Below are 91,341 nucleotides of genomic sequence, written 5' to 3' on the forward strand. Positions count from 1 at the left end.
CCGGGACGCTCACCCTCAAGTCGAAGGACGCGTCGAGCTGGACCAGTCAGGCCACGCTCAAGCTGGAGAGCACCCAGGACATGACGTTCACCTCCAAGGCGAAGCTCACCCAGAGCGCCACCTCGGACGCGAAGCTGTCGTCCAACGCCAACGTGGCCGTGGAGGCCGCCTCCCAGTTGGATCTCAAGGGCATGCAGACGAGCCTCACGGCCTCGGGCGGAGAGAACAAGGTGGAGGGGATGACGCTGAAGATGTCCGGCAAGACGCAGGCGGAGCTGTCCTCCGCGATGACCAAGGTGGCCGCGCAGGGCAAGCTGGGCCTGGAGTCCGCGGGGCTCGCGGAACTCAAGGGCGCGATGACGACCGTCAGCGGCTCGCTCGTGAAGTTGGGGTAAGGGGCGGTGAGCGATTCCTCGGACCGGATCTACCAGGACTACCTGAGCGAATTGGATGCGCTGGAGCGCTTCCGGCAGCGCTTCCTGGAGTCACACCCTTCGGTGCCGCTGGACCGGGAGGACCCGCACGTGCGGCGCCTCATCGAGTCCATGGCCTTCTTCGCGGTGCAGACCCGGCTGGCCACGCAGCACAACCTGCGCTCGACGTGGCTGCGCCTGTTCTCCTCCTTCTTCGACTTCCTGCTCAAGCCGCTGCCCGCGGTGGCCATGGTGCAGGCGCTGCCCACGGAGAAGATGACGGAGACGCTGGTGCTCCAGCGGGGCACCGAGCTGAGGCTCGCGCCCGCGCACGGGGCGGCAGGCAGCTTCCGCCTCCGGCGCAACCTGCGCGTGCTGCCCATCGCCATGAGGGGCATGCAGGTGCTGCGCCTGGACGATGGCCGCTACCGGCTGCTCGTCCACTTCGAGTCGGCCTTCCCCCGGAGAGACCCCGTGGGGCTCTTCAGCCTGTACGTGCGCCACCTGGACGAGTACCGGCCCTCGCTGGCCGTCTTCCACGCGCTGCGCAAGCACCTGCAGCAGCTCAGCGTGGTGTACGACGCGCCGGCCGACGCGTCCTCCCAGGGCATGCCGTGCGAGTACACGTTCGGGGACGCGCCGCCCGAGATGGAGGACGCGGGCGACTTCGAGCACCCCCTGCAGCGCGTGCGCGGCTTCTTCCAGATGCCCGAGCAGGGGCTCTTCCTCCACGTGGCGGTGCCCTCGTCGCGCAAGGAGTGGACCCGCTTCAGCCTGTGCCTGGACCTGGACAAGGCCTGGTCGGTGGGGCGCTCCACCCACCCGGACTTCTTCCAGCCCTTCGTCGTGCCGGTGGAGAACCTCAAGGCGGAGCCCGCCCAGCCCATCTCCGCCGATGGCACCCGCTCGGAGTACACCATCCGCGGCATGACGGCGGGCCGGGAGCTGGAGCTGCATGCCGTCACCGGCGTGTACGCGCTGGGCCGCTCGGGGCGCACGCCCATGCGCCCGGCCTTCCTGCCCGGAGAGGGCCCCAGCTACGAGCTGGAGGAGTCGCTCGACGAGGAGATGCGCCCGCGCCACGGCCTGCTGGTGCGCTTGCCGGAGGCCTTCGTCGAGCCGCAGAAGCTCCTGGTGGAGGCGCTCTGGTACCAGCCGCGCTTCGTCTCCGAGGCCTCGGGCCGGGTGACGGTGTCCACGCCGGGCCGGCACGTGGAGGGGCTCAAGTGGCATCTGGTGGGCCGGCTCGAGCCGCACCGCGACAGCGCGCTGCGCAACGACGTGACGGGGCTCACCCGGCTGCTGTCCTGGAAGGTGAAGTCCACGCTGGAGCGCAACGAGCTCGCCGCGCTGTTGAGCTACCTGGGCACCCCCGCCGAGGAGCCGTTCCGCCGCGTCATTCCCTGGATTCGCGAGCTCAAGGCCACGGTGGCCCCGGACGGTGCGCTGCGCGGCTCGGGGCTGCTCCACGTGTATGAGTTGTTGCTGGAGCCATTCGATGCCAGCGCCGAGCCGTTGGTGGCCTGCTTCCTGGAGCAGGTGCAGCACCTGCTGGAGGCCTGGAATGGGGAGGCGTCGGTCCTCTTGCGGCCCACGGTGGCAGGCGGCGGCGCCTTCCCGCTGAAAGCGAGCTCATGAAACTCGAGCACTGGCAGACCGTCCTGCGCACCCACCGCCAATCCCTGGCGTTGATGGACCAGTCCCTGCCGCGCGAGCCCGCCGTGGGGGAGTCCCGCACGCAGGTCCGGGTCGGCATGCTGGGGCTGGCCATGCTCCAGAAGCAGCTGGAGGCGGAAGTCACGGGCCTGTGCAACGTGCTGGGCACCGCCTACCGCGAGGAAGAAGTCCAGGAGGCCAAGCGCCCCTTCGTCTATCTGCTCGACGAGTTGGTGCTGCGCCGGCTGGCGGAGGGTGAGCAGCTCGACTGGCCCTTCCTGCAATACAAGCTGTTCCACTCGGATGCGGGCGGAGATGCCTTCTTCGAGATGGCCGACGAGAAGCTGGCCATGCGCAATGCTTCGATCCTGGTCTTCGAGATGCTGCACTTCGCGCTCACCGCGGGCTTCCAGGGAAGGTACGCGGAGAACACGGCCCGGCTGCGCGAGTACAAGGAGCGCCTGGCGGCCCGCATCCCGAAGCCCGAGGCCGTGCCCGCCCCCCCGCCCCCGGAGGCTCAGCCCCCGCTCGTCCACTCCTTCCCCATGCGGTACTACGCGGCGTCGGGGTTCGTGGTGGTGGCCCTCCCGGTGCTACTCTGGTGGCTGTCGAGATGAAGGACGAGGCGCCGAAGATGCACGAGTCCCAGGACCCCCGGATGTTTCTGGGTCGGCTGGAGCAACTCATTCAGTCCGAGCTGGGTTCGCTGGGTGCGGGCGTGGAGCCCTTGCTGGGTGAGGTGCGCGCGGGGCTGGCGGCGCTCTACCCGGAGCCGGGTGGGACGCGGCTGGCTCCCAAGGAGCAGGAAGCCCAGCACGCCAAGCTCCTTCAAACCTTGGACGGTCTGGAGGATGTGCTGGAAGCACTCCAGTTGGCCGTGCGGACGGGCCGCTCCAGGACGGGCGCGGCCCGAGGGAAAGGCTGAGCGTGGCAGACCCAACCCAGGCGGTGGACGCGGGCGCGAAGGTGCTCGGGGCGGACGCTCCGGCGGCCAGCCCCGAGGCGGGGACGTTCGAGAAGTTCTGGCTGGCGGCGGCCCCCTACCTCAAGTGGGTGCTGCTCGCGCTCCTGCTCGCCCTCGTCGTCTTCGCCGCGGTGAAGCTCTACCAGTGGTGGCGCCGTCGGCGCGCGTCCGTGGCCTCCAGCGGTCCTCCGCCCATGGCGACCCACCGGCTGCTCAAGGTGTACCGGGCCTTCCTGGCGGGGCTGCCCCTGGCGAACCGGGCCGCGGTGTTGGATTTGCCCACGGTGGTGGTGCTCGGGCCCGCGGGCAGTGGCAAGACGCTGCTCATTGGCCTGGATGTCGACTGGCAGCGCCAGGCCCGGCAGTTCCTCCCCAGCTACACGTCGGATTCCCTGCTGCAGGTGTACCTGGGCCCGGACTGCGTGGTGCAGGAAGTCTCGGCCCCGCTGCTGGAGGATGAGACGTTGCAGGCCCGCGGGGCCCTGCGCCGGCTGTGGGGCAAGTGTTTCAACCGCCGCCAGGGCGGCCTGGCGGTCCTCGCGCTGGACATTCGCTGGCTGGCGGAGACGCCCCCCAACGAGCAGCGGCGCATGGCGCAGCTGCTGCGCGGCAAGCTCAACCTCATCTCCGAGGCGTGTGGCCGGCCCGTGGAGACTCGCCTGTGCCTGACGCACATGGACGGGGTGGAGGGCTTCGAGGACTTCGCCCGGCTGCTGAAGCAGCACGGGGTGGCGAGATCCTTCGACATGCCCAAGCAGGGCGAGGAGTCCCGGCTGGCGACGCTGCTGGAGGGCCAGGAGCAGTACCTGGCCCTGGGGCTCACCTCGCTGCCGGTGGATGCGTTCGAGCGGCTGGAGCGCTTCTATTCGCAGGGCGGGCGCTCGTTCGCGGCGCTGGGCCGCTTCGTCGCCTCGCTGCTGGAGGGGGACACCCTCTCGTACAAGCCGCGCCTCACGCGCGTGTTCCTGTCCTCGCCCATGCCCGAGGCGCGCGCCGGGGGCACGCTCTCGGTGTTGCCGGAGGAGGGCAGCACGCAGGCGCCGCACAGCCTCTACCTGCGCACCCACCGGCGCCGCGCGGCGTGGATCGCCGCGGTGGGCTGTCTGCCGGTGCTGGCCGCGTACGCGAACTTCTACGTGCTGCTGGGCGATGCGCAGGAGCAGGTGGTGCGCTTCGAGAGCACGGTCTCGCAGATGCGCGAGCAGGGCCTGGAGGGGCGCGGCGAGGTCGTCGAGCAGCAGGTGAAAGAGGCGGCCAATGCGATCAGCCACCTGTGGGGCGCCGCGAGCTGGTGGCCCCCGCTGAACTCGAGCTTTCCCGAGGAGATGCTGGACCTGCGCAAGCGCCTGGCCCAGGGCATCCGCGACAGCCACCTGCGGCCGTCCCTGGAGCGCTGCCGCAAGAGCCCTCACGATTGCCGCCCCGAGCAGGTGGTCTACCTGCTGGCCGCCCTGCATGCCTCGAACAAGAACGGGCTGGGGGACTTCGTGAACTCCAGCATCCAGCCCCAGCACTCGCGGCGCTGGAGCGGCGGCCAGAGCAGCGCCACGAGGCCGGGGGCGGCGCCCGCCTCCGACGCGAACCGCACCTGGCTCACCGCGCTGGAGCTGCGCGAGCCGCTCGTGGCCACCTACGTGCTCGCGAGCGACGAGCCCTGGGAGCGCACCCCGCCGTGCCGCCGGGGGGCCGCGCAGGTGGCCGAGTCCGCGGAGACGGACTGGTCCTGCTGGCCCTACCCGGAGCGGCTGACCGTCGAGAGTCAGCTCAAGCCCTGGTTGGACCACCTGATGTTCCTGCGGCAGACGCTGGACGAAGGCCCCAAGGGCCTGGCCCAGCTGGAGCTGCGGCGGGAGGAGCGGGAGCGGCTGGAGGCGCAGCTGGCGGACCTCGATGTCTATGCCGCGTTGCCCTCCGTGCTCAGCCTCATCGACACCGCGGGCATCCAATCCAATACCCGCCACTTCCAGGGCATCGAGACCACGGTCCAGGCGCTCGACTGGCTGCGGACGAACCGGGACACCCTGGCCACGGTGCTGGACATGGAGAAGGAGGCTTACTCGGGCTTCCTGGCGGTGGAGAAGATGGGCCCCTCGGAGTTGCTCACCCGGGATGGGCTCTGGCTGACGGGCAACAAGAAGGGCCCCTACCGCATCGAGTTGCTCCAGCAGTCCTTCGAGTTCCGGCCCCCGCAGCTGTCGCGCGAGCTGCTGCAGGCCCTGCTCGACTTCTACGAGAAGGCGGGCCGGCTGAACATGGGCCCCCAGGCGGCCCCCCGGCCCGGGCAGTTGATTCTCAGCCGGACGCCCTTCGATACGGATCTCAAGCCGCTCGTGGATGACTTCACCCAGCGGCTGAAGAACGTGCAGTTGCCGACCGACGAGGCCGTGAAGCGCGAGGAGTACATCCAGAAGCGGGTGGGGGTGTTCGCCCAGGGCTACCGCGAGGGCCTGTTCCACAGCCTCCGGACCTACCGCTTCGTCGTGCCGCGCAAGGCGCTGTTCGACGAGCTGGCGCGGCTCACCCAGCCCTCGTCGGACCAGGTGGACATGCTGCGGGATGTGGCCACCCGGGCCAGCCTGGAGCCGCTGGAGGGGCCCTACTATGAGCCGCTGCGCAACGCCGTGGCGCCCTTCCGGCCCATCGTCCAGCTCATGTCCACCGACAAGAGCGGCTTCTACGCGGCGCTGGCCCCCTACCATGCGCTGATCGCCCAGATGCACGACGAGCTGGACGCGAGCACCCGGCGCGGCCCAGCCGCGGCGGCGGGGGACAAGAAGCCCGCGGAGGCCCCGGCGCCGGTCAAGGAGGCCGCCCCGGAGGCCGGGGTCGAGGTGAGTACCGCGGACCTCTCGGACATGCTCACGCCGCTGGAGCGGGTGGCCCTGTCCATGCTGCTGGAGGAGGAGGGCTCCTACCTGCGCAAGGCCCAGGAGTGGTTGGATCAACAGGGCCTCTCGGGCGAGCTGCGGCAGCCGTTCCTGGAGCCCTTCCTGCAGGTGCAGCGCCTGGGCAAGGCGGAGCTGGAGAGCACCCTGGCGCGGCAGTGGGAAGAGGCCTCCGGGCGCATGCTGCGGTCCATGCTCGAGCGCTACCCCTTCAACCCCCAGTCCCCGCAGGACGTGGACCCCGGCGAGCTGGAGGTGCTGCGCCGCAAGGATGGCGCCTTCTGGAGCTTCGTGAGCCAGATGTTCTCCCGCGTCTGCGTGGAGCGCGGCACGCAGTGGTCCCTGCGCGGCCCCCTGCGCGAGAAGCTGGTGTTGCCCGAGCAGATGCTGCTCACCCTGAGTCGGCTGGCCCGGCTGGCGGCGCTGTTGTGGGATGACGAGGGGCGCTCGCGGCCGCTGATGCTCAAGGTGCAGCCCCAGCCCCTGCCCGCGCCGCCCCTGCCGGGCGTCTTCGTCACGATGTCGTCGCTCAAGTGTGGCAAGACGACCGCCTATGGCTTCAACCAGATTCCCACCTGGCAGGACTTCCCCGTGAACTGGTGGGACCAGCAGGTGTCCTCCATCGTGCTGGAGCTGCGCTCGCCCGCGCGGGATGCGCCCCAGTACGTCTCGCTGCCCTGGAACCGCTCGACCTGGAGCTGTTTCCGGCTTTTCGAGGAGGCGGCCCTCACCACCGACCAGCGCCGACAATGGAGCCTTGCATTGCAGGGCATCGCCGGGGACAAGAGGGGGCTGGAAATCAGCTTCGGGCTCAAGGGTGATCCCTGGGTGCCTTTCCGGGAGGTTCCTCGGTGAGTGGGAGTGTGTACGGGCCCCTGGGCCTGGTGGCGGCGGCGGTGGTGCTCGGCGCGTGTGGGCCCAGCCGCCTCCACCTCAACATCAAGTCGCCGCCGGGGACGAACCTGGGCCGGCCCATGTACATGTTGATTCGCCAGGTGGACCCCAAGCAGTACGCCAACGAGGAGTACTCCGAGGTCGCCTCCAAGGTCGGCTCTCCGGACAAGAGCGTGCTGCAGACCGCGGTCCTCTACCCGGGCACCATCCAGCGCTTCCAGGTGCAGCCCCCGCAGGAGGGCGCCCTGGCCGTGTCCTTCCTGTTCACCGCCCCGGATGGGAACTGGCAGCTGTTGCTCAGCCCCCCGCTGCCCAAGGCGGTGGATGTGGAGCTGACCGTCAGCCGCATCATGAGCGACTCGGTGCCGCCGGCCATTCCCATGCAGGAGGCGCCCAAGGCGCCCGAGGCACCGAAGCTGCCCGGGGCCTGAGGCGGGCGCCTCCGGTCAAACGCTCCGCCGGGCCTGCTGGAGCTCGGCGAGCGCCGCGTCCACCGAGGCGTGCACCGGGGCGAAGCGGCCCTTCACCTGGCCGCGGGCCGAGGCGAGCTGCTGGCCGGTGCCCTCGCCCAGGGCCGCGATTTGGTCCGAGGTGGTCTGCTCGCCCGTCTCCAGGCTGCCCTGGAGCACGCCGAGCTGCTGCCTCACCTGGGCATCGAGGGCGTCCACCTGGGAGCCCACCCCGGCCGTCAGCGCTTCCACCTGGGAGGTGACTTGCTGGCGCAGGGTGTCCACCTGCTGGGACACTTGGGCCACGAGCTGCTCCTGCTGGGCCGCGGCCTGGTCCACGATGCTCTGGACCGATTGGGCCACGGTTTGGATCTGCTGCACGAGCTGTTGCTGCAGCGTCTGGACCTGCTGAACGGACTGCGACTGGAACTGCTCCACCTGGGAGACGAGCTGGCCCTGCACCGTCGTCATCTGGGTGGCCACCTGGCTGGAGAGGGTGCCGAGCTGGGTGGAGATTTGGGTGACGACCTGGCCGATGGACTGCACGGCCGGGGTGACCAGCGGCTTGGGCAGGTCCGCGGCGGGCACGGCATCCAGCATCTGCCCCGCGCGGCCCAGCAGGCTCTCCAGCGTGCCTGTCACCGTCTTGAACAGGGACTGGAGCTGCTCGAGCTTCTCGGGCAGGGCGGCGAACAGCGTCTGCAGCTGCTTCTCCAGCTGGGTGAGGGTGGCCATCAGCGTGTCGAGCGTGGCCGAGGCGGCCTCCGTGGCCTGCTTGACGGGGGCCTGGAGGGCGGCCAGGGAGGTGCCCGCCGTCTGGACGAGCGCATCCAGGGTGGCGGTGCCCTGGGTGATGAGCGCATCCACCTGGGCTTGCACCTGCTCCAGGGCCTGCTCCACCGCCTGGATGCCGCGGGTCTGTTGCTGGACCTGGCCGCTCAGCGTCTGTTCCAGGGTGTCCAGGCCCTGGCCCAGCCGCGCGTTCTGGGCTTCGAGGGAGCTGCCCAGGTTCGCCTCCATCGGCTCGAGGATCGCGTGGGTGGAGGCGGTGGTGGACTTCACCTGGGAGCGGAGCGGCACCAGGCGTTCCCAGAGCGGGCCCACGTGCTGCTGGGAGTTCGCCGGGGCGTCCGCCGCCAGCTCGGCCTCCGCGGCGTCGAGCTTCGCCGTGAGGGCGCTGGCCTCCGCGTCGGCCCCGGGACGCAGCGAGGAGAGCTCCGTCTGGAGCTGGCCCACCTGGCCTGCCGCCGCCTCCCGGAGGGAGTGCAGGCGGGCCGTGGCCCCCGTGCTGAAGGACTCCAGCTCGCCCCGGAGCGCCGCTACCTTGCCTCGCAGTTGCTGCATGGGTGTGCTCCGTCCCCCGGCGGGTGTGTCATCGCAGTTTCTCGAGTGAAGCCTTGGCCTCGGCGGCCTTCCCCGTCAACTGCCCATTGCCCTGGGAGAGCTGGGAGGAGGCCTGCTGGAAGCCGCCCTTGGCCTCGGCCACCTTGGCGCCCACTTCCTTCTTGGCGCCGCTGAGCGCGGTCTTCGTCTCGGCCTGGGCTTCCTTCATCTTCGTGCGCACGGCGCCCATCGCGGCCTGGTAGGCGGTGGTGCTCTCCGTCATGGCCTGGCCCGTGGAGGCGGAGAGGTCCGCCTTGGCGGCGTCCACCTGTGGGCTGACGTCATACGTGGGGGTGGGCGCCGCGCTGCCCGGCGTCTCCTTCACCTGGATGAAGAGGTGGCCCTCGCCCATGCGCACCACCTGGGTGTCCCCGCCGGAGGTGCGGTGGATGCGCCACACCGGCTTGTCGTCCTGGAAGTCGTGGGTGAAGGCCGTCTGGCTCTCCTTGTTCCAGCCCAGCAGCGCCTGGTCCCCCTGGCCATCCTGGGGCGTGCGCACGCCTTCCTTCCAGTCGATGAAGCGCACCAGCTCGGCGTGCTCGAAGTGGAGCGCCACCAGGACGCGCGTGTTCTTGTACGGCGGGAAGAAGAAGTGGCCCGGGAGCTGGTTGGGCTCGGCCGGCACGCTCACCGTCTTGTTCCACAGCGGCACCGTCATCCGGAAGGAGTGGAGCGAGGTCTTCTCGTCCTCGACGATGAGGTAGCGCCGGTCCTGGGCATCTCCCCCCGGGCTGTGCACCAGGCCCTCGACATGAATGGGGTAGCGCGGGGCGCGGTAGGGGGGCAGGGTGGTCAGCGTCTCCGAGGCGGGTTCCATCCGGACCGAGAGGAGGCACTTGTAGGTGGCGATGGGGGTTTGCTGATCCTCATGGGCGCCCTCGTTCTGAGCGAGCGCCTCCAGGTCGAGGCTGACCACCCGCTGGTCCTCATCGAGGCCTTTCAACCCGGAGGGCCACATGGGGCCCTCCAGGCGGAGCAGGGCCCCGGGAAAGATGTCCACCGTGGGAAAGTGCTTGAATGCGATGTCGAGCTGCGACTGCCGGGGCTTGAGGCGGGCCTTCTCCAGCTTCTGCCGTTGCTCGGCCTCGGTGGCCAGCGGGGTCCGCAGCATCACATCGTGGGACACGCCCGTGACGGCCTGGGGCTGCTCGAGCACCGCGGTGGAGGGGGCCTGGGCCACTGCGTTGAGCACCCGGGTGCTGTGCCGGATGGGCAGCGGCAGGTGGACCTTCATGTCCTGGACCTGGAGGCCGCTCAAGGGGGCCGCTTGGAGCGGCGAAGGCTTGTCGGCCGTCAGCCAGTACTGGTTCAGGTGGCTGTCGTAGCTCCAGACGCCATTGTTCGTGGCCACGTACCAGAGGACGAAGTCGTAGAAGCTCACCCCCGGGGCATCCGCGCCCAGGGCGAGGCACAGCATCGGGTGCTTCTGCTTGAGGACCGTCCAGTCGTAGGAGAACTGGAGGCTGGCCTTATGCGCTTCGAGCACCTCCATCATGGAGGTGCCGGTGTACAGGTCGATGGGGCGGTGCTGCCGCCAGAGCACCTGCGCGGGATCGGCGAACTCGAGCGTGTACCGGCGGAAGAGGTGCTCGGAGCCCTGGTAGATGCCATGGCTCTCCGAGGTGATGCGGCGGCTGCGGACAAGCCCTTGCAGCACCAGGGGCGTGGGCGGCGAGGCATCCCCAGCCGCCACGGACACGCGCACCTGAATCAGATCCGGCTTCTGGAGGGCGGTGAAGAGCGCCGAGTCCTTTTTCTGCAGGGAGGACCAGAAGGTGACCGACGCGTTGAAGCCGTGCGCGGCCAGGTGCACCGAGAGGTGCTTCACCTGACCGCCCGGAATGGAGAAGGATTGGCCTCCCAGGGTGAGCGTCAGCTCGATCTGGAGTCCCTCTTGGACGGCCGTTCTCATGGCGGAGACCTCCCTCTCTGCCGGTCATCTTCAAGGATGCATGGAGGCCCGTCAACGCAGCGGCACGGTGAACTCGAGCTGCAGCGGCGTGCCCGCGAGCTCGGGCCGGAGGGTGGCCCTCACGTGCAACCCTTTTTCCGCGTTCCCGAGGGGCACCACGCGCGCCTGGAGCGGACAGGGCTTCCCGGAGCCCAGCGAGAGGAACGCCTCGGCGGCTGGGGCGAACGCGGCGGCCACCGCGTCAGGGTGGGTCCCTTCGGGCAGGCTCTCGGCGAACGCCTGGCTCAGGCGCAGCAGCCGGCCGGTGAGCAACTGGGCCGGGAGGTGCGCCGCGTCGCGGCCCCCGTACAGCGAGGGCGCCGTGGGCCCCAGCATCACCGCGTTCGAGTCCCAGCAGCCGCTCACGCCCAGCAGGCCCCGTGACGCCAGCCGCTCCTGCTCCCGGAGGGAGAGGACGGCCTGGGTGGCCACCGGGGAGTCAGTGTCTGGATGCCACACCGCGGGCGCCTGGCTTCCGCTGCCGGGCCCCACGAGCCGGGCGAAGGTGCGGGTGTTCCGGAAGCTGGCGGTCAGCAAGGCCGCCACGGCGAGCGCGGGGCTGGCGAAGCACTCGCGGTGCACGGCCCCCTGGCGCTCGGCCCTCATCACCACGGGATTGAGCGCCGCGTAGAGCCAGCGCGAGGATTCCTCGGCGCGCAGCGCCTCCGTCCAGGCGCCGCCCGTGGCCACGGCCGTGGGCACGGAGGCCACGATGGGGACCCAGGCCTGTTCGCCCAGCGCGGCCAGCGGCCGCAGGGCCTCCGGCCCGTCGAGCGCATCGGCGATGAAGCAGGCATCGGGGCGCTGGAGGGGCTCGGCGTCCAGCCGCCGCGCCAGGGCCTCCTCCAGCTGATGCGGCGCCACGTCCAGCACCTCGATGTCCAGCTCCGGGCAGGTGGCCCCGTGCCCCCCCAACCAGTGCAAGCCGCGCCAGGAGGACTCCAGCCGGGCCACGGCCGGGGACTGGAGGATGTCGCGCGCGGTGGCGAAGAGCGCCTCCTCGAGGACGGCCAGCGCGGCCCGGTGCGCGCTCTGGGAGGAGCGTGCCCCGTGAAGGGCCTGGACCATGTCCGAGGCCAGGTGGCCGGGCCCGAGCGCCGCCGCGAGCTGCGCCCGCTCCTCCGCGGACAGCACGCGCTCGCCGCGGAGGGCCTCTCGCAGCGTGCGCAAGGCGCTCAGGCCAGGAACGGCGCCGATGACCTCCGCGAGCTGGAAGTCCTCCAAGGATGCGAAGGAGACCTCGTGGAAGAGCGCATCGCTGGAGCCGATGCGGTCCCGGACCGTGACGCTCACGGCGCGGGCGGCCCGGTGGAAAGGCCCGGCCCAATCCCTCTCATTGAGTGAGAAGGCGTGCCCCGACGGCGTGGGCAGAAAGGCCCCCGCGACCAGCCAGCGCACTCGGGGGGAAGGGGGGAAACGAAGCATGGGGCTCCTGAAGGGCCGAACTTCTCAAAACTTGAAAACAAGTAAACGTTGACAGGCCCTGGGGGGCACATTTACTGTTCTACAAGATTTTGCCGCTACGGCTGCAATGCAACGCGGGCCCTTCTATGGGGATGGGCCTTCTCGGGGTGCGAACATGACGAAGCATGGTGTGGTTGGTACGATTGCTGGCGCCTTTGTCGTCCTGTGTGGGATGCCTGCCCTCGCGCAGACGCGGACGCCCTGGCAGATGCACAACGGCCTGGAGGTCTCGGCCACGAACCCCCACGGGCTCAAGAAGTTCACCTGTAACCCCACGGTCCACGGCCAGGAGTGCGAGTACGACGTGGCCACCATTCCGCCCCAGTCGGACTCGGCCTGGTCCATCGCGCCCAACGGCGAGACCATCGGCTTCTCCATCCCGTCGCGCGTGTGCCATGCGCCCATCACCTGCTTCGGCTACGGCGACTTCACCTACTTCCAGACCCTGGTGGATGTGCCGGCCAACGTGGCGGTGACCCAGTTCACCATCGCCTTCAACGGCATGGACGATGGCTCGCGCGTCACCATCTTCAACTCGCAGTACCCCGCGGGCTTCGTCATCCCCGGCAGCTACGTCTACTTCGGCGGCTCCGGCACCACGAACCTCGGCCCCTACGTGAAGTCGGGTGAGACCAACCGCGTGGTCATCACCCAGGTGGACGACTGCTGCTCGGAGAACAACCTCCAGAGCGCCAAGGTGGTGCTCAATGGCCAGCCGGTCGAGTCCAGCTGTGAGTCGGACGCCGCGTGCGATGACGGCAACTCCTGTACCTCGGACATCTGCGGGGCGGACGGCAAGTGTGTGAGCCACGCGCTGGCGTGCGTGGGCGGCAACCTCTGCAACCCCCAGGCGCCGACGGCCAACGCCCTGGCCTCCTTCAGCCCCAACAGCGCCTCCCAGCAGTCCACCAGCGCCTGCACGGTGTTCCCCACCAACATCCAGATTGCCCTGAACGGCCCGCAGCACCAGCTGCTCGAGTGCGGCGTGGACTCCTGGGTGGACCAGGGTGCCGTGGCGTCGGATGCCTGCGGCGCGGTGGAAGTCGTCACGCACAACTCCGGCCATGACGCGTACGGCCCCGGCCCGAACACCTGCTCCGAGGGCACCTACTCGGTGCAGTACCGTGCCCTAGACGCGCAGAACCACGAAGTGCAGGTGGTCCGCTCGGTGCAGGTGGAGGACACCCTGGCCCCGGTCCTGACGCTCAAGGGCTCCTCGCACGAGTACCACAAGTGCGGCAGCCAGTGGGTGGACCCGGGCGCCGACTCCTTCGACGAGTGCTACGGCAACATCTCCGCCGAGGTGAAGACGGCCGGCTACGTGAACGGTTGGGTGCCGGGCATCTACACGGTGACCTACTCCGTGACGGACAGCGGCGGGAACTCCGCGGTGCCGCAGACCCGCACCGTCGAGGTCGCCAACTGCCCCTGGTAGTTCCCAGGACAGCGCAACGCTTCTAAAGGAGGGGTTGGGGGCGGCCGAGGCCGTCTCCAGCCCCTTCGGCGTTTTCGGGCCGGTGCTGGTAGCCTTGGGGGTGGATGGCCCGCCTTCTTGCCCCTTCGCAGCGCTGGTTGTTCGGCCGGGAGACCGACCTGGCCGTCTTCGCCGGAACCGCGCTCCTGTCCGTGGCGCTGGTGGCCGCGGCGCCCTGGCTCGGCGCGGGGGGGGACACGCCCCTGTGGGCCTGGGCGCTGCTCGTCGTCGGGGTGGACGTGGCGCACGTCTGGTCCACGGTGTTCCGCACCTATCTGGACCGGGAGGAGCTGCTCCGGCGCCCGGCGCTGTATGCCCTCGCCCCGCTCGCCGCCTACGTGCTCGGTGTCCTGGCCTATCTCGCCTCCCCGGGGCTGTTCTGGCGGCTCTTCGCCTACACCGCCCTGTTTCACTTTGTGCGCCAACAATATGGCTGGGGGGCGCTCTACGCGCGCAAGGCCCGCGTCTCGGACGCGGAGCGGCGGTGGGACGCGGCGGCCCTCTACGCGGCCACGCTGGGGCCCGTGGTGTGGTGGCACGCAAACCTGCCGCGCGAGTTCTGGTGGTTCGTGGAGAACGACTTCGTCTCGGGTTTGCCGCAGTGGGTGGGCACGCTCGCGCTCGGGCTGCATGCATGCGTGCTGGCCGGGTGGGCGGGCTTCCAGGCCCTGCGGGTGGTGCGGGGCGAGGGGCTCCAGGCGGGCAAGGTGCTGCTGGTGCTCGCCACGTGGGCGACGTGGTTCGGGGGCATCGTGGTGGCGCGGGATGACTTCGCGTTCACGGTGATGAACGTGCTGCTGCACGGGGTGCCGTACTTCGCGCTCCTGTTCCGGTACGCGCGCGGGCGCCACGCCGAAGGGGGCTACGGGCCGTGGGCGCCGCTCTTGCGCGCGGGGCTGCCGGGCTTCCTGCTGTTCCTGGGGGCGCTGGCGTTCGCCGAGGAGTTCCTGTGGGACCAGCTCGTCTGGCATGAGCGGTCCTTGCTCTTCGGGGACGGCGGCCTCGTGCTGCCGCCGGACGTGCTGGCGCTGGTGGTGCCGCTCCTGGCGCTGCCCCAGGCCACGCACTACCTGCTGGATGCCTTCATCTGGAAGGCGGGAAAGGACCCGGCGCTGCTCGGCCGGCTCGGCTGGCGCGCCCCCGTGCGGGAAGGTTCGCCATTGGGCACGGCCGCGCCATCTCCAGTAGCCATGGCGCACTCCCCGGACTAATTCGTGGGGCCTATGCCCCGACTCCTGCTTGTCTCCAACCGGCTTCCCGTCACCGTCAAGACAGAGAAGGACCAGGTCTCCGTGGTGCGCAGCGCGGGGGGGCTGGCCACCGGCCTGAGCGGGCCGCACGAGCGCTCCGGCGGGCTGTGGGTGGGCTGGCCCGGAGATGTCTCCCGGCTGTCCCAGGCGCAGCGGGCCAAGGTGGACGAGCAGCTCGCGGGGCTGCGCTGCGTGCCGCTGTACCTCAGCGCCAGCGAGGTCAGCCGCTTCTACGAGGGCTACTCCAACCGCGTCCTCTGGCCGCTGTGCCACTACCTGGTGGAGCGCGTGCCGCGGCAGGACCGGGACTGGGACTCCTACGCCAAGGTCAACGAGCGCTTCGCGGAGCTGGCGGCGAGCCACTACCAGCCGGGCGACACCATCTGGGTGCATGACTACCAGCTGATGCTGGTGCCAGCGCTGCTGCGCAAGCGCCTGCCCGAGGCGCGCATCGGCTTCTTCCACCACATTCCGTTCCCCTCGAGTGAGATTTTCCGCACGCTGCCCCGCCGGGAAGCGCTGGTGCGGGGCCTGCTGGGCGCGGACCTCGTGGGCTTCCACACGCCCAGCTACGTGCACCACTTCTCCAACACGATGCTGCAGGTGCTGGGGCTGGAGACGGAGGTGGACCACGTCACCTACGAGGGCCGCACCGTGCGCCTGGGGGCCTTCCCCATGGGCATCGACGCGGAGGCCTTCGACCGCCTGGCCCGGGAGCAGAGCACGCTGGAGGAGGTGAAGGTGCTCCGGGAGCGGGCGGTGGGGCAGCGGCTGCTGGTGGGCGTGGACCGGCTCGACTACACGAAGGGGATTCCCCGGCGGCTCCTGGCCGTGCAGCGCGTGCTGGAGCGCGAGCCCTCCCTGCGCGGGCGGCTGCGGTTCATCCAGGTGGCGGTGCCCAGCCGCACCCAGGTGGAGGACTACGCCGCCTACCGCGAGCAGGTGGACGAGCTGGTGGGCCGCATCAACGGCCTCTACGGCAACATGCACAACGTCCCGGTGCACTACCTCTACCGCTCCCTCAACGAGAAGCAGCTGGCGGCGCTGTACCGGGGGGCGGATGTGATGCTGGTGACGCCCATCCGGGACGGCATGAACCTGGTGGCCAAGGAGTTCTGCGCGGCGCGGCCGGACGAGGACGGGGTGCTGCTGCTGAGCGAGTTCGCGGGTGCCGCCAACGAGCTGTGCGAGGCCACGTTCGTCAATCCCTATGATGTCGAGGGCATGGCGGACGCCATCCTGAAGGCGCTGGAGATGCCCGCCTCGGAGCGCCAGCCGCGCATGCGCGCCCTGCGCGAGCGGGTGAAGGCCCACGACGTGCACTGGTGGGTGGGCCGTTTCCTGGACACGCTCCAGTCCATCCCCGCCCCGGCCCAGCGGGAAGTCAAAGGCGGGACCCAGGACGTCATGGCGCGGCTCAAGGCGGCCGGGCGGCGGGTGCTGCTGCTCGACTACGACGGGACGCTCGTGGGGTACGTGGCGCGGCCGGAGCTGGCCACGCCGGATGCGGCGCTGAAGTCGCTGCTGGCGCAGGTGGCGGCCCTGCCCGGCACGTCCGTGCACATCGTCAGCGGCCGGGCCAAGGAGACGCTGGAGGCGTGGCTGGGAGACCTGCCGGTGGGGCTGCACGGCGAGCATGGGCTCTGGTCCCGGCCGAAGCCCGGCGGCGAGTGGAAGATGCTGGAGGGCGTGTCCACCGATTGGAAAGCGCAGGCGCGTCCGTTGCTGGACTCCTTCAGCGCACGCGTGCCGGGCTCCTTCGTGGAGGAGAAGACCGCGTCGCTGGCGTGGCACTACCGGCAGGTGGATGCCGGCTATGGCGCCTCCCAGGCCCGCGAGCTGCGGCTGAAGCTGATGGAGGTGTTCGCGCAGGGGCCGATGGAGGTGCTGCCCGGGGACAAGGTGGTGGAGGTGCGTCCCCGGGGCGTGCACAAGGGCCGCGTGGTGACCCAGGTGATGGAGGCGCTGGGGCCTGGAGTGATGGTGGCGGCCTTCGGCGATGACCGCACGGACGAGGATCTGTTCGGCGCGGTGCCCGAGGATGGGATTTCCGTCCACGCCGGCGGCAGGCCCACCCGCGCGGCCTACCGGGTGTCCGGCCCGGACGAGGTGCGGCGCATCCTGGCCTCGTTGCTGGAGCGGTGAGCGCAGTTGCCCGGGAACGAAGGAACGATTACTCCTGCGCCGCAAGGAGAGCGTTTCATCGATGGAAACCCCTCGTCCGCCGCGCGGAGCCCCTGTGATTGGGACCGCGGTGCTGCTCCTCCTGGTTCCTTTGTGCTCCTACTGGGAGACGGTTTTTCATCGTTTCGGGTTTCGCGATGACTACTCCATCCTCCGCGAGGCCCGGGAGGAGCCCGGCAAGATTCTGAGGGTGTGCTCGTCGCAGGGGCGCATCCTCTATGGCTGGCTGCTGGAGATGTCCGCGCGCGCGGCGGGGGACATCGAGGGGCTGTGCTGGATGCGGCTCGCCAGCGTGGTGTGCCTGGGGCTCTTGGCCTCGGCGGTGTTCCTGCTGCTGCTCCGGGCGGGGTGGTCGCTGGCGCCGGCGGCGCTGCTCGCGGCCTTCATGCCGCTGACGCCCTCGGCGCAGGTGCTGGCGAGCTGGGCCATCTGCTGGCCGCACGCGCTGGCGTTGTTGCTGGCCACGGGCGCCTTCGCGCTGGCGGATCAGGGCCTGCGCGCCGGGACGCGCCGCCTCGTCCAGGCCGGCGGGGGGCTGGGCGCGGTGCTGCTCATGGCCGCGGCCACGCTCACCTACCAGTCCAACAGCCTCTTCTATGTGGTGCTGGTGGCCGCCACGCTCGTGGTGCGGCGGCAGGACACGTTCTGGGGCAGCGTCCGGTGGCTGGTGCGCCACCTGTGCGTCGTGGGCGCGGGGCTCGGCGTGGCGTTCGCCGTCTCCCAGGCCACCTTCGCGGCCCACGTCTTCACGCGCTCGCCGCGCATCCGCTTCGAGACGCACTGGGTGAGCAAGGCCATCTGGATGGTGACCCAGGTCCTGCCGGATGCGCTGGCGCAGCCGGTGCTCGATGGGGCCCGGGGCACCGCCGCGGGGGTGTACTGGCTCATGGTGCTGGGGGCGGTGGGCGTCATTTCCGTGGGCACCGTGATGGAGCGCCGGCGCATCGGCCCCGCGGGCGGCTGGCGGTGGCTCCTGGGGATGGTGGCGCTGTCGGGCGCGGCCTACTCCGTCAGCTTCCTCGCGGCGGAGCGCTTTCCCACCTACCGCACCATCTACGCGCTCACCGGCGTGTGGAGCGTCTTCATCGCCGCATCGCTGGTGAACATCGGCCGCCTGCTGCCCGGAAGGGGCCGGCAGGTGGCCATCGCGGGGCTCGCGGGCTTCGTGCTCGCGGGCGCGCTGCTCGCGCGGTGGCAGTCCTTCGAGCTGTTCGCGGTGCCCCAGGGCCGGGAGCTTCAGCTCATGGAGGAGGGGGTGCGCAAGGCGGTGCTGGCCAAGCGGCCCCGCATCTTCGTCATCACCGCGACCCAGGATGACTCGTCCGCGCCGCTCCGGTACCGGGACGAGTTCGGCTCCGTCTCCATCGACGCCGAGTGGGTGGCCAAGGAGGTGCTGAAGTCGCTCATGAAGGAGCGCTTCGCGGGGGCCACGGACGTGTACACGCAGTACTCGTTCGCCGCGGGGCCGAAGGTGCCGGAGCCCAAGAGCTACGACATCCTCATCGACATGCGGCGGATGCGCGAAGCCCGGCCGTGAGGAGGCACCTCCCCCACGGCCGGGACCGCGCCGGGCTCAGCGCGAGGCGGTCTTCCCCGCGGGCGTGAGCAGCACCTTGCGGCCGAAGGCCCGGTCCACCCGGCCGAGGAACTCGCGGAACGCCAGGTAGTCGTCCGACTTCACGCGCGCCCGGGTGAGGGCCACCTCGCCGTCGGCGATGAGCTTGCCACCCTCCTGGCGGAAGGTGAGCCGCAGCCGGCCGAAGGGCAGCTGCTCCTCCAGGGCGTCCGGCAGCTCCGCCACGGTGTAGCCCTGCGGCAGCGTGTAGCGCAGCGTGAACTGGTTCATCCACGGGCTCTGGAGCTGCAGGTCGAACCTGCGCTGGGCCAGCGAGGCGTAGGCCTGCTGGTAGGTGCGCCCCGCGCCGAAGGGCAGGAGCCGCAGGGCGCCGCCGGGGAGCACCTCCGAGTAGCGCGGAATCGTCATCCGGAAGTCCATGGCCACGTCCTCGTCCAGGAGCGTGGTGTCATTGAGCTTCACGTCGTGCACGGTGAGCCCCGGGAAGCTCTGCGCCCAGGCGCGCTCGAAGGTGGACTTGCGCGTGGCCACCGCCCGGTAGGCCCGGCGGTAATCCGGCGCGCTCAGGCCGCTCACCTTCGTGGCCCCCATCACCTCCGCGGAGCCGTCCGGCTTGAGCGTCACGTCCATGGTGAGCCGCGTGGTGTTGTCCTCCGCCTTCGCCTCGGGGGTGGTGAGGAAGGTGCTCTTGCCGCCGGGCTCCACGATGAGGACGTTGGCCACCCGGTCCGCGCTGGGCAGCTCGCGCGCCCCGTGGAACTCCGCCGTCCCGTCCAGGAAGAGCTGGTACTTGGGCACGTAGACGATGGCGTGGTTGAAGGCCGCGAGGCTCGCCGGCTCCTCGCCCAGCGCGCCCAGCGTGCGCATGCGCAGGAGCACCAGCCGCGTGTCCACCCCGGCCACCTTCAGCATGGCGTGGATGAGGCTGGCCTTGTCCTTACAGTCGCCGAAGCGGCGCGCGAGGATGCGGTCCACCCGGTACGGCTTGTAGCCGTGGATGCCGAACTCCAGCGCCACGTAGCGCGTGTTCGTCACCACGAAGTTGTACACGGCGCGGATGACGGCCGAGTCGTCCTTGCGGTCCACGCCCTTGAGCACCCGCTCCACCGTCTGGCGCAGCTCGTCGTTGGGCGTGAGCTGGTCCTTCACCAGGCCCCAGTAGTAGCGGCCCACCTGCTCCCAGGTCTGGTAGGTGGACACGTGCAGCGGCACGGCGATCTCCGCCCAGCCCGGCATGCCCGGCTCGGGCACCACCTTGGGCACGTTCTTCGCCGTCCACCGGTAGAGCACCCGCCCGCCCTCCAGCTCCTCGCGCGTGTTCGCCACGCCCGCGAGCTTCGCGCTGTTCGAGTACAGGGGCCGCTCGCGCGGCATCTCCACGAGGTACTGGTAGCGCAGCTTGGGGTACACGTTCTGCACGTGCTCCACCTCGCCCCAGTAGTCCGAGAGCAGGTTCTCCTGGGCCGTGTCCTCCAGCTGGTACTGCAAGTCGAGCACGTCCCCGGGCGCCAGCGTGGGGAAGGAGAGCATCTTGGCGCGGGCGTCGTAGTACATGCCCGTCCACGGCTCGTTGATGTTGCGCTCCGTCTCGCCGTAGCTGTCCACCACCGAGCCGTCCGGCTTGGTGACGCGGGCGCGGAGGATGCGCACCTCCTGCCGGTCCGGCGAGTAGGTGACTGGGTAGCTGCGGAACGCGTCCACGCCGCGCTGGTTGAGCACCTGCACCACCATCTGGTGCGTGCGGCTGGACAGGCCGCTCGTCTGCACGCGCACGAAGGTGTTGTCCACCACGTACACGGCGTCCTCGTTGGGGTAGGCCTCCGCCTCCTTCACCAGCGGGGCGGCATCCATCACATAGCGCGTGCCCGCGTTGGCCTCGCCCTTGAGCGTGCGCACCGTCTCCTTCAGCGCGGGGTTCTGCGGGCGCAGCACGAGCGAGCGGGCGAAGGCGGCGAGCGCCTCGTCCCGGTGCCCGGCGCTCATCAGCGCGCGGCCCTCGCGCTCGTACACCTCGGGCTCGTCCGGCGAGAGCGCGCGGGCCTCGGCGAAGTTCGCCCGGGCCGCGTCGAGCTTGCCGTTGGCGGCCCGCAGCTCCGCGAGCCGCACGCGCGCCGCGTTGTCGAAGGGGTTGAGCGTGAGCAGCTGGGCGTACTCGCGCGCGGCCTCGTCCACCCGGCCCATGTCCGCGAGCTGCCCGGCCAGCAGGGTGCGGCTGGACGTGTCATCGAAGCGCAGGGCCAGCGCCACGCGCAGGCGGTCCAGGACTTCCTGCTGGCGCTCCAGCTTGCGCGAGGCCGTCACCGCGGCGCGCACCACGCGGGGCACGTTGGGCATGCGGCGGAACGTCTCCTCGATGAGCGTGTTGGCGCGGGCGGTGGCCCCCAGCGCCTCGTGGGCCCGGGCCAGCACCAGCCGCGCGGAGGCCGACTCCTGGGCCTTCTCCATCACCGGCTGCAGCAGCTCCAGCACGCGCTCGGGGTGGTCCCGCTCCAGCTCGTGCTCGGCCAGCTTCACCCGGGGGGGCACGGCCTCGGGGGCCACCCGCACGGCGGCCTCCAGGAAATGGCGGCGCAGGTTCAGGTCATCCCGGTGGTTCGCGGCGGCCAGCAGCTGCAGCTCCATGTCCTGGGGCGCGGCGCGGGCGGCGCGCTCGGCCTCCACGGTGGCGGTGTGCTCGCGCTCGTCATAGGCCCGGAAGAAGGAGAGCACCGTGGCGTACTCGCCGCGCAGCGTGGCGTCCTCGGGCTTGCGGGCCACCAGCTCCTTCAGCGTGGAGGAGAGCGTGGGCAGCACCTGGGGCGCGGGGGCCAGGCCCCGCTCCAGGGCGGGCGGGGTGGCGGGCAGCGTGGCGCGCACCGTGCCCCGGGCCAGCGACTCCTGGCGGAGGTAGAAGCCCAGCGGCCCCGTCTCCTGGCACACCTTGACGAGCACGCGGTTGAGGCCCTTGCGCAGGCGCACGGCCACCCGGCTCTGGTCCGGCCGCGGCATGTTGTAGCGGTCCTCGCGCGCCACGGGCTGGCCGTTCACCCACAGGCGGTAGGCGCCGGAGGTGCCCACGCCGAGCGCCACGCGCGTCTCCTGCGCGGCCTCCAGCCAGGTGAGCGCGTACGCCACGGCCTCCCTGTTGGGGCGCACCGCCGACGCCAGGTCCACGTACCCGTCGGTGGGGCTGACGGCGAGCCTTCGCCAGGACACCTGGCGGCCCTTGGCCCCGGCGAACGTGGCGTTCAGGTCCACCGTGGCCGCCTCGGGGCCGAAGTCCGTGTCACAGCCGGACTTGCCCTCGTTGTCGAAGCCCCCGGTGACATAGAAGTCCCCGACGAAGCCCATCGCGCGCTGAATCTCCGTGGCGCGCACCATGCGGCCGCGGGCGCGCTCCAGGTCCATGAGCAGCAGCGTCGCCGTGGCGCGCGTGTTGGGGTCGGTGTTGCGACGGCCGATGACCTGCGCGTAGGTGCTCACCAGTGGGGTGATGTCCTCCAGGTCCTCGGCCAGGCTGTGCAGGCGGATGAGGTAGGCGGCCCCCCGGGGAGAGGACGCGAGCTCAAGCGCCTGGGTGGTGTAGGTCTGAGCCGCCTCAGCGGCGGGGCCCGTGGGTTTGGCCAGCACCAGCAGCGGGCAGGTGAGGACGAAGAGGGCGGCGAGCCATGGGAAACGCAACATCCGTTGGATTCCTTGTCCAGTCATACGGGGGGAGTCTCCAGCCCGGGAGAGGGCTGACGCCGATGAACAGGCATCGCGGTGGATGCCTTCCCCTGCATGTTGCTCCGGACGGCGGACAGGCAGCCGGCAAAAGTCACGAAGTGTGGAAAAAGATCGCCCCGGCGTCCTCCCGAGAAGGGGGACAGGCCGGGGCGAGGGGACGGCGGCGGGAGCAGCGCTAGAGGGGCCGGAGCGCCCGGGGGCGGACCATGAAGCCGGTGGGCACTTCGGCGCAGGCGGCGAACTCCTCGGCCGCGAGCAGCTCGGAGGCCGAGAGGATGCGGTCCACGTCCAGCAGCAGCACCAGGCCCTCCTTGTGGCGGCCCATGCCCGCGATGAAGGAGTCCATGTAGACGGTGGTGCCGAAGGAGGGGGCGGGGACCACCTCACGCGCCCCGAGCACCACCCGCTCGCCCACGGAGTCCGCCGTCAGCCCCATGCGCATCCGCAGGCCCTCGCGCTGCACCTCCACGATGAGCACGCTGGTGCGCGCGGCGGTGGAGCAGAAGGCCTGGCCCAGCCGGGGGCCCAGGTCCACCACCGGAATCTTCCGGCCGCCCAGACCGATGGCGCCGCGCATGAAGCGAGGGGCCGAGGGTACGTGCGTCACCGCCACGTCGTGGAGCACCTCGCGGACGCAGAAGTCCGGGACGGCGTAGTGCTCACCTCCGAGCTCGAAGGTGCAGTACTGCTCGGCCTGTCCCGGCACCAATGCCAGCGTCATGCGTACCTCGGTCTTGGGGAAAGCCACCTTATGGCGCTCGCTCGTCCGCAGTGAAACTGTGAAACTCTATATGTTGTGTAATTCTCAAGATCAACCAACGCGATAAAACACTCCCTGTACGCGTTTAAGAGGGAAAACAGGTCTGTCAGGGATTGGGGGCGAAACATCTGTCGCACTTCAACGCACCGCGCAAGCCCGGGCCAGGGTGAGCACCTCCACCGGGCCCGCGCCCCTGGCGCTCAGGGCATCGGCCGCGGCCCGGGCGGTGGCCCCCGTGGTGAACACGTCATCGAGCAGCAGGACGGCCTGGCCCTCGGCTGAACGGGAGGCCTCGAAGGCCCCGGCGACGTTGTCCGCGCGGGCCGCTTCATCGAGGCCCACCTGGCGCGGGGTGTCGCGGATGCGGGTGAGCAGGCCCACGGGGGCCTGGCGGCCGGTGGCCCGGGCGAGCGCCCCGGCGAGGAGCTGCGCCTGGTCATAGCGGCGCTCGCGGAAACGGTGGGCATGCAGCGGCAGCGCGACAATCCAGGAGGGGGCCCGGGCGAGGAAGGCGCGGGCCTCGTCCGCGAGCAGCGCGGCCAGGGGCGCGGCCAGCTCGGGGTGGTCCTCGTACTTGTAGCGGTGAATGGCCCGGGAGAGCGGCCCCTCGTGGATGAAGGGCGCCCAGACCCGGGTGAAGGGGGGCGGATGCCGCAGGCAGCGGGGACAGGTGAGGGCGGGGAACGCGCCCGGCTCGGCGCACGTGCGGCAGCAGGCCGGCGGCAGGCGCTCCAGGGCGGTGTCACACGTCTCGCAGAAGAAGGCCCGGCTGGGCAGCACCTTCGCGCAGGCCAGACACGCCGGCGGGTACAGCAGCTCCGCCCACCCCGCCAGGGTCTGGGTGAGGGCCTGGCCCCACGCCGCCGGAAACCGCCTTCGCCCTTCTGCCCTCATGGACGCCTCCCGGGCCACCCGCGAGGCGGCCCCGGTGGCCCCCAGCACGGGGCGGGCCAACCGGGGCACCTTCCCTCGGGGAGGGCTCCGTCCGGGAGGAGGCGTCCCGCGGGGCGGACCTGGGTCTCGCCCCGGGACTTCGCTTCAGGACGGCGCGAGGGCTACGGCAGGAGCCCCATCCGGTTCATCTCCTTGGGCTGCGGCAGGCCCATCACCTTGCAGAGCGAGGGGGCGATGTCGGCCAGCACGCCCGGGCGCAGCTTCTGCCCGCGGAAGTCCGGGTGGATGAGGTGGAAGGGCACCGGGTTGAGCGTGTGCGAGGTGTGCGGCTCGCCCGTGGTGGGGTCCCTCATCATCTCGCAGTTGCCGTGGTCGGCGGAGATGGCCAGCACCCAGCCGTTGCGGCGGCACACGTCGCCCAAGTGGCCCAGGCACTCGTCCACCACCTTCACCGCCTGGATGGTGGCATCCAGCCGGCCGCTGTGGCCCACCATGTCCGGGTTGGCGAAGTTGACGAGCGCGAAGTCGTACTTGCCCGAGTCGATGCGCTTGACGAGCTCGCTCGTCAGCTCCCGGGCGGACATCTCCGGCTTCAGGTCATACGTCTTCACGTCGCGGGGCGAGGGCACCAGGTGCCGCTCCTCGCCGGGGAACACCACCTCGCGGCCGCCGTTGAAGAAGAAGGTGACGTGCGCGTACTTCTCGGTCTCCGCGGTGCGGAACTGGCGCAGCCCCGCGCGTGAGAGCACCTCGGGGAAGATGTCCTGCGGCTGATCCGGCCCGTAGGCGACGGGCAGCTCGAACGTCTCATCGTACTGCGTCATGCACACGTAGCGGCCGAGCTGCAGCCCGCCCCGGTCGAAGTCCTTGAAGGTGGGGAACGCCAGGGCGCTGGTGATTTCCCGGGCGCGGTCGGCGCGGAAGTTGAAGAACATCACCACGTCGCCGTTGTGGATGCGCCCCACGGGGCTGCCGTCGCCCTGGCTGATGACGGTGGGCACGACGAACTCGTCGGTCACCTTCTCCGCGTAGGAGGCGCGGATGGCGGAGAGCGCGTCGGGGGCCTTGGGGCCCTGGGCGTGCACCATGGCGTCATAGGCCAGCTTCACGCGGTCCCACCGCTTGTCGCGGTCCATGCCGTAGTAGCGCCCGGCCACGGTGGCGATGCGGCCCGCGTTCGTGTCCTTGAGGAAGCGCTCCAGCTGCTCCACGTAGCCCAGGGCGCTCTGGGGCGGGGTGTCGCGCCCATCCAGGAAGGCATGCACGTAGACCTGGGCCAGGCCGCGCTCGCGCGCCGCCTTGAGCAGGGCGAACAGGTGGTCCATGGAGGAGTGCACGCCGCCCGGCGAGACGAGCCCCGCCAGGTGGAACGCCTTGCCGTCCGCCTTGGCCTGGTCCATGGCGGCGCGGATGACGGGGTTGTTGCCCAGCTCACCGGACTCGGCGGCGCGGTTGATGCGCACCAGGTCCTGATAGACGATCCGGCCAGCGCCGATGTTGGTGTGGCCCACCTCCGAGTTTCCCATCTGCCCTTCCGGCAGGCCCACGGCCATTCCGGAGGTGTGCAGCTCGGTGAAGGGAAAGCCGTTGGAGATGCGGTCGAGGTTCGGGGTACCGGCCTGGAGGATGGCGTTGTCCTCGCGCTCCTGACGGATTCCCCAACCATCCAGGATGCAAAGCAGGACCTTGTGCGCTGGTTTCATGGCCAGAACCCTAACCACCCCCGGGGCGGGAAGTGGGGAGAAAAGTGAGGGCTCCCCCGCCCGGCCGGCCCCCGCAATCGTTTGTGGGTCCACCGTCCGCGGCGCGCTCGCGGCGGGCGCGCCCGGAACCTGCTATCCCGGCGGATGGGCTGGACCGTCGCGTCCCTGCGCTGGAGTTTTCATGTCTCGTGCCGTTCGTACCCTCCCTGTCCTGGCGCTCGCCGGGATGCTCACCCACTGCGCGGCGTCCCCGGCGTCCCGCGCCCCGGGGGACTCCGCGGACGTGCGCTTCGCGTGGCCGGAGGGCTTCACCACCCAGGTGGTCTCCACCACGGTGGAGACGCGGGGGGATGCGCCCGTGCGCACGAAGACGATGCGCTACCGCCTCCGGCTGGAGGGCACGGGCGAGGAGCGGAAGCTCATCACCGATGAGGTGACGATCGATGCGTCTCCGGCCGAGGGGGAGGACGCGCAGGACGAGGGGCAGGCGCCGTCCACGCCCGCGCTCGTGCTGGGGCCCCGGGGGGAGCTGCGGCGCATCGAGGGCACCGAGCAGGTGGTGGAGGAGATGGCCCGGGAGGCGGAGGCCCAGGCTCTGCCGGAGGAGCAGCGGGCCCACATCCTGGCGCTGGTGCGCGACGCGATGGAGCAGTCCTCGCGGTACCGGTGGGAGATGCTGGTGGGCAAGTGGGTGGGGCTCTCGCTGAAGCCGGGCGCGGTGCTCCAGCGGCCCAGCCTGGTGACGCTGCCCATGTTCGGCAGCCGGGTGGACACCGTGGAGCGCGTGAGCGTGAAGGAGCCCACGGCGTGTGTGGAGGGCGCGGCGGAGCAGCGGTGCGTGAAGCTCGTGCTGGAGTCGTCGTTGGACCCCGCCCAGCGGGAGAAGGCCGCGAGTGAGCTGGTGCAGCAGGTGAAGTCCTTCATGAAGGCGAATGCCGGGGTGCCCGAGGCGTCGCTGCCGGAGCTGACGGTGAGCACGCTGAAGCTCGACACGCTCGTGGAGTACACCGTCGAGCCGGGGACGCTCGTGCCCTACCGCCAGCAGGTGTCGGGCAAGTCGCAGGTCGTCCTCCAGTCTCCCGAGGGCGAGGCGCAGAACTTCGACATCCAGAGCGAGCGGACCGAGGTCTTCATCCCCGTGAACCGCTGAACGGCGCCGCGCCTGCCCAGGTTGGACCGAGCACCTCCCAGAGGGAGGTGCCCGGTTCACGCTGGAGCTTGCCGCCGCAGGAGCCTCTGAGGCTCAGGGGCTGTAATCGAGGCCGTGCCCGGTGGGGTAGAGCAGGGTGGAGGTCTGCCCGGCGTGGGGGATGGCCACGGGCAACCGGCCCGCGGGGGGCGCTGTCCCCACCAGCACCTTGGCCAGCGCCTGCATGGAGACGGGGCGGTAGCCGTAGGTGGCCACCTGGGTGGAGACCTCCGGGAGGTAGGCGGCGTCGTAGGGCTCGCGCACCGAAATGGCCACGAGGGGCTTTTGCGTACCCTGGAGGGCGCGGACGAGGTCCTGCTGGGCCTGGGACGTCCACACCCGGTGCGTCAGCACCAAGATGAGGTCCGCCTGCGCGGCCAGGGCGGTGGCCTCCTCACGCTTCGCTGGGGCCGGGGCCGCGCCCGTCTCCAGCCGTTGCACGGACAGGCCGTGCTGGGTGAGCGCCTCCGCCAGCGTGGAGGTGGGGCTGTCCCCCCAACCCGTGACCAGGACCTTGCGCACCTCGGGCTTCAAGGGCAGCACGCGCGCGTCATTCTTCACCAGGGTGATGGAGCGCCCGGCGATGGCGCTGGCGGCGGCCAGATGCTCCGTCGAGCCCACGCGCCCCAGCTCCGCCAGGTTCACGAAGGGCTGGGAGAGCACGCCCCGCTTCTGCTTGAGCGTCAGGATGCGGCCTACGGAGACATCGATCCGCTCCTGGGAAATCTCGCCGGTGCCCACCGCGTCCAGCACGGCCTGGTAGGCCACGCCCAGCTTCGAGGGCATGAGCAGCATGTCCACCCCTGCTTTGAGCGCCTCCACGGGAACACGCGCGGGACTGTCGTCGCCGTACGGTTTCGCGCCCTGCATGGCCAGGGAGTCGCTGAACAACACACCCTGAAAGCCCAGCTCGCCCCGGAGCAGGTCCGTCATGATGGCGGGGCTCAGCGTCGCGGGCAGCCCCGAGTTGTCCAGGGCCGGGAGCACGATGTGCGCGGACATGATGGCATCCACGCCGGAGCTGATGGCGGCCGCGAACGGTGGCAGGTCCGCCGCGGCGAGCTGCTCCCGGCTCCGGGTGATGATGGGCAGCCCGTAGTGGCTGTCGACCTCGGTGTCGCCGTGCCCTGGGAAGTGCTTCACGGCGGCGGCCGTGCCGCCCTCTTGGAGGCCGCGCACCTGGGCCTGGGCGAAGGCGGAGACCTGGCCCGGGTCCACCCCGAAGGAGCGCACGCCGATGACCGGATTGAGGGGGTTGCTGTTGACGTCCACCACCGGGCCGAAGTTCTGGTTGATGCCCATGGCCCGCAGCTCGCGCGCGGTGATGACCGCGGCCTGGTGGGCATCGTCCGTGCTGCGCGTGGCGCCCAGCGCCATGTTGCCCGGAAACTGGGTGGCGGGCTCGGTGATCCGGACGACCACGCCATGCTCCTGGTCCGTGGCGATCAGCAAGGGAATGGGCCGCGCCTGGCGCAGCGCGATTTCTTGGAGCCCATTCGACAGCCCGGCGATCTGCGCGGGCTCCTTCAGGTTGCCAGCCCAGCTGAAGTAGATGATGCCGCCCAGGTGATAGCGCTCGACGAGCTGCTCGGCCGTGTCGAGCCCGTGGTCGGTGCGGTTGCCCGCCACCATCGCGGGATCCGTGTCCGAGACGCTCTGCCCGTAGGCATACGTCATGAACAGCTGACCCACCTTCTCCTCCAGGGTCATCTCCTTCAACTGGCACGTCACCCAGTCCGGGGACGACACCGCCTGCGCCAGCCGGCAGTCCAGGGCAGGCGGCAGCTCCGCCTCCTCACCGCACCCCATGCTTGCCAAGCCCCAACCACCCATCACCACCGCGAGCCAGACACTTCGGATTCCGCGCATGAAAGACTTCCTCGATTCACTGCTTAGGGGGGGCGGAATCTACTCCATCCGGCGGGCCGCACATGGCGCGGCGGAGGGGTTGTTGGCCGCCCGAGGGAGGCTGGTCTAACGTGATGGCCCCGTGTCCCAGGTCCCTTCTCAGTTTGGCATCGACGAGTTTCTCCTCGAGCGGTTGATGACGCAGCGCGCCCGGGTGAGCGAGTGGATCAACCGCTTCCGGATGGGCGGGGCGCTGGGGTGGCTTCTGTTCGCACTGGCGTTCGACTGGGGAATGCCCGCGTGGATGCTGGGCGTGTACCTGGCCTTCGCGGCGGGCCTGTGGTGGGCGGCCCGCCGTCTGCCCGTCCTGAGCGGACACCTCGTCCTGGGGGTGGTGGGCATCGACATGCCGGCCATCCTCGCCATCCAGCTCTCGGCCCTGGAGCACACCCCCAACGCCGTGGCCATGGCGCTGCTGCCCCTGGGCATCTACGTCACGCTGGTGATGGTGGTGGCGATGCTGGAGCTGTCCACGTGGCGGGTGGTGCTGGCCACGGCGGTGGCCATCGCCTGTGAGATGGTGCTGTGCGACCAGGCCGGGATTCCCCGGGATGCTTATCCCCATGCCCTGGTGCTGGTGCTGGTGGTGGCGGCGGTGGCGGCGTCCTTCGTCAGCAGGCAGGTGCTGGAATTGCTCCAGGCGGTGTCCCGCGAGCAGACGCAGCGCACGCGGCTGGGGCGCTACTTCTCCCCGCAGGTGGCCCGCCGCATCGCGGAGCTGGGGCCGGGGGCGGACGAGGGCCAGCACCGGGAGGTGACGCTGCTCTTCTCGGACATCCGGGGCTTCACCACGCTGGCGGACCAGATGGAGAGCCCCCAGGTGGTGGCGCTGCTCAACGGCTACCTCACGCGCATGGTGGAGGTGGTGTTCCGCCATGGGGGCACGCTCGACAAGTTCATGGGGGATGGGCTCCTGGCATACTTCGGGGCGCCGCTGGAGCTGGCCTCCCATCCGCAAGCGGCGGTCGAGTGTGGCCTGCGGATGCTGGAGGCGCTGGAGGCGTTCAACGCCGAGCGCCAGGCGAAGGGGGAGGCCCCACTGAAGATTGGCATTGGCATTCACACGGGCCGCGTGGTGGTGGGGACGATGGGGCCGGAGCAGCGGCGCGAGTACACGGTGATAGGGGATGCCGTGAACCTGGCGAGCCGCATCGAGGGGCTGACCAAGAAGGTGGGAGTCCCCATCCTGGTCTCCGAGGCCACCCGGGCGCGCTGCACGGGAGACTTCGAGTTCACCGCGGCGGAGCCCCTGCCGGTGGCGGGAAAGCCCGCGCCTGTGGTGACCTTCATCCCCCGGCGCCCCCCAGCTCCGTAGGACTTGGGGCCCAAGGACATCGAAGGAGAACCTTGCCCCGGGGACACGCAATGACCCGTGCTCGAAGTGGCTGGTGGCATACCGTCGCCCAAGAAAAGGATTACCTTCTCCTGTCACTGGGATGCGCCCAGGCCCCCTTTAAAGTGGCCTTGCTCGCGCTCAAGGATTTTGAGCGCCGCTTTCTGCGGGATGCACGAACGCCGGCCGAACGTGTGCATCTCCAGCGGCTCACCACCAAGGACATTCTTGTGCAAGCCTATGGGGATGCACGGCCCTGGCCGGATTTCGGTCCTCATTTGAGGCGCATGATGCGGTTGGGATATCCGAACCTTCGAATCCGCGTCTTGATCGCGTGTCTCTACGTCCAGTCGCTCGCGCTGTTTCCTCAACGGGCGCGAGAGGCCTTCAGGTTATTGGATGACGCTGAGCGCCGGGTCAAGCGCATGCCCAAGGCGAACTCTTCCCGGCAGCAACTCCTCGATGGCATTGCCGGCGCGCGACGAGTAGCGGAGGAGCAAGGTCTCTGGCCGCCTCAATCACCGGTACCAGACTAGAGCCGGGCCTGCGGAAAGTGGGGCCCCATCCTGGTCTCCGAGGCCACCCGGGCGCGCTGCCCAGGAGACTCTTGGCATTCAGGTTGGCGGGTGCGTGCTAACCTCGGATGAATGTTCGCACTGATTCTTCTTCTGGTGGCATCGCAGGCCCCCGCTGTGCCTGGGGAGACCTCGCTGGTGTCCTCTTGCAAGCAAGGCATGGCCAGTGCATGTGCGGCCCTTCGCCAAATAGAGCCGAAAAAAGCAGCTGAGGCCGAGCGTGCATTCCAGGTGTGGAAGATCGCAGAAGAGGCCCGGGAGCAAGAGGAGGCCCGTGTTGAGGCCGAAGCCTCGCCCAGTGCTCCTGAACCGCCTGATTGCAAGGGCCAGGACCATCATGTCATTTCCCGTCCTATCGCCAGGCAACTGGAGCGTCATGCAAGTCTTCGCGGGCTATACAAGGCTCGTGACTCGCGTTTCGTAACGCGCGCCAAAGACGAGAAGTCCCATTGTGGCTATCAGACATGGCATCGAGAGGTAGACGAGGAAGTTATTGCGTGGCTTATCCGGTTTCCCAAGGCTACGCGGAAGGAATTCGAGCAGCTCTTGAGAGATATCTACAGCCGTTCAGAGATGCGAGCGAGGTTTCCCAATGGCTTCTGAGACTCTCGCAGAGCCAAGATTTTTTGTGCTCGACGATGTCTTGGCTGGAGAATACGACACTAAATTCGATCCAGTTGAGCCCTCCAACCTTGGAGATGCCCCTCGTTGCCCACAGTGCGGCACCCTGCTCGGGATGCTGACGTGGCTGCCACCCTATCGTGTGGATTTGGAGGTGTACGGCAAGCAACCGGGTGACTTTGTGACGGGACCTGGAGGGGATAGCTTCTTGATCTCCGAGCGCATGGCCATGGCGTTCCAAGCGGAGGGATTGACGGGATTACAGGGCTTCCATCCGGTGGAGATCAGCCGGGTTCGGAAGAAGCGCAAGAGTTCTCGTCCAGTCTCTGTGCCGCGTTACCTAGAGGTCATTGCCTGCTTCGGACGTGCCTACCTAGATGAGAAGCGTAGCCTCCTGAGATACGCAGAGGCCAGAACGTGCGACGAATGCCGGTCAGCGGACCTGGACACAATCCATGGGTTCACATTGAAGCCGGAGTCATGGCGAGGTGAGGATGTATTCCGGGCGCGAGGCTTGCCGGGAGTGCTTATTGGTTCCGAGCGCTTCGCTGCATTCGTTGCGCGTCACGAGCTGAAGAACATCAAGCTGATTCCTACCGAGGAGTACGTTTGGGATCCGCGACGTTTGGGCCCTCCCAATTCCAGCGTGACTTGAACGGATGTTGGGAGGGGCCAGCAGTTTTCTGCCGAGCCCTCCTTGCTGTCGAAGCACAGCCCTCGGAAGTGGGTGGCGTCGAGCATGGCGAGTCCCCCAATCAGTCTTCTGGGGATGCGGGCTCATCCTCCTCTTCGTCAAAGGAGGGATAGGCAGACACGACCAGGGCCAGACGCCGCTCCGCGAACCAGTGGAGGACCTCTGGAGAGAACAGGGCGCGCCGGGTGAAGTGCTTCTCCTCGCCTACGGTCATTCCAAAGTCGATGAAGAGATCCACGGTGAGGCTGGCGAGTTCCCGCAGTACGGGCGCCAACTGATCCGCAGCCTGGCGCGTCTGCGCGAGGGCTTTCTCGAAGTTATCATCCTTAGCCAGGGGGATATTGAAGCCCGAGGTGTCGGCCGTGCGCTTCGCCGACTCCCGGTCGCCTTTCCTCCAGACCGTGTCAGGCTCAAGCCCGGGATGCCGATTCAGGAAACCCTCCACGTCGAAATGGGCCGCCATCGCACGGCACACCACCCAGATCATGGGGTGACGTCGCAGCCGATCCGCTGCGGGCCCACGGCGAGGTCGTCAATCCACCAGTCGGTGGGCACCGAGAGGCCCTGGTAGAGGAAGACGCCCGTTTCCAGCACCGTGAAGTTCGAGGCCTTCTCCTTCACTGGGGGCGTGGACGTGGGCGGATCAGAGAAGACGAACTTCTCGGGCCAGTCGAGCTCCTCTCCGTTGAGCCACACGCGTGGGTCCGCGGCCTCGGGAGCGTCGCCGTTGGCCCCGTCGAAGTGCCATTCGAGGCAGGTCCACTCGTTGAGCACCAGCGGCGTGTCCGAGACCTGCACCCACTCGGGGAAGCCGGGCGGCTCGGGCGGGTGCCAGATGGACATGTACTTCTGCTGGTAAGTGGCGACCTCGTACCAGTCGAGCGTGTCGAAGGCGCCCCCCGTCTGCCCGGGCCGGGGGTAGCGGGCGTTGAAGAGCCCCGCGTGCGACATGGGACGCTCGGGCGTCGTGTAGACATAGGCCCGGCCCCAGAGCACGGGACCGAAGTTGGCGGGCAGGTTGAAGCGGAGGGTCTTCTTGGGGCCGCCCTGCGAGCCCTCCTTGCCGCCCACCATCTCCTTGGCATGCAACGCGTACTTGCCAGAGTGCGGGCGCGTGGTGTCCACCAGCAACTGGCCGCTGAACTCGTCGCGGTACGGGGTCCAGCCCGCTGGCACCGTGCCCTCCTCGAAGTCCCAGCACAGCGTCCCGGGGACCTTGCAGCCCGTGGGAGGGGGAAACGGGCTGACGTCGTTGTCGGTGCAGGCAGAAGCGAAGGTCAGGACACACAGCGAGCTCAGCGTTGCGGTTCGGATAAGCAATTTAGTCACCTCAGGGGCAAGCCTACCGTGCTCCCTGGAACAGGTTGGCGGAGAAAGGTGAACAGACGTCCAGAGGAGGGCTGACGCGAGAAAACCCGGCAGGTAGGATGGAGCCATGGACACGTTGCTGCCCGAGGCGCTGCCGCCGGGGACCCCGCTGGGCTCATGGCGGGTACAGGGACGGGCGGGTTACGGCACGTACGGGGCGGTTTACCTCGCCCACAAGAAGGGATGGCGAAAGGGGCCTGCGGTGGCCCTCAAGCTGGCGCGCTTCCCGGAAGATCCCCGTTTCGACCGTGAGGCGGAATTGCTCACCCGGATCCAGCATCCCAGCGTGCCGCGTCTGCTGGGCAGAGGAAGGTGGAGAGGGAGTCAGGAAGGGGAGGCGCACCCCTTTCTCATCATGCAGTGGGTGGAGGGGCTCCGGCTGTACGACTGGGCCAAGGACCATCCACAGCCGCTGGACCATGCGCCGCGCCTGCTGGCCCAGGTGGCCCGGGCCTTGGCGGCCACCCATGCGTGCCAGGGGCTTCACCGGGACGTTAAAGGCGACAACGTCATGGTGAATTCCGAGGGCCAGGCCTTCCTCATGGACTTTGGGTGCGGCACCTGGAAGGGCGCCGCGTCCCTCACCGAGGGGGCGCTGGCGCCGGGCACCCGCATTTACCGCAGCCCCCAGGCGCTGCGGTTTCACTGGGACCACCGCCGCTCGCAGGGCATGCATTACGAGGCCACCCCGGCCGATGATGTGTATGCCCTGGGGGTGACGGCCTACCGCCTGTGCACGGGTGTCTACCCACCCCTGGCGACTGACCCCTCCCTCGTGGGAGATGATGGGCGCGAGACCCTGGAGGCGTTGGTGCCTCCCGGGACGTTGACCCCGATGGCGCCCGGACTGGAGCACCTCATTCTTCGCATGCTCTCCGAGAATCCTCAGGACCGAGGCAGTGCCGCCGAACTGGCCGCTGCCTTGGATGCGGTCGCGGACAGTTCCAAGATTGGTACCCATGCCTCCGTGAAGGTGGCCGCGCCTGTGGTGCTGCCAAGAAGGGCGCGTCCTGCGGCGAAGCTGAGCGACTACGGGATGGCCTTGCCCCTGGTGGCCATCTCCGTGACCGTGGGGCTCCTCATCCTGGTCTCAGGAAACCTGAACCTGGAGGGGGTTTGGGCCCCTTCCTCTGTCATGAGCGATGGAGGAACCCGGGGCGTGGCAGATGCCGCCATGGAGGAGGTGCTTATGTCCAGCATGGCGCCAGCGTCCAAGCCTGGCGGCTTGCACCTCGAAATGCCCAAGGAGCCTCTTCCAGGGCAGCGTCGTCCTCCCTGTCTTCGCTCGCAGATCAATATCCGGGGAGGTTGTTGGGTCGAAGTCGCCAGAGCTACACCTCCTTGCGAAGAGGGCTCTTACGACTGGAAGGGGGCCTGCTATGCCCCGGCGGCTGCACTTCTGCGCCCCAGCACTTCGGACACTCCATAAGGCGAACAGCACTTCTGCTTGGCGCTGGAAGCAAGGTTTTTTTGGAGGACTTGCGATACTTGTGTGTTAGGCGGCTTCGCCGCAAGTGTTTGCTTACGACCTGCATACCCTGAAAGTGAGGCTGAATAAATGTCCACTCGTTTCCCTGCCAACCTTGTGCCGATCTGTGTTCTGGCCGCTTCCTTGGGCTCAAGTTTGGCGCTCGCCCAAGGTGCGCCGCAGTTGGTTGTGCTAGGGGTTGATGTGGATTACCCCGTGGCGACGCTGTATGTTAATGGCGAGAATTTTACCAATGGAGCAAGCCCAGTGCTCAAATTGGCGGGTGTTCAAATCCCGCTGCTGTCATCCAAGGAGAGTGAGCTTGCTGCGTCACTGCCGGTGACCTTCGCAGGTGCAGTGGGTTCTTACCTGCTGACAGTGTCAACAGGAAGTTTGCCTGCTCAGAACGATACGATGGTTGTGACATTGGGTGCATCAGGGCCTCGTGGACCCATAGGGCCACAGGGACCGAGAGGAGAGGCGGGCCCTGTGGGTCCGCAAGGGCCCAAGGGAGAAGCGGGGGTCGCGGGCGCTGTAGGTCCCACGGGACCGCAGGGGCCTAGAGGAGAAGTTGGCCCCTCGGGACAGCAAGGGCCCAAGGGTGAAGCGGGGCTCACGGGGGCTTCAGGTCCCCTGGGGCCGCAGGGGCTCAAAGGGGAAACAGGTGCTCAGGGCCCTGTTGGTCCACAAGGGCTACCTGGAATTATCACTGCTATCTATACGGCTCAACAGACTGGTGATTTAAAGGTGACAGGTTTTCATTGGAGATCTGTTCCTGGCACAGCCATTAATTTTAATTTGCCCCAAAGCGCAACAGTCGATTTGGAGGCTAATGGTTCGATCAATGGGGTGGCAGGTAATAAGGGTAATGCTGCTCATTGTGGGCTCCGGTTTCTTGTTGACAATGTTGCCTACGGAGACTCCTCTTGGGGCGATGTGATTGTGGGATGTGGAACCGGTGCCGAAAGCGGTTCGTCCGGCTGGTATTGTCCGTGGTACATGCGGCGAACCCTTCAGTTGGGGGCAGGCAGTCATGTTGCCACCGTTCAGCAAACGGGCTGGGCTAACACTACAAGTGGCTGTTCAAGTTATGCTGCCGACCATTCCGCTGCGCGCTTTCGTGTCGTGATTCGATGACCCGAACCGGTGCGAGAAGCATTGAAGCCTGTTCACACAGGAGTTCAAGGTAAGTAGATTAACCGGGTGATGGTCCTGCTTGGTTTTTTGGTGCATGCCCCGAGGGTCGCCTTGGAGCATCACTGAAACCCCAGAGAAGTAACCGGGGAGTATTCGTCCTAAGGTGTTGGTCCTTTCCGGGACGTTGACCCCCTCTGGTTCCCGAACTGGAGCACCTCATTCTCCGCATACTCTCCGAGAATCCTCAGGACCGAGGCAGTGCCGCCGAACTGGCCGCTGCCTTGGAGGTGCTCGCGGACGGCCCGGGAAGGACGCGTCCTCCAGCCAAGCTGAGCGATCGCGGGCTGGTCTTTCCTCTGTTGGCCATCTCCGTGGCCGTTGGGCTCCTCGTTCTGATCTCGGGCAACTTGAACCTGGAGGGAGTGTGGGCTCCTCCCTCCGTCATGAGCGATGGAGGAACCCGGGGCGTGGCGGATGCGGCCGTGGAGGAGGTACCCGTGTCCAACATGGCACCCGAGTCCGAGCCGGGCGGGCTGAGTCTCGAAATGCTCAAGGAGCCTCTTCCGGGACAGCGCCGCCCCCCTTGTCCTCGGGCTCAGAGCAACATTCGGGGAGGCTGCTGGGTCGAAGTCGCCAAGGTCTCGCCGCCTTGCGGAGATGTCTTTTACGAGTGGAAGGGGGCTTGTTACGCCCCGGTGGCAGCGCCCCAGCGCCCCAGCACTTCAGACACTCCGTGACGCAAAGCATCACAGAAAAACCAGCGACACCCCGCGTTATCCCAAAGACGTATTTTTGACAGAATGTCTGTTGTTCTTTACTTCTCGTGAGCCCTGGGGCCGAGGTCATCCCTATTCCCAGGCGCTTGGAGAAGCCCCCATGACGAGCCGTACCTTGAAGTTCTCCGCCTTGAGCCTCGCGATCCTGCCCCTGCTGTCCGGTTGTGGAAGCGACTCCATCAAGGACGACATCCAGGGCAAGTGGGTCAGCACCGGGTGTGAGGTGCGGCCGACCGAGGAGGAGGACTCGAAGCTCTACGTCATGCGCGAGTACGACATCAAGGAGTCCACCTGGTCGGGCACGCTGACCTTGTTCGCGGACCCCGCCTGCAAGACGCCCATGATCGTGGCCCTCGCCGAGGGGCCGTACTCCGTGACGGAGGATGAGGCTGCGGTGAAGGACACCCACGAGGCCACGTTTACCCTTCAGACGATGAAGCTGACGCCCAAGGCCGAGTTCATGATCGATGTGCTCAAGGAGGCGAATCCCGGGACGTGTGGCAACGCGTCGGCCTGGAAGCTCGACACCGCTCAGGACGTGACGTCCACGAAGGGCTGTGGGGTAATCGGCGTCGACCTGGAGCGCTGCGGCGTGGAGTACGAGCTGGTGAAGGTGGTGGACGACACGCTGCTGTTCGGTGCCCGCCCCGCCGATGGCAGCGGCGCCTGCTCGGCCTCGAAGCGCCCCACCACGGAGAGCTTCCAGCCCGCGCTCAAGAAGGCCGACTGAGTCTGGACGCCGTCCCTCGGGGCGGGCTCACTTGTGGTAGGGCTCGCCCTTGAGCAGGGTGAAGGCGCGGTAGATCTGCTCGATGAGCACCAGCCGCGCCAGCCGGTGCGGCAGTGTCATCCGGGACAAGGAGAGCGTCAGGTGCGCCGCCTGGCGCACCGAGTCCTCCAGCCCCTCGTCCCCGCCAATCACAAACAGCAAGTCCTTGGCGCCCGTCTGGGCCTTGCCCAGGTAGCGGCTGAACTCCACCGAGTCCAGGGACTTGCCGCGCTCGTCCAGCGCCACCAGCCAGTCCTGGGGCTTGCGCCGGGCGAGGATGGCCTCCGCCTCGGCGGCCTTCGCGTCCCCCGGCTTCAGCTTGCGGCCACTCGCCTCGGCCAGCTCCACCAGCTCGAAGCGGGTGTAGTGCTCCAGGCGCGAGGCGTACTCCTGCACGCCGGGCTCGAACAGGCCCGAGCGGTCCTTGCCGATGGAGAGCAGCCGGACTTTCAGGCCAGCTTCTCCCGCGGCGCGTCGGCCCAGAGGCCTTCGAGATCGTAGAAGGAGCGCACCTCGCCCAGGAACAGGTGCACCACCACCTCGCTGTAGTCGAGGAGCACCCACTGGCCCGTCTCCGTGCCCTCCGTGCCCGTGGCGCGCAGGCCGTCCTCTTCCTTGAGCTTGAGGTGGACGTTCTCGGCCATGGCGCTCACCTGCCGGTCGCTCTCGCCGGAGGCCACGACGATGTAGTCCGTGTAGGACGTCTTGCCGCGCACATCGAGCACGAGCACGTCCGTGGCCTTCTTGTCCACGAGCAGCTTGGCCGCCTTGTGCGCCAGCGCCTTGGCGCGCGGGTTCTCCGCGGGCGCCTCGGCCTTCTCTGCCCGGGGCGGGGCCTTCTTGCGGATCGTCTTCGGCAGTGCGCCCTTCTTGCGTGCCGCGGGCTTCTTCGCCGCCGCCGTCTTCTTGCGCGCCGCGGGCGCCTTGCCGCCAGTCTTCGCCTTCGAGGAAGTCTTCTTCTTTATTGCCATGTGGGGCCCACCCTAGCGCACCTGACCTTGCCCGTGGACGATGTACTTCTGGCTCGTCAACTCTCGCAGCCCCATCGGTCCAAAGGCGTGCAGACGGCTGGTGGAGATGCCGATCTCCGCCCCCAGCCCCAGCTCCCCCCCGTCGTTGAAGCGGGTGGAGGCGTTCCAGAGGACGGCGCTGGCCTGCACCTCCCGGGTGAAGCGGGAGGCCGCCTGGGCGTCCCCGGTGACGATGGCCTCGGTGTGCTCGCTGCCGTAGCGCCCGATGTGGGCCAGCGCCGCGTCCAGGTCCTTCACCACCCGGACGGCCAGGATGAGATCCAGGAATTCCCGGCCGTAGTCGTCCTCCGCCGCGGGCTTCACGGGCACCCCGGCGCGGGAGAGCACCCCCACCGTCGTGGGACAGCCGCGCAGCTCCACCCCCTGGTCCGCCAGCGCCCGCCCCACCTCGGGCAGGAAGTGCTCGGCGATGGCGCGGTCCACCAGCAGGCACTCGGCGGCGTTGCACACCCCCGGCCGGCTCGCCTTGGCGTTGAGGGTGATGCGCGTGGCCATCTCCAGGTCCGCGTCCGCGTGGGCGTAGACGTGGCAGACGCCCTGGTAGTGCTTCACCACGGGGATGCGGGCGTTCTCCACCACGAAGCGGATGAGCCCCTCGCCGCCGCGAGGAATGCACAGGTCGATGAGCCCCTCCAGCTTGAGCAGCTCCAGCAGCGACTCCCGCTCCCCGGTGGGGACGAGCTGGAGGGCGTGCTCGGGCAGCCCGGCGTCCTTCAGGGCCTGGGTGAGGGCGTGGGCGATGGCCGCGTTGGTGCGCGCCGCCTCGCTGCCGCCCCGGAGCAGCGCCGCGTTGCCGCTCTTGAGGCACAGGGCGGCCGCGTCGCTCGTCACGTTGGGGCGCGCCTCGTAGATCATCAGCACCACCCCCAGCGGCAGGCGGACCTTGCGCACCTGGAGCCCGTTGGGGCGCTTCCAGGTCTCCGTCACCTCGCCCACGGGGTCCTTCAGGCCCGCCAGGGCTTCCACGGCGCGGGCCATGGCCGCCACGCGGGGGGCATCCAGGAGGAGCCGGTCCAGGAAGGCGGCGTTCTTGCCGGCCGCGCGCGCGGCGGCCACGTCCTCGGCGCTGGCGGCCAGGATGGCGGGGGCGGCGGCCCGCAGGTGGCGCGCCATGCCGCGCAGGGCCTCGTCCTTCTGCTGGGTGGGGGCGTTGGCGAGCACGCGGGAGGCGGCCCGGGCCCTCTCCGCCAGGGGACGCACGTCTTGCTTGGCAACCGTCATGCCTCTCCTCTATCACCCCTCCATGAGCGATGCCCGGTTGCAGCAGTTTCAGCAGATGGTGGCCGAGTTTCCCGACTCGCCCATGAGCCACTTCTCCCTCGGCAAGCTGTACCTGGAGCGCCGCGAGTACGCCGAGGCGGTGAAGAGCCTGGAGGCGGCCACCCGGTTGGATCCCACCTATGCGGCGGCCCTGGTGTCGCTGGGGGATGCCCACGCCGGGGCGGGGCAGGTGGCCCCGGCGCGCGAGGCGCTCCTGCGCGCCCGCCAGGTGGCGCTGGACCAGAAGCACCCCAGCCTCGCCGAGGAGATCGACGAGCGCCTCGCGGACCTGGGCTAGAAGCGCGGCGTTTTCAGCGCGGCCAGCCCTTGATGGGCAGGGCGCCCTGGGCCTCGCTGCGGATGAAGTCGGCGCGGTGCCGGATGTACACGTCCGGGTGGGAGGCGGCGGCCTTCAGCACCTCGCGCATCTGGCCCTGGAGGCCCGCGTCCAGGGTGGACCAAGCGATGCCGGCCAGGTTGGAGATGGCGCTGCGCCGCACGTCGAGGTCCGTCTCGCGCAGGAACGCGTCGAGCAGCCCGCGCGCCACCTCGCGGCCCGCCGCCGCGTCCGGCGGGGAGCACCAGTAGAGCGCGCGCATGGCGCCCGCCTTCTCGGCCTCGTCGCCCAGGCGCATGTAGCCCAGCAGCCGCTCGAAGACGGAGGCGTTGCCCACCGCGCGCACCGCCGCCTCCACGAAGTGGCGGTTGCGGTTCGCGTCCTGCTCGAAGAGGGCCGCGCACAAGAGTGGCTCGAGCAGCGCGGGGGGCAGGGACTCCGTCATGCGCACGAGCCGCACGACGAACCACTTCTTCTGCCCGTCATAGAGGGCGTGGCTCAGCCAACGCAGGTCCTCCGGCGAGGCCTGCAGGTAGTGCAGCGCCATGGCGGGCAGGCACGCGGCCTCCTCGCGCACCGGGGCGGGAATCTCCTGTCCGTGCCTGCGGCCCTGGGCGTCCGTGCAGGCCAGGTGGAAGCGGCTCAGGCGCAGGTAGGCCTCGCAGCGCGCGTCCCAGCCGCGGGTGTCCGGGTGCGTCTGGGCCACGGCCTCCAGCACGGCGCGCCGCAAGCCGGGGCGCTCGATGCCCAGCATCTCCAGGACGAGCTCCCCATGGCCCGGCGCGGCCGGGGCCACGCCCGGCGCCGTGGGCAGTCCCCTCCGGTCCAGCCGCAGCGCGAGCAGGAGGGCGCCGGAGGTCTGCAGCCCCAGCATGTCGCTCTCGTCCTGGGTGTGGAAGAACACCTCGGAGGCGGGGGCGGACAGGGCCGGGGCCTGGGCGGCGGGGGGCTCCGGGCTCACGGCGAGCTCCTCGAGCGGCCGTTCGATGCGGCCGGGGCCCAGCCCCAGCGCCGTGCACGCCATGCCCGCGGGGCCGGTGTCCCGCACCAGGGATTGCAAGAGGTCTCCCGTCGTCAGATACGGGCCGCGCGAGGCCCTGGCCGCGCGGACCAGGACTTCTCCCAGCTCGCGGCCGAATCCCTGCTCCTGCGCGTAGGCGGACCAGTCCGACGTCATCTTCGTCTCCTCGAAGCGGGAAGTGCGGTGCAACTCTCTACCGTGAGCAGAGGGCCCTGTTCTGCTCTGGAACGTAAGGCTCGGCCGCGCGATGCGGGAGCATGGACCGTGCGTTCTGCCGGGCAGGTGTTGGTTGAAGATAGGGTGCTCACAGCCGCCAGGTGAGGCCCAGTCCCGCCACCTGCCGGAAATAGGACAGCCCGTTCTGCGGCAGGCGCGTGCCATACAGCGCGTAGGACAGCTCCACGTCCAGGTGCCCGCTCACGGGCCGCGCGAGCTTGAACGAGAGGGAATTCTGCGCCTCGTCCTCTTCCACCAGGAGGATCTCGGGAGACAGGAAGATTCCGTCCGGATAGCTGTTCAGGCCGGCCGCTCCCTGGGCCAGGAGCGTGAGGCGCCACGGCAGCCGCACCCCCGCGCTGCCGCTCAACCGGTGCCGCAGCACGGTCTCCCCCCGGCTGTTGGAGCTGAGCTCCTGGTAGGTGTACGTCAAGCCCAGCGCCACGGGGCCCCGGTACGTGTAGCCCATACCCACCGTCAGGGAGGAGTCCTCCCGGCGGCCGGGGGCGGTGTCCTCCCGGCCCGGGTAGGGCGTGGCTTGCACGCGGTAGTCCCGCGCGCCGTACTCGCCGAAGGCCGTGAGCGTGTGGCGGCGGTTGAGGCGGTAGCGCCCCTGCACGCCCAGCTCGGGCCCGCCGAAGTTGGCCTGGGGCGCGGGGCGGTACACGAAGCGGTGGGCCCCGGCGCGCACCCGCAGCGCGAGCCGCACATCCGGGGCGTACTCGGCGAAGGCGTTGGCGCCCAGGTCCGAGTAGGCCCGGCTGCCGCCCCGCCGGTCCTTGACGCGGCCCTCCACGCCCAGCCCCCACCGGGCGCCCAGGGCCACGGAGCCTTCGGCGGCCGCGGCCTGCACCAGCAAGTCCTCCTCGCCCCGGTCCAGGAACTTGCGGCCGCCCAGCTCGTAGCGGCCCACCAGCTGCGCGCGCTCCCCGGTGAGGCTGCCTTCGCCCACCGCCAGCAGGCTCAGGACGGCGTCCGGCTGGGGGGAGGGGCTCTGCGCGTCGGAGAAGTCCCGGAGGGGATTGGAGTCCAGGGAGAGCCGGCCCGTGAGCCGCAGCGAGCCCCTCTTGTCGGCCGCATGGCCGCGGGAGGCGGCCAGGAGCAGGAGCAGGAGGGGAGCGAGCAGAAGGCGGGGCACGTGCGCGCACCATACCGTGTGCCTTGCCCTCGCGCGCGCCTCACCCGTGACGCGGCGGGGAGCGCTCGTTACAGTCGCCCCATGCGCCGCCGTGTGTTGCTGTCCTGGATGGGGGCCTGCCCCCTGCTCGCTGCCTGCGGCCCCTCCTCATTCAAGACGGAGCTGCGCGGGGAGACGGCCGTCCCGGCGGCCATGCCCGGCGCCCTCACGCCGCTCAACGCCTTTCCGGCCATTGGCAGCTTCGCGGCGCTCGACTTCGACGAGAACCAGGACTTCAAGAACCAGGATGTCTCCAAGGACGAGGTGGACTCCGTGCGGCTCCAGTCCCTGGAGGTGCGGCTGCTGAGCCCGGGCGGCGCGGACTTCGGCTTCCTGGACACGCTGGAGTTCTTCGCCAAGGCGGGAGACCTGGAGGTGCGCATCGCGCGCCGGCGGGGCATCGCCCAGCTGGGGCTGCAGGCCCCCTACCCGGTGCTGCGCATGGAGCTGGAGGATGAGGAACTGCAGCCCTTCATCGCCGCGCCCTCCATGAGCATTCTCGTGCGCGGCCGGGGCCGGCTGCCCGAGCAGGAGATCCGCCTCCAGGCGGTGGTGCTGCTGGGGGTGGAGGTGGGCTTCTTCTAAGGCCCGCCCCGCGGCTCACTCCAGCTCGCGCACCTTGCGCTCCAGGGCGCTCGCGCGGGAGTCCAGCTCACGGGCCAGCGACTCCAGCCGCTTCGCCTCGGCCTCCAGCGTGGCCAGGTCCTCGAAGTCTCCGGCGGCCAGCTCCTGCGCTCGCACCCCTTGCACCTGGGGCCGGTGGTCACGCGCATGCGCCGCAACGGGGGACGAGGCGGGGGGCGCCGCCGGCACCGGAATCCCGCCCACCTCGGGCAGGGGCGGGTCCCCGCGCCCCGGGGAGGTGTCCACCGGAGTGTCCGCGGGGGGAGGCGCGGTGGGAGGCGCGGTAGGGCCCGGCGCCCCCGCCACCCCTTCGGGGTTCCCCTCCCGCTCGTCGAGCTGGGGGGAGAGGCCCGTGGCGCCCAGGCGCAGCCGCATGTTCCGGTCCTGCTCGTCGAACATGCGCTCCTCGCCGAGGAAGTCGCTCATCCGGCGCTCCAGCTCGCGCTCCTCGCGGACCTCGGTGATGCGGGACTTCAGGGCCGTGAGCCGCTGGCGCACCTTGTCGCCCGAGTCCCGCAGCGCGTCGGCCTGCTCCAGCAGGTCCGTGGGGTCATCGCTCGCCTCCGCGCGGCCCAGGGCCGGCACCCGCGAGGCGGGCAGCGCCGCGCGGACCGCTTCCCGCTCGGCCCGCAGCGTGCGCATCCGGACCAGGAGGGTGGCGCGCTGGTTCCTGTCCCCGGTGGCATCCCACGCGGCGCGCGCCTGCTCCAGCGCCTCGGACAGCGCCGCATGCAGCGCCAGGTGGGCCCGCTCCGACTCGCCCTCCGCGCCGGCCACCGCCTGCGCCAGCCCCGTCAGCTCGCCGCTCAGCTCCTGCGAGCGCCGCAGCGCCTGCTCCAGCTCGGGCCCCGCGGTGAGCCGCCCCTGCCGCTCCGCCTTGAGCGTCTCGATGCGCCCGCCCAGCCCGTTCAGCTCCTGCCGCAGGGCCTGCTGCCGCTCGCGCAGGGTGCGAACCGCCGTGCGCGCCTGCTGCGCCGTGCCGCGGCTGGCCTCCAGCCCCGTGGCGCCCCACGCGGGCGCCCCCAGCAGCAGGCACAGCAGCAGGCTTGGCAGGCGGAGCGTCATTAATTGGCTCCACCTAGCAAGGAGGGTGCCACGGGAAACCCCGTCCAGCGCCTTCCGTTGAGGGCAGAAGCCCAGCCGTTCCGGGGGCTTCGGGGCCCGGCCGGGGTGCCGGTGAGAGGGGGCACATGGTGGAAAGTCATGGTGCGGGCCGCGGGACGATGGATTTTCGAGGGATCAGCCGTCCTCGGGCCGCTCCCCCTTGGAGATGAAGCCGTATTTCTCCAGCTTGTAATACAGGGCGGAGGTCTTGATGCCCAGGAGCCGGGCCGTCTCCGTCTTCACCCTGCCCGCTTTTTCATAGGCGCGGGCGATGAGTTGGCGCTCCAGGTCCTCAAGGATGTCCGGCAGGGGACGGTCGCCCTGGAGCACGGGCAGCCCGGTGGCGTCCGTGCGCGACTGGGGGCTGCCCAGATAGGCGGGCAGGTCCGCCTCGGTGAGCTGCTCGCCCTCGGCGAAGACGAGCGCCTGTTCCACCGCGTTCTCCAGCTCGCGCACGTTGCCGGGCCAGGCATGGCGGGTGAGCGCCCGCAGGGCGCCGTCGTCCAGGCCCGTCACGCGCCGGTTTACCCGGAGCGCATGCTTGGCCACGAAGTGCCGGGCCAGCGTGCCGATGTCCTCGGGGCGCTCGCGCAGCGGGGGCAGGAGCAGCGGGACGATGTGCAGCCGGTAGTAGAGGTCCTCCCGGAAGCGGCCCGCCTTCACCTCGGCCTGGAGGTCCCGGTGGGTGGCGCTCACCACGCGCACGTCCACCTTGAGCGTCTCCTCGCCGCCCACGCGCTGAATCTCTTTCTCCTGCAGCACGCGCAGGAGCTTCGTCTGCACGGATGCGGGAATCTCCCCGATTTCGTCCAGGAAGAGGGTGCCCCCGTCGGCCAGCTCGAAGCGGCCCAGCTTGCGCTTCACGGCGCCGGTGAAGGCGCCGCGCTCGTGGCCGAACAGCTCGCTCTCCAGCAGCGTCTCGGCCAGGGCCGCGCAGTGCACCACCACGAAGGGGCCGTCCTTGCGCGGGGAGAACTGGTGGAGCATGCGCGCCACCAGCTCCTTGCCCGTGCCGCTCTCGCCGCGCACCAGCACCGTGGCGTCGCTGGCGGCGGCCTTGCGCACCTGCGTGAGCAGCCGCTGCACCGGCTCGCTGTCGCCCACCAGGTTCCCGTGGGTGAGGGCCGCGTCCGCCTCGTGCGCCGCGGTGCGCGCCGTCAGCCGCTCCACCTGCCGGCGCGTGCTGGCCAGCTCCAGCCCCTTGTCCACCTTGGCGCGCAGCACCTCAGGGGCGAACGGCTTGGTGATGAAGTCGTAGGCGCCCTCCTGCATGGCCCGCACCGCTGTCTCGATGGTGCCGAAGGCCGTCACCACCATCACCACCACCGCGGGGTTCAGCGCCTTGAGCGCCTGCGTCACGGCGATGCCGTCCATCCCGTCCATCTTCAGGTCCGTGACGACCAGATCGAAGGGCGTCTTCTTGTAGGCGGCCAGGCCGTCCGTGCCGGAGCGCACGGCGGAGACGGTGTGGCCAGAGCGCGTGAGGGTGAGGGTCATCCCCTCGCGCAGGGTGTCGTGGTCATCGATGATGAGGACGTGGGCCATGGGGCAGGGGGCCTTCTCTTCCACTGAACAGCGGGCGCGCCACTAGAGCACACCCGCATTGGCTACCGGACATGCAGGAGCCGTACCGGGGTGAGACCAGAAGGCACTGGCCAGGAAGGCGCCTGTGCGCTTTATCCCTGCCCCCTATGTCCGACACTGCCGCTTCCCTGGAAGAGCTGCTCGCGCGCCATGTCCCCGCGGACGCCAAGGAGCGCGAGGACCTCGAGCGCATGCGCGCACTGGCCTCCACGCTGGCCCAACCCTTCTCCCGGGCCCAGGCCCCGGCGCACTTCACGGCCAGCGCCGTGGTGGTGGACCCCACCGGGACGCGGGTGGTGCTGGTGCACCACGGAAAGCTGAAGCGCTGGCTCCAGCCCGGCGGGCACGCGGAGGTGGGGGACGGGCAGAAGCTGGAGGCCACCGCGCTGCGCGAGGCCCGTGAGGAGACGGGGTGCCAGGTGCGGCTGCACCCCTCGGCACCCCGGCCCCTGGATGTGGACGTGCACGGCATTCCGGCGCGGCAGGAAGAGCCCGGGCACCTGCACCTGGACGTGCGCTACCTGGTGGTGAGCGAGAACCCGGAGGCGCTCGCGCACGACCCTGCCGAGTCCCTGGGCGCGCGCTGGATGGGGTGGGACGAGGCCCTGGCGCTGGCGGACGAGGCGCCCCTGCGGCGCATGCTGGAGAAGGCTCGCACCGTGGTGGGGGCTGACTGAAGCCCGGGGCGCCCCCAACCTGGAGTTCGATATCTTTTCATGAGACTTCACTAATAGTCAAAATTTCTCGTGTGGTTTAAAACACACATGGCCGCTTGACGCCTTATTCCAGCGTGAATAAAACATTTGCCATCGCTCGGCTGCCTACCGAAAGGTCGGACAGCAGCCGTCGCCTCTCGCGATGTTGACCAGGAGTGAATATGTCGCCCGTCGTTCAGAACACCGATCTCTTGACGAAGACTGCGCCCCCGCCGGTGGTGGCCCGTCCAGCCAACGAGGTGGTGGCCCGGCGCTACAGTCCTCCTGCCCTCAAGCCCACCCCACACCCGCAGTGGATGGAGGGGATGCTGGCGACCCTGCAGCCCGAGTGGGAGGCCGCCTGCTGGCCGAGCATCTTCCGAGACACGGCCGCCGGGAAGCACCCGCCGCTCGTTCACTGGCAGCGTGTGCTGTCGAACTTCTTCTTCATCGTCGAGAGCTTCCCCAAGTACATGGGGCTGTCGCTGGCGAAGACGACCTACGGGCAGCGCCCCGGCGATGCGAGCTCCCGGCGCTGGCTGCTGCAGAACCTGGGCGTCGAGGCGCGTCACGCCGAGTGGTACCTGGACTGGATGGTGGCCATCGGCGTGAACCCCGATGAGGTGTTCGCCCGCAAGCCCCTGCCGGAAATCCTGGCCCTGCACGAGCACCTGCTGGAGATGTGCACCCGGGGCACCCTGGCCGAGGGCGTGGCCGCCTCGAACTGGGCCATCGAGGGCGTGACGGGGGTGTGGACGGAGAAGTGCGAGAAGCCGTTCCGGGAGTATGCCCGGGACGGGGTCCGCATCGACGGCGTGTCGATGATGTGGCTCAAGGCGCACGCCCGGTACGACGACGCGCACCCCGAGGAGGCCCTGGAGATCATCAAGTCCGCGGTGGAGCCGGGCAGCCCGGAGTGCGAGCGCGTGGTGGCGGCGGCGCGCAAGTCGCTGACGCTGTACACGGCGGCCATCGAGGCTTGCTGCGCGATGTGAAGGGGTGTGAGAGGGTCCACCCCGGTGTCCCCCGCAGTGGCTCTTGCCGCCTGACGGTGTAGTGTTGGGGCGGATGCAAGCCGTGCGCATGCACTCGCGTGCGCACCCCAGGGGGACTGGGTGGTCATGGATACCTCTGACGCGAAGTTCGTAGGCTCTCTTTCCCGGCGCGGCCTGGGCATCTTCATGAGCCGGGTGCTGCCTGCGGCACCCATCGCGGCCTACCTCAACGGCATGACCGTGGGGGTGGCCGGCGAGGACGGGCTGCTGGCCGTGGCGGCCGTGCTGCCCTGCATCATCCTGGGCCTGGGCATCGCCTACCCCTACCTGGTGCTGCGCTTCCTGATGCGCTCGGCCCTGCTGCCGCGCCAGGACGACCGGCCCGGGGAGCGGCTGGCGCGGATCCTCCGCCTGCCCTGGCGGGGCGCGTTCTACTCCTCGGTGTTCGCCTGGACGATGGGCGGCTTCTTCTTCGCCCTTCCGGTGTGCCTCTACTTCGACAAGCCCCTGAACCGGGTGGTGATTGGCACCATCGTCGGGGTGTGCTGCGGCGTGGTGCTGATGTTCCCCATCGGCCTGGGGCTGGAGAAGCTCCTGTTCCCCGTGGCCCTGCAGGAGCGCAAGGCCCACCCCAACGCCCTGGTGGTGGGCGGCGGGGTGTTCTGGCCGCGGCAGTCCTGGTTCCTGCCCTTCACGTTCGTGGCCTCGCTGCTGGCCACGGTGATGCTGGGCAGCAGCGTGGTGGCCGTCAAGCTGATGAACTTCCGCGACGCGCTGCGCGCGGAGATTGCCCTGGATGGCGGGGGCCAGTCCGCGGCGAAGCTCCAGGCGCTGGGCAGCACGCTGTTCACGGAGCTGGTCTTCGCGCTGCCGTGGGTGTGCGGCCTGGTGCTCATCCTGCCGGGCATCACCGCGTGGCTGCTGGCGCGGCGGCAGGCCGAAGGGGCCGCGGCGGTGCGCGTGGCCATCGAAGGGCTGGCCGCGGGGCGCATCACCGCGCCGGAGTGGGTGTCCACGGACGAGATTGGCGAGCTGTCCGCCCAGCTCAACAACCTGCTGTCCCGGCTGCGGCAGATCCCCGAGACGCTGCACTCGTCGGCCACGCGGCTCGTGGCGGCCGGCAAGGATTTGACGGACGCCAACTCCGAGCAGGAGCAGAGCCTCAACCAGCAGGCGGCGGCCATCCAGGAGACGCAAGTCACCTCGCAGGAAATCAAGCAGACCTCGCAGATGACGGCCGAGCGGGCCGAGGCGATGCTCCGGGTGGCCAAGCGCGCCGAGGAGCTGGGCCACGAGGGCGAGGCCGCCATCGAGCAGAGCATGGTGGGGCTGTCGGCCTTCCAGCAGTTCGTGGAGGCCATGCAGGAGAAGCTCAACCGCCTGGCCGAGAGTGCCTCGCAGATTGGCGACATCACCGAGGCGGTGAAGGACATGGCGGACCAGTCCAACCTGCTGGCCGTGAATGCCGCCATCGAGGCGGCGCGCGCCGGCGAGGAGGGCAAGGGCTTCGCGGTGCTCGCCCGCGAGGTGCGCGCGCTGGCGGACCAGTCCGTCAAGAGCACCACGCGCATCCGCAACATCCTCAATGAAGTCATCGAGGCCATCGAGGGCGCGGCGTCCATGGCGGCCCAGGGCTCGCGGGACATCGCCGACGGGCTGGACCAGATGCGCGCCTCCAGCAACAGCCTCCGGGAGCTGTCGCGCCTGTCCCAGGAGAACTCGGCGGCGATGCGGCAGATCGTCGCGGCGGTGAGCCAGCAGAACGCGGGCATCTCCCAGATCTTCGGGGCCATCGCGGACCTGTCGCAGATCATGGACTCCACGCTCAAGCGCCTGGAGTCCACGCAGCAGGCCACCGGCACGCTCCACGCGGTCTCGACCGAGGTGAGCGAGATGGCGCGCCGCTTCACCGTGAACTGAGCCGGGCAGGCAGGCGTCCAGGCAGCCGAGGGCCGCATGGCCGGGCAGAGGGCGCACGGCCTGCGCCCGGTGGCCCGGAGGGGCCCCACACGGGCCCTGCCAGACTGTTGAGGCGTGCACATGGTGGGGAGGACGCATGGGTGCCCCCATGCAGGAGTCCCTGCCCATGGCTTCGCCTTCCACGACGGTGGTCCTGTCCCGGCACGCGCTGGACGCGGTGCTGTTTGATCTCGATGGGGTGGTGACGCGCACCGCGCGGGTGCATGCCGCCGCGTGGAAGCGGCTCTTCGACGCGTACCTGAAGGAGCACGCGCGGCGCACGGAGCGCACCTTCCAGCCCTTCACGGACGAGGACTACCAGCGCTTCGTGGATGGCCGGCCCCGGCTGGAGGGCATCCGCTGCTTCCTGGAGAGCCGGGACCTGGTGCTGCCCGAGGGGACGCCCGGAGACGGCCCGGAGGTGGACACGGTCCACGGCTTCGGGGCGCGCAAGAACGCCTATTTCCACGAGGCCCTGGAGCGCCAGGGCGTGGAGGTCTACCCGCCCGCGGTGCGCCTGCTGGAGCAGGTCCGGGCGGCGGGGTTCCGCACGGCGGTGGTGACCTCCAGCCGCAACGGCGAGGCCGTGCTGAAGGCCGCGGGGCTGGAGCACCTGTTCGACGCGCGGGTGGATGGGGTGGAGGCCGGGAGGCTGGAGCTGCCCGGCAAGCCCGCCCCGGACACGTTCCTGGAGGGGGCCCGGCGGCTGGGCGTGGCGCCCGGGCGCGCCGCGGTGCTGGAGGATGCCCGCGCCGGGGTACAGGCGGGGAAGCGGGGCGGCTTCGGCTGCGTCATCGGCGTGCGCCGGTCCGGAAGTGAGGGGGCCCTGGTGAAGGCGGGAGCGGATGTGGAAGTGACGGAACTGTCGTCCGTGGGAGTGGAGGCGGATGTGGAAACGCGGCCCATGCAGGAGGTTCCCCTGGCGCTGGAGCGGCGCGAGGAGTGGATGCGGCGGATGACGGGCCGGGTGGCCGTCTTCCTGGACTACGACGGGACGTTGACGCCCATCATCCCGGTGCCGGAAGAGGCCCACCTCGGAGAGGCGATGCGCGGCACGCTGGAGCGGCTGGCCCAGCGGCTTCCGGTGGCCGTGGTGAGCGGGCGGGATTTGCCCACGCTCAAGGGCTTCGTGCAGCTCCAGGGCCTGTACTTCGCCGGCAGCCACGGCTTCGACATCGAGGGGCCCGGGGGGCGCACCTTCCAGCAGGAGGAGGGCAAGGCCCTGCTGCCCGAGCTGGACGCGGCGGAGCAGGAGCTGAAGGCGCAGCTCGCGGGCATTCCGGGCGCGGGGGTGGAGCGCAAGCGCTTCAGCGTGGCGGTGCACTGGCGGCACGTGGAGGCAGCGCGGGTGTCCGAGGTGGAGCAAGCGGTGGCGGGGGTCCACGCGCGGCACCCGAAGCTGAGCCGGTCCGGCGGGAAGAAGGTGTTCGAGCTGCGGCCCGGCATCGACTGGCACAAGGGGCGGGCCGTGGAGTGGCTGCTGCACGCGCTGGGGCTGGAGGGCCAGGACGTGCTGCCGGTGTTCATCGGCGATGACCTCACGGACGAGGATGCGTTCCAGACGCTGAAGGGGCGGGGCCTGGGGCTGGTGGTGCGGGGGGACGAGGAGCGGCCCACGGCGGCGGACTACGCGCTGAGGGACGTGGAGGAGGTGCGAAGCTTCCTGGAGCTGCTCCTGGCGCACGCGGGAGGCACCGCGCGATGAGGCCCGAGCATTGGCTGTTCGCCTACGAGGGCTTCGAGCCCGGGCAGGAGAAGCTGCGCGAGGCGCTGTGCACGCTGGGCAATGGGTACTTCGCCACGCGCGGGGCCGCGCCGGAGGCCAGGGCGGACGAGCTCCACTACCCCGGGACGTACCTGGCGGGCGGGTACAACCGGCTGAAGACGGAGCTGGCCGGGCGGGTCATCGAGAACGAGGACCTGGTCAATCAACCCAACTGGCTGCCGCTCACGTTCCGGATGGACGGCGGAGACTGGTTCAACGTGAGCACCGTGAAGGTGCGGGCGTACCGGCAGGTGCTGGACATGGCCCGGGGGCTGCTGCTGCGCACGGTGAGCTTCGAGGACGCCCAGGGCCGGCGCACGCGGCTCGAACAGCGGCGCTTCGTGCACATGCGCCACAAGCACCTGGCGGGCCAGGAGCTCGTGCTGGTGCCCGAGAACTGGAGCGGGCGGGTGCAGGTGCGCTCCGCGCTGGATGGGCAGGTCATCAATGGCGGGGTGGCGCGCTATCAGCAGCTCAACCACCGGCACCTCCGGTTGGTGATGGCGAAGGAGGTGGACGCGGAGACGCTGCTGCTCGAGGTGGAGACGGTGCAGTCCCGCCTGGGGGTGGCGGAGGCGGCGCGCACCCGGCTGTACCTCGACGGGCACCGCGCGGAGACAGAGGGCCGGTTCGTTCAGGACGAGGGGTACCTGGCGCATGAGTTCACCGTGGAGGTGAAGGCGCACCAGCGGCTCGCGGTGGAGAAGGTGGTGGCGCTGTACACGTCCAAGGACCCGGCCGTGTCCGAGGCCGCGATGGAGGCGCGCCACGAAGTGCAGCGCGCGCCCGGACGCTTCGAGGAGATGGTGGCCACGCACGTCCAGGCGTGGGGGCACCTGTGGAACCGGAGTGACTTGGATCTGGAGCTGGCGAAGCCGAACGGCACCCACCGGGCGCTGCGGCTGCACATCTTCCACCTGCTGCAGACGGTGTCGCCGCACACGCTGGACCAGGACGCGGGGGTGCCCGCGCGGGGCTGGCACGGGGAGGCCTACCGGGGGCACATCTTCTGGGATGAGCTGTTCATCTTCCCCTTCCTCAACCTGCGGCTGCCGGCGCTGACGCGCGCGCTCTTGCGCTACCGCTACCGGCGGCTGGGACGGGCGCGCGAGGCGGCGCACGAGGCGGGCTTCCGGGGGGCGATGTTTCCCTGGCAGAGCGGCAGCGACGGCAGCGAGGAGAGCCCCCGGTTGCATCTCAATCCGCGCTCGGGGCGCTGGCTGCCGGACGAGACGTGGTTGCAGCGGCACATCAACGCCGCCGTGGCGTACAACGTCTGGCAGTACTACCAGGCCACGGCGGACTCCGAGTTCCTGTACTTCCACGGGGCGGAGCTGTTGCTGGAGCTGGCGCGCTTCTGGGCGAGCGTGGCCGAGTGGAACCCCCGGCTGCGGCGCTACGAAATCAAGAAGGTGATGGGGCCGGACGAGTACCACACGGGGTATCCGGAGCAGCCCGAGCCCGGGCTCAACAACAATTCCTATACCAACCTCATGGCGGTCTGGGTGCTGTGCAAGGGGTTGGAGGTGCTGCGGCTGCTGCCGGACGAGCGGCGCGAGGAGCTGCAGGAAGTCCTGCGGCTGGAGCCCTCGGAGCTGGCCCACTGGGAGGACGTGAGCCGGAAGATGCGGCTGGTGTTCCACGAGGACGGGGTGCTCAGCCAGTTCGAGGGCTACGAGCAGCTCCAGGAGTTCGACTGGGAGGGCTACCGCGCCCGCTACAAGGACATCCAGCGGCTGGACCGCATCCTGGAGGCGGAAGGGGACTCCCCCAACCGCTACAAGCTGTCGAAGCAGGCCGACGTGTTGATGCTGTTCTATCTCTTGTCTGCGGAGGAGCTGCAGGATCTCTTCGAGCGGCTCGGGTACCCGTTCGACCAGGAGATGATTCCGAGGACGGTCGACTACTACCTGCAGCGCACCTCGCATGGCTCGACGCTGAGCGGGGTGGTGCACGCGTGGGTGCTGGCGCGCAGTGACCGGCCGCGCTCGTGGCAGCTCTTCACCGAGGCGCTGCAGAGCGACATCTCGGATGTGCAGGGCGGGACGACCCAGGAGGGGATTCACCTGGGGGCCATGGCCGGCACGGTGGACCTCATGCAGCGGGCCTACACGGGCATCGAGGTGCGCGGGGACATGCTGCACTTCAACCCCCACCTGCCGGAGGGCCTGCGGCGGCTGAAGTTCTCGCTGCGCTACCGCAAGCACCTGATGGACGTGGAAATCACCCCCAGGGCGCTGGTGCTCACCAGCCGGTGGCGGTTCCAGACGCCCCTGAAGGTGGCCGTGAGGGGCGCGTGCCACCTGCTCCAGCCCTCCGAGACCCGCCGGTTCCCCCTCGCACAGGAGCCCTCCACGGAGGCGCGCGAGGGCGAAGGGGCAAGCCCGTAGGGCGGGAGCCGCGCTTCAGGACTTCTTGGCGGCCTCCTCCATCTTCTTGCGGAGGCTCAGGGGGCGCATGTCCGTCCACACCTCCTTGATATACGCGAGGCACTCGTCCTTGGGGCCCGACTTGCCCGCGTCCTTCCAGCCCAGCGCATTCTCGCGGTCCGCCGGCCAGATGGAGTACTGCTCCTCGTGATTGACCACCACTTTGTAGATGGTGGTGTCTTCCCGTTCGTCGCTCATGGGGGCATTGCACCTTAGGACGTGGTCCGGATTCAACCCGTCTGTTGCTTGGGCGCGCCATTCCACTTCAGCAGCAGCAGCCCCACGGGCAGGGGAAGCCAGAGCGTGAAGCCTCGCAGGAGCAGCACCCCCGCGAGCGCGGCCTCCACCGGAACGTGGAAGAGGCTCAGCATGCCCACGGCGGCGGGCTCGAAGGTGCCCACGCCGCCGGGGAGGATGGACACCGTCTCGGCCACGGAGGCGATGAGGTAGCTGACCATGGCGCTGTCGAGCGGAATGGACTGGCCAATCGCCCGGAGGGTGGCGGCGAGCGTGCCGGCATCGAGCAGGAAGACCCCCAGGGTGCACAGGGTGGCCTCCGCGAGCAGGCGGGGGTTGCGCAAGAGCCCCGGGGGCACCTCGGCGAGGGCCCGCAGCAGCGCCTCCAGCCCGGGCACGCGCCGCGTCCAAGGGCCCACGGGCCGCTTCCGGGGGCGCGTCAGCAGCAGGAGCGCCACGGGGACGATGGCGAGCACGGCGGCGAAGGCGATGACGAGCCAGCGCACCAGCTCCGTCACCTGGTTTCGGGACCAGAGAAACAGAATGCTGAGGCCCAGCGCGAGCGCCTGGGCCGCGTAGAGGCTCAACGTGGCGACGAGCACGGAGGCCGCCGCGGCCCCGGCGGAGGCGCCGCGCTTGCGCAGCCCCCGGGCCACCACCAGCGAGCCGCCAATGCCGCCGCTCGGCACGAGCTGGTCAAACGCCAGCTTCATCAGCGCCAGCCGCGCCAGGGCGAACACCGGCGGGTGGAGGCCCGTGCGCATCAGCACGCGCTTCCAGAGGAAGGCCGTGATGACGTACGTGCTCACCTGGAGCCCCAGCGCCACCAGCAGCCACGCGGGCCGCGCCTGGAGAAAGAGCTGTCCGAGCTGGCGCTCCTCCGAGGGGCGCTGGAGCACGAAGAGGAGGAAGGCCGCCAGCAGCAGCACGCCGGGCACCCAGCGCCACCGCTTCCGGCCCGTGAGGGGGGGCGGCGCTGGCAGCTCCTCCTTCGGGGTCACCTCCAGGGCGGCGCCAGTCCTCACCCGTTGCTCCTCCTGCCTCGTGGCGTGTTCCGCGAGGGAATCTGGCCTCGCGGGGCCCGCCGTGCACCGAGGGGCCGGGCGCCGGGGGGGAAGGGCGGTTGGCTGGCTGCATGGCGGCCAATCATGACGGGCATGACGCGGCGGGTCGTATGCCCATGGGCCGCCCGACCGGTCGGTGGGTCCAGGTCAAAGCACTTTCACTGGCGGCTTGCTGCAAACTGTGAGATATGGGGGGAGAACCGCGTCTGTGAAGGGCGTGGTCCGCGGCCCAATTCATGCGGCCGGCAAGAAAGAAGAAGAGTAATGGCAACTGGTACCGTGAAGTGGTTCAACGACGCGAAGGGCTTTGGGTTCATCACGCAGGACGGCGGCGGCGAGGATCTCTTCTGCCACCACACTGCGATTCAGACCCAGGGCTTCCGCAGCCTGCAGGAGGGCCAGAAGGTGGAGTTCGACGTGGCCCGCGGCCCCAAGGGCCTTCAGGCGCAGAACGTCCGCCCGATCTAAGGCGCGCTCGTTCGACTCAATTCAAAGCTCGGTCCCTCTGGGGGCCGGGCTTTTTTCATTTTCGCGCCCCGCGAGCATGCGGGCAGGCGCGCGGGGACACTGGAGCGCGCGCGGGGGAACTCCCACCTTTCAGGGGTCAGGCCGTTTGCCCCATGGAGGTGCCATGTTCCGTCCTCACCAGGCGCTCGTTCCTCTGTTGGTGCTGGTCCTCTCCGCCTGCGCGGGCATTGAAACCCGCTCGGATTACGATCCGGGCTCCGTGGAGCGGCTGAACGGCTACCGCACGTATGCGTGGGAGCCCGTGCCGCCAACGCAAAGCTCGCCCATCTACAATCCCATCGTCGAGGCCCGCGTCCGGGCCGCGGTGGACAAACAACTCCAGGCACAGGGCTACCAGGAGGTGTCTCAGAACCCAGACTTCCGGATTGGATGGCATGGCGCCATTGACCAGAAGTTGGATGTGCAGACGGTGGACCACTACTACGGCTATGCCTGGGACCCCTGGTACTCGCCGTTCTACCTGACGCCCTCGGTGCCGGAGACGCGCATCCGCGAGTACCAGGAGGGGACGCTCATCCTCGACTTCATCGATGCGGCCAGCAAGAAGCTGGTGTGGCGCGGCACGGCACAGGCCGAGCTGAAGCAGTCGGCCTCCGTCCACAAGCGCCAGGAACGGCTCGAAGAGGCCGTCCGCGACATCCTCAAGGACTTCCCACCCAAGCCGAAGCAGTAGCCCCGTCGCCCGCGGGCGTGAGCGCCAGCGGCAGGGCGTGGGGGCCTCGCACCGTGAGCGCCTTGTTCCAGCTCAGGTCCGCGGGGAGCGCGGCAAAGCCCTCGAAGCGGGCGAGCAGCGCCTCCAGCCCCACGCGGGCCTGGAGGTTCGCCAGCGAGGCCACGGGACAGGTGGGGTGGCCCCAGTCGACGGGGGGCGTGGGCTGTTCGCGGTGGAGGATGAAGCGGTCCGGCTCGGCGTAGTGGCGCTCGTCCCGGCCTGCGGAGGCCGTCAGGGCCAGCACCACGGCGCCTTCGGGCACCGTCACCCCGGACAGCGTCACCGGCTCCAGCGCGGTGCGCAGGATGCCGTGGGTGGGCGGGTCATAGCGCAGCAGTTCCTCGATGAAGGCGGGCAGCAGGCTCCGGTCCGCGCGCAGCTGTGCCAACAATTCCGGCTGCCCGGTCAGCAGGAGCAAGGCATTGGCCAGCAGCGGCACGGTGGTCTCCAGCCCGGTGACGAGCAGGAACGTCCACAGCTCCACCCCCTCCCGGAGGCTCATCGTCCCCGCCTGGAGCTCGGCGCGGAGCAGGCCGCGGAGCCCCTCGGCGGGCGGGGCCGTGCGCTCCTGCTCGAGATGCTGCTCGAGGAGCTGCGTCAGGTGCGTCACGGTGTTGCGGATGCGAAGGGCATCGTCCGAAGGCACCTTGGGAAGGACGCAGGCGAAGTCATCCGACCCGTTCTTGAGCTGCCGGCAGTCCGCCGCGTTCAATCCCAACAGCTCTCCGAGCACGAGCGCGGGCAGGGGCAGGGCGAAGGAGGCGATGAAGTCCGTGTGCTTCTGGGGAACCAGCTCGTCCGCGAGGGCATTCGCGAACTGCCGGATGCGAGGCTCCAGGTGTTGGAGGGCGCTGGGGCCCAGGGCCTGCTTCAGCCACGCCTGATGCGGGTGGGCCGCGGCGCCCTCTAGCATGACCGTGGCGTGGGCCAGCGGGTTGTAGCCCAGCCAGGCAGGCTCCCAGACCGTCCGGAGGCCCTCGGGAGAGAAGCGTTGGGGCGTGTTGAGGACGAAGGCCACGTCCTCGTACCGGGAGAGGGCCCAGAGCCCCACCGGTTCGACCTGAGTGACCGGGCGGTTCCGGCGCAGCTCGGCATACCCAGGATAGGGATTGGCCCGGAACTCATCCGAGAGAAGGTTGATCCGTCGCGTCATCACTGCATCCCTGCGGGGAAGAGCCCCTGCCGCCGGGAGGGCGGGCGGAGGGGGCGGATTCAATGCGCAAACACGCTTCGTGTGGGGTCAAACTTCTGAAGGGGGCCGGGACTGTTCAGCACCGGATGAAGCCGTGGGGGGGCGCCCCAGGGGCAGCGTCACGGTGAACACCGTGTGGCCCGGCGAGGAGGTGAGGGACAGCTCCCCGCCGTGGGCCCGGATGATCTTCCGGGCCAGGGGCAAGCCCAGCCCGGTGCCCTTCTCCCGGGTGGTGAAGAAGGGCTCGAAGATGCGCTCCTGTTCGGGCGCGGGCACCCCGGGGCCGCTGTCCTGGACGTGGATGGCATAGCGCTCGCCCTCGGACCTGCCGGTGAGCTGGACCTGGCTCCCCGGGGGCGCGGCCTGCACGGCGTTCTTCACCAGGTTCACCAGCGCGGCCGTGAGCAGGCTGCCGTCCGCCTCCAGGCGGACCGGGGCCGCGTCCACCTTCAGCCGGATGCCCTTGGCCTCGGCCTCCACGGCCAGCAGCTCGCAGGCATCCGACAGGAGGGCGGGGGCCTCCACGGGGGCGCGCGCCAGGGGCTGCTCCCGGGCAAAGGCCAGGAAGTCCTCGACGATGCGCTGGAGGTAGGCCACCTCGCGCTGGATGCGCGTCACATGGCCGCCGGCCTCGGCGAGGCTGCCGGCCCGTACGTCCTCGGCGAGCAGGCCCGAGAACAGCTCGATGCCGCCGATGGGGTTGCGCACCTCGTGCGCCACGCCCGCGAGCATGAGCTTGAGCTGCCGGTCCCGGCTCTCCAGCGCCTGGCGCATCACCTCCAGCTCGCGCGCCAGCACGCCAATCTCCCGCGTGGGCTCGGGGGGCACGGGCGTCGCCAGGTCTCCCCGGCCAATGCGCAGCGCCGAGTCCATGAGCCGGCGCAGCGGGCGCGCCAGCCCCCGCGCGGTGAGCACCGCCACCACCGCCAGCACCGCCAGGGCCGCCCCGCTGGCCACCGTGAAGGCCCGTGACAGCCCGGCCAGCAGGACGAAGAAGGCCGCGCTGCCCTCCACCCCCACCACGCCCACCACCTGCCCGGCCTGCCACACCGGGGCGTAGCCCGTCTTGTAGGGCCGCCCATCCGAGCCGGTGAAGAGCACCTGGCTGGCGGTGCGCTCGCCGGCGAGCACCCGCGCCAGCTCCCGCCGGTCCCGCGCCAGCTCGGGTACCTCGGTGCCCACGGGCAGGCCGCCCCCGGCATCCCCCCGCACACGCCCCTGCGTGTCCACGGCGTACACGCGGCGCACCCCGCTGGCCTGCTGCACCTCACCCAAAAGCCGCGTGAGGTTGCGCCAGGTGCGCGTGCCCTGCACGTCGTCGCCGGGCTCGATGGTGAGCATCCGCTCGCCGCTCACCTGGCTGGCGGTGGCGGCGGCGATGGCCGAGAGGCTCTGCCCCAGCTCTTCCTCGAGGATGGCCCGCGCCAGGGCATACCCGCCCCCGCCCATGAGGGCGAAGAAGCCCAGCGCGGGCACCAGGAAGGCCAGCAGCAGCCTCGCGGTGAGCGAGGCCAGGGGCCCGGAGGGCAGGGGGGCGGTGCCGCTCATGGCGCGGGGCTCATGGGGACTTCCGGGCGTCCTGCTCGAAGAGGCTCTCCAGCTCCTTGCGGGCCTGGACCGCCAGCTCGGTCAGCTTCTTCTCGTCCCGGTGGTACGGGGCGGTGGCCGCGAGCAGTTTCTCGTCGTTCTCGCGGAACCGCTCCAGCGCCGAGCGGCTCTCCGAGTAGGTGAGCCCCAGCGCCTCCAGGATGCCTCCGCCCATCTCCAGGCTGGAGGCCCACGTCTCACGCATGATGTTTTTGATGCCCAGGTTCATCAGTTGGTAGGCGTGCTGCCGGTTGCGCGCGCGCGCGAAGACCGTCAGGTGGGGGAAGTGCTGGAGCACCGTCTCGGCGGTGCGCACGGAGGCCTGGATGTCGTCGATTGCGAGCACGAACACCTTGGCCTTGTCGGCCTTCGCGGCCCTGAGCAAGTCCAACCGGGACGCATCTCCATAGTGGACGACGTTGTTTCCGAAGCGCTTGAGGAACTCGATGTTCTCGGAGCTGATGTCCAGCGCGGTGAAGCCGATGCGCTTGGCCCGCAGGAGGCGGCCCACCACCTGCCCCACCCGCCCGAAGCCCGCGATGAGCACGGGGTGGTCCTCCTGGGGGGAGACGTCGAAGGCGCGAGGGGCCTGGTGCCGCAGGCGGGGCCGCAGCCAGCGCGTGTAGGCCGCGAAGAGCACGGGGGTGACGGCCATGGACAGGCTTACCGTCACCACCATCAGGTCCGCCAGGGACTGCTCCATCACCTGGAGCCCCACCGCCAGGCTGAACAGCACGAAGGCGAACTCGCCGCCCTGGGAGATGATGAGCGCCAGGCTCCAGGCGGACTCGGAGCTGCCCAGGCGCCAGCGGCCCAGGCCCCAGAGCACCAGCGCCTTGAGGGCCACCAGGCCCACCACCCACAGGAGGACCTTCAGGGGGGCGGCGGCGATGAGGCCGAGGTTCACCGACATGCCCACGGCGATGAAGAACAGCCCCAGCAGCAGCCCCTTGAAGGGCTCGATGTCGGCCTCCAGCTCGTGGCGGAACTCCGAGTCCGCCAGCAGCACCCCGGCGAGGAAGGCGCCCAGCGCCATGGACAGCCCCACCGCGTTGACCAGCACCGCGGTGCCGATGACGAGCAGCAGGGCGGAGGCGGTGAACAGCTCCTGGCTGTGGACCGCCGCCACGCGCTGGAAGAGGGGGCGCACCAGGTAGCGCCCCGCGCCGATGACCACCGCCAGCACGCCCAGCCCCTTGAGCGCGGCCATCCACCCCGGCTCCGAGGAGGGCGCCTCCCCGCTGCCCAGCAGGGGCAGCAGGGCGAGCAGCGGGATGACGGCGAGATCCTGGAACAGGAGGATGCCGAAGGAGGCCTGCCCATGGGGGGTGGGCAGCTCGTTCTTCTCGGACAGGAGCTGGAGCGCGAACGCGGTGGAGGACAGGGACAGCCCCAGCCCCACGACGGCGGCGGTGGCGGGCCTCATCCCGGTGGCGATGCCCACCCCGGCGAGCAGCGCCCCCGTGAGGGCCACCTGGGCCCCGCCGAGCCCGAACACCGTGCGTCGCAGCGCCCAGAGCCGGGCGGGCTCCAGCTCCAGGCCAATGAGGAACAGCAGGAGCACCACGCCGAACTCGGAGAAGTGAAGGATGCTCTGCACATCCGGCACGGCCCCGATGCCCCAGGGGCCAATGACGACCCCCGCCGCCAGGTAGCCCAGGACGGAGCCCAGCCCGAGCTTCTTGAAGAGCGTGACCGCGACGACGGCGGCCGCCAGGAAGACCAGGGCCTGCTGCAGGAGGGACATGGCCCCCCTCATGGCACAGGCCCCCGCTCCACGACAATTCCCGCACCGCCGGTGTACCCCCCAGCGAGGGGGCTCGATAGAGTCCGCCGCCGATGCCTTCGGCCGAACCCATTCCTACCGCGTTCCTGCTGGTGCTCTCGGGCGTGCTGATGGCGGTGAGCGTGCTGTTCAGCCGCGCCTCGGGCCGGTTCGGGGTGCCCGTGGCCCTGCTGTTCCTGGGCATTGGCATGGCCGCCGGCTCGGAAGGCCCGGGCAACATCGCCTTCGAGGACTACGGCTTTGCCTTCCGCATGGGCACGGTGGCCCTGGTCCTCATCCTCTTCGATGGGGGCCTCAACACGCCCCTCGTCGCCCTGCGCACCGCGCTGCGCCCGGCGGCGGCGCTCGCCACGCTGGGGGTGGTGGCCACCGCGGCCGTGGTGGGCCTGGCAGCCTACGCGCTGTTCGGCTTCGGCTGGACCGAGGCCCTCCTCCTGGGGGCCATCGTCTCCTCCACGGACGCGGCGGCGGTGTTCGCCGTGCTGCGGGGCAGTGGCCTGCACCTCAAGCGCCGGGTAGGCACCACGCTGGAGCTGGAGTCGGGCCTCAATGACCCGATGGCCATCATCCTCACCATCGCGCTCACCGAGAGCCTGACCCGGGGGACCAAGCCCGGCTGGGAGCTGGTCCTGCAGGCCGCGGTGCAGATGGCCGTGGGCGGCGGCATGGGCCTGGGGATTGGGTGGGCGGGCCGGCAGCTGCTCAAGCGCCTGCGCCTGCATGCCGCGGGGCTTTACCCGGTGCTGACGCTGGCGCTGGCGTTCCTGGCCTTCGGGCTGCCCACGCTGCTGGACGGCAGTGGGTTCCTGGCGGTGTACACGGTGGGCGTCATGCTGGGCAACGAGACGCTGCGCTACCGCACCGGCCTGCTCCGGGTGCACGACGCGCTGGCCTGGCTCTCCCAGGTGGCCATGTTCCTGCTCCTGGGGCTGCTCGTGTTCCCCTCGCAGCTCTTCGGCGTGGCGGGGGTGGGGCTGGGGCTGAGCCTCGTGCTGGCGCTGGTGGCCCGGCCGCTGGCGGTGCTCCTGTGCCTGCTGCCCTTCCGCTTCCCGGCGGGGGAGGTTCTCTTCACCGGCTGGGTGGGGCTGCGCGGCGCGGTGCCCGTCATCCTCGCCACCTACCCGGTGCTGCACGGGGCGCCCGGGGCGCAGCACATCTTCAATGTCGTCTTCTTCATCGTGGTGGTGAACGGCGTGCTCCCCGGGGCCACCGTGCCCTGGGTGACGCGCAAGCTGGGGCTGGCAGCCAACGTGCCCGAGGCCCCGCAGGCGGTGCTGGAGATCGCCTCCACTCAGCTGCTCAACGGTGAGGTGAGTTCCTTCTATATCGATGTGGCCTCGGCCGCGGCGGGGGCCCGCATCTCCGAGCTGCCGTTCCCGGCCGACTCCGCCGCCATGCTCATCGTCCGGGGGCAGGAGCTGCTGGCCCCCAAGGGCGACACCGTGCTCCAGCGGGGGGACCACGTCTATGTCTTCTCCCACTCGGAGGACGTCCCGTTCCTGCGGCTGATGTTCGGCCAGAGTGAGGACGAGTAAGGGGCCAGGCTTCGTCGGCGAACGGGGCTTTACTGGCGGATCTGTGCGTAGTACTGGCTTTGTGTGCGCACCCTCCACCTCACAGCACGGCATGCAGGGTGTGGGCACCGGGTGCCCCGGGCCATCGTGCTGCTCGGGGGCTGGATCGCGGCGCTGCTCCTCGGCCTCTTCGTCAGCGGAACCGTAGGCTGCACGCGCCTGGATGCGGGGCTCGAGGCCCTCGCGGTGGCCGAGGAAGTCACGGACTCGCACCTGCCGGTCACCAAGCTCCCGAAGGCGGCGAGCGACGCGCTGGCGGCGGGGGCGAGCGAGACGCCCAGGGTTCATCTGCACCGCTCCCTGCAGCTGTCCTGGCGGGAGCGCCCGGGCTTTCCCTTGAACGTGCAGGCGGTGCGGCGCGCGCTGCGGGCCCGGCAGGACGCCCTCTGCGCGGCGCTGGCCTGCCGGTTCCAGCACCCGCTGGCCGCCGTGGCCCTGGGCCATCACGCGGACCGTCCCACGCTGCGGACCCAATCCCTGCGCGGCCCGCCCGCCTTCGGGTGAGTCAGGCCCCGGCCTGTTCTTCTGAAGTTCCCCACTCCCGAAGTGTCCGCGCGTCTTGACGGGCGGCCGCTTCCCCCAGTCCTTCCGCGCGGGGGGCGCACCCCCGCTCCTCCAGCCGCAATTCTTTCGCGAGGTCATGGATGCACGGCGCACACGAATTCCTGAAGGCCATCACGCTCGTGCTGTGTGTGGCCGCGGTGACCACGGTCCTGTTCCAGTGGCTTCGCCAGCCGGTGGTGCTGGGCTACATCATCGCGGGGCTCATCATTGGCCCCTACGTGGCCTTTCCGCTCTTCGCGGACCCGGGCACGGTCCAGACGCTCTCGGAGCTGGGCGTCATCCTGCTCATGTTCTCGCTCGGGCTGGAGTTCAGCCTGCGCAAGCTGTTCTCGGTGGGGCCCACCGCGGGGCTCACCGCCGTCATCCAGTGCAGCCTGATGATCTGGCTGGGCTTCGTCGTGGGCCGGGCCTTCGGGTGGACGCCGCGCGAGAGCTTCTTCACGGGCGCGCTCCTGGCCATCTCGAGCACGACCATCATCGCCAAGGCCTTCGACGAGCAGGGCATCCGCGGCCGGCTGCGCGAGTTCGTCGTCGGCGTGCTCATCGTGGAGGACCTCATCGCGGTGCTGCTCATGGCGGCGCTCACGGCCATCTCCTCGGGGGCGGGGCTCTCGGCGGGGCAGCTGGCGCTCACCTCGGGCCGCCTCGTGGCGTTCCTGGTGGGGCTCGTGGTGGTGGGGCTGCTCGTGGTGCCCCGGGCCATGCGCTCGGTGGTGCGGCTCAACCGCCCGGAGACGACGCTCGTGGCGAGCGTGGGCCTGTGCTTCGCCGTGGCGCTGCTGGCCCAGTCGTTCGGCTACTCGGTCGCGCTGGGGGCCTTCCTGGCGGGCTCGCTGGTGGCCGAGTCGGGCGAGGAGAAGGTGGTGGAGCACCTGGTGCTGCCCGTGAAGGACATGTTCGCGGCCATCTTCTTCGTGTCGGTGGGCATGCTCATCGATCCGAAGCTCATCGCCGAGCACTGGGTGGCCATCGTGGTGCTCACGGTGGTGGTCATCGTGGGCAAGATTGTCGGCGTGTCGCTGGGGGCCTTCCTCACCGGCAACGGCACGCGCACCTCCGTCCAGTCGGGCATGAGCCTGGCGCAGATCGGCGAGTTCTCGTTCATCATCGCCGGGCTGGGGCTGTCCCTGAAGGCGACGGGGGAGTTCCTCTACCCGGTCGCCGTGGCCGTCTCCGCCATCACCACGCTCACCACGCCGCTGCTCATCCGCGTCTCGGGGCCCGTGGCGAACTTCGTCGACCGGAAGCTGCCCAAGCCCCTGCAGACGTTCGTGGCCCTCTACGGGAGCTGGGTGGAGGGGCTGCGCACCGCCCCCCGGCAGAAGACGCTGGGCACCACCGTGCGGCGGCTCATCGGGCTGTTGCTGCTCGACATGGCCCTGCTCATCGGCCTCATCATCGGCACGTCCCTCACCCTGGCGCGGCTCACCCCCATCCTCGCGGAGAAGACGGGCCTGAGCAGCTCGCTCGCCGAGGCGTTGGTCATCGCCGGCGCGGTGATGCTGGCGCTGCCGTTCCTCGTGGGGATTGCCCGGCTGGCGAGCCGGCTGGGGGTGACGCTGGCCGAGGTGGCGCTGCCCCGCCGTCCAGACCGGAAGGTGGACCTCGCGGCGGCCCCCCGGCGGGCGCTCACCGTGACGATTCAGGTCGTCGTCGCCCTGCTCCTGGGCGCCCCGCTCATCGCCATCACCCAGCCCTTCCTGAGCGGCTTCACCGGGGCGCTGCTCGTGCTGGTGCTGCTGGTGCTGCTGGGCGTGGCCTTCTGGCGCAGCGCCACGAACCTCCAGGGCCACGTCCGGGCGGGGGCCCAGCTCATCGTGGAGGCGCTCGCGGCCCAGTCCCGCTCGAAGGAGCCGGGGGCCGAGCCCCAGCCCCTGGAGCAGGTCCACGGCATGCTGCCCGGGCTGGGAGAGCCCACCCCCGTGCGGCTGGGGGAGCGCAGCCCCGCCCTCGGCCGCACCCTGGCGGAGCTGAACCTCCGCGGCCAGACGGGGGCCACGGTGCTCGCCATCCAGCGGGGCGAGGAGGGCATCTCCTTCCCCACGGCCAAGGAGGTGCTCCGCCTGGGGGATGTCCTCGCCCTGGCGGGCACCCACGAGGCGGTGGAGGCCGCCCGGCTCCTCCTGATGCCGGAGGCCGGGGCGCCTCCGGAGGGCACCCAGCTCACCGCCTGAGGCGGCCTCAGCCTGGGGCCGGGGCCTTGGGCGGCGGGTAGCGGGGCAGGCGCACGCGGAAGGTGGTGCCCGCCTCCGCCGTGGACTCCATGGCCACGGTGCCGCCATGGGCCCGGGCGATGCTCTCCACGATGTAGAGGCCCAGCCCCACGCTGCGCCCCTGCTTGTCCCACTGGCTGGTGGCGCGCTGCAGGGGCTGGAACAGCAGGGCCTGGGCTGCCTCCGGGATGGGCGCCCCCAGGTTGTGGACCTCCAGGGTGACGGTGTCCGGCGCGCCCACGGTCCTCACCGTGACGGGGCTCTGGACGGGGCTGTACTTGAGCGCGTTGGTCACCAGGTTCACCACCAGCTGGGTGATGCGGTCCGGGTCCCACTCGCCCTCGCCGTCGCCCTCCGAGAGGATGAGCACCTCGCGCTCGGGGGTGCTCAGCCCCACCTCCTCGGCCACCTGCCGCACGAAGGCATGGATGTCGAGCCGGCCCGGCTGGATGGGCAGGCCGCGCCCCACGCGCGCCTGGGTGAAGTCCAGCAAGTCTCTCACCATGCGCGAGGCCAGCTCCGCGCTGTTGCGGATGCGCGTGATGGACTTGAGCATCCGGCCCTCCAGGTCGTCCTGGCGCAGCAGCACCTGGGCGCTCATGAGGATGACGCCCAGCGGGTTGCGCAGGTCATGGCTGACGATGCCAGCCAGGTACTGCTCGAACTCGCGGGCCTTCTCGGCGTCCCGGCGCGCGGCCATCTCGGCTTCGAGCAGGGCCTGCGTCCGCTGGTGGAGCATCTCCGCCTCCCGCGTCAGCCGCTCGCGTTCCTTCTCCATGGCCTTGCGCGTGCTGACGTCCTCGAAGGACACCACCGCCCCGACGACCTGTTGGTCCCGCATCAACGGGTTGGCCTGGTAGCGCACGTGCAGGCGCTGGCCGTCCTTGCGGCTGAGGGTCTCGTTGTCCATGCCCACGTGCCGCCCGGTGGCGAGCGCGATGAGGATGCCGCACGTCTCCGGGGTGCAGGGGGTGCCATCCGCCCGGGCATGGCGCGTCAGGGCATGGAAGTCGTGGCCGAGAATCTCCTGCACCGAGGCGTACCCGAGCAGGCGCAGACACGCGGGGTTGGCGAAGATGCAGCGGCCATCCGCGTCCATGCCCCAGAGCCCCTCGGCGGTGGCGTCCAGCAGGCCCCGGAACAGCTCCTCGCGCTCGCGCAGCGCCTCCAGGGAGCGGCGCTGGGCCGTGGTGTCCTGCATGGCGCCCACCATGCGCACCGCGTTGCGCACGGCGTCCCGGACGACGAACCCCCGGTCCTTCACGAAGGCATGGGTGCCATCGGCGCGCAGGTACCGGTACTCGGCGTACCAGTTCTGGCTGTGCGGGGAGCTGATGACGGACTGGAGGCTGTGGAGGACCCGCTGCTGGTCCTCCGGGTGGATGTGCCGCAGGCGCCACGCCGCATCGGTGCCCACGTCCCGGGGGGCGTAGCCAAAGAGGCTGGAGATGCCTGGGTTCCAGCTCACCGTGTTCGTCACCAGGTTCCAGTCCCAGATGGCATCCTGGGTGGCCCGGAACGCCAGCGCGAAGCGCTCCTCCGAGGCGCTCAGGGCCGCGTTGGCCTCCCGCGTCTCCTCGAGCGACTTCTCGGCGAACTCCCGGGCCGTGCGCGCATCGTCGAGCGCCAGGGAGCGCTCGGTCTCCGCCAGCTTCTTGTCGCTGATGTCGCGGAAGACGAGCACCACGCCCATCAGCGTGCCCTTGCCATCCCGGATGGGCGCCGCGCTGTCGTCGATGGGCACCTCGCTGCCGTCCTTGCGGATGAGCAGGGTGTGGTTGGCCAGCCCCACCACGTGCCCCTCGCGCAGCACGCGCTCCACGGGGTTCTCCACCGGCAGGCGCGTGTACTCGTTGATGATGCGGAAGATGCCGGCGAGCGGACGGCCGCGGACCTCCTCCCAGCTCCAGCCCGTCACGGACACCGCCACGGGGTTGAGGAAGGTGATGCAACCGGCCGGGTCCGTGGCGATGACGGCATCCCCGATGCTGTGCAGCGTGGTGGAGAACCACTCCTCGCGCACGCGCAGCGCCTCGGCCTGCTGGTGGATGCGCACCAGCGTCCTCACCCGGGCGAGCAGCTCCGCGTCGTCATAGGGCTTGGCCACGTAGTCGTTGGCCCCCGCCGCCAGCCCCTCGACGAGGTCCGTGCGCGCGCCGCGCACCGTCAGCATGAGGATGGGCAGGGCCGTCTCGCCATGCAGCTGGCGGACGAAGCGGCAGACCTCCAGGCCGGAAGTGCCCGGCAGTTGCCAGTCGAGCAGCAGGGCGTCCGGCGGAGGGGAGGCCTGGGCCAGCGCCTCCAGCATGGACTCGCCGTCCGTGTACGTCTCCACGCGGTAGTGCGGCTCCAGGAGGCCACGGGCATGCGCGGCCTGGGAGGGACTGTCCTCCAGTAACCAGACCCGTCCCGGCTGAGGGAACTCACTGCTCCCGCCCACCTCCCAGGGATGCCGGCTTCCGAAAACATTGGCTTCGGGCCCTTGCCGCACGTGCTGCGAGGTGCGTCCTGGGGGCCCTTTGCGCTCTTGAGACATCGTCCTGGAGGGTGGGCCCTTCACGCGGCCCGGGCAACCCCTCTCAGTCGAACATGGCGCTCAAGGCCTCGCCGAGTGTTTCCACGCCCACCACCTTGAGCTTCGTCGCCTCCAGGCGCCGGGCGCTGCCCGAGGGCAGCACCACGCGCTGGAAGCCCATCTTCGCCGCCTCGGCCAGCCGGGGGTCCACCTGCCCCACCGCGCGCACCTCGCCGGCCAGGCCCACCTCGCCCAGCACCAGGGTGTGGGGATCCAACGGCCGGTTCTGGAGGCTGGACACCAGCGCCGCGCAGACGGCCAGGTCACACGCGGGCTCGGACAGCTGCATGCCCCCGGCCACGTTGACGAAGAGATCGCAGCCCACCAGGGGAATGTCCTCCTTCTTCTCCAGCACCGCGGCCAGCAGCGCCACGCGGTTGCCGTCCACGCCGATCGCCGTGCGGCGGGCGGTGCCGTAGCCCGTGGGGGCCACCAGCGCCTGCACCTCCACCAGGAGCGGCCGGGTGCCGTTGAGCGTGGAGGTGACGACGCTGCCGGCCTTGCCCGCGGGCCGCTCCGCGAGGAAGAGGGCGGAGGGGTCCGGAACCTCCACCAGCCCCAGCCCCTTCATCTCGAAGACGCCAATCTCGTTGGTGGAGCCGAAGCGGTTCTTGTGGGCGCGGAGGATGCGGAAGGGGTGGCCGCGCTCGCCCTCGAAGTAGAGGACGGTGTCCACCATGTGCTCCAGCACGCGGGGGCCCGCGATGGAGCCCTCCTTCGTCACGTGGCCCACGAGGAAGGTGGGCACCCCGGTCCGCTTGGCGTAGGCCATCAGCCGCCCGGCCACCTCCCGCACCTGGGTGATGCTGCCCGGCGCGCTGCCCAGCTCCGGCAGGTACATCGTCTGGATGGAGTCCACCACCAGCGCCATGGGCTTGAGCGCCTCGGCAGCGCTCAGCACCCGGTCCGCGTCCGTCTCCGCGAACAGGTGGATGGCCTGGCCCTCCACGCGCAGCCGCTCGGCGCGCATCTTCGTCTGCCGCAGGCTCTCCTCGCCGGAGACGTAGAGCACCGGCCCGTGGCGGGCCAGCCGGTCCAGCGCGGCCAGCAGCAGGGTGGACTTGCCGATGCCCGGGTCTCCGCCCAGGAGCACGAGCGAGCCGCTCACCACGCCGCCGCCCAGCACCCGGTCGAACTCGGCGATGCCGGTGCGCCGCCGCGCCTCCACCTCGCCGCTCACGTCCTTGAGGAGCACCGGCTTGGCGGCCCCGCCGGAGGCCCCCCACGCGGGGCGCTTGTCGTCCGGCTTGGCCTCGGTCTCCTCCAGCAGCGAGCTCCACGCGCCGCAGTCGGGGCACTTGCCGAGCCACTTCGCCGACTGATACCCGCACGCCTGGCAGGAGTAGTGTGTCTTTGCCTTCGCCATGGGCGGTTCTCTATCGCGCCCGGCTGACGTTTCCCGCCTTATTTGGAGGAGCCTGCCGCCCGGAGAGCAGGCAGCCAGGCAGGCCCTACGCGGCGATGGAATGATCGCAAGTTGCCCTTCGGGGGGGGCAACCTCACTTTGCCTCCATCAACGAACGAGGCCGCGCAGTTGCGGCGCTCCTCTGAAGGGGGATTCATTCATGAGTATTATCGCGTTTCTGGTGATCGGTCTTCTGGCGGGGTTGCTTGCGCGTGCGCTTATGCCGGGCAATCAGTCCATGGGCCTTCTGGCCACCACGCTGCTCGGTATCGCGGGCTCCTTCGTGGGCGGCTTCATCGGCTCCTTCTTCCGCAGCGATGGCCGCGTGATGGATCTGCACCCCTCGGGGCTCATCTTCTCGGTGATTGGCGCGATGCTGGTGCTCTTGCTGGTGGGCTTCGCGGGCCGCAGCAGGCGGGTACGCGTCTGACGCGGCGTGACGCCTGACGGAAAAGGGCGGCGAGGGCCGGTGTCCCAGGTTTCTGGGCCCGGCCCTCTTGCGCTTCCGCGCGCTGGGAGGGGGAAGACACCCGTCAACCTGGAGCCGCCCCAGCGTTGACAACTTCCCGGTGTCCGCGTCAGGTTGGGCCCCTCTTCCGCCTTTCGAGGAGCCTATGTCCGACGCCGCCGAGTCCTTCCACGGCCACGCCCACTTCGCCGCCCCGCCCGCGGGCCTCACCGTCCGCCACGACTGGACGCTGGAGGAAGTGCGCGCCCTCTACACGCTGCCGCTGCTGGAGCTGGTCCACAAGGCGCAGACCGTCCACCGGGCGGTGTTCCAGGACAACAAGGTGCAGCTCTGCTCGCTGCTGTCCATCAAGACGGGCGGCTGCTCCGAGGACTGCTCGTATTGCCCCCAGGCCGCGCGCTACAAGACGGGCGTCAAGGCCGACAAGCTGATGGCGGTGCAAGAGGTGCTGACGGCGGCCGGCAAGGCCCGCGCCGCGGGGGCCACGCGCTTCTGCATGGGCGCCGCCTGGCGCGAGGTGAAGGACGGGCCCCAGTTCGACAGCGTGCTGGAGATGGTGAAGGGCGTGAAGGCCCTGGGCATGGAGGCGTGCGCCACGCTGGGCATGCTCACCGAGAGCCAGGCGCAGCGCCTGCGCGCCGCGGGCCTGTCCGCCTACAACCACAACCTGGACACCTCCGCCGAGCACTACGGGGACATCATCTCCACGCGCACCTACGAGGACCGGCTCAACACCCTGGAGCGGGTGCGCCAGGCGGGCATCTCCGTGTGCTCGGGGGGCATCATCGGCCTGGGCGAGTCCGTGGAGGACCGCTGCAAGCTGCTGCTCACCCTGGCCAACCAGGAGGTGCACCCCGAGTCGGTGCCCATCAACGCGCTCGTCCCGGTGGAGGGCACGCCGCTCGCCGGGCAGAAGCGCGTGGAGACGGTGGACATGGTGCGCACCATCGCCACCGCGCGCCTGCTCATGCCCCAGGCCATGGTGCGCCTGTCGGCGGGCCGCCAGCAGATGAACGAGGAGGCGCAGCTCCTGTGCATGCTCGCGGGCGCCAACTCGCTCTTCTTCGGTGAGAAGCTGCTCACCACCGGCAACCCCGAGTACACCCAGGACATGGCCCTGCTGGAGAAGGCGGGCATCCAGCCCCTGGCGCCGAACCTGTCGCGCGAGTGAGCCGGGCGTCCGAATCCGGGCCCCCTCCCGCGGGCGAGGGGCCTGCCACCGCGTGGGCCCGGCAGGAGCTGGAGTCCCTGGCGGCCCGGGGGCTGCGCCGCGCCCTGGAGCCGCTGGAGTCCCCCCAGGGGCCCCTGGTGCGCGTGGGGGGCGAGGTGCTCATCAACTTCGCCTCCAACGACTACCTGGGCCTGGCCGCGTCCCCCACGCTGCGCGCCGCCGCCGCCGCCGCCCTGGAGCAGTACGGCGTGGGCACCGGGGCCAGCCGCCTGGTGGTGGGGGACACCGGGGCCCACCAGCGCCTGGAGGCCCGGCTGGCCGCCTTCGAGCGCGCCGAGGCCGTCCTCCTCTTCAACACCGGCTTCGCGGCCAACACCGGCATCCTCCCGGCCCTGGTGGGCGCGGGGGACGCCGTCTTCTCCGATGCGCTCAACCACGCCTCGCTCGTGGATGGCTGCCGCCTGTCCCGCGCGCGCACCGTCGTCTACCCGCACGCGGACGCCGGGGCCCTGGCCCGCGCGCTGAAGGAGACGCCCGCGCGCCGCAAGCTCGTCGTCACCGACACGGTCTTCTCCATGGATGGGGACCACGCCCCGCTGGCCGGGCTGGTGGCCGTCTGCCGCGAGGAGGGGGCGGCGCTCCTGGTGGATGAGGCCCACGCCACGGGGGTGCTGGGCCCCCGGGGGGCCGGGCTGTGCGAGGAACTGGGCCTGAGCGGGCAGGTGGACCTGCGCATGGGCACCCTGAGCAAGGCCTTCGGGGGCATGGGGGCCTACGTGGCCACCTCGCGTCCCGTGGTGGAGCTGCTCCTCAACCGGGCCCGTCCCTTCGTCTTCTCCACCTCGCTGCCCGCGGCGCTCTGTGCCGCCGCCGAGGCGGCCGTGGACATGGTGGAGGGGGACGTGCCCCTGCGCGAGAAGCTCTGGCGCAACATCCGCCGCTTCTCGGAAGGCCTGCGCGCCCTGGGGTTCCCCGCGGAGCCGCGCAGCGCCATCTTCCCCGTCATCCTGGGCGAGCCGGAGCACGCGCTGGCGGCCGCCCGGCACTGCCGGGAGCGGGGCCTGCTGGTGAAGGCCATCCGCCCGCCCACCGTGCCCGAGGGCACGAGCCGCCTGCGCTTCTGCCTCTCCGCCGCGCACACCGAGGGGCACATCGATGCGGCGCTGGACGTCCTGCGCGGCCTGAGAGGAGGCACCCGTGGCTAAGCCCTTCCAACTCTTCGTGACGGGGACGGACACCGGGGTGGGGAAGACGCAGGCCTCGTGCGCGCTGCTGTCCCTGCTGGCCGACGCGGGGCTGGAGCCCCAGGGGTTCAAGCCCTACGAGAGTGGCTGTGCGCGCCTGTCCGAGCCGGCGGACACACTGGCCATGCGCGCGGCGGCCCGGAGCCAGCTGCCCGTGGAGGCGCTCTGCCCGCACCGGTTCCGGGCCCCGCTGGCCCCTGGCATCGCCGCGCACCGCCTGGGCCGGGAGCCGGACTGGAGCACCACCCTGGCGGCCTGGGAGCGCCTGCGCCATGGCGCCGCCATCGTCGAAGGGGCGGGCGGTCTTTTTGTTCCCATCGACTCCCAACGCGACATCATGGACCTGATCGCCGCGCTGGGGCTGCCCGTGTTGCTCGTGGCCCGGGCGGGACTGGGCACCCTCAACCATACAGCCCTGTCGCTGCGGGCCCTGGCCGGGCGCGGGGTGCCGGTGAGCGCCGTGCTGCTCAGCCGCGGCACACCCACGAAGGACACCTCCGAGCGTGACAACCGCCAGTGGCTGGAGGAGCGCCACGGTGTCCGGGTGCTGGGTCCCGTGCCCTACCTGAAGGACCCGCGGCGGCGCCACGCGGCTTTCCGCGCGGCCCTGGGTCCGTTGGTGCCCCATCGCGCGCGAGGCCGGTAAATCGGCCTCCGGCGCGTTCGGAGTGCTACAGGCCGCGCAAGTTTTCGGGTCACGTGGCCGTGAAATGGACGGGTGTTTTGATCTGCGCGAGAACCCTTTTCGCGAATGGGCGACATCATCGACCTCACGCTCCTGGCCGACGTCAGGCGCTACTTTCAGAAACTCCTCGATGCGCGCGGGCTTCCGTACTTTCTCCAGAAGGAGAGCACGAAGCTCTTCCAGATCGAGCCAGCCCGGATCGAACTGGTCCTCCGGACCGCGCTGCGGTTGAGGGATCCTGAGTTGCCGAAGCCACCGCAGCAGGCGGTGGACTACTGCCGCCAGGAGATCCGCCGGGAGCTGATCCGCCGCGTCGCCAATGCGATGCTGCAGACGGGACTGTGAGCGGCTTCTCCGCGCGCACCGGCTTCTCCCGGACGTGGAATGCCCTGTCCCAGGCCCTGGCCGGACGCCAGGCCCGGGGGCTGCCCTGGATGGATCTCACCGAGAGCAACCCCACCCGCGTGGGCCTGCCCGCGCTGGACCCGGGCCTGCTGGCCACGCCGGGGGCCTTCACCTACGAACCCGACCCCCTGGGCCTGCGCTCCGCGCGTGAGGCCGTGGCGGCCCACCTGGCCCTCCGGGGCGCCACCGTCCACGCTGGGCACGTGCTGCTGTCCGCGAGCACGAGCGAGGCCTACGCGTGGCTCTTCAAGCTGCTGTGCGAGCCGGGGGACAACGTGCTCGTCCCGGCCCCCAGCTACCCCCTCTTCGAGCACCTGGCCGGCCTGGAAGGGGTGGAGGTGCGGCCCTACCGCCTGCCCCGGGCGCATGGCTTTGGCCTGGACGTGGGGGCGGTGGCCTCGGCCCGGGATGCGCGCAGCCGGGCGGTGCTCGTCGTCAACCCAGGCAACCCCACGGGCCACTACCTTCACGAGGGCGAACTATCAGCCCTCTCGGACCTGTGCGCGGCCACGGGCCTGGCGCTGCTCAGTGACGAGGTGTTCTCGGACTACGCCTGGGCGCCCGGGCCGGACCGGGTGCCCACGGTGGCGGGGCGGGCACTGCCCATGCTCACCTTCAGCCTCTCGGGGCTCTCCAAGGTGGCGGGGCTGCCCGGCCTCAAGCTGGGCTGGACGCACGTGGGCGGGCCCGCGGAGGCCCGGGACGAGGCGCTGGCGAGGCTGGAGTGGGTGGCGGACACCTTCCTGTCCGTGGGCACGCCGGTCCAGCAGGCCCTGCCCGCGCTCCTCGCGCACGTGCCCCGCTTCCAGGAGGCGCTGCGGGAGCGCGTGAAGGAGAACCGGCGGCGCCTGGTAGCCGCCCGGCCCCGGGGGGCATCCTGGGACGTAGTGCCCGCGCAGGGTGGGTGGAGCGCGGTGCTGCGCATTCCCCTGGAGCCCGGGGAGGAGGCCACGTGCCTGGCCCTCCTCGACGCGGGGGTGGGGGTGCAGCCGGGCTACTTCTACGACTTCACGGGCGGGGCATTCCTGGTGCTCTCCCTGCTGCCCCCGCCCGAGGTGTTCACCGCCGCGCTGGGCCCGCTCGTCTCCGTGCTGGCCGCTCAGTCCTCGTAGCGGACGGTGACGAACCCGCCGTTTCTCACCTGCCACAGCTCGATGGGGGAGGGGGCCTCGCCCGCTGCGTCGAACTCAAGGCTGCCGCTGGCGCCCTCCACGTTGACGCTGATGCCATTGGCCAGCTTCCCGGACAGATCCCCGAAGGTGCTGGAGGTCATCTGGACGGCGGCCACTGGGCTCGACACCTTGGTGAGCGCCTCCGCCATCTTCGCCCCCGTCACCTGGCTGTCCTGGCCCTGGGCATAAGCCACCGCCAGGCCCAGCAGGTACATCGAGTCGTAGCTGTGCGAGGTGAAGGAGTACTCGGACGGATCCTTGTTGTACCGGGAGCTGAACCGGGACTGGAACGCGGTGAAGGCCTGGCCCGCGCCCTGGGCGGGGGCCGTGCCGTAGGAGTTCTGGATGGCGGCGAGCACCGCGGCGTCGTCTAGGAGCGCCGCGTCCTTGACGCTGTCGGTGAAGAACCACTGGTGGCCATCGCTCCGCTTCAGGTTGCGCGAGTCCTTCTGCGCAATGGTGATGATACGGGAGACGTCGTCCTCGAAGCCCACCACCACGGTGAGCTCCGGATCGAAGTTGTCGAGCTGCGCCACCGGCCCGGCGATGTTATCGGCCTTGCGCGCATAGGAGAAGGACTTGACCTCCCTGCTCCTTCCCACCTGCTCGGTGATGACGTTGAAGAGCCCCTGGCCGTACTGATCATCCAGGTAGAGGATGCCCACGCGCCTCACGGCCGCGAACTCCGGGGCGGTGAGCAGCAGGTTGGCGATGACCCGGCCCTGGATGGCGTCCGAGGGCGAGGTGCGCCACAGCAGGCCCGTCGAGGTGTTGGGCTCCCGCGTGGTCAGCTCCGGCGAGGTGGCCGTGGAGCTCATGGTCAGCACGCCCTTGGGGAGCGTCACCTCCGCGGCGGCGAGTGTCTGGTTGCTCCCGGTGGTCAGCAGGGCGGCGATCTTCTTGTCGTTCACCAGCCACTCGGTCTGCTGGCGCGTGCGGGGGAGGTCGGCGGCGGTGTCGCAGACGTTGAGGGTGATGCGCCGGCCGGCGGCGCCCCGCTGGTTGATCTCCTCCAGGGCCAGGAGGATGGCGTTGAGCCCCTGCTCCTCGGACGCGTCCTTGCCCAGGCTCGGGTCCGTGGCGGAGAGGCTCAAGGGCAGCACCGCGCCAATCTGCACGGCGTTGGGGTCATTCAGCTCGCCGTAGCGCGTCCCACAGCCTGCGGGTTGGGGCAGACAGAAGTTGTTCGTGCAGACCTGGTCGCTGTTGCAGTCGGCGCTGGTCTCGCACTCGGAGAGCCCGCCCGCCGTGGTGAGGCTGCACCCGGAGAGCAGCGCGGTGAGCAGGAAGAGTCTCGTGGCGCGCATCAGAAGCTCACCTCCATGCCGGCGCCCAGGCCCTGGGGCGCGACGGTCATCCGCACCTCTCCCTTCGAGGGTGGGCCTTCCTTGGGATAGAGGATGATGGCACCGATGGCGGCGGCCAGCCCCACGCCGATGCCGATGTCGGCCACCAGGGCCTTGCCCCGGGTGCTGTCCGCGGCGGACTCCTTGTCCTCCAGCCGGGTGGCCGCATCGAAGTCCTTCCGGGCGCTGCGGGCCTGCAAGCCGAAGAGGATGCCCGTGCCCACGCTGGCCACGGACACGCCGCCCAGGGCGAACGCGGCGATCCGGTTGCGCTGGTAGGCGGCCTGGGCCCGCTGGAACTCGGCCTGCCGCTGCTGCTGGGAGGCCTCCTCGGCCCGCCGGGCGGCCTCCTGCTCGGCCTCGGCCTGCTTGCGCGCGGCATCGGCTTCGTCCTGGAGCCGCTTGCGCTCGGCGTCCACGGCCGCCTGCTGCTGCTCCTCCTTGTCGATGAGCAGCCGCAGCCGCTCCACCGCGGAGTGGGCGCGCTTGACGAGCAGCGGGTCGGTGTCCCCGCCGGAGGTGCTGATGAACTGGTTGTAGTAGCCCATCGACTCGCGCAGGTCTCCGACCTGCTCGTACGCGCGGGCGATGTTGTAGAGGATGCGCGCGTCGGGCGCGGCCTCATGGGCCTTCTTCAAGGTGTCCGCTGCCTCGCGATACCTCCGGGCGTTGTAGAGCCGCTCGCCCTCCTTGACGAGCGCGGCCTGGCTCTTCGCCCCCCGTTGCGCGTGCGCGGGGGGGGGCGTGAGCAGCAGGACCATCGACAACAGGCAGACCCATTTCATGGGGCCCGAGCCTACTGCCGAACCCGCCACGGGGCGAAGGGCGGGAAGCCGTCCGGCCCCTCTGGGGCCGGGCGGGACCGGGAAGAACGGCTTTAACTGCCCAGGCGCGAGATGAGGAGCTTGCGCTGGAGCATGAGGGCCTCGGGCGCCTTGGTGCCCAGCTGCTCGAAGAAGACCTCCTGGCTCTTGAGCTCGGACTTCCACTCATCGGACTTGATGGAGGTGGCCTCCGCGATGGCCTCGGGCGGCATGTCCAACCCCTGGGTGGGGATGTCGCCCTGGCGCGGCACCCAGCCGAGCAGCGTCTCCTGGGTGGGCACGCGGCCGTGGACGCGGTTCACGATCCACTCCAGCACCCGCATGTTCTCGCCGTAGCCCGGCCACAGGTACTTGCCGTTCTTGTCCTGGCGGAACCAGTTCACCTGGAAGATTTTGGGCAGGTGGGTGATGGCCTTCTGCATGTCCAGCCAGTGCTGGAGGTAGTCGCCCATGTGGTAGCCGCAGAAGGGCAGCATGGCCATGGGGTCGCGCCGCACCACGCCCACCTTGCCGGTGGCCGCGGCCGTCGTCTCGCTGCCCATGGTGGCCCCCAGGAACACCCCGTGTGTCCAGTTGAAGGCCTGGAGCACCAGCGGCACGGTGTTGGAGCGGCGCCCGCCGAAGATGATGGCGCTGATGGGCACCCCTTGCGGGTCATTCGCCTTGGGGCTGAGCGCCGGGTTGTTCGACATCGGCGCGGTGAAGCGGCTGTTGGGGTGGGCTGCCTTGTCGGGGCTGTTCTTCGTCCAGGGGCGGCCCTGCCAGTCGACGAGCTCCTCGGGCACCTCGCCGTCCTTGCCCTCCCACCACACGTCCCCATCCGCCGTCATGGCCACGTTGGTGAACAGCGTGTCCTTGGCGATGGTGGCCATCGCGTTGGGGTTGGTCTTGGTGTTGGTGCCGGGCACCACGCCGAAGTAGCCCGCCTCCGGGTTGATGGCGTACAGCCTGCCGTCGGGCCCCACGCGCATCCAGGCGATGTCGTCGCCGACGGTCTCCACCTTCCAGCCCTGGTAGCTCTTGGGCGGAATCATCATCGCGAAGTTCGTCTTGCCGCAGGCGGACGGGAAGGCGGCGGCCACGTAGGTGGTCTGCCCCTTCGGGTCGGTGACGCCCAGGATGAGCATGTGCTCGGCGAGCCACCCCTCCTCGCGGCCCAGGTAGCTGCCGATGCGCAGCGCCAGGCACTTCTTGCCCAAGAGCACGTTGCCGCCGTAGCCCGAGCCGAAGCTCCAGATGGTGTTGTCCTGGGGGAAGTGGCAGATGTAGCGGCGGTCCGGGTTCACGTCGCCCGTGCAGTGCAGGCCGCGGTTGAAGTCGTCCGAGTCGCCCAGCATGTCCAGGGCGGCTTTGCCCATGCGCGTCATGATGCGCATGTTCAGCACGACGTAGATGCTGTCGGTCAGCTCCACGCCGATCTTCGTGGACGGGCCGCCCAGGGGGCCCATGGCGTAGGGCACCACGTACATCGTCCGGCCCTTCATGCTCCCGTCGAAGAGCAGGCCCAGCTTGGTATAGGCCTGCTCCGGATCCATCCAGTTGTTGGTGGGCCCGGCGTCGGTCTTGTTGGGCGTGCAGATGAAGGTGAGGTGCTCGACGCGCGCCACGTCGTTGGGGTTCGAGCGGTGCAGGTAGCACCCGGGCCGCTTCTCCTGGTTGAGCGGGATGAGGATGCCCTCCTTCACCGCTTGCTCCGTCAGGCGCTTCTTCTCCGCCTCGGAGCCATCACACCAGACGATGCGGTCCGGCTGGGTCATCTGCGCGCAGCGGGACACCCACGCCAGCAAAGCCGCGTTCTTCGTTGGAGCGTCACCCTGGACGGCCGCCATCTGCGATGAAGACATGAAATTCCCCTCGTGCCGCCGCATGTGAACTGCCCCCAGCCCCGGCCCTGGCCTGGGGTTTCAAACGTACCAAGCAGGCGAGGTATCAATTCTGAGAACCGGCCCATGAAAAGCAACACCCGTCCGGTGGTGAACCTGCCCTACAGGGGGCCTTCGCTAATTTCACTTATCAGGGGGCAGGTTTTCACCGATTTCACGCTGCGATGCGTCGTGAATCCTGTCCATTGGATGACGATGACGCAGGAAGACACATGCTCTGTGTTCGTGAGGGAATTCGCCCCAGGTTCTGCGAATCGAGGCTGGTGTTTTGCCGTCCGGTTGAACCAGCCGGGCGGCTTCGCGTTCCGGCCCCCTGCGGAGACCGTCCTTAACTTCGCCGGATGAACTTGAACCACACGTTGCGAAGCCTCGTTCTGGGAATGCCCAAGATGCTGCGCGGACGTCCGGGGGAGCGCGCGGGAGAAGAGCGGCTCGCGCAGCACCGGCTCGGCCTGAGCCGCGTGGCCCCCCTGGTGGTGATGAGCCCCGCGTTCGTGAAGGGAGGCCGCATCCCGCTGCCCTACACGGAGGATGGCGGAGGGCTCAGTCCGCCGCTGCGGTGGGGCGCGGGCCCCGAGGGCACCCGCTCCTTCGTGGTGTGGATGGAGGATCCCGACGCGCCCACGCCCGAGCCGTTCGTGCACTGGCTCGTCGCGGGACTGGGCGCCGAGCGGGACGGGCTGCCCGAGGGCATTCCGGCGCTCGGCACGGATGTGGCGGTGCAGGGCCGCAACAGCTTCCTGCGCGACGGCTACATCGGGTGTGCACCGCCCCGGGGAGATATTCCCCACCGCTACCATGTCCAGGTGCTGGCGCTCGACCGGGAGCTCGAGCTCGAGCCGGGCTTCGGCCGCCAGGAGCTCTTCCGGGCCGTGCGAGGCCACGTGCTGGGCTTTGGCGAGACCGTGGGCCTCTATTCGCGCCCCGGGTGAGCCGGTAGGGGTTGGGCGCTGCCGGGAACCGGTCTATAGAGTCCGCCGTTCACCCTCCCTCTCCAGGGAAAGGACGACGTGACCACGATGAAGACACTTCTCGGCTGCGCATGCGCTGTTCTGATGACCCTCGCCGCTTCGCCCGCGCTGGCGCAGCTCGCGCTGCCCCCCGCGAGCCCCTCGTCGAAGGTGACGCAGGTGGTGGGGTTGACCGAGATCTCGGTCGACTATGCGAGCCCCGCGGTCAAGGGGCGGAAGATCTGGGGGGGCCTGGTCCCCTGGGATCAGGTGTGGCGGACCGGGGCCAACGCGGCCACGAAGATCACCTTCGGCAACGACGTGACGTTCGGCGGCAAGCCGGTACCGGCGGGCACCTACTCGATCGTCACCGTGCCCTCGGAGAAGGGCTGGACGGTCGCGCTGAACAAGGAGCTGGGCCTGTTCGGCGGCGGGAAGACCTATGACGCCAAGGACGACGTCGTGCGCGTCTCCGCGACGGTCTCCGAGATTCCCGCCCGCGAGCGCATGACGTTCCTCTTCTCCAACACCACCGACGACCAGACGTCGCTGGATCTGGAGTGGGAGAAGCTGCGCGTCTCGGTGCCCGTCCAGGTCAAGACGGCCGAGCTGGCCCAGCAGAACATCAAGGCCGCGGTGGAGGGCTCGTGGCGCTCGCTGGCCAACGCGGGCCGCTACGTGGCCGACACCTCCAAGGACTACCCCACGGCGCTCAAGTACCTGGACAACTCGCTGGCCATCCAGTCGCACTGGTACAACAACTGGCTCAAGGCCGACGTCCTGGCCCGCTCGGGCAAGTACGCCGAGGCGCGCAAGTTCGCGCAGACCTCCTGGGACCTGGGACAGAAGGACGGCAACTTCTTCTTCAAGGACATGGTCGCCAAGGCGCTCACGGACTGGAAGGGCAAGAAGTAGTCAGCGGGCCGCGGCTCCCCCGGCCAGCCGGCGGTAGATGGCCTCATAGCGGTCGATGGCCGGGGCGAGCTGAAAGCGCTCAAGGACGTGCTGGCGGGCGTTGTGTGAGAAGCGCTGCCAGCGCTCCGGGTCGCGCACGAGCGTGAGGACATGGTCCGCCATGGCCTCCACGTTGCCCATCGGCGCCAGGTAGCCGCGCGCCCCGTGCTCCACCTGCTCGGGGATGCCGCCGATGTTGCTGGCCACCACCGGGATGCCGCAGCTCAGCGCCTCGAGCGCGGCGAGGCCGAAGCTCTCCTGTTCACTCGGCAGGAGGAAGACATCGGACGCGGCGAGCACCTCGGCGAAGCTCTCCTGTTTGCCCAGGAAGGCCACCCGGTCCTCCAGGCCCAGCTCCCGCACCCGGCGCTCGGCGGGGGAGCGCTCGGGTCCATCCCCAATCATCACCAGCCGGCACGGGTGCTCGCGGTGAACGCGGGTGAAGATGGACACCACGTCGCCAATGCGTTTGACGGGCCGGAAGTTCGAGACGTGGATGAGCACCGGCTCGCCGTCTCCCAGGTTGGGAAAGAGTGCGCGCACGTGGGCCCGGTCGCGCCGGGGCGCATAGCGCTCCGTGTCGACGAAGTTGGGGATGACCTCGATGGGCAGGGACTCCGGGGGGATGCTGAAGCCCTCCCAGGTGGCGCGCCGCAGGAACGCCGAGGGCGTGGTGACCACGTCACTGCGCAGGATGGAGAAGCGGGTGATGGGCAGGTAGGTGGGGTCCGTCCCGACGAGCGTGGTGTCGGTGCCATGGAGCGTCGTGACGATGCGCGGCGCCTGGCTTCCGAGGACTTCGCGGGCCATCCAGGCCGCCGTGGCGTGCGGCACGGCGTAGTGGACGTGCAGGATGTCCAGGTGCTCGTAGCTGGCGACCTCGATCATCTTCGAGGCCAGCGCCAGCGGGTACGTCCCCGAGTGGGCGAGCGCCGGGTAGTCGCTCTCGGTGACTTCATGGAAGATGACCTTCCGCGTCATGCCGTGGAGGCGGACCGGAAGGTCCCGGGCGATGAAGTGGACGCGGTGGCCGCGGTCGGCCATCGCCAGGCCGATCTCGGTCGCGACCATGCCGCTGCCTCCAAAGGTGGGAAAGCAGGTGATGGCCAGATTGAGGGGGGGACTCATCGGGAGCCGGGGAAGAACAGGGGCCGTGCGAAGGAATTCCGGCGAAAATGCTCCACCGGGTCCACGAGTCCCAACGTCTCGCGCTGGACGTACGGCTCGCCGTGGGAGACGCCAATCTGGGCTCCGTAGAAGCGGTCCCGGGCCTCGAGCGAGGTGAGCGACAGCGGCGAGCCGACCAGCGTCTGCGGCCCCTCCGCGCGGGCTTCCACCTGACTGGCGTAACAGCGGACGGCCGCCATCTTCTGGTCATGGACCGCCGTCACGTCGGCGACGAAGCTCGGCTCGGCCAGGTGGCGCATGGGGTAGTAGAGCACCTGCCGGGGCGTGAAGGGCGCGTGGACAGGCGCGGTCTCGAACTTGCGGACCGAGGCGAAGAACAGCGCCCGCGTCACCAGCTCGCTGGTGGCCTCGTGGTCCGGGTGGCGCTCGTGTTGCCACGGGACGAGCACGAGCTCGGGGCGCAGGCGGCGCAGCACCTCGACGAGCCGCGCGACGGGAGCGGCCCGGGCGCGCTCGGCCTCGGGCGCCTCGAAGCCCGCCCACGGGTCGATCCACCCATCGGGCAGCCCGAGGTTCTCGCGGACGGTGAGCCCCAGCACGCGGGAGGCCGCTTCGGTCTCGGCGGCGCGGGTCTCGGGGGTACCGCGCGAGCTCTTCTCCCCGCGCGTCAAGTCGATGATGCCGGTGCGGTGGCCCCGGCGGGCCATCTGGGCCAGGAGCCCTCCGCAGAAGAGTTCGACGTCGTCGGGGTGAGGGCCGAAGGCAAGGACCTCCAGTCCGTAGGCGGGCTCGGCGGTGCTCATGGTCTCAGGTCCTTCAGGCCGCCGGAGAACGGCACGCACGCGTCGAGGACCTGGCGCGTGAAGGCGCCGCCGCCGAAGCGGCAAGCGTAGTAGGGCAGCCCATGGATGCGTTCCTGCGGTGCACCGTCCGGGAACAGGTAGGCCTGGAGGCGCTCCACGCGCTCGCGGGTCACCTGATCGCGCTGGGCGAGGGTGCGGCCATACCGGGCCACGAGGCGGGAGATGCCGCCGTGAACCGTCTTGCGGGTGCGGCCGATGGCCCGGGCGAAGCCCGGCTCGAAGGAGGCCGTGCGCTCACCCAGGCGGGCCAGCTCGGCGTCAAACGCGCTCACGAGGCGCGCCTCGATGGCCTCGGGCGGCTCGTAGGTCTCCGGGGTGTTCCGTGCGGCGAGGCGGGCCAGCAATGCGTCCCGCGGGGTGTCCGCGTCATCGGGCGAGAGGCCCAGCGTCTCAAGCAGGCGGCGCGCGCGGTCGTCAATCACGCGGAACCGGGCACGCGGGACGACGAGCGGCATGGGCAGCCCGGTGTGCGCATAGAGGGGGGTGAGCTGCGCGAAGTAGGCGATCTCTCCGGGGCCGCCGACGTAAGCCGCCGTGGGAAGCCAGGTATCCTGAAGAACGGGGCGCAGGAGGGCCGAAGTGGTGAAGCGGAGCGGCTCGCGCTCCAGCCACGAGAGGAGCTCGGCCGTCGTCACGCAGGCGCCCTCCGGGTGGCCCACGAGGCTCCAGGTGCCCGGGGAAGGGGCGGGGTCGAGGCGGTAGCGCGCGCCCTCGGGGCCACCGGGCGAGAAGAAGCCGAGGGGAGAGCCTGGGCGGAGGTGCACCTGCTCGGAGAAGCCCGCCTCGGCGAGCGCCCGGCCCCGCTCGGCGAGCCCGCTGGCGATGGCCGTGGCGGCCTCGATGGACCGGCGGTGGACCGGTGCGGCGAGGGGGGCAAGGCGGGGATCGCGCGGGTCGAGGAACAGGAGCCCCTCGTCCGCGAAGAGGGTGGAGAGGACCTCGGCGAAGGCGTCCGCCAGCGTCGCCTCGGGACGGTAAGCGCGCTCCAGCAGCGCCAGGTGCTCGTCCGCGTGGGGCAGGCTGCCCAGCTCGGCGCGCAGCGCGGCGAGTGCCTCGGGGATGCCCCTTCCGAGCTGGCAGTGGGCGACCGGGATGCGCGAGCTGGCCGCGTCTGGCTTCCCGAGCGCCACGCGCAGCGGGCCTGCCGAGGCGCGCGGAACGAGGCAGTGGTCGATCTCCGGCAGATCGTGGTCCTCGGTCTGCAACCAGAAGAGGGGGACGCAGGGCCTTCCCGTTTCCTGGGCAAGGGCGCGGGCCGTGACGATGGCGGAGGCGGCCTTGTAGACTGTGAAGAGCGGACCGAGGAACAAGCCCACCTGCTGCCCGGTCACCACGGCCACCGTGCCGGGACGGGCGAGCAGCTCCAGGTTCCGCTCACGGGCGGGGCTCGGCGCGAGGCGCGCCTGGCGGGCCACCAGCGCCGCGTGGAGCGCGGGGGAGAGGGTGCGCGAGGCCGCGGCGGCCACGGCCTCGGCGCGGGCGGACGGGTGCCGGTAACGGTCCGGGAGAAATTCGAGCGCGCGCGGATCACCGCGCATCCAGGAGGCGGAAAAGGAAGAGGCCACGGGCCGGTGATAGCAAGTCCGGTGTACGGGAGCGACCCCAAGGAGCCTCACACCTGCGCGGCCTCCTTCTGTTAGGGTCCGCGGCGATGCGGACCCTGGTCATTTTTGGATTGGCAGTGGCCATGAGCCTTGGATTCTCTTCGGTGGCACTGGGGCAACCGGCCCGGCAACTCCACGCGGGGGAGATTGCTCTGGGCATCCGGCGCCTGGGGGTGACCGGAAGCGTGCTCTACGTGGCGGCCCACCCCGACGACGAGAACACACGGCTGCTGGCCTGGTGGGCGGGCGGGCGAGGACTGCGCGCGGGCTACCTCTCGATGACGCGCGGAGACGGTGGGCAGAACCTCATCGGGACCGAGCAGGACGAGCTGCTCGGGCTCATCCGCACGAACGAGCTGCTCGCGGCGCGGCGCGTCGATGGCGCCGAGCAGATGTTCACGCGCGCGCGGGACTTCGGCTACTCGAAGAGCGCGGACGAGACGCTGCGCATCTGGGGACATGACGAGGTGCTGGCCGATGTCGTGCTCGCCATCCGCCGCTTCCAGCCGGATGTCATCGTGACGCGCTTCACCACGAAGCCGCCCAACCACGGGCACCACACCGCCTCGGCGCTCCTGGCCGCGGAGGCGTTCACCGCCGCGGCGGATCCTTCGCGGTTTCCCGAGCAGCTCGGGGCGCTGAAGCCGTGGAAGGCCGACCGGCTGCTGAACAACGTCTCGACCTGGAACCTGGCGCCGGATGCCGACATGTCCGCCTACCTCAAGGCCGATGCCGGCGGGTACGAGCCGCTCCTGGGGCGCTCCTGGGGCGAGGTCTCCGCGGAGAGCCGCAGCCAGCACCGGAGCCAGGGCTTCGGGGTGGCCGCCGAGCGCGGCCCCCTGCTGGAGTACTTCGCGCCCCTCGCCGGGACGCGCCCGAAGTCAGAGCTCTTCGAGGGGCTCGAGCTTTCGTGGCGGCGGTGGGGCGGCACGGAGAAGCTCATCCAGGCCATCGACGCGGCGTCGAGCGGGTTCGACCCGCGCGCGCCCCACCTGAGCATCCCGGCGCTCCTGCGCGTCCACGAAGCGCTCTCGGCCCTGCCGGAGAGCCACCCCTGGAAGGCCCTCAAGCTGCGCGAGACCGAGGCGCTGGTGGCCGCGTGCGCGGGGCTGTTCCTGGAGGCGCGTGCGGCGGAGGTGTCGGCCGTGCCAGGCAGCCAGGTGACGTTGAACCTGGTGGCCCTGAACCGCTTGCCCGCCGCGCTCCGGTTGGTGAGCGTGACGCTGCCGGGAGGAGAGTCCGTGCCGGCCGGTGCGGAGCTGTCCGGGGCCAAGCCCTTCACGCTCTCCCGGCCGGTGGCCATCCCCGAGGATGCGCGGATCTCGACGCCCTACTGGCTCCGGAAGCCCGTTGCCGGTGGCCTCTATGCCTTGGACGCGCAGGACCGCGCGCTCACCGGCCGGCCCGAGGGCGATCCGGCCCTGGCGGTGACGTTCGTCTACGAGGTCGGCGGCAAGCGCTTCCAGGTGGTCCGCCCGGTGGTCTACGTCTGGACGGATCCGGTGCGCGGTGAGCTCTACCGGGCCTTCGAGATTGCCCCGGCCGTCACGGCGACGCTCGAGCGGGAAGTCGTCCTGTTCCCCAACGGCACGTCCCAGTCCGTCCAGGTGGTGCTGGCCGCGGGCCGTGCCGCTGCGGCGGGCAAGCTCCGGCTGGAGGTGCCGCCCGGCTGGCGCGTGGAGCCCGCCGAGGTGCCCTTCCAGCTCGCCGCGCGCGGGGATGAGCGCACCGTCCGCTTCCAGCTCACCCCGCCCAAGGGCGCGAGCGAGCGGGCGCGGCTGCGCGCCGTCGTCGAGAGCGGCGGCCGTTCCGAGTCCTGGCGCGTGCGCACCGTGACGCATGAGCACATTCCGCCCCAGGTGGTGCGCCAGCCCTCCGAGGCGGCCCTGGTCCCGTTGGCCCTCACCACGAAGGTCCGGCGGGTGGGGTACATCCCCGGGCCGGGAGACCGGGTGGCCGAGAGCCTCGCGGCCGCCGGGTATGACGTGACGGTGCTCCCCGAGGAGCGTCTGGCGTCCGAGAAGCTCGAGCGGTTCGAGGCCATCCTGGTCGGGGTACGCGCCTTCAACGCCACCCCCCGGCTCTCCCTCCACCGCGAGCGGCTCCTGCGGTACGTGGAGGGGGGAGGGCGGCTGGTAGTCCAGTACAACACCAACAGCCGCGTGGGGCCGCTCACCACCTTCGTGGGGCCCTATCCGCTGGAGATCGGCCGCGAGCGCGTGACGGACGAGACCGCGGCGATGACGCCCGTGAATCCGCAGGAGCCGCTCCTGCGGGCCCCCAACCGCCTCGGTCCCGCGGACTTCGACGGCTGGGTCCAGGAGCGTGGGCTCTACTTCGCCACGACGTGGGATGAGCACTACCAGCCCGTGTTCTCCATGAATGACCCGGGCGAGCCGCCGCTCCGGGGCGGCCTGCTGGTGGCCCGCCATGGCAAGGGGACCTTCATCTACACGGGCATCGCTTTCTTCCGGCAACTTCCCGCGGGCGTGCCCGGTGCGTACCGCCTGCTCGCGAACCTCCTCGCCCCATGACCCCTCCTTCGAATCCTCCTGAGCCGGCCGGGGCCCCGCCGCAGCGGCCCGAACTCGACGACGCGCCGCCCCTGCTCGGCTCCTGGCGCAACATCTACCTCTTCGTGCTGGGCGTCCTGGCCCTGCTCATCGCCCTGTTCTGGGCGCTCACCCGGGCCTACGCGTGACACTGCTCGACTGGCTGGTTCTCGTTGGAACAACGGCGTTCATCGTGGGCTGGGGGCTCTGGCGGTCGCGCGGCGAGAGCCAAACCACGGAGGGCTTCCTGCGAGGGAGCCAGGATCTGCGCTGGCCCACCATTGGCCTGTCCGTCATGGCCACGCAGGCAAGCGCCATCACCTTCCTCTCCGTCCCGGGCCAGGCCTACGAGGACGGGATGCGCTTCGTGCAGTTCTACTTCGGCATGCCGATCGCCATGGTGATCGTCAGCGCCGTCTTCGTCCCCATCTACTACCGGCTGAATGTCCTCACCGCCTACGAGTACCTGGAGTCGCGCTTCGACCTGAAGACGCGCCTGCTCGGCGCGCTCCTCTTCCTCATCCAGCGGGGGCTGGCCTCCGGCATCACCCTCTACGCGCCGGCCATCATCCTCTCGGCGATTTTCGGCTGGCCGCTGGAGCCCACCATCCTGGTCATGGGCGCCCTGGTCATCCTCTACACCGTGACGGGCGGCTCCAAGGCCGTCAGCCAGACGCAGAAGCAGCAGATGGTGGTCATGCTCGGGGGCATGGCGGTGGCGGCCCTCGTCATCGTGTGGCGGCTGCCTGAGCACGTCTCCTTCTCGCGGGCCGTCGATGTCGCGGGGGCCCTGGGCCGGATGAACGTGGTCAGCTTCGATTTCGACTTCCAGGACCGCTACAACTTCTGGTCGGGCATCACCGGCGGGCTGTTCCTGTCCCTGTCGTACTTTGGAACGGACCAGTCCCAGGTGGGCCGCTACCTGACGGGGCGCTCGGTCGCGGAGAGCCGCCTCGGGCTGCTCTTCAACGGCGTGCTGAAGATCCCGATGCAGTTCCTGATCCTCTTCGTCGGGCTCCTGGTCTTCGTCTTTTATCAATTCACCGCGCCGCCGCTGCTCTTCAACCAGCCCCTGCGCTCCCGGGTTCTGGCGACCGCGCAGGCGGGGGAGTTCGCCGCCCTGGAGGAGAAGTGGCTCCAGGTGCAGGACCAGAAGCGCGCCGAGGCCGACCGCTACGTGGCGGCGCGGGAGGCCGGAGACCCTGCCGCGGAGGCGGGCGCGCGCGAGCGGCTCCAGGCCACCGCCCGGACGGCCGAGACGGTCCGCAAGGAGGCCAAGGCCGTGGTCTCCCGGGCCCTGCCGGGCAGCGAGACGAAGGACTCGGATTACATCTTCATCTCGTTCGTGAAGGACTGGATGCCCAGCGGGCTCGTGGGGCTGCTCATCACCGTCATCCTGGCGGCGGCGATGAGCTCGATTGCCAGCGAGCTCACCGCCCTGGGCGCGACGACCACGGTCGACTTCTACCGGCGGCTCCTCCGCCGCGATGCGACCGACCGGCAGGTGCTCGTGGCCTCCAAGCTGTTCACCGTGCTCTGGGGCCTGGTCGCGGTCGCCTTCGCGAGCTTCGCCTCGCTGCTCGACAACCTCATCCAGGCGGTCAACATCCTCGGCTCGCTCTTCTACGGGACCGTGCTGGGCCTGTTCCTCGTGGCCTTCTTCCTCCGGCACGTGCGTGGGAATGCGGTCTTCGTCGCCGCGCTCCTCTCCCAGGGGATGGTGCTCGGCCTCTTCGCGTTCTCCTCCATTGGCTATCTCTGGTTCAATGTCATCGGCTGTGCGCTGACCGTCGTCCTCGGATTGATTCTCCAGGCCTTCATGCCCCGGGTCCGGCACAGCTCCTAGGAGCCCCAAGTTGAGCACACTGCGTCAAAGCTCATCCTGTTTCACTCACAGGAGACAGTCCGCACCTTGAAGCCGTTTACACCCAGGGGGGAAGCGTCTAGATGACGCAGCAGAATGACTGGGATCGCGCGAGACGGCTCAAAGAACAGCATCAAGAACATGGCTCAGCGGGTCATGCGCATTGGAAGCGTGTTGGGACTCGCTGTCTGGCTCACGGCCGCGCCGGCGCTCGCGCAGCGGACGACGGCGGACATCCGGGTCGGCCTCAGCGCGCTCAAGGGGCCTGTCACCGGCGTGACCGTGCTCGCGGTGAACACCCAGAGCGGCTTCTCGGCGAAGGGGATCGCTCGCGCGGATGGCTCGTTCTTCCTGAGCGGCCTGGCCCCCGGTGAGTACGTCATCACCGTCACCCAGCCGGGCGGCAAGGAGGTGTACCGGACGGTGAACGTCCAGGTCGGCCAGACGGTGGACCTGAACATCAACGTCGAGGAGGAGGTGGCGCTCGATCTCGGCCAGGGCGAGACCGTGCTCGTCCAGGGGAAGACCCCCGAGAGCACCACGTCCGAGGTCGCCACCAACGTCAGCCGCGAAGAGATCGCCAACCTGCCCCAGAGCAACCGCAACTTTCTCAACTTCGCCGCCCTCGCGCCCGGCGTTCGCGTCTCCAACGATGAGTTCAACAAGAACTTCTCGTCTGGCGCGCTCGAGGCGCGCAGCACCAACGTGTTCGTGGATGGGGTGAGCCTCAAGAACAACGTCATCGAAGGCGGCCTGGTGGGCCAGGACGCGAGCCGCGGAAACCCCTTCCCCCAGCTCGCGGTCAGCGGCTTCCGCGTGATTACGCAGAACTACAAGGCCGAGTACGAGCAGGCCAACAGCGCCATCATCTCCGCCATCACGCGCTCGGGCGGCAATGACTTCCATGGCGACGTCTTCCTCACCTTCCAGAACCAGGCGTTGATGAAGCGGGATTACTTCACGGTGGAGAAGCCCGAGCAGTTGCGCTCCCAGTTCGGCGCGGCGCTGGGGGGGCCCCTGGTGAAGGACACGCTGCACTTCTTCGTGACCTACGAAGGCAACCTTCAGGACCGCTCGAACCTGGTGGCGATCGGCAATCCGAACCCGGAGAACGTGGAGCGGTTTGGTTCCTTCGAGGGCAACTTCGGGAGCCCCTTCCGCGAACACCTCGGCTTCGCGAAGCTGACCTGGCGGCCGGCGGACAACCAGACCCTGGATGTCAGCGCGAGCCTCCGGACCGAGACGGACGTCCGCAACTTCGGTGGCCTCATCAGCATCGAGAGCGCCGAGGACATCCGGAACAATGTGCTCACCACCTCGGCCCGGCACCAGCTGCGGCTGGGCGGGCTGACGAACGAGGCCACGTTCCAGTTCCTCGACTCGCGGTTCAACCCGGTGGCCACGAACCCTGACCTGGTGGGGCGGGACTATGAAGGGGTCATCCGGCTCGGCGGCCGCGATACCAGCCAGGACGTCCGCCAGCGGGCGTTCACGCTGCGCAACGACGTGACGTTCGCGAACTTCGATGGGGCCGGCCAGCACGTGATGAAGGCCGGGGCCAAGCTCTCCTTCCAGCACTACCAGATCGAGCGCACGCTCTTCGGCAACCCCGCGTTCCGCTTCCGCGAGGACACCAACAACGGCCTCAGCTACGACTTCCCGGCCGAGGCCGCCTACGGCGTGGGCGATCCGAAGGCCGCGTCCAACAACACGCAGGTGGGCGTGTACATCCAGGACGATTGGGAGATCGCCAAGCGGCTGACCCTGAACCTGGGCCTCCGGTGGGATGTCGAGACCAACCCCCTGAACAACGACTACGTGACGCCCGCGGATGTCCGCGCGGCGGTGGAGGAGCTCGCGGGCATCGTCGCGCAGACGAATGGGCCCGGCTTCTTCCCGGCCGGGAACTACCTGACCAACGGCAAGCAGCGCCCCGTCTTCCTGGGCGCGGTGCAGCCGCGGCTCGGCGCGGCCTTCGATGTGATGGGCAACGGCCGCACGGTCCTCTTCGCCGGCGCGGGGCGCTATTATGATCGCACCCTGTTCAACACCGGCGTGGACGAGCGGCTTCGTCTTCAGTACCAGGTCCGCACGTTCTACTTCTCGCGGGACGGTGCGCCCCGCTTCGGGCAGCCGACCATTGCCTGGCGGCCCGAGTACCTGAGCCGGCAGGGGCTCGATGCGCTGATCGACAGCGGCGTGGCCCCCGCCGCAGAGATCTTCCTGCTCGAGAACGACACCAAGCCGCAGGTCAGCGACCAGTTCAGCGCGGGTGTCCGGCAGCAGGCAGGACCGCTCAACACGTCGCTGACGCTCACGCACATCCGCAGCAGGAACGGCGTTGGCTTCTACCCCGCCAACCGCCTGTCGACGGGCAGCCGCGACTACATCCCCACGCCGGGTGGTTTCGGCAATGTCATCATCTCCGTGGACGACCGGACCTCCACCTACAGCAGCGTGCAGGTCTCGGCGGAGAAGCCCTTCTCGAGCGAGTTCTCGACGAGTCGCATTCCGTGGGGAGCGTCCGTGGCCTACACCTTGGGCGTCGCCCGGGAGCGGGGGGCGGCCTACAACTTCGACTACCCGACCGTCAAAGACAGTCCCGTGACCCCCACGGCCACCGACGAGCGCCACCGGCTCGTGCTCTCCGGCATCGTGGGGCTGCCCCTGGAGTTCCGGCTGTCCACGCTCATCACCCTGGGAAGCGGCTTGCCCTACACCATCTACGACAACTCCAGGGGCACCGGTCCCACCGAGTTCGTGCTCCGCACCTACGGAGGCCGGGCGGACGGCTTCATCCAGTTCAGCCAGGTGGATGTCCGGCTGGCCAAGGACTTCACGATCTCCAAGGGCCACCGCATCAACGCCTTCGCCGAGTGCTTCAACCTCTTCGATGCGAGGAACCTCGGCGGATACGACGGGTACCTTCCGCCCGAGACCGAGCCCTCAAACCCGAAATTCGGCGAGCCCACGAGTGTGGTGGGGCCGCCCCGCAGCTTCCAGTTCGGCATGGGCTACAGCTTCTGAAAGTCCAGGCGGCGGGTTCGATTCCCGCCGCCTCCGTCCCGAGAAGCCCAGCAATCTCAACGGGTTGCTGGGTTTTTCTTTGCCCTCGTTTTCTTCATGTGCCCTCAGTGTGCGTGCGCCGTG

At 69.9% G+C, this 91,341-nt stretch carries 71 protein-coding genes and 1 pseudogene (1 of these 72 cut by a window edge); 42 read left to right on the forward strand and 30 right to left on the reverse strand.

Going from position 1 to position 91,341, the window contains the following annotated elements:
* The 6 genes in view from KY661_RS20130 to KY661_RS20155 are tightly spaced (at most 6 nt apart) and all read left to right on the forward strand, a layout consistent with a single transcriptional unit that may run on beyond the window.
* A protein-coding gene (locus KY661_RS20130) for a hypothetical protein (protein WP_225411748.1) crosses the window boundary here: on the forward strand, window positions 1-395 show its 3' portion. The gene continues 208 nt to the left of window position 1, outside the view; the window shows 395 of its 603 coding nt (coding positions 209-603); the start codon falls outside the window, past its left edge; the stop codon is at window positions 393-395.
* Window positions 396-401: 6 nt separating this feature from the next.
* Window positions 402-2,051, forward strand: a complete 1,650-nt coding sequence (locus tag KY661_RS20135; RefSeq protein ID WP_225411749.1) for a type VI secretion system baseplate subunit TssF — start codon at window positions 402-404, stop codon at window positions 2,049-2,051.
* Window positions 2,048-2,686: a DotU family type IV/VI secretion system protein gene (locus tag KY661_RS20140; RefSeq protein ID WP_225411750.1), complete on the forward strand. Its 639-nt coding sequence runs from the start codon at window positions 2,048-2,050 to the stop codon at window positions 2,684-2,686. The genes KY661_RS20135 and KY661_RS20140 overlap by 4 nt, the downstream gene beginning before the upstream one ends.
* Window positions 2,671-2,994, forward strand: a complete 324-nt coding sequence (locus tag KY661_RS20145) for a hypothetical protein (protein ID WP_225411751.1) — start codon at window positions 2,671-2,673, stop codon at window positions 2,992-2,994. The genes KY661_RS20140 and KY661_RS20145 overlap by 16 nt, the downstream gene beginning before the upstream one ends.
* A gap of 2 nt (window positions 2,995-2,996) precedes the next feature.
* On the forward strand, window positions 2,997-6,773 hold the full coding sequence (locus tag KY661_RS20150) for a type VI secretion IcmF C-terminal domain-containing protein (protein WP_225411752.1): 3,777 nt from the start codon (window positions 2,997-2,999) through the stop codon (window positions 6,771-6,773).
* A complete protein-coding gene (locus KY661_RS20155) occupies window positions 6,770-7,243 on the forward strand; it encodes a hypothetical protein (protein ID WP_225411753.1) in 474 nt (157 codons plus the stop codon). The genes KY661_RS20150 and KY661_RS20155 overlap by 4 nt, the downstream gene beginning before the upstream one ends.
* 15 nt (window positions 7,244-7,258) lie before the next feature.
* On the opposite strand, the gene KY661_RS20160 is transcribed toward KY661_RS20155, so the two are convergent.
* From KY661_RS20160 to KY661_RS20170, 3 genes are read right to left on the reverse strand one after another with little or no spacing between them, the layout of a single operon-like run.
* Window positions 7,259-8,605 (reverse strand): YhgE/Pip domain-containing protein, encoded by a 1,347-nt coding sequence (locus KY661_RS20160; protein ID WP_225411754.1) that lies wholly within the window; start codon window positions 8,603-8,605, stop codon window positions 7,259-7,261.
* A 28-nt stretch (window positions 8,606-8,633) separates the two neighbouring features.
* Window positions 8,634-10,556 (reverse strand): hypothetical protein, encoded by a 1,923-nt coding sequence (locus KY661_RS20165; protein WP_225411755.1) that lies wholly within the window; start codon window positions 10,554-10,556, stop codon window positions 8,634-8,636.
* A 51-nt stretch (window positions 10,557-10,607) separates the two neighbouring features.
* On the reverse strand, window positions 10,608-12,020 hold the full coding sequence (locus KY661_RS20170) for a type VI secretion system contractile sheath large subunit (protein ID WP_225411756.1): 1,413 nt from the start codon (window positions 12,018-12,020) through the stop codon (window positions 10,608-10,610).
* A gap of 154 nt (window positions 12,021-12,174) precedes the next feature.
* Here KY661_RS20170 and KY661_RS20175 point away from each other — a divergent pair, with 154 nt between their 5' ends.
* From KY661_RS20175 to KY661_RS20190, 4 genes are all read left to right on the forward strand, one after another.
* Window positions 12,175-13,494, forward strand: coding sequence for a DUF5011 domain-containing protein (locus KY661_RS20175; protein WP_225411757.1), 1,320 nt, complete (start codon window positions 12,175-12,177; stop codon window positions 13,492-13,494).
* 104 nt (window positions 13,495-13,598) lie between these two features.
* Window positions 13,599-14,744: a hypothetical protein gene (locus KY661_RS20180; RefSeq protein WP_225411758.1), complete on the forward strand. Its 1,146-nt coding sequence runs from the start codon at window positions 13,599-13,601 to the stop codon at window positions 14,742-14,744.
* 12 nt (window positions 14,745-14,756) lie between these two features.
* The gene (locus KY661_RS20185) at window positions 14,757-16,928 is read left to right on the forward strand and encodes a bifunctional alpha,alpha-trehalose-phosphate synthase (UDP-forming)/trehalose-phosphatase (RefSeq protein WP_225411759.1); all 2,172 of its coding nucleotides are present in this window, start codon (window positions 14,757-14,759) and stop codon (window positions 16,926-16,928) included.
* Between the two features lie 61 nt (window positions 16,929-16,989).
* Complete coding sequence (locus KY661_RS20190; protein WP_225411760.1) at window positions 16,990-18,504, forward strand: hypothetical protein; 1,515 nt, start codon at window positions 16,990-16,992, stop codon at window positions 18,502-18,504.
* 36 nt (window positions 18,505-18,540) lie between these two features.
* Here the strand turns inward: KY661_RS20190 and KY661_RS20195 are convergent, their stop codons facing one another.
* The 4 genes from KY661_RS20195 to gpmI form a co-directional block, all read right to left on the reverse strand.
* A complete protein-coding gene (locus KY661_RS20195; RefSeq protein ID WP_225411761.1) occupies window positions 18,541-22,206 on the reverse strand; it encodes a DUF3857 and transglutaminase domain-containing protein in 3,666 nt (1,221 codons plus the stop codon).
* Between the two features lie 217 nt (window positions 22,207-22,423).
* On the reverse strand, window positions 22,424-22,969 hold the full coding sequence (locus tag KY661_RS20200; RefSeq protein ID WP_075007899.1) for a chemotaxis protein CheW: 546 nt from the start codon (window positions 22,967-22,969) through the stop codon (window positions 22,424-22,426).
* A 177-nt stretch (window positions 22,970-23,146) separates the two neighbouring features.
* Window positions 23,147-23,962, reverse strand: a complete 816-nt coding sequence (locus KY661_RS20205; protein ID WP_398577215.1) for a ComF family protein — start codon at window positions 23,960-23,962, stop codon at window positions 23,147-23,149.
* A 101-nt stretch (window positions 23,963-24,063) separates the two neighbouring features.
* Window positions 24,064-25,605 (reverse strand): 2,3-bisphosphoglycerate-independent phosphoglycerate mutase, encoded by a 1,542-nt coding sequence (gpmI, locus tag KY661_RS20210; RefSeq protein ID WP_225411762.1) that lies wholly within the window; start codon window positions 25,603-25,605, stop codon window positions 24,064-24,066.
* 181 nt (window positions 25,606-25,786) lie between these two features.
* On the opposite strand from gpmI, the gene KY661_RS20215 reads away from it, so the two are divergent.
* Window positions 25,787-26,755: a hypothetical protein gene (locus KY661_RS20215; RefSeq protein WP_225411763.1), complete on the forward strand. Its 969-nt coding sequence runs from the start codon at window positions 25,787-25,789 to the stop codon at window positions 26,753-26,755.
* A gap of 93 nt (window positions 26,756-26,848) precedes the next feature.
* Here the strand turns inward: KY661_RS20215 and nagZ are convergent, their stop codons facing one another.
* Window positions 26,849-28,663 (reverse strand): beta-N-acetylhexosaminidase, encoded by a 1,815-nt coding sequence (gene nagZ / locus KY661_RS20220; protein WP_225411764.1) that lies wholly within the window; start codon window positions 28,661-28,663, stop codon window positions 26,849-26,851.
* Window positions 28,664-28,784: 121 nt separating this feature from the next.
* On the opposite strand from nagZ, the gene KY661_RS20225 reads away from it, so the two are divergent.
* The 4 genes from KY661_RS20225 to KY661_RS20240 all read left to right on the forward strand — a co-directional run bounded on the left by KY661_RS20225 (window position 28,785) and on the right by KY661_RS20240 (window position 31,886).
* Window positions 28,785-30,017, forward strand: a complete 1,233-nt coding sequence (locus tag KY661_RS20225) for an adenylate/guanylate cyclase domain-containing protein (protein ID WP_225411765.1) — start codon at window positions 28,785-28,787, stop codon at window positions 30,015-30,017.
* A gap of 50 nt (window positions 30,018-30,067) precedes the next feature.
* Window positions 30,068-30,571 (forward strand): hypothetical protein, encoded by a 504-nt coding sequence (locus KY661_RS20230; protein WP_225411766.1) that lies wholly within the window; start codon window positions 30,068-30,070, stop codon window positions 30,569-30,571.
* 111 nt (window positions 30,572-30,682) lie between these two features.
* The gene (locus KY661_RS20235) at window positions 30,683-31,213 is read left to right on the forward strand and encodes a Wall-associated protein precursor (protein WP_225411767.1); all 531 of its coding nucleotides are present in this window, start codon (window positions 30,683-30,685) and stop codon (window positions 31,211-31,213) included.
* Between the two features lie 25 nt (window positions 31,214-31,238).
* Window positions 31,239-31,886: a hypothetical protein gene (locus tag KY661_RS20240; protein WP_225411768.1), complete on the forward strand. Its 648-nt coding sequence runs from the start codon at window positions 31,239-31,241 to the stop codon at window positions 31,884-31,886.
* A 100-nt stretch (window positions 31,887-31,986) separates the two neighbouring features.
* On the opposite strand, the gene KY661_RS20245 is transcribed toward KY661_RS20240, so the two are convergent.
* Window positions 31,987-32,412: a DUF4279 domain-containing protein gene (locus tag KY661_RS20245; protein ID WP_225411769.1), complete on the reverse strand. Its 426-nt coding sequence runs from the start codon at window positions 32,410-32,412 to the stop codon at window positions 31,987-31,989.
* Window positions 32,409-33,254: a hypothetical protein gene (locus tag KY661_RS20250; protein ID WP_225411770.1), complete on the reverse strand. Its 846-nt coding sequence runs from the start codon at window positions 33,252-33,254 to the stop codon at window positions 32,409-32,411. Before KY661_RS20250 ends, KY661_RS20245 begins: the two co-directional genes overlap by 4 nt.
* 106 nt (window positions 33,255-33,360) lie before the next feature.
* Here KY661_RS20250 and KY661_RS20255 point away from each other — a divergent pair, with 106 nt between their 5' ends.
* The 3 genes and pseudogenes from KY661_RS20255 (at window position 33,361) to KY661_RS20265 (ending at window position 37,404) form a co-directional block, all read left to right on the forward strand.
* A complete protein-coding gene (locus KY661_RS20255) occupies window positions 33,361-34,722 on the forward strand; it encodes a serine/threonine-protein kinase (protein WP_225411771.1) in 1,362 nt (453 codons plus the stop codon).
* 1,367 nt (window positions 34,723-36,089) lie between these two features.
* Window positions 36,090-36,635 (forward strand): annotated as a pseudogene (locus KY661_RS20260) (serine/threonine-protein kinase); the annotation flags it as partial.
* Window positions 36,636-36,774: 139 nt separating this feature from the next.
* Entirely contained in the window at window positions 36,775-37,404 is a 630-nt protein-coding gene (locus KY661_RS20265; protein ID WP_225411772.1) for a hypothetical protein, read from the forward strand.
* A gap of 27 nt (window positions 37,405-37,431) precedes the next feature.
* Here KY661_RS20265 and KY661_RS20270 read toward each other — a convergent pair whose 3' ends face one another.
* The 3 genes from KY661_RS20270 to KY661_RS20280 are packed head-to-tail and all read right to left on the reverse strand — an operon-like array spanning window position 37,432 to window position 39,695.
* Window positions 37,432-37,896: a 23S rRNA (pseudouridine(1915)-N(3))-methyltransferase RlmH gene (locus KY661_RS20270; RefSeq protein ID WP_075007984.1), complete on the reverse strand. Its 465-nt coding sequence runs from the start codon at window positions 37,894-37,896 to the stop codon at window positions 37,432-37,434.
* Window positions 37,893-38,414, reverse strand: coding sequence for a ribosome silencing factor (gene rsfS / locus KY661_RS20275; RefSeq protein ID WP_225411773.1), 522 nt, complete (start codon window positions 38,412-38,414; stop codon window positions 37,893-37,895). The genes KY661_RS20270 and rsfS overlap by 4 nt, the downstream gene beginning before the upstream one ends.
* Window positions 38,415-38,426: 12 nt before the next feature.
* Window positions 38,427-39,695 (reverse strand): glutamate-5-semialdehyde dehydrogenase, encoded by a 1,269-nt coding sequence (locus KY661_RS20280; RefSeq protein ID WP_225411774.1) that lies wholly within the window; start codon window positions 39,693-39,695, stop codon window positions 38,427-38,429.
* Between KY661_RS20280 and KY661_RS20285 the strand changes: the two genes are divergently transcribed.
* Window positions 39,694-40,032: a tetratricopeptide repeat protein gene (locus tag KY661_RS20285; protein WP_075007909.1), complete on the forward strand. Its 339-nt coding sequence runs from the start codon at window positions 39,694-39,696 to the stop codon at window positions 40,030-40,032. The genes KY661_RS20280 and KY661_RS20285 overlap by 2 nt on opposite strands.
* Before the next feature lie 13 nt (window positions 40,033-40,045).
* On the opposite strand, the gene KY661_RS20290 is transcribed toward KY661_RS20285, so the two are convergent.
* Together KY661_RS20290 and KY661_RS20295 are read right to left on the reverse strand one after the other, a co-directional pair.
* A complete protein-coding gene (locus tag KY661_RS20290; protein ID WP_225411775.1) occupies window positions 40,046-41,281 on the reverse strand; it encodes a hypothetical protein in 1,236 nt (411 codons plus the stop codon).
* Window positions 41,282-41,396: 115 nt separating this feature from the next.
* Window positions 41,397-42,446: a hypothetical protein gene (locus tag KY661_RS20295; RefSeq protein ID WP_225411776.1), complete on the reverse strand. Its 1,050-nt coding sequence runs from the start codon at window positions 42,444-42,446 to the stop codon at window positions 41,397-41,399.
* 81 nt (window positions 42,447-42,527) lie between these two features.
* Here KY661_RS20295 and KY661_RS20300 point away from each other — a divergent pair, with 81 nt between their 5' ends.
* A complete protein-coding gene (locus KY661_RS20300; RefSeq protein WP_225411777.1) occupies window positions 42,528-43,070 on the forward strand; it encodes a hypothetical protein in 543 nt (180 codons plus the stop codon).
* Between the two features lie 15 nt (window positions 43,071-43,085).
* On the opposite strand, the gene KY661_RS20305 is transcribed toward KY661_RS20300, so the two are convergent.
* Both KY661_RS20305 and KY661_RS20310 read right to left on the reverse strand, forming a co-directional pair.
* Window positions 43,086-44,174 carry a coiled-coil domain-containing protein gene (locus tag KY661_RS20305; protein WP_225411778.1) on the reverse strand — a complete coding sequence of 363 codons (1,089 nt, stop codon included), beginning with the start codon at window positions 44,172-44,174 and terminating at the stop codon, window positions 43,086-43,088.
* Between the two features lie 174 nt (window positions 44,175-44,348).
* Entirely contained in the window at window positions 44,349-45,758 is a 1,410-nt protein-coding gene (locus KY661_RS20310; RefSeq protein WP_225411779.1) for a sigma-54-dependent transcriptional regulator, read from the reverse strand.
* A gap of 146 nt (window positions 45,759-45,904) precedes the next feature.
* On the opposite strand from KY661_RS20310, the gene KY661_RS20315 reads away from it, so the two are divergent.
* From KY661_RS20315 to KY661_RS20335, 5 genes are all read left to right on the forward strand, one after another.
* On the forward strand, window positions 45,905-46,474 hold the full coding sequence (locus KY661_RS20315; RefSeq protein WP_225411780.1) for an NUDIX hydrolase: 570 nt from the start codon (window positions 45,905-45,907) through the stop codon (window positions 46,472-46,474).
* A gap of 200 nt (window positions 46,475-46,674) precedes the next feature.
* Entirely contained in the window at window positions 46,675-47,487 is an 813-nt protein-coding gene (locus tag KY661_RS20320) for a TenA family transcriptional regulator (RefSeq protein WP_225411781.1), read from the forward strand.
* Window positions 47,488-47,613: 126 nt separating this feature from the next.
* Entirely contained in the window at window positions 47,614-49,407 is a 1,794-nt protein-coding gene (locus tag KY661_RS20325) for a methyl-accepting chemotaxis protein (protein ID WP_225411782.1), read from the forward strand.
* A gap of 166 nt (window positions 49,408-49,573) precedes the next feature.
* Window positions 49,574-51,151, forward strand: a complete 1,578-nt coding sequence (gene otsB, locus KY661_RS20330; RefSeq protein ID WP_225411783.1) for a trehalose-phosphatase — start codon at window positions 49,574-49,576, stop codon at window positions 51,149-51,151.
* Window positions 51,148-53,601: a glycoside hydrolase family 65 protein gene (locus tag KY661_RS20335; RefSeq protein WP_225411784.1), complete on the forward strand. Its 2,454-nt coding sequence runs from the start codon at window positions 51,148-51,150 to the stop codon at window positions 53,599-53,601. Before otsB ends, KY661_RS20335 begins: the two co-directional genes overlap by 4 nt.
* A gap of 15 nt (window positions 53,602-53,616) precedes the next feature.
* On the opposite strand, the gene KY661_RS20340 is transcribed toward KY661_RS20335, so the two are convergent.
* Together KY661_RS20340 and KY661_RS20345 are read right to left on the reverse strand one after the other, a co-directional pair.
* Window positions 53,617-53,838 (reverse strand): MbtH family protein, encoded by a 222-nt coding sequence (locus KY661_RS20340; protein WP_075007919.1) that lies wholly within the window; start codon window positions 53,836-53,838, stop codon window positions 53,617-53,619.
* Window positions 53,839-53,870: 32 nt separating this feature from the next.
* Complete coding sequence (locus KY661_RS20345; protein ID WP_225411785.1) at window positions 53,871-54,902, reverse strand: lysylphosphatidylglycerol synthase transmembrane domain-containing protein; 1,032 nt, start codon at window positions 54,900-54,902, stop codon at window positions 53,871-53,873.
* Window positions 54,903-55,205: 303 nt separating this feature from the next.
* Between KY661_RS20345 and KY661_RS20350 the strand changes: the two genes are divergently transcribed.
* Both KY661_RS20350 and KY661_RS20355 read left to right on the forward strand, forming a co-directional pair.
* Complete coding sequence (locus KY661_RS20350; protein ID WP_075007921.1) at window positions 55,206-55,409, forward strand: cold-shock protein; 204 nt, start codon at window positions 55,206-55,208, stop codon at window positions 55,407-55,409.
* A gap of 163 nt (window positions 55,410-55,572) precedes the next feature.
* Complete coding sequence (locus KY661_RS20355) at window positions 55,573-56,142, forward strand: DUF4136 domain-containing protein (protein WP_225411786.1); 570 nt, start codon at window positions 55,573-55,575, stop codon at window positions 56,140-56,142.
* Here the strand turns inward: KY661_RS20355 and KY661_RS20360 are convergent.
* The 3 genes from KY661_RS20360 to KY661_RS20370 all read right to left on the reverse strand — a co-directional run bounded on the left by KY661_RS20360 (window position 56,111) and on the right by KY661_RS20370 (window position 60,707).
* The gene (locus tag KY661_RS20360) at window positions 56,111-57,334 is read right to left on the reverse strand and encodes a cytochrome P450 (protein WP_225411787.1); all 1,224 of its coding nucleotides are present in this window, start codon (window positions 57,332-57,334) and stop codon (window positions 56,111-56,113) included. The two genes, KY661_RS20355 and KY661_RS20360, sit on opposite strands and share 32 nt — an antisense overlap.
* Window positions 57,335-57,421: 87 nt before the next feature.
* The gene (locus KY661_RS20365; protein ID WP_225411788.1) at window positions 57,422-58,921 is read right to left on the reverse strand and encodes a sensor histidine kinase; all 1,500 of its coding nucleotides are present in this window, start codon (window positions 58,919-58,921) and stop codon (window positions 57,422-57,424) included.
* A 10-nt stretch (window positions 58,922-58,931) separates the two neighbouring features.
* On the reverse strand, window positions 58,932-60,707 hold the full coding sequence (locus tag KY661_RS20370) for a monovalent cation:proton antiporter-2 (CPA2) family protein (protein WP_225411789.1): 1,776 nt from the start codon (window positions 60,705-60,707) through the stop codon (window positions 58,932-58,934).
* Window positions 60,708-60,799: 92 nt separating this feature from the next.
* Here KY661_RS20370 and KY661_RS20375 point away from each other — a divergent pair, with 92 nt between their 5' ends.
* From KY661_RS20375 to KY661_RS20385, 3 genes are all read left to right on the forward strand, one after another.
* Entirely contained in the window at window positions 60,800-62,281 is a 1,482-nt protein-coding gene (locus KY661_RS20375; RefSeq protein WP_225411790.1) for a potassium/proton antiporter, read from the forward strand.
* 111 nt (window positions 62,282-62,392) lie between these two features.
* Window positions 62,393-62,824: a hypothetical protein gene (locus KY661_RS20380; RefSeq protein ID WP_225411791.1), complete on the forward strand. Its 432-nt coding sequence runs from the start codon at window positions 62,393-62,395 to the stop codon at window positions 62,822-62,824.
* Between the two features lie 140 nt (window positions 62,825-62,964).
* Window positions 62,965-65,058, forward strand: a complete 2,094-nt coding sequence (locus KY661_RS20385; protein ID WP_225411792.1) for a cation:proton antiporter domain-containing protein — start codon at window positions 62,965-62,967, stop codon at window positions 65,056-65,058.
* Between the two features lie 7 nt (window positions 65,059-65,065).
* On the opposite strand, the gene KY661_RS20390 is transcribed toward KY661_RS20385, so the two are convergent.
* Both KY661_RS20390 and radA read right to left on the reverse strand, forming a co-directional pair.
* Window positions 65,066-67,633 (reverse strand): PAS domain S-box protein, encoded by a 2,568-nt coding sequence (locus KY661_RS20390; RefSeq protein WP_225411793.1) that lies wholly within the window; start codon window positions 67,631-67,633, stop codon window positions 65,066-65,068.
* A gap of 43 nt (window positions 67,634-67,676) precedes the next feature.
* The gene (radA, locus tag KY661_RS20395; RefSeq protein ID WP_225411794.1) at window positions 67,677-69,038 is read right to left on the reverse strand and encodes a DNA repair protein RadA; all 1,362 of its coding nucleotides are present in this window, start codon (window positions 69,036-69,038) and stop codon (window positions 67,677-67,679) included.
* Window positions 69,039-69,237: 199 nt separating this feature from the next.
* Between radA and KY661_RS20400 the strand changes: the two genes are divergently transcribed.
* The 6 genes from KY661_RS20400 (at window position 69,238) to KY661_RS20425 (ending at window position 74,163) form a co-directional block, all read left to right on the forward strand.
* The gene (locus KY661_RS20400) at window positions 69,238-69,507 is read left to right on the forward strand and encodes a GlsB/YeaQ/YmgE family stress response membrane protein (RefSeq protein WP_225411795.1); all 270 of its coding nucleotides are present in this window, start codon (window positions 69,238-69,240) and stop codon (window positions 69,505-69,507) included.
* Between the two features lie 184 nt (window positions 69,508-69,691).
* Window positions 69,692-70,717, forward strand: coding sequence for a biotin synthase BioB (gene bioB / locus KY661_RS20405; RefSeq protein ID WP_225411796.1), 1,026 nt, complete (start codon window positions 69,692-69,694; stop codon window positions 70,715-70,717).
* A complete protein-coding gene (gene bioF, locus KY661_RS20410) occupies window positions 70,714-71,922 on the forward strand; it encodes an 8-amino-7-oxononanoate synthase (RefSeq protein WP_398577216.1) in 1,209 nt (402 codons plus the stop codon). The genes bioB and bioF overlap by 4 nt, the downstream gene beginning before the upstream one ends.
* Window positions 71,915-72,607, forward strand: a complete 693-nt coding sequence (bioD, locus tag KY661_RS20415; protein WP_225411797.1) for a dethiobiotin synthase — start codon at window positions 71,915-71,917, stop codon at window positions 72,605-72,607. Before bioF ends, bioD begins: the two co-directional genes overlap by 8 nt.
* Window positions 72,608-72,712: 105 nt before the next feature.
* Entirely contained in the window at window positions 72,713-72,991 is a 279-nt protein-coding gene (locus KY661_RS20420; RefSeq protein WP_225411798.1) for a hypothetical protein, read from the forward strand.
* Entirely contained in the window at window positions 72,988-74,163 is a 1,176-nt protein-coding gene (locus KY661_RS20425) for a pyridoxal phosphate-dependent aminotransferase (protein ID WP_225411799.1), read from the forward strand. The genes KY661_RS20420 and KY661_RS20425 overlap by 4 nt, the downstream gene beginning before the upstream one ends.
* On the opposite strand, the gene KY661_RS20430 is transcribed toward KY661_RS20425, so the two are convergent.
* From KY661_RS20430 to KY661_RS20440, 3 genes are all read right to left on the reverse strand, one after another.
* A complete protein-coding gene (locus KY661_RS20430) occupies window positions 74,151-75,530 on the reverse strand; it encodes an ABC transporter substrate-binding protein (protein ID WP_225411800.1) in 1,380 nt (459 codons plus the stop codon). The genes KY661_RS20425 and KY661_RS20430 overlap by 13 nt on opposite strands.
* Complete coding sequence (locus tag KY661_RS20435) at window positions 75,530-76,354, reverse strand: hypothetical protein (RefSeq protein ID WP_225411801.1); 825 nt, start codon at window positions 76,352-76,354, stop codon at window positions 75,530-75,532. The genes KY661_RS20430 and KY661_RS20435 overlap by 1 nt, the downstream gene beginning before the upstream one ends.
* 92 nt (window positions 76,355-76,446) lie before the next feature.
* Complete coding sequence (locus KY661_RS20440) at window positions 76,447-78,237, reverse strand: phosphoenolpyruvate carboxykinase (GTP) (protein ID WP_225411802.1); 1,791 nt, start codon at window positions 78,235-78,237, stop codon at window positions 76,447-76,449.
* 428 nt (window positions 78,238-78,665) lie between these two features.
* On the opposite strand from KY661_RS20440, the gene KY661_RS20445 reads away from it, so the two are divergent.
* Complete coding sequence (locus KY661_RS20445; RefSeq protein ID WP_225411803.1) at window positions 78,666-79,208, forward strand: YbhB/YbcL family Raf kinase inhibitor-like protein; 543 nt, start codon at window positions 78,666-78,668, stop codon at window positions 79,206-79,208.
* Window positions 79,209-79,295: 87 nt separating this feature from the next.
* On the forward strand, window positions 79,296-80,141 hold the full coding sequence (locus KY661_RS20450) for a DUF2911 domain-containing protein (protein ID WP_177241423.1): 846 nt from the start codon (window positions 79,296-79,298) through the stop codon (window positions 80,139-80,141).
* On the opposite strand, the gene bshA is transcribed toward KY661_RS20450, so the two are convergent.
* Genes bshA through bshC form a run of 3 tightly spaced genes read right to left on the reverse strand, consistent with a single transcriptional unit; the run spans window position 80,142 to window position 83,736 of the window.
* Window positions 80,142-81,308 carry an N-acetyl-alpha-D-glucosaminyl L-malate synthase BshA gene (gene bshA, locus KY661_RS20455; protein ID WP_225411804.1) on the reverse strand — a complete coding sequence of 389 codons (1,167 nt, stop codon included), beginning with the start codon at window positions 81,306-81,308 and terminating at the stop codon, window positions 80,142-80,144.
* A complete protein-coding gene (gene bshB1 / locus KY661_RS20460) occupies window positions 81,305-82,111 on the reverse strand; it encodes a bacillithiol biosynthesis deacetylase BshB1 (protein WP_225411805.1) in 807 nt (268 codons plus the stop codon). Before bshB1 ends, bshA begins: the two co-directional genes overlap by 4 nt.
* Window positions 82,108-83,736: a bacillithiol biosynthesis cysteine-adding enzyme BshC gene (gene bshC, locus KY661_RS20465; RefSeq protein WP_225411806.1), complete on the reverse strand. Its 1,629-nt coding sequence runs from the start codon at window positions 83,734-83,736 to the stop codon at window positions 82,108-82,110. The genes bshB1 and bshC overlap by 4 nt, the downstream gene beginning before the upstream one ends.
* Window positions 83,737-83,822: 86 nt before the next feature.
* Between bshC and KY661_RS20470 the strand changes: the two genes are divergently transcribed.
* From KY661_RS20470 to KY661_RS20485, 4 genes are all read left to right on the forward strand, one after another.
* Window positions 83,823-86,309 (forward strand): PIG-L family deacetylase, encoded by a 2,487-nt coding sequence (locus KY661_RS20470; protein ID WP_317987287.1) that lies wholly within the window; start codon window positions 83,823-83,825, stop codon window positions 86,307-86,309.
* On the forward strand, window positions 86,306-86,476 hold the full coding sequence (locus tag KY661_RS20475) for a hypothetical protein (RefSeq protein ID WP_225411808.1): 171 nt from the start codon (window positions 86,306-86,308) through the stop codon (window positions 86,474-86,476). Before KY661_RS20470 ends, KY661_RS20475 begins: the two co-directional genes overlap by 4 nt.
* Window positions 86,473-88,173, forward strand: coding sequence for a sodium:solute symporter (locus KY661_RS20480; RefSeq protein ID WP_225411809.1), 1,701 nt, complete (start codon window positions 86,473-86,475; stop codon window positions 88,171-88,173). Before KY661_RS20475 ends, KY661_RS20480 begins: the two co-directional genes overlap by 4 nt.
* Before the next feature lie 189 nt (window positions 88,174-88,362).
* Window positions 88,363-91,218, forward strand: a complete 2,856-nt coding sequence (locus KY661_RS20485) for a TonB-dependent receptor (RefSeq protein ID WP_225411816.1) — start codon at window positions 88,363-88,365, stop codon at window positions 91,216-91,218.
* The last annotated feature ends 123 nt before the right edge of the window (window positions 91,219-91,341 follow it).

Origin of the sequence: Allostigmatella hybrida, from assembly GCF_020103775.1 — a bacterium.
In the GTDB taxonomy this organism is placed as follows: Bacteria; Myxococcota; Myxococcia; order Myxococcales; family Myxococcaceae; genus Hyalangium; species Hyalangium aurantiaca.

What these genes read in the sequence shown, in the direction of transcription:
- KY661_RS20255 (WP_225411771.1), top strand. Translation starts at nt 33,361, where the DNA reads ATGGACACGTTGCTGCCCGAGGCGCTGCCGCCGGGGACCCCGCTGGGC.
- gpmI (WP_225411762.1), bottom strand. Translation starts at nt 25,605, where the DNA reads ATGAAACCAGCGCACAAGGTCCTGCTTTGCATCCTGGATGGTTGGGGA.
- KY661_RS20200 (WP_075007899.1), bottom strand. Translation starts at nt 22,969, where the DNA reads ATGACGCTGGCATTGGTGCCGGGACAGGCCGAGCAGTACTGCACCTTC.
- KY661_RS20265 (WP_225411772.1), top strand. Translation starts at nt 36,775, where the DNA reads ATGACGAGCCGTACCTTGAAGTTCTCCGCCTTGAGCCTCGCGATCCTG.
- KY661_RS20400 (WP_225411795.1), top strand. Translation starts at nt 69,238, where the DNA reads ATGAGTATTATCGCGTTTCTGGTGATCGGTCTTCTGGCGGGGTTGCTT.
- KY661_RS20440 (WP_225411802.1), bottom strand. Translation starts at nt 78,237, where the DNA reads ATGTCTTCATCGCAGATGGCGGCCGTCCAGGGTGACGCTCCAACGAAG.
- KY661_RS20430 (WP_225411800.1), bottom strand. Translation starts at nt 75,530, where the DNA reads ATGCGCGCCACGAGACTCTTCCTGCTCACCGCGCTGCTCTCCGGGTGC.
- KY661_RS20435 (WP_225411801.1), bottom strand. Translation starts at nt 76,354, where the DNA reads ATGAAATGGGTCTGCCTGTTGTCGATGGTCCTGCTGCTCACGCCCCCC.
- nagZ (WP_225411764.1), bottom strand. Translation starts at nt 28,663, where the DNA reads ATGCGCGGAATCCGAAGTGTCTGGCTCGCGGTGGTGATGGGTGGTTGG.
- KY661_RS20320 (WP_225411781.1), top strand. Translation starts at nt 46,675, where the DNA reads ATGTCGCCCGTCGTTCAGAACACCGATCTCTTGACGAAGACTGCGCCC.
- bioB (WP_225411796.1), top strand. Translation starts at nt 69,692, where the DNA reads ATGTCCGACGCCGCCGAGTCCTTCCACGGCCACGCCCACTTCGCCGCC.
- KY661_RS20450 (WP_177241423.1), top strand. Translation starts at nt 79,296, where the DNA reads ATGAAGACACTTCTCGGCTGCGCATGCGCTGTTCTGATGACCCTCGCC.
- KY661_RS20475 (WP_225411808.1), top strand. Translation starts at nt 86,306, where the DNA reads ATGACCCCTCCTTCGAATCCTCCTGAGCCGGCCGGGGCCCCGCCGCAG.
- KY661_RS20355 (WP_225411786.1), top strand. Translation starts at nt 55,573, where the DNA reads ATGTTCCGTCCTCACCAGGCGCTCGTTCCTCTGTTGGTGCTGGTCCTC.
- KY661_RS20175 (WP_225411757.1), top strand. Translation starts at nt 12,175, where the DNA reads ATGACGAAGCATGGTGTGGTTGGTACGATTGCTGGCGCCTTTGTCGTC.
- KY661_RS20165 (WP_225411755.1), bottom strand. Translation starts at nt 10,556, where the DNA reads ATGAGAACGGCCGTCCAAGAGGGACTCCAGATCGAGCTGACGCTCACC.
- KY661_RS20370 (WP_225411789.1), bottom strand. Translation starts at nt 60,707, where the DNA reads ATGTCCCTCCTGCAGCAGGCCCTGGTCTTCCTGGCGGCCGCCGTCGTC.
- KY661_RS20445 (WP_225411803.1), top strand. Translation starts at nt 78,666, where the DNA reads ATGCTGCGCGGACGTCCGGGGGAGCGCGCGGGAGAAGAGCGGCTCGCG.
- KY661_RS20470 (WP_317987287.1), top strand. Translation starts at nt 83,823, where the DNA reads ATGCGGACCCTGGTCATTTTTGGATTGGCAGTGGCCATGAGCCTTGGA.
- KY661_RS20160 (WP_225411754.1), bottom strand. Translation starts at nt 8,605, where the DNA reads ATGCAGCAACTGCGAGGCAAGGTAGCGGCGCTCCGGGGCGAGCTGGAG.
- KY661_RS20305 (WP_225411778.1), bottom strand. Translation starts at nt 44,174, where the DNA reads ATGACGCTCCGCCTGCCAAGCCTGCTGCTGTGCCTGCTGCTGGGGGCG.
- KY661_RS20140 (WP_225411750.1), top strand. Translation starts at nt 2,048, where the DNA reads ATGAAACTCGAGCACTGGCAGACCGTCCTGCGCACCCACCGCCAATCC.
- KY661_RS20180 (WP_225411758.1), top strand. Translation starts at nt 13,599, where the DNA reads ATGGCCCGCCTTCTTGCCCCTTCGCAGCGCTGGTTGTTCGGCCGGGAG.
- bshB1 (WP_225411805.1), bottom strand. Translation starts at nt 82,111, where the DNA reads ATGAGCACCGCCGAGCCCGCCTACGGACTGGAGGTCCTTGCCTTCGGC.
- otsB (WP_225411783.1), top strand. Translation starts at nt 49,574, where the DNA reads ATGGCTTCGCCTTCCACGACGGTGGTCCTGTCCCGGCACGCGCTGGAC.
- KY661_RS20170 (WP_225411756.1), bottom strand. Translation starts at nt 12,020, where the DNA reads ATGCTTCGTTTCCCCCCTTCCCCCCGAGTGCGCTGGCTGGTCGCGGGG.
- KY661_RS20245 (WP_225411769.1), bottom strand. Translation starts at nt 32,412, where the DNA reads ATGATCTGGGTGGTGTGCCGTGCGATGGCGGCCCATTTCGACGTGGAG.
- KY661_RS20335 (WP_225411784.1), top strand. Translation starts at nt 51,148, where the DNA reads ATGAGGCCCGAGCATTGGCTGTTCGCCTACGAGGGCTTCGAGCCCGGG.
- KY661_RS20390 (WP_225411793.1), bottom strand. Translation starts at nt 67,633, where the DNA reads ATGTCTCAAGAGCGCAAAGGGCCCCCAGGACGCACCTCGCAGCACGTG.
- KY661_RS20285 (WP_075007909.1), top strand. Translation starts at nt 39,694, where the DNA reads ATGCCTCTCCTCTATCACCCCTCCATGAGCGATGCCCGGTTGCAGCAG.
- rsfS (WP_225411773.1), bottom strand. Translation starts at nt 38,414, where the DNA reads ATGGCAATAAAGAAGAAGACTTCCTCGAAGGCGAAGACTGGCGGCAAG.
- KY661_RS20315 (WP_225411780.1), top strand. Translation starts at nt 45,905, where the DNA reads ATGTCCGACACTGCCGCTTCCCTGGAAGAGCTGCTCGCGCGCCATGTC.
- KY661_RS20300 (WP_225411777.1), top strand. Translation starts at nt 42,528, where the DNA reads ATGCGCCGCCGTGTGTTGCTGTCCTGGATGGGGGCCTGCCCCCTGCTC.
- KY661_RS20360 (WP_225411787.1), bottom strand. Translation starts at nt 57,334, where the DNA reads ATGACGCGACGGATCAACCTTCTCTCGGATGAGTTCCGGGCCAATCCC.
- KY661_RS20310 (WP_225411779.1), bottom strand. Translation starts at nt 45,758, where the DNA reads ATGGCCCACGTCCTCATCATCGATGACCACGACACCCTGCGCGAGGGG.
- KY661_RS20190 (WP_225411760.1), top strand. Translation starts at nt 16,990, where the DNA reads ATGGAAACCCCTCGTCCGCCGCGCGGAGCCCCTGTGATTGGGACCGCG.
- KY661_RS20420 (WP_225411798.1), top strand. Translation starts at nt 72,713, where the DNA reads ATGGGCGACATCATCGACCTCACGCTCCTGGCCGACGTCAGGCGCTAC.
- KY661_RS20195 (WP_225411761.1), bottom strand. Translation starts at nt 22,206, where the DNA reads ATGTTGCGTTTCCCATGGCTCGCCGCCCTCTTCGTCCTCACCTGCCCG.
- KY661_RS20340 (WP_075007919.1), bottom strand. Translation starts at nt 53,838, where the DNA reads ATGAGCGACGAACGGGAAGACACCACCATCTACAAAGTGGTGGTCAAT.
- KY661_RS20350 (WP_075007921.1), top strand. Translation starts at nt 55,206, where the DNA reads ATGGCAACTGGTACCGTGAAGTGGTTCAACGACGCGAAGGGCTTTGGG.
- KY661_RS20185 (WP_225411759.1), top strand. Translation starts at nt 14,757, where the DNA reads ATGCCCCGACTCCTGCTTGTCTCCAACCGGCTTCCCGTCACCGTCAAG.
- KY661_RS20365 (WP_225411788.1), bottom strand. Translation starts at nt 58,921, where the DNA reads ATGAGCGGCACCGCCCCCCTGCCCTCCGGGCCCCTGGCCTCGCTCACC.
- KY661_RS20325 (WP_225411782.1), top strand. Translation starts at nt 47,614, where the DNA reads ATGGATACCTCTGACGCGAAGTTCGTAGGCTCTCTTTCCCGGCGCGGC.
- KY661_RS20230 (WP_225411766.1), top strand. Translation starts at nt 30,068, where the DNA reads ATGACCCGTGCTCGAAGTGGCTGGTGGCATACCGTCGCCCAAGAAAAG.
- KY661_RS20235 (WP_225411767.1), top strand. Translation starts at nt 30,683, where the DNA reads ATGTTCGCACTGATTCTTCTTCTGGTGGCATCGCAGGCCCCCGCTGTG.
- radA (WP_225411794.1), bottom strand. Translation starts at nt 69,038, where the DNA reads ATGGCGAAGGCAAAGACACACTACTCCTGCCAGGCGTGCGGGTATCAG.
- KY661_RS20385 (WP_225411792.1), top strand. Translation starts at nt 62,965, where the DNA reads ATGCACGGCGCACACGAATTCCTGAAGGCCATCACGCTCGTGCTGTGT.
- bshA (WP_225411804.1), bottom strand. Translation starts at nt 81,308, where the DNA reads ATGAGTCCCCCCCTCAATCTGGCCATCACCTGCTTTCCCACCTTTGGA.
- KY661_RS20375 (WP_225411790.1), top strand. Translation starts at nt 60,800, where the DNA reads ATGCCTTCGGCCGAACCCATTCCTACCGCGTTCCTGCTGGTGCTCTCG.
- KY661_RS20215 (WP_225411763.1), top strand. Translation starts at nt 25,787, where the DNA reads ATGTCTCGTGCCGTTCGTACCCTCCCTGTCCTGGCGCTCGCCGGGATG.
- KY661_RS20280 (WP_225411774.1), bottom strand. Translation starts at nt 39,695, where the DNA reads ATGACGGTTGCCAAGCAAGACGTGCGTCCCCTGGCGGAGAGGGCCCGG.